Origin of the sequence: Levilactobacillus cerevisiae (genome assembly GCF_003946245.1) — a bacterium.
Lineage (GTDB): Bacteria > Bacillota > Bacilli > Lactobacillales > Lactobacillaceae > Levilactobacillus > Levilactobacillus cerevisiae.
This window is the reverse complement of record NZ_RHNN01000001.1, coordinates 57672-166527: the sequence shown is the minus strand read 5'-3', so window position 1 is coordinate 166527 and position 108856 is coordinate 57672. Positions and strand designations below refer to the sequence as shown.

General features: G+C 49.6%; 111 protein-coding genes and 1 tRNA gene (1 of these 112 running past the window's edge). 28 read left to right on the top strand and 84 right to left on the bottom strand.

Features of this window, described 5'->3' with window-relative positions; genetic code table 11:
* Window positions 1-154: 154 nt before the first annotated feature.
* Entirely contained in the window at window positions 155-379 is a 225-nt protein-coding gene (locus EKM99_RS00815) for a hypothetical protein (RefSeq protein ID WP_164511468.1), read from the top strand.
* Window positions 380-429: 50 nt separating this feature from the next.
* On the opposite strand, the gene recO is transcribed toward EKM99_RS00815, so the two are convergent.
* From recO to EKM99_RS00775, 8 genes are all read right to left on the bottom strand, one after another.
* A complete protein-coding gene (recO, locus tag EKM99_RS00810; RefSeq protein ID WP_164511467.1) occupies window positions 430-1236 on the bottom strand; it encodes a DNA repair protein RecO in 807 nt (268 codons plus the stop codon).
* A 14-nt stretch (window positions 1237-1250) separates the two neighbouring features.
* Window positions 1251-2156 (bottom strand): GTPase Era, encoded by a 906-nt coding sequence (gene era, locus EKM99_RS00805; RefSeq protein WP_125579942.1) that lies wholly within the window; start codon window positions 2154-2156, stop codon window positions 1251-1253.
* A 9-nt stretch (window positions 2157-2165) separates the two neighbouring features.
* Window positions 2166-2570: a diacylglycerol kinase family protein gene (locus EKM99_RS00800; protein WP_125579940.1), complete on the bottom strand. Its 405-nt coding sequence runs from the start codon at window positions 2568-2570 to the stop codon at window positions 2166-2168.
* Window positions 2548-3036: an rRNA maturation RNase YbeY gene (gene ybeY / locus EKM99_RS00795; RefSeq protein ID WP_125579938.1), complete on the bottom strand. Its 489-nt coding sequence runs from the start codon at window positions 3034-3036 to the stop codon at window positions 2548-2550. The genes EKM99_RS00800 and ybeY overlap by 23 nt, the downstream gene beginning before the upstream one ends.
* Window positions 3036-4022 (bottom strand): PhoH family protein, encoded by a 987-nt coding sequence (locus tag EKM99_RS00790; protein ID WP_125579936.1) that lies wholly within the window; start codon window positions 4020-4022, stop codon window positions 3036-3038. Before EKM99_RS00790 ends, ybeY begins: the two co-directional genes overlap by 1 nt.
* A 449-nt stretch (window positions 4023-4471) precedes the next feature.
* Window positions 4472-4951, bottom strand: coding sequence for a GNAT family N-acetyltransferase (locus EKM99_RS00785; RefSeq protein WP_125579934.1), 480 nt, complete (start codon window positions 4949-4951; stop codon window positions 4472-4474).
* Window positions 4952-5013: 62 nt separating this feature from the next.
* Complete coding sequence (locus EKM99_RS00780) at window positions 5014-5460, bottom strand: GatB/YqeY domain-containing protein (RefSeq protein WP_125579932.1); 447 nt, start codon at window positions 5458-5460, stop codon at window positions 5014-5016.
* Between the two features lie 69 nt (window positions 5461-5529).
* Window positions 5530-5871 carry a winged helix-turn-helix transcriptional regulator gene (locus EKM99_RS00775; protein ID WP_125579930.1) on the bottom strand — a complete coding sequence of 114 codons (342 nt, stop codon included), beginning with the start codon at window positions 5869-5871 and terminating at the stop codon, window positions 5530-5532.
* 151 nt (window positions 5872-6022) lie between these two features.
* Here EKM99_RS00775 and EKM99_RS00770 point away from each other — a divergent pair, with 151 nt between their 5' ends.
* The gene (locus tag EKM99_RS00770; RefSeq protein WP_125579928.1) at window positions 6023-7054 is read left to right on the top strand and encodes a zinc-binding alcohol dehydrogenase family protein; all 1032 of its coding nucleotides are present in this window, start codon (window positions 6023-6025) and stop codon (window positions 7052-7054) included.
* Between the two features lie 227 nt (window positions 7055-7281).
* Here the strand turns inward: EKM99_RS00770 and rpsU are convergent, their stop codons facing one another.
* Window positions 7282-7470 (bottom strand): 30S ribosomal protein S21, encoded by a 189-nt coding sequence (rpsU, locus tag EKM99_RS00765; RefSeq protein WP_125579926.1) that lies wholly within the window; start codon window positions 7468-7470, stop codon window positions 7282-7284.
* Window positions 7471-7650: 180 nt separating this feature from the next.
* Between rpsU and EKM99_RS00760 the strand changes: the two genes are divergently transcribed.
* Window positions 7651-8478: a pyruvate, water dikinase regulatory protein gene (locus EKM99_RS00760; protein ID WP_125579924.1), complete on the top strand. Its 828-nt coding sequence runs from the start codon at window positions 7651-7653 to the stop codon at window positions 8476-8478.
* Window positions 8479-9064: 586 nt separating this feature from the next.
* Here EKM99_RS00760 and EKM99_RS00755 read toward each other — a convergent pair.
* The 8 genes from EKM99_RS00755 to hisS form a co-directional block, all read right to left on the bottom strand.
* Window positions 9065-9994: a deoxyribonuclease IV gene (locus EKM99_RS00755; protein WP_125579922.1), complete on the bottom strand. Its 930-nt coding sequence runs from the start codon at window positions 9992-9994 to the stop codon at window positions 9065-9067.
* A complete protein-coding gene (locus EKM99_RS00750) occupies window positions 9994-11214 on the bottom strand; it encodes a CDP-glycerol glycerophosphotransferase family protein (protein ID WP_125579920.1) in 1221 nt (406 codons plus the stop codon). Before EKM99_RS00750 ends, EKM99_RS00755 begins: the two co-directional genes overlap by 1 nt.
* A gap of 20 nt (window positions 11215-11234) precedes the next feature.
* A complete protein-coding gene (locus EKM99_RS00745) occupies window positions 11235-12044 on the bottom strand; it encodes an ABC transporter permease (protein WP_125579918.1) in 810 nt (269 codons plus the stop codon).
* A gap of 20 nt (window positions 12045-12064) precedes the next feature.
* A complete protein-coding gene (locus EKM99_RS00740; protein ID WP_125579916.1) occupies window positions 12065-13180 on the bottom strand; it encodes a CDP-glycerol glycerophosphotransferase family protein in 1116 nt (371 codons plus the stop codon).
* Window positions 13181-13492: 312 nt separating this feature from the next.
* Window positions 13493-14368, bottom strand: coding sequence for a YitT family protein (locus EKM99_RS00735; RefSeq protein ID WP_125579914.1), 876 nt, complete (start codon window positions 14366-14368; stop codon window positions 13493-13495).
* A gap of 112 nt (window positions 14369-14480) precedes the next feature.
* Window positions 14481-15008 carry a peptide-methionine (S)-S-oxide reductase MsrA gene (gene msrA / locus EKM99_RS00730; RefSeq protein ID WP_125579912.1) on the bottom strand — a complete coding sequence of 176 codons (528 nt, stop codon included), beginning with the start codon at window positions 15006-15008 and terminating at the stop codon, window positions 14481-14483.
* Between the two features lie 362 nt (window positions 15009-15370).
* The gene (gene aspS / locus EKM99_RS00725; protein WP_125579956.1) at window positions 15371-17158 is read right to left on the bottom strand and encodes an aspartate--tRNA ligase; all 1788 of its coding nucleotides are present in this window, start codon (window positions 17156-17158) and stop codon (window positions 15371-15373) included.
* Window positions 17159-17182: 24 nt separating this feature from the next.
* Window positions 17183-18478, bottom strand: a complete 1296-nt coding sequence (gene hisS / locus EKM99_RS00720) for a histidine--tRNA ligase (protein ID WP_125579910.1) — start codon at window positions 18476-18478, stop codon at window positions 17183-17185.
* 401 nt (window positions 18479-18879) lie between these two features.
* Between hisS and EKM99_RS00715 the strand changes: the two genes are divergently transcribed.
* Both EKM99_RS00715 and EKM99_RS00710 read left to right on the top strand, forming a co-directional pair.
* Window positions 18880-19731, top strand: a complete 852-nt coding sequence (locus EKM99_RS00715) for an N-acetylmuramoyl-L-alanine amidase (protein WP_125579908.1) — start codon at window positions 18880-18882, stop codon at window positions 19729-19731.
* 21 nt (window positions 19732-19752) lie between these two features.
* Window positions 19753-20595 (top strand): fructosamine kinase family protein, encoded by an 843-nt coding sequence (locus tag EKM99_RS00710; protein WP_125579906.1) that lies wholly within the window; start codon window positions 19753-19755, stop codon window positions 20593-20595.
* Window positions 20596-20691: 96 nt separating this feature from the next.
* Here the strand turns inward: EKM99_RS00710 and EKM99_RS00705 are convergent, their stop codons facing one another.
* From EKM99_RS00705 to EKM99_RS00670, 8 genes are all read right to left on the bottom strand, one after another.
* A complete protein-coding gene (locus EKM99_RS00705; protein ID WP_125579904.1) occupies window positions 20692-21336 on the bottom strand; it encodes an HAD-IA family hydrolase in 645 nt (214 codons plus the stop codon).
* A 453-nt stretch (window positions 21337-21789) separates the two neighbouring features.
* Complete coding sequence (gene dtd / locus EKM99_RS00700) at window positions 21790-22236, bottom strand: D-aminoacyl-tRNA deacylase (protein WP_125579902.1); 447 nt, start codon at window positions 22234-22236, stop codon at window positions 21790-21792.
* Between the two features lie 14 nt (window positions 22237-22250).
* Complete coding sequence (locus tag EKM99_RS00695; protein WP_125579900.1) at window positions 22251-24485, bottom strand: RelA/SpoT family protein; 2235 nt, start codon at window positions 24483-24485, stop codon at window positions 22251-22253.
* A 45-nt stretch (window positions 24486-24530) separates the two neighbouring features.
* The gene (locus tag EKM99_RS00690; protein ID WP_125579898.1) at window positions 24531-24866 is read right to left on the bottom strand and encodes a hypothetical protein; all 336 of its coding nucleotides are present in this window, start codon (window positions 24864-24866) and stop codon (window positions 24531-24533) included.
* Window positions 24867-25357: 491 nt separating this feature from the next.
* Window positions 25358-26110: a 16S rRNA (uracil(1498)-N(3))-methyltransferase gene (locus EKM99_RS00685; protein WP_125579896.1), complete on the bottom strand. Its 753-nt coding sequence runs from the start codon at window positions 26108-26110 to the stop codon at window positions 25358-25360.
* 2 nt (window positions 26111-26112) lie between these two features.
* Window positions 26113-27063 (bottom strand): 50S ribosomal protein L11 methyltransferase, encoded by a 951-nt coding sequence (gene prmA / locus EKM99_RS00680; protein ID WP_125579894.1) that lies wholly within the window; start codon window positions 27061-27063, stop codon window positions 26113-26115.
* Window positions 27064-27305: 242 nt separating this feature from the next.
* Entirely contained in the window at window positions 27306-27623 is a 318-nt protein-coding gene (locus EKM99_RS00675) for a hypothetical protein (protein WP_125579892.1), read from the bottom strand.
* Window positions 27624-27916: 293 nt separating this feature from the next.
* Complete coding sequence (locus tag EKM99_RS00670; RefSeq protein WP_125579890.1) at window positions 27917-28312, bottom strand: iron-sulfur cluster biosynthesis family protein; 396 nt, start codon at window positions 28310-28312, stop codon at window positions 27917-27919.
* 181 nt (window positions 28313-28493) lie between these two features.
* Here EKM99_RS00670 and mscL point away from each other — a divergent pair, with 181 nt between their 5' ends.
* The 5 genes from mscL to EKM99_RS00645 all read left to right on the top strand — a co-directional run bounded on the left by mscL (window position 28494) and on the right by EKM99_RS00645 (window position 31520).
* The gene (gene mscL / locus EKM99_RS00665) at window positions 28494-28868 is read left to right on the top strand and encodes a large-conductance mechanosensitive channel protein MscL (protein ID WP_125579888.1); all 375 of its coding nucleotides are present in this window, start codon (window positions 28494-28496) and stop codon (window positions 28866-28868) included.
* A gap of 289 nt (window positions 28869-29157) precedes the next feature.
* Entirely contained in the window at window positions 29158-29796 is a 639-nt protein-coding gene (locus tag EKM99_RS00660; RefSeq protein ID WP_125579886.1) for a sunset domain-containing protein, read from the top strand.
* Window positions 29797-29799: 3 nt separating this feature from the next.
* Window positions 29800-30669, top strand: a complete 870-nt coding sequence (locus EKM99_RS00655) for a DNA/RNA non-specific endonuclease (RefSeq protein ID WP_125579884.1) — start codon at window positions 29800-29802, stop codon at window positions 30667-30669.
* Between the two features lie 64 nt (window positions 30670-30733).
* Complete coding sequence (locus EKM99_RS00650; RefSeq protein ID WP_125579882.1) at window positions 30734-30985, top strand: hypothetical protein; 252 nt, start codon at window positions 30734-30736, stop codon at window positions 30983-30985.
* 172 nt (window positions 30986-31157) lie between these two features.
* On the top strand, window positions 31158-31520 hold the full coding sequence (locus tag EKM99_RS00645) for a hypothetical protein (RefSeq protein ID WP_125579880.1): 363 nt from the start codon (window positions 31158-31160) through the stop codon (window positions 31518-31520).
* 104 nt (window positions 31521-31624) lie between these two features.
* Here the strand turns inward: EKM99_RS00645 and EKM99_RS00640 are convergent, their stop codons facing one another.
* The 33 genes from EKM99_RS00640 to rpsB form a co-directional block, all read right to left on the bottom strand.
* The gene (locus tag EKM99_RS00640) at window positions 31625-31867 is read right to left on the bottom strand and encodes a hypothetical protein (protein WP_125579878.1); all 243 of its coding nucleotides are present in this window, start codon (window positions 31865-31867) and stop codon (window positions 31625-31627) included.
* A gap of 192 nt (window positions 31868-32059) precedes the next feature.
* Window positions 32060-32251, bottom strand: coding sequence for a Panacea domain-containing protein (locus EKM99_RS00635; protein WP_125579876.1), 192 nt, complete (start codon window positions 32249-32251; stop codon window positions 32060-32062).
* Window positions 32252-32272: 21 nt separating this feature from the next.
* Complete coding sequence (locus EKM99_RS00630; protein WP_125579874.1) at window positions 32273-32452, bottom strand: hypothetical protein; 180 nt, start codon at window positions 32450-32452, stop codon at window positions 32273-32275.
* Window positions 32453-32849: 397 nt separating this feature from the next.
* Window positions 32850-33113 (bottom strand): AbrB/MazE/SpoVT family DNA-binding domain-containing protein, encoded by a 264-nt coding sequence (locus EKM99_RS00625; RefSeq protein ID WP_225419737.1) that lies wholly within the window; start codon window positions 33111-33113, stop codon window positions 32850-32852.
* A 396-nt stretch (window positions 33114-33509) separates the two neighbouring features.
* Window positions 33510-35342 (bottom strand): translation elongation factor 4, encoded by a 1833-nt coding sequence (gene lepA, locus EKM99_RS00620; protein ID WP_125579870.1) that lies wholly within the window; start codon window positions 35340-35342, stop codon window positions 33510-33512.
* 159 nt (window positions 35343-35501) lie between these two features.
* Window positions 35502-36791 (bottom strand): D-alanyl-lipoteichoic acid biosynthesis protein DltD, encoded by a 1290-nt coding sequence (dltD, locus tag EKM99_RS00615; RefSeq protein WP_125579868.1) that lies wholly within the window; start codon window positions 36789-36791, stop codon window positions 35502-35504.
* Window positions 36792-36794: 3 nt separating this feature from the next.
* On the bottom strand, window positions 36795-37028 hold the full coding sequence (gene dltC / locus EKM99_RS00610; protein WP_125579866.1) for a D-alanine--poly(phosphoribitol) ligase subunit DltC: 234 nt from the start codon (window positions 37026-37028) through the stop codon (window positions 36795-36797).
* A gap of 43 nt (window positions 37029-37071) precedes the next feature.
* Complete coding sequence (gene dltB / locus EKM99_RS00605; RefSeq protein WP_125579864.1) at window positions 37072-38280, bottom strand: D-alanyl-lipoteichoic acid biosynthesis protein DltB; 1209 nt, start codon at window positions 38278-38280, stop codon at window positions 37072-37074.
* Window positions 38280-39806, bottom strand: coding sequence for a D-alanine--poly(phosphoribitol) ligase subunit DltA (gene dltA, locus EKM99_RS00600; protein WP_125579862.1), 1527 nt, complete (start codon window positions 39804-39806; stop codon window positions 38280-38282). Before dltA ends, dltB begins: the two co-directional genes overlap by 1 nt.
* 40 nt (window positions 39807-39846) lie before the next feature.
* Window positions 39847-39996 (bottom strand): teichoic acid D-Ala incorporation-associated protein DltX, encoded by a 150-nt coding sequence (locus EKM99_RS00595; protein ID WP_125579860.1) that lies wholly within the window; start codon window positions 39994-39996, stop codon window positions 39847-39849.
* A gap of 304 nt (window positions 39997-40300) precedes the next feature.
* Window positions 40301-41455: a molecular chaperone DnaJ gene (gene dnaJ, locus EKM99_RS00590; protein ID WP_125579858.1), complete on the bottom strand. Its 1155-nt coding sequence runs from the start codon at window positions 41453-41455 to the stop codon at window positions 40301-40303.
* Window positions 41456-41582: 127 nt separating this feature from the next.
* Window positions 41583-43457 (bottom strand): molecular chaperone DnaK, encoded by a 1875-nt coding sequence (dnaK, locus tag EKM99_RS00585; RefSeq protein ID WP_125579856.1) that lies wholly within the window; start codon window positions 43455-43457, stop codon window positions 41583-41585.
* A gap of 37 nt (window positions 43458-43494) precedes the next feature.
* Complete coding sequence (gene grpE, locus EKM99_RS00580; protein WP_125579854.1) at window positions 43495-44085, bottom strand: nucleotide exchange factor GrpE; 591 nt, start codon at window positions 44083-44085, stop codon at window positions 43495-43497.
* A gap of 20 nt (window positions 44086-44105) precedes the next feature.
* Complete coding sequence (hrcA, locus tag EKM99_RS00575; protein ID WP_125579852.1) at window positions 44106-45143, bottom strand: heat-inducible transcriptional repressor HrcA; 1038 nt, start codon at window positions 45141-45143, stop codon at window positions 44106-44108.
* Window positions 45144-46049: 906 nt separating this feature from the next.
* Window positions 46050-47006 (bottom strand): riboflavin biosynthesis protein RibF, encoded by a 957-nt coding sequence (gene ribF, locus EKM99_RS00570; protein WP_125579850.1) that lies wholly within the window; start codon window positions 47004-47006, stop codon window positions 46050-46052.
* Between the two features lie 23 nt (window positions 47007-47029).
* A complete protein-coding gene (gene truB / locus EKM99_RS00565) occupies window positions 47030-47941 on the bottom strand; it encodes a tRNA pseudouridine(55) synthase TruB (RefSeq protein ID WP_125579848.1) in 912 nt (303 codons plus the stop codon).
* A gap of 374 nt (window positions 47942-48315) precedes the next feature.
* Entirely contained in the window at window positions 48316-48666 is a 351-nt protein-coding gene (gene rbfA, locus EKM99_RS00560) for a 30S ribosome-binding factor RbfA (protein WP_125579846.1), read from the bottom strand.
* A gap of 19 nt (window positions 48667-48685) precedes the next feature.
* Entirely contained in the window at window positions 48686-51187 is a 2502-nt protein-coding gene (gene infB / locus EKM99_RS00555; protein WP_125579844.1) for a translation initiation factor IF-2, read from the bottom strand.
* Between the two features lie 47 nt (window positions 51188-51234).
* Window positions 51235-51537: a L7Ae/L30e/S12e/Gadd45 family ribosomal protein gene (locus EKM99_RS00550; RefSeq protein WP_125579842.1), complete on the bottom strand. Its 303-nt coding sequence runs from the start codon at window positions 51535-51537 to the stop codon at window positions 51235-51237.
* Complete coding sequence (rnpM, locus tag EKM99_RS00545; protein WP_125579840.1) at window positions 51530-51826, bottom strand: RNase P modulator RnpM; 297 nt, start codon at window positions 51824-51826, stop codon at window positions 51530-51532. The genes EKM99_RS00550 and rnpM overlap by 8 nt, the downstream gene beginning before the upstream one ends.
* A 26-nt stretch (window positions 51827-51852) precedes the next feature.
* Window positions 51853-53127, bottom strand: a complete 1275-nt coding sequence (gene nusA, locus EKM99_RS00540; protein WP_125579838.1) for a transcription termination factor NusA — start codon at window positions 53125-53127, stop codon at window positions 51853-51855.
* A 21-nt stretch (window positions 53128-53148) separates the two neighbouring features.
* The gene (gene rimP / locus EKM99_RS00535; protein WP_125579836.1) at window positions 53149-53622 is read right to left on the bottom strand and encodes a ribosome maturation factor RimP; all 474 of its coding nucleotides are present in this window, start codon (window positions 53620-53622) and stop codon (window positions 53149-53151) included.
* 127 nt (window positions 53623-53749) lie between these two features.
* The gene (locus tag EKM99_RS00530) at window positions 53750-54025 is read right to left on the bottom strand and encodes a hypothetical protein (RefSeq protein ID WP_125579833.1); all 276 of its coding nucleotides are present in this window, start codon (window positions 54023-54025) and stop codon (window positions 53750-53752) included.
* Between the two features lie 453 nt (window positions 54026-54478).
* A complete protein-coding gene (locus tag EKM99_RS00525; RefSeq protein ID WP_125579831.1) occupies window positions 54479-58816 on the bottom strand; it encodes a PolC-type DNA polymerase III in 4338 nt (1445 codons plus the stop codon).
* Between the two features lie 177 nt (window positions 58817-58993).
* Complete coding sequence (locus EKM99_RS00520; protein ID WP_125579829.1) at window positions 58994-60706, bottom strand: proline--tRNA ligase; 1713 nt, start codon at window positions 60704-60706, stop codon at window positions 58994-58996.
* A 35-nt stretch (window positions 60707-60741) separates the two neighbouring features.
* Window positions 60742-62019 carry an RIP metalloprotease RseP gene (gene rseP, locus EKM99_RS00515; RefSeq protein WP_125579827.1) on the bottom strand — a complete coding sequence of 426 codons (1278 nt, stop codon included), beginning with the start codon at window positions 62017-62019 and terminating at the stop codon, window positions 60742-60744.
* Window positions 62020-62115: 96 nt separating this feature from the next.
* Window positions 62116-62904, bottom strand: a complete 789-nt coding sequence (locus tag EKM99_RS00510; protein ID WP_125579825.1) for a phosphatidate cytidylyltransferase — start codon at window positions 62902-62904, stop codon at window positions 62116-62118.
* An 18-nt stretch (window positions 62905-62922) separates the two neighbouring features.
* A complete protein-coding gene (locus EKM99_RS00505) occupies window positions 62923-63714 on the bottom strand; it encodes an isoprenyl transferase (RefSeq protein WP_125579823.1) in 792 nt (263 codons plus the stop codon).
* A 100-nt stretch (window positions 63715-63814) separates the two neighbouring features.
* Window positions 63815-64246: a hypothetical protein gene (locus tag EKM99_RS00500; RefSeq protein ID WP_125579821.1), complete on the bottom strand. Its 432-nt coding sequence runs from the start codon at window positions 64244-64246 to the stop codon at window positions 63815-63817.
* A gap of 26 nt (window positions 64247-64272) precedes the next feature.
* Window positions 64273-64830 carry a ribosome recycling factor gene (frr, locus tag EKM99_RS00495; RefSeq protein WP_125579819.1) on the bottom strand — a complete coding sequence of 186 codons (558 nt, stop codon included), beginning with the start codon at window positions 64828-64830 and terminating at the stop codon, window positions 64273-64275.
* 2 nt (window positions 64831-64832) lie between these two features.
* Window positions 64833-65555: a UMP kinase gene (gene pyrH, locus EKM99_RS00490; protein WP_125579817.1), complete on the bottom strand. Its 723-nt coding sequence runs from the start codon at window positions 65553-65555 to the stop codon at window positions 64833-64835.
* A gap of 215 nt (window positions 65556-65770) precedes the next feature.
* Complete coding sequence (gene tsf / locus EKM99_RS00485) at window positions 65771-66655, bottom strand: translation elongation factor Ts (RefSeq protein ID WP_125579815.1); 885 nt, start codon at window positions 66653-66655, stop codon at window positions 65771-65773.
* Window positions 66656-66803: 148 nt separating this feature from the next.
* The gene (gene rpsB, locus EKM99_RS00480; protein WP_125579813.1) at window positions 66804-67604 is read right to left on the bottom strand and encodes a 30S ribosomal protein S2; all 801 of its coding nucleotides are present in this window, start codon (window positions 67602-67604) and stop codon (window positions 66804-66806) included.
* Between the two features lie 846 nt (window positions 67605-68450).
* On the opposite strand from rpsB, the gene EKM99_RS00475 reads away from it, so the two are divergent.
* Window positions 68451-69173 (top strand): HAD family hydrolase, encoded by a 723-nt coding sequence (locus EKM99_RS00475; RefSeq protein ID WP_125579811.1) that lies wholly within the window; start codon window positions 68451-68453, stop codon window positions 69171-69173.
* Between the two features lie 54 nt (window positions 69174-69227).
* Here the strand turns inward: EKM99_RS00475 and EKM99_RS00470 are convergent, their stop codons facing one another.
* The 3 genes from EKM99_RS00470 to EKM99_RS00460 all read right to left on the bottom strand — a co-directional run bounded on the left by EKM99_RS00470 (window position 69228) and on the right by EKM99_RS00460 (window position 71306).
* Window positions 69228-70223 (bottom strand): D-2-hydroxyacid dehydrogenase, encoded by a 996-nt coding sequence (locus tag EKM99_RS00470; RefSeq protein WP_125579809.1) that lies wholly within the window; start codon window positions 70221-70223, stop codon window positions 69228-69230.
* Window positions 70224-70300: 77 nt separating this feature from the next.
* Window positions 70301-70573, bottom strand: coding sequence for a GIY-YIG nuclease family protein (locus EKM99_RS00465; RefSeq protein ID WP_125579807.1), 273 nt, complete (start codon window positions 70571-70573; stop codon window positions 70301-70303).
* Entirely contained in the window at window positions 70560-71306 is a 747-nt protein-coding gene (locus EKM99_RS00460; RefSeq protein WP_125579805.1) for a tRNA1(Val) (adenine(37)-N6)-methyltransferase, read from the bottom strand. Before EKM99_RS00460 ends, EKM99_RS00465 begins: the two co-directional genes overlap by 14 nt.
* 158 nt (window positions 71307-71464) lie before the next feature.
* Between EKM99_RS00460 and EKM99_RS00455 the strand changes: the two genes are divergently transcribed.
* Window positions 71465-72100 (top strand): lysophospholipid acyltransferase family protein, encoded by a 636-nt coding sequence (locus EKM99_RS00455; protein WP_125579803.1) that lies wholly within the window; start codon window positions 71465-71467, stop codon window positions 72098-72100.
* Between the two features lie 66 nt (window positions 72101-72166).
* Here the strand turns inward: EKM99_RS00455 and EKM99_RS00450 are convergent, their stop codons facing one another.
* From EKM99_RS00450 to EKM99_RS00435, 4 genes are all read right to left on the bottom strand, one after another.
* Window positions 72167-73960 (bottom strand): ABC transporter ATP-binding protein, encoded by a 1794-nt coding sequence (locus tag EKM99_RS00450; RefSeq protein ID WP_125579801.1) that lies wholly within the window; start codon window positions 73958-73960, stop codon window positions 72167-72169.
* Complete coding sequence (locus EKM99_RS00445) at window positions 73950-75710, bottom strand: ABC transporter ATP-binding protein (RefSeq protein WP_125579799.1); 1761 nt, start codon at window positions 75708-75710, stop codon at window positions 73950-73952. Before EKM99_RS00445 ends, EKM99_RS00450 begins: the two co-directional genes overlap by 11 nt.
* A gap of 137 nt (window positions 75711-75847) precedes the next feature.
* Entirely contained in the window at window positions 75848-76072 is a 225-nt protein-coding gene (locus EKM99_RS00440; protein WP_125579797.1) for a YneF family protein, read from the bottom strand.
* Between the two features lie 99 nt (window positions 76073-76171).
* Window positions 76172-76420: a DUF896 domain-containing protein gene (locus tag EKM99_RS00435; RefSeq protein WP_164511465.1), complete on the bottom strand. Its 249-nt coding sequence runs from the start codon at window positions 76418-76420 to the stop codon at window positions 76172-76174.
* 186 nt (window positions 76421-76606) lie between these two features.
* Here EKM99_RS00435 and lexA point away from each other — a divergent pair, with 186 nt between their 5' ends.
* Window positions 76607-77236, top strand: coding sequence for a transcriptional repressor LexA (gene lexA / locus EKM99_RS00430; RefSeq protein ID WP_125579795.1), 630 nt, complete (start codon window positions 76607-76609; stop codon window positions 77234-77236).
* A gap of 73 nt (window positions 77237-77309) precedes the next feature.
* On the opposite strand, the gene EKM99_RS00425 is transcribed toward lexA, so the two are convergent.
* A complete protein-coding gene (locus EKM99_RS00425; RefSeq protein WP_125579793.1) occupies window positions 77310-77750 on the bottom strand; it encodes a nucleoside 2-deoxyribosyltransferase in 441 nt (146 codons plus the stop codon).
* Between the two features lie 279 nt (window positions 77751-78029).
* On the opposite strand from EKM99_RS00425, the gene EKM99_RS00420 reads away from it, so the two are divergent.
* Window positions 78030-78617, top strand: coding sequence for a toprim domain-containing protein (locus tag EKM99_RS00420; protein WP_125579791.1), 588 nt, complete (start codon window positions 78030-78032; stop codon window positions 78615-78617).
* A 57-nt stretch (window positions 78618-78674) separates the two neighbouring features.
* On the opposite strand, the gene EKM99_RS00415 is transcribed toward EKM99_RS00420, so the two are convergent.
* Window positions 78675-79844 carry a hydroxymethylglutaryl-CoA synthase gene (locus tag EKM99_RS00415; protein ID WP_125579952.1) on the bottom strand — a complete coding sequence of 390 codons (1170 nt, stop codon included), beginning with the start codon at window positions 79842-79844 and terminating at the stop codon, window positions 78675-78677.
* Between the two features lie 145 nt (window positions 79845-79989).
* Window positions 79990-80871, bottom strand: coding sequence for a PPK2 family polyphosphate kinase (locus tag EKM99_RS00410; RefSeq protein ID WP_125579789.1), 882 nt, complete (start codon window positions 80869-80871; stop codon window positions 79990-79992).
* Between the two features lie 175 nt (window positions 80872-81046).
* Between EKM99_RS00410 and EKM99_RS00405 the strand changes: the two genes are divergently transcribed.
* The 10 genes from EKM99_RS00405 to EKM99_RS00365 all read left to right on the top strand — a co-directional run bounded on the left by EKM99_RS00405 (window position 81047) and on the right by EKM99_RS00365 (window position 87965).
* Entirely contained in the window at window positions 81047-81709 is a 663-nt protein-coding gene (locus tag EKM99_RS00405) for a histidine phosphatase family protein (protein WP_125579787.1), read from the top strand.
* Between the two features lie 23 nt (window positions 81710-81732).
* Window positions 81733-81918: a PspC domain-containing protein gene (locus EKM99_RS00400; protein WP_125579785.1), complete on the top strand. Its 186-nt coding sequence runs from the start codon at window positions 81733-81735 to the stop codon at window positions 81916-81918.
* Between the two features lie 142 nt (window positions 81919-82060).
* Complete coding sequence (ndk, locus tag EKM99_RS00395; protein ID WP_125579783.1) at window positions 82061-82534, top strand: nucleoside-diphosphate kinase; 474 nt, start codon at window positions 82061-82063, stop codon at window positions 82532-82534.
* A 96-nt stretch (window positions 82535-82630) separates the two neighbouring features.
* Complete coding sequence (locus tag EKM99_RS15685; RefSeq protein WP_164511464.1) at window positions 82631-82798, top strand: hypothetical protein; 168 nt, start codon at window positions 82631-82633, stop codon at window positions 82796-82798.
* 19 nt (window positions 82799-82817) lie between these two features.
* Window positions 82818-83306 (top strand): cupin domain-containing protein, encoded by a 489-nt coding sequence (locus EKM99_RS00390; RefSeq protein ID WP_125579782.1) that lies wholly within the window; start codon window positions 82818-82820, stop codon window positions 83304-83306.
* Between the two features lie 310 nt (window positions 83307-83616).
* Window positions 83617-83994 carry a hypothetical protein gene (locus tag EKM99_RS00385; RefSeq protein ID WP_125579780.1) on the top strand — a complete coding sequence of 126 codons (378 nt, stop codon included), beginning with the start codon at window positions 83617-83619 and terminating at the stop codon, window positions 83992-83994.
* A gap of 159 nt (window positions 83995-84153) precedes the next feature.
* Window positions 84154-84552 carry a TIR domain-containing protein gene (locus EKM99_RS00380; protein ID WP_125579778.1) on the top strand — a complete coding sequence of 133 codons (399 nt, stop codon included), beginning with the start codon at window positions 84154-84156 and terminating at the stop codon, window positions 84550-84552.
* Window positions 84553-84604: 52 nt separating this feature from the next.
* A tRNA-Ser gene (locus EKM99_RS00375) sits at window positions 84605-84692 on the top strand.
* A gap of 1479 nt (window positions 84693-86171) precedes the next feature.
* Window positions 86172-86609 (top strand): hypothetical protein, encoded by a 438-nt coding sequence (locus EKM99_RS00370; protein ID WP_125579776.1) that lies wholly within the window; start codon window positions 86172-86174, stop codon window positions 86607-86609.
* 174 nt (window positions 86610-86783) lie between these two features.
* Window positions 86784-87965 carry a CynX/NimT family MFS transporter gene (locus EKM99_RS00365; RefSeq protein WP_225419736.1) on the top strand — a complete coding sequence of 394 codons (1182 nt, stop codon included), beginning with the start codon at window positions 86784-86786 and terminating at the stop codon, window positions 87963-87965.
* A gap of 68 nt (window positions 87966-88033) precedes the next feature.
* On the opposite strand, the gene EKM99_RS00360 is transcribed toward EKM99_RS00365, so the two are convergent.
* The 4 genes from EKM99_RS00360 to rnz all read right to left on the bottom strand — a co-directional run bounded on the left by EKM99_RS00360 (window position 88034) and on the right by rnz (window position 92425).
* Window positions 88034-88552, bottom strand: a complete 519-nt coding sequence (locus EKM99_RS00360) for an adenine phosphoribosyltransferase (protein WP_125579774.1) — start codon at window positions 88550-88552, stop codon at window positions 88034-88036.
* A 22-nt stretch (window positions 88553-88574) separates the two neighbouring features.
* Entirely contained in the window at window positions 88575-90947 is a 2373-nt protein-coding gene (recJ, locus tag EKM99_RS00355) for a single-stranded-DNA-specific exonuclease RecJ (protein WP_125579772.1), read from the bottom strand.
* A gap of 138 nt (window positions 90948-91085) precedes the next feature.
* Window positions 91086-91475 carry a lipopolysaccharide assembly protein LapA domain-containing protein gene (locus EKM99_RS00350; RefSeq protein ID WP_125579770.1) on the bottom strand — a complete coding sequence of 130 codons (390 nt, stop codon included), beginning with the start codon at window positions 91473-91475 and terminating at the stop codon, window positions 91086-91088.
* Complete coding sequence (gene rnz / locus EKM99_RS00345) at window positions 91472-92425, bottom strand: ribonuclease Z (RefSeq protein WP_125579768.1); 954 nt, start codon at window positions 92423-92425, stop codon at window positions 91472-91474. The genes EKM99_RS00350 and rnz overlap by 4 nt, the downstream gene beginning before the upstream one ends.
* A gap of 410 nt (window positions 92426-92835) precedes the next feature.
* Between rnz and EKM99_RS00340 the strand changes: the two genes are divergently transcribed.
* Both EKM99_RS00340 and EKM99_RS00335 read left to right on the top strand, forming a co-directional pair.
* The gene (locus EKM99_RS00340) at window positions 92836-93117 is read left to right on the top strand and encodes a hypothetical protein (protein ID WP_125579766.1); all 282 of its coding nucleotides are present in this window, start codon (window positions 92836-92838) and stop codon (window positions 93115-93117) included.
* A gap of 13 nt (window positions 93118-93130) precedes the next feature.
* Window positions 93131-93880: a hypothetical protein gene (locus EKM99_RS00335; protein WP_125579764.1), complete on the top strand. Its 750-nt coding sequence runs from the start codon at window positions 93131-93133 to the stop codon at window positions 93878-93880.
* A gap of 300 nt (window positions 93881-94180) precedes the next feature.
* Here the strand turns inward: EKM99_RS00335 and obgE are convergent, their stop codons facing one another.
* Complete coding sequence (obgE, locus tag EKM99_RS00330) at window positions 94181-95476, bottom strand: GTPase ObgE (RefSeq protein WP_125579762.1); 1296 nt, start codon at window positions 95474-95476, stop codon at window positions 94181-94183.
* Between the two features lie 88 nt (window positions 95477-95564).
* Complete coding sequence (uvrC, locus tag EKM99_RS00325) at window positions 95565-97382, bottom strand: excinuclease ABC subunit UvrC (RefSeq protein WP_125579760.1); 1818 nt, start codon at window positions 97380-97382, stop codon at window positions 95565-95567.
* A gap of 163 nt (window positions 97383-97545) precedes the next feature.
* On the opposite strand from uvrC, the gene EKM99_RS00320 reads away from it, so the two are divergent.
* Entirely contained in the window at window positions 97546-97734 is a 189-nt protein-coding gene (locus EKM99_RS00320) for an SPJ_0845 family protein (protein WP_125579758.1), read from the top strand.
* 61 nt (window positions 97735-97795) lie between these two features.
* Here the strand turns inward: EKM99_RS00320 and EKM99_RS00315 are convergent, their stop codons facing one another.
* From EKM99_RS00315 to rpsO, 8 genes are all read right to left on the bottom strand, one after another.
* Complete coding sequence (locus tag EKM99_RS00315; protein WP_125579756.1) at window positions 97796-98095, bottom strand: nucleoside triphosphate pyrophosphohydrolase family protein; 300 nt, start codon at window positions 98093-98095, stop codon at window positions 97796-97798.
* Window positions 98096-98097: 2 nt separating this feature from the next.
* Complete coding sequence (gene yihA, locus EKM99_RS00310) at window positions 98098-98691, bottom strand: ribosome biogenesis GTP-binding protein YihA/YsxC (RefSeq protein ID WP_125579754.1); 594 nt, start codon at window positions 98689-98691, stop codon at window positions 98098-98100.
* 189 nt (window positions 98692-98880) lie between these two features.
* On the bottom strand, window positions 98881-100137 hold the full coding sequence (clpX, locus tag EKM99_RS00305) for an ATP-dependent Clp protease ATP-binding subunit ClpX (protein ID WP_125579752.1): 1257 nt from the start codon (window positions 100135-100137) through the stop codon (window positions 98881-98883).
* Between the two features lie 210 nt (window positions 100138-100347).
* Window positions 100348-101658, bottom strand: coding sequence for a trigger factor (tig, locus tag EKM99_RS00300; protein WP_125579750.1), 1311 nt, complete (start codon window positions 101656-101658; stop codon window positions 100348-100350).
* A 242-nt stretch (window positions 101659-101900) separates the two neighbouring features.
* Window positions 101901-103091: an elongation factor Tu gene (gene tuf, locus EKM99_RS00295; protein WP_125579748.1), complete on the bottom strand. Its 1191-nt coding sequence runs from the start codon at window positions 103089-103091 to the stop codon at window positions 101901-101903.
* A 172-nt stretch (window positions 103092-103263) separates the two neighbouring features.
* Window positions 103264-104226, bottom strand: a complete 963-nt coding sequence (locus EKM99_RS00290; protein WP_125579746.1) for a hypothetical protein — start codon at window positions 104224-104226, stop codon at window positions 103264-103266.
* 99 nt (window positions 104227-104325) lie between these two features.
* Window positions 104326-106206, bottom strand: coding sequence for a ribonuclease J (locus tag EKM99_RS00285; RefSeq protein ID WP_125579744.1), 1881 nt, complete (start codon window positions 106204-106206; stop codon window positions 104326-104328).
* 212 nt (window positions 106207-106418) lie between these two features.
* A complete protein-coding gene (rpsO, locus tag EKM99_RS00280; protein ID WP_125579742.1) occupies window positions 106419-106688 on the bottom strand; it encodes a 30S ribosomal protein S15 in 270 nt (89 codons plus the stop codon).
* Between the two features lie 277 nt (window positions 106689-106965).
* Between rpsO and rpsT the strand changes: the two genes are divergently transcribed.
* Window positions 106966-107220, top strand: a complete 255-nt coding sequence (gene rpsT / locus EKM99_RS00275) for a 30S ribosomal protein S20 (protein ID WP_125579740.1) — start codon at window positions 106966-106968, stop codon at window positions 107218-107220.
* A gap of 118 nt (window positions 107221-107338) precedes the next feature.
* Here rpsT and holA read toward each other — a convergent pair whose 3' ends face one another.
* Together holA and EKM99_RS00265 are read right to left on the bottom strand one after the other, a co-directional pair.
* Window positions 107339-108367, bottom strand: coding sequence for a DNA polymerase III subunit delta (holA, locus tag EKM99_RS00270; RefSeq protein ID WP_125579738.1), 1029 nt, complete (start codon window positions 108365-108367; stop codon window positions 107339-107341).
* Window positions 108364-108856: the final stretch of a DNA internalization-related competence protein ComEC/Rec2 gene (locus tag EKM99_RS00265; protein WP_225419735.1), read on the bottom strand. The gene runs 1739 nt beyond the window's last position; the window shows 493 of its 2232 coding nt (coding positions 1740-2232); its start codon lies beyond the right edge, outside the window; the stop codon is at window positions 108364-108366. Before EKM99_RS00265 ends, holA begins: the two co-directional genes overlap by 4 nt.

Below are 108856 nucleotides of genomic sequence, written 5' to 3'. Positions count from 1 at the left end.
CATTCTTTGATTATACAAAAATATCCGTTGCCAGTAATCAAATTCATTTGATTACCAACAACAGATATTTTAGAACCAAATTTTCACGGGCTTCTGCATCGAAGGCCTGTCCGGCACCCTCAACCTCTGTGCCGAGCGGGTAGCCTTGCTCAACATGTACACCACCAGTGGCGAAACTGAAGTTCAACGTTTGATTGCCTTTCGCGATACGCCACCAGCCGGTATCAGTGGGATGCCCTGTGGTGTTTGCCGTGAAACGCTGTTACAGTTTTCCCCTCAGAACCGTGACACCCAGATTATGGCAGACTACGCCACTCGGCGGGTAGTCACGCTTAACGACCTCCTTCCTGATTGGTGGGGCGATATCAAGACAACGTAGCGCACATAAAAATGCAGCCCGAACTCCGCAAGGGAATCCAGGCTGCATTTTTAATTTTCTTTATCTGAAGGCGGCTCGGGCGGCGTCATCATCCGTGCCGACCAGGACTGCATTTGATCCAAGAACCGTTTGCTCTTGGGATGCACACCAATCTGACTATCATAAATTTCATCCATCAGTTGGCGCAACGCGTGCTCCGTCTGTGGTTTCACACTAATTGAATGAACGCGGTCCAAATCAATCACTGAGAACTGACGCAAATAATAAATCGTGCGCTGGGCCAGGTGCAAGCGCCGTGGGTCCATTTGCCAGTGCTGTTGACACAACAGTCCCCCATAGCTTTCCGAATAGTCAAACGGCAAATCGTTACGCCCACAGATGGCACAGCCCTGCAGTTGCGGCGCCACACCGAATGCCCCCATCAGCTGAATCTCCATGATATTGGTCACAATCGACGCATTGACCCCGTCATCAATCAAGGTCAACGCCCGCTGAACCCGGTGGTACCAGTCCGGCAACGGCTGACTGTCGGGAAACGCTTGGTCCACCAAGCTCATGATGTAGGTCGCGTAGGCATTTTTAAAAATGTCCTCACTAATATTTTGGAACTGGCTAGTCTCACGCGCCGTCCGAATGTACGACAGTCCGTCGTCGGCGATGTCGCCCACGTAACTGCCAACCGTAAACGGTAAGATATCGGCAACCATTTTAAATCCGCGCTTCTTGGCTCCACGGACCAGAAACATCTTCTTGCCAAACTCTTCCGTCAAAAATTTAATCAAAAAATCCCGTTCGGCATAGTCCCGTCGAAAAAGGAGGATGCCGTGAAAATCAGTCACGTTACGTGCCACAGCCATCCCCACTTTCTAGTTTATAAATCGTCCTTACGGTACCCGTAACTCTTCAACAAGGTTGCCTTGTCGCGCCAGTTTGGTTGGACCTTGACCCAAAGTTCCAGGTAGACCTTACTGCCCAACAAGTGTTCGATGTCTTGGCGCGCCATGGTCCCAATCTTCTTGAGCATGCTGCCGCCCTTACCGATCATGATGCCCTTTTGCGTTGGGCGTTCCACCACGATGGTCGCTTGAATGTGCACGTGGTCCTCGTCCTTTTGCTTCATGCTTTCAATCTCGACGGCCACTGAATGCGGCACTTCTTCACGCGTCAACATGAAGATCTTTTCCCGGATCAGTTCGCTAACGACAAACCGCTCTGGGTGATCCGTCACTTGATCGGCTGGGTAGTATTGCGGACCGTTTGGCATTTGATCGGTCAACCCCGTTAAGAGTTCGTCGACGTTATTGCCTTCCAAGGCTGAAATTGGGTAAACGGCTTTCCAAGGAAGCGCCGTTTGGTACTGCTCCATCACTGGCAACAGGTCGTCTGGCTTCACTTGGTCAATCTTGTTGATCAGTAGATAGACCGGCGCCTTCACGTTCTTCAAGCGGTCGATGATAAAGTTATCCCCGGCACCCCGCTTTTCGGCAGCGTTCACCATGAACAACACGGCATCGACTTCGTTTAACGCGGACATCGCCGACTGGACCATGTAATCGCCCAGCTTACTCTTGGGCTTATGCACCCCTGGCGTATCGATGAAGACAATCTGTGCTTCGTCGGTCGTGTAGATACCTTGAATCTTGTTCCGGGTCGTTTGGGCCGTATTCGACATGATGGCAATCTTTTGGCCAATCACCCGGTTTAAAAATGTTGATTTACCCACGTTAGGCCGCCCAACAATGGCGACGAAACCTGATTTGTAATCTGGATTATCCATATTTTCCTCCTAGAACCAACGCAATAGCGCTGGCAACATCACTAACGCCCCGACAATCACGGCGAAAATGGCGGCCATTAAGACGCCACCCGCCGCTACATCCTTGGCACGCTTGGCCAAATCATGGTAAGTTTCACCCACAACTAGGTCGACCACGGCTTCCACAATGGTATTCAGCGTCTCCGCAATCAACACCAAGAAGATTGCCAGCACCAGCCACAACCATTCATTTAACGATAACCGAAGAATCAGTCCGGCAATCACAGCCAGGCTCCCCACCGTTAAATGCTTACGAAAGTTCCGCTCGTATTTAAAAAGCGCTCGCAGACCATCCCACGCGTGGCCCAACGACTGGCTAAAGGCGCGATTCTTTCCCGTTTGCCGGGTTGGCTTACCGCTTGAGGCCATAGGCATCTAAAATGTCGGCTTGGAGCTTAAACATGACCTTCTCGTCTTCGGGCTCCATGTGATCATAGCCGTTCAAATGCAAGAATCCGTGGACCACGAGAAATCCAAGTTCCCGTTCGTAGGAGTGGCCCAGGTATTCTGCTTGTTCTTCCACCTTATCCATGGACACAAAAATGTCGCCGATGTTTTCCGGAATTTCCGCGGCCATTTCATCATCCATAACCAGGGGGAAATCATCGTCTGCGTCTTCGCCATCCTCAATCGCAAAACTAATCACGTCGGTCGCGCGGTCCACGCCGCGGTACTGTTTATTGATTTGGTGAATGTCTTCGTTGTTCATCAGCGTCACGGACATCTCGGTGTTTTCAGCCAGCTTGAGGTACTTGCCAGCGTACTCCAGCACGTCCTTGATCATGTCGACGTGCTTCGTGGGCACGCCATCTGCGGTCTTATCGTAAATCTCTAAATCCATTATTTTTTAGCTCCATTTGGTTTAGTATCGTTGGCTTCATAGGCGTTAATAATCCGAGCAACCACGGGGTGACGCACGACATCATCCGAGTTAAAGGTGACAAAATTAATGTGCGGCACGTTTTGCAGAATGTGTTGGGCCTGAACTAAGCCAGACTTTGCGTTGTTCGGCAGATCAATTTGGGAAATATCCCCGTTGACAATCATCTTGGACCCAAAGCCCAACCGCGTCAGGAACATCTTCATCTGCATGTTCGTGGTGTTCTGGGCTTCATCCAAAATGACAAAGGCTGATTCCAACGTCCGCCCCCGCATGTAGGCCAGCGGCGCGATTTCAATCACACCTCTGTCCATCAAGCGCGTCGTGTGTTCTGCGCCTAAAATGGCGTACAGCGCGTCATAGATTGGACGCAGGTAGGGATCAACTTTTTCCTTCAAGTCACCCGGTAAGAACCCAAGACTTTCACCCGCTTCAACGGCCGGCCGGGTAATAATTAGTTTTTCGACGTCGCCGTGCTTCAAAGCCGCAACGGCCATGACCACTGCCAGGTAGGTTTTCCCAGTCCCGGCTGGGCCAATACCAAAGGTAATATCGTTGTGCTTGATGGCATCGATATACTGCCGTTGGCCAAAGTTCTTGACCCGAACGGCCCGGCCCTTGGCATCGGTAATTAATTTTTCAGTATAGAAATCCTTGAAATAAGTTAAAGTCCCTTTATTCGCCATCTTCATGGCACTAATAACGTCAGCGCTGTTGAGCTTGATGCCCTTGGCCAACAGATCGCTCATGTTACGTAAAATAGCCAGCGTTTGGTTCACGGCCTCAGCCGCACCAGAGACCTTGATTGAATTGCCAAAGGGCTTGATAACAACGTTTTGTCCCTCTTCTAAGATCGTGACAAACTGATCTTGGGTCCCCAATAAGCCCACTTCGTCCTCGGGGCGTTCCAAGATGTATTCTTTTTCAATCGTTGCGTTCTCAGTCAATACGGTGGCTCCTTCGTCTTTAGATTTTAAGTCTTTCGCGTTGCGCTTGGGCCTGCACCTGCGGCAGACAGGTGGGTCAAGCCTATGGGGCAACCTTCTGGAGCCAAAGTACGGTCTCCAGAAGCACTTTGAAGCCTTGAAAAACCCAAGTCTACAAAGCTGGCCCGTGTTGTAAGCTGGCTAGCCCACCAGCTAACAACACCGCCACAGGCGTTTGACCCACCTGTCTACCTCCGGTTCCGGCCACCCCAACGTCGCTCGCCAATCCTGGCATCATCAGGTTCGGTTCATACGCCACAGATACATTCATCTGCTGGTGACAGTCACTTTGCTTGTGTATTCTTGCTAACGTGGTTCCCCAAACGCAACGCAGACTTCTGATACCCAAATTTTAGCATACCACCGGGGATTGTAAAAGGATTCAGCGTGAAAAGTCGCCTAGTGGTCGTTTATTCTGCTGATTTTGGCTGTACTGGCCGTTCCAGCACTAGTCGATCACGTAAAATCAGTCCATTTTCAGTGATCTTCTGCGGATAGTTTTGGGTAAAGTAGTCTGGCTCGACTCGTACCACACGGAAACCACATTTTTGGTACAGGTACAGCTGGGTTAGGCTGGTGGTGCCCGTGGCGATGCGCAGTGTTTGGTAGCCGTGGTCGTCGGCCCACTGATTGGCAAACGTGACCATTGCCGTGCCGTAACCTTGGTGCTGTTTAGTCGGCGCCACCGCGAGGTTCATGACCTCCAGCATTTTGGCTTCCTGTGGTTTTAACACGAGTACGCCTGCCAAGCCCGCCACGTCACTGGCCACGTACACCGTACTTTGCGGCAAATATGCGTCAATCAGCGATTGGTTTGGATCCGCCAGTCGTAACAGTGCGTTTTGTTCAGTCGTGGGTCTGCCGCTGATTTGCTGATAGGTTAATGCCATAGCGGGCCCTCCCTCAGGTGGCAAAAAATCGCCACGACATAAACCGTAGCGATTTCTAAACCTTATTTGTTTAACTGTGTCTTGACAACCTTGTTGACCATGGCGCCATCGGCTTTGCCCTTAACTTGCGGCATCACAACGCCCATGACCTTACCGAAGTCACCCATACCACTTGCGGAGACCTTGGCAATGCTGTCGGCAACGATCGTCGTCACTTCATCTTCGCTTAATTGCTTAGGCGCATACTTTTCAACGATGGCAATTTCCGCTTTGACACCTTCGACCAAATCATCGCGGTTTCCCTTGGCAAATTCTTCCATGGATTCCTTACGCTGTTTCAGTTCCCGGGATACGATCGTTAACTCTTCATCGCTTGTTAAATCGTGGCCCTGCTTAACCTTTTCGTTGGTCAAAGCCGCTTTCATCATCCGAATAACGTTCAAGGAAAGCTTGTCGTGGGCCTTCATGGCCGTTTTCAAATCAGTGTTGAGTTGGGTTTCTAAGCTCATTAGTATTTCCTCCTAAAAGTTGTCATTACGTTTAAGTTTACACCTAAATTGGGCGACCGTCAGGGAAAGTTATTCGGCTGCGCGTTTTTGATTGTATTGGCGGCCCCACTGTTCCATCGCCGAAATTACCGGCCACAGGGTCTCACCAAACGCGGTCAACCGATACTCGGTCTTGGGCGGGACCTGCGCGTAGATTTGCTTCTCCAGGACCCCGTCCGCCACCAGTTCCCCCAATTGGCGGGCTAGCATGCGGGCCGAAATTGTCGGTAACCAGCGTTCAAAATCGCTGTACCGACCGACTTTTTCCTGAAACAACCGGTACAAAATGACACTCTTCCATTTGCCGGCAATAATCTGCAACGTACTCTCAACCGGACACCCCAAAACACAGTCATACACCCGTCGTTCCATGCCATCTCTTCCTCTCTCAAAGGTGAATAATCCCATCATACACCGCGACCGCCCTAACTAACAGATTAGACACTTACTGCCGCAAACTGCAGGATTGTTTTTCTCGCCACTATCGGTTATTCTGGCGTTAAGAACGGAAAGGACGATTACCATGACAGATATGCGGGCAATTGGTTTCACGCAAAATTTACCGATTACAGATGAAAATAGTTTTCTTGAATTTTTTGAACCTCAACCAACACCGGCTGGCCACGACCTCCTGGTGAAAATTATCGCAACTTCAGTCAATCCAGTCGATACGGCTGTCCGGCGTGGCACCCATACGACGTTACCGCAGCCCAAAGTCCTCGGCTTTGATGCGTATGGCACGGTAGAGGCCGTGGGCGACGCTGTCAGTCTCTTTCAACCGGGTGACCGCGTTTGGTATGCCGGCTCTTTTAAACGTCCAGGAACGGACAGTGAGTACCACCTGGTCGATGAACGCATCGTCGGCAACGCGCCTAAATCTTTGAGCGCTGCGGAAATGGCTGCCATGCCTTTGACCTCACTGACGGCGTGGGAAGCGCTGTTTGAACAGATGCCTTTAGCGCCTGATCAGCCGAAGGAAAACGCTGGCAAAACAATTCTCATTATCAATGGTGCCGGTGGTGTCGGCTCCATGGCGACCCAGCTGGCCCACCTGGCTGGCCTGACCGTGATTGCCACGGCTTCACGACCAGAGACCATCGCGTGGACGCGCGAACATGGTGCAGATGCCGTGGTCAATCACCGTGAGGACCTTGTGCCCCAGGTTCACGCGTTGGGCTACCCCACGGTCGACTACATTTTAGAACTCAGCAACTTAAACCAGCATTGGTCAGAAATTGTTTCGTTGATTGCCCCCAGTGGTCACATCGTTTCCATTACGGGCAGTGACTCGCCGATTGACTTACGCGCACTCAAGCAAAAACGTGCGACCTTCGCTTGGGAGTGGATGTACACCAAGTCCTTCTTCGGCACGCCAGACATGATTAGCCAACACATTATTTTAAATCGGGTGGCGGATCTGGTTGACGCCGGCGACCTTCGAACCACGTTGACCAAGACATTAACGCCCATCAACGCAGCTAACCTGCGTGCCGCTCATGAGTTAGTTGAATCCAACCGGATGATTGGCAAGGTGGTTCTCACTAATGCGGATTAAGCCCATCCTCTCTGGTCTGACGAGCCTAGGACAATAACCTCCAGGCTCGTTTGCCATCTTCCAATAGACATGGCTGAAACGCGGGACAAAAGACAGCTGGTTCCACTCACAACCAATTTCACTGTGTTTTCATTCGCCAACTGAATAACTATTCAAAAATTTAGACACTAAAAAACCCCAGAACAGTTAAGTCCTGAGGTTTTTTAGTTAACTTGCAAAAAGAGCTATTAGAAACGCTTCTTCTTGGCCTTACGCTTACGCGCAGCTTCTGATTTTAACTTTTTCTTCACACTTGTTTTTTCGTAAAATTCACGTTTACGGTATTCTTGTAAAGTACCGCTACGGGAAACCGTACGTTTGAAGCGCCGAAGAGCGTCGTCAAAAGACTCGTTTTTGCGAACGACTGTCTTTGCCATATAAAATTCCCTCCCTCCGAGCACAAGTAATAACGTCGGTTGGAATCTCTCCACCGGCGTAACGGTTCTTAACTATTATACATAAACACCCAAACCGCGTCAATAACACAAGCAAATAAATTTGAACCGTTTTATCTCCCGGGGTACACTAGAAGAAAACGTCAGAGGAGTTGCTCGCCCATGCAACAGATTACAATTTTCGTTATCTCAGACTCATCCGGTGAAACCGCCCTCACCGTTGCGCAAACGGCTGTTTCCCAGTATCCTGCGGTTCAGGCCAGCTATCAACGCTTCCCATTTATCCAAACCGATTCCATTTTAGACGGGATTTTAAACCTCGCTAAGAAGCAACGAGCGATGATTTTTCACACATTAGTGAGCCCCAAATTAAGTCAACGCGTCCGTGAATTTGCCGCAAAAAATTTATTACACCAGTTCGATTGTATCCAACCAGCGATGGCCGTGATGCATCAAGCCACTGGTTTGGAGCCTGAAGGCGTCCCTGGTCTGGTCCACAACCTCAATGACACCTATTTCGACCGTATTGCGGCCATGGAGTTCGCCGTGACTTATGATGACGGTAAGGACCCCGCTGGCCTCTTGAAGGCGGACATCGTCATTCTGGGGGTCTCACGGACCTCTAAGACACCCCTGTCACTCTTCTTGGCCAATCGGAATCTCCGGGTTGCCAACCTACCACTGTCACCCAAGACCCAATTGCCAGAGGAGCTTTGGCAAGTTGACCCCAAACGCATTTTCGGCTTGACCAACCGCCCGGAAATTCTCCGCAAGATTCGGCAAGAACGCATGATTTCTTACGGCTTACCCGCCGACAGCGCCTATTCCAACACGGATAAGATCACGGAAGAATTGGACTACGCTCAAAAACTGTACAAGAAAATCGGTTGCCTGGTGATCGACGTCTCCGACAAGTCAATTGAAGAAACGGCCACCTTAATTATGGAAAGTGTGGATTATGATTTGATTCCGCATCCATTGGCCGATTAATTTAAGTCCAAAATTACCTAGAAAGTTCCAGCTAACAAGGGCTTCATTCATAGAGATTAGTTGGAAATTGCCACCTGCGGCTGCCAGAGATTCCGACTGCTATGGGGAGCGCCTGCGGCCTGAGGGGCGGTCCTCCGGCTCGGTTTGAAGCCTGACAAAGTTCGTCAGTCTCCAAGTAAGCTGATTCTCAGCTAACAGCGTCGCCACAGCTGCCTCCATCTCTGGCCTCCTCCGGTTAGGATTGCTCTTCAACCTGATATTGAGGTGACCATCGCTGGACCGGCAACGTTTGTCCATGATAATTGGCCACAATCCATATCAGCGTGAGTGAGCCAAATTTAGATTCAGCCGTGGATTTGATTCTCCGATTTCACCTTGTCGAAACGCGTAGCAGGTTTAGACAAGGTGGCACTTTTCTAGCATTCTGCCATACTCTGAATATTTTAATTAAAAAAAGATGATTTTTCTCAAATGACCGGCTATGGTCAACGAGAAAATCATCTTTTGTGTTTTTTACGTGAACACCGTGAGCAGGCTATCGGAATCTCTGGCAGCCGCAGGTGGCATGTTTCAGTGCATTTTGCTGTTAACGCGTTAAAAATTCATCGACCGGTTTTTCCGCCAAGACATCCGCTTCTAAATCCGGATTGAACCGTTGTGCCTTCAGCATGGCCACCTCGTAGCCGTGCGGGTTGACGCCATGCTTGCGGTCGGACCCAATCAGTGGCGTTTCCATAATCTTGGGAACCGCCGCTAATTGCGGGTGATGGGCAATACCATTCAAGACGTCGAAACCTAGCGTACCGCACCCAATATTGGTGTGCCGGTCTTTGTGACTACCCTGGGGATTCTTCGAGTCGTTCAAGTGAATCACTTTCAACTTATCCAAGCCGATTACCTGGTCAAATTCGTGAAGGACACCATCAAAATCGCTAGCTATATCATAACCCGCATCACTGGTGTGACAGGTATCAAAGCAGACCGACAGGCGCTCATTGTGGGCCGTCGCCGCCATAATGGCCGCCAGTTCCTCAAAGTTACGACCGACTTCCGTTCCCTTACCTGCCATTGTCTCCAACGCAATCTGAACGGGTTCAGTGGCCGCCGTTAGGATTTCATCCAAGCCTTGCGCAATCTGGGCAATCGCGGCGTCTGGGCCAGCACCCACGTGCGCGCCCGGATGCAAGACAATCTGGGTAGCCCCTAAGGCCGCAGCCCGATGAACCTCGTCCGTCAAGAATTCTACGGCGAATGCATAGTTCTGGGGCTTGGTCGTATTTCCCAAATTGACGACGTACGGTGCGTGAACCACCACGGCGCGCTGTTGATGCTCGGCCATGTAAGCCTTGCCCGCCGCGATGTTCAATTCATCAATTGGCTTACGCCGGGTGTTCTGGGGTGCCCCGGTGTAGACCATGAAGACGTTCTCGCCAAAACTAGCGGCCTCCTGTGCCGACCCCAGCAACATGTCCTTGCCCTTCATACTCACGTGCGAGCCGATTAAAAATTCTGCCATTAGTCTGCATCCTTTCCGTTAACGATAACCTGCGCAACCCGCCGACTAGCGGTACCGTCTTCCCATTCACAAAATTTGTGATAAAACGCCGCCTGCCGGTCCTCGTACCCCACGAAATGGCCGGCCGCTTGCCAACCATCCAACTGGTGATAAAATGCCGTAGCCGTCGTCACCAAGGGTCCCGGAATCTCCTGTTCGTAGTCAAAATAAAAGCCCCGTAACTGATCACGATAATGTTCCAAGTCATAGGCAAAGAACAATTCCGGCCGCTTGAGATTGGCGTAATCAAACATGACCGAGGAATAGTCCGTGATCAACAGGTCGGAAATCAAATACAGCTGAGCAATGTCAGTCTCAGCCAGCACCGTCACCCGGTCCTCAAAGCCGTGAATATCAATGGCATCCTTGACCAGGTAGTGCGGTCGAATAATTAAATGGGTTCCCGCCGGCACGTGCTGAAAGAATTCTGCGAGGTCGAACGGCAAGTCAAAGCGATAAACGCCCGGCCGCACCGCCATGTCATCCCGCCAAGTTGGCGCGTAAGTCACGACGGGGCCAGTGACGCCTCCGAGCAACTGCCGCTTTAACGTCTGTGTCTCCGCCGTCGACGTGGTGTACAGCACATCGTTACGGGGATAACCAATGGACAAGAACTGATTTCGAAATCCAAAGGCCGATTGAAAAATGGTTTGCGAATACTGATTCGGCGCAATCAAATAATCCCAACGGTGGGCCGCCGTGATAAATTCACGATGGTACTCGGCCGTGCTGGTTCCCGGAATCGCCACGTGGGCGATGTCGGCTCCCAATTTTTTCAAAGGCGTTCCGTGCCAGGTCTGAATCGTCGTCGTCCGCCGGTTAGCGTGCCACCAGTTGGGCAGGCGTGAATTTAAGACCCAGAACTCCGCCCGGGCCATTAACGCGACCCACCGCGGCGTGAAGCGCTTGACGAGTTGAATATCCGGATACTTAGCATGGAGGTCCGCGTATTCGCTGGGCTTCACACTAAAGTAAGCCGTGGCCGCGTATGCTGGGGCTTCTTTGATCAGTTCTCGGTAAATCGCCGCTGGGTTGTCATTGATATCTTTGCCATTGAAGCTCTCGAACACCACTTGTCGCCGCTTGATAGGTAAACAAATAAGCCCACCGTTCAAGACGATGAGCCCATAGCGAGCAACGAGCTTCAATGACTGGATGATTCGCTGTGAACCTTTAGTCATGTGAGGTTGCTCCTTTCAAATTAAATTAAGTCGACGAACCGTGATCGGAACTTGTAGTGCAGATGAGACCCAATCAAGAGAACGAAGATGACGAATAACCAAAATTCTAGCGTTAACATGGGGTGCTGCCAGAACCAGCCAGTCCCAATAAAGGATTCCCGGAAACCATTAACAATGTAATAGTAAGGATTTAATTCCAATAAGTGGACAAATGGTGCTGGGAATGACGTAGTCACAAAGTTAAACAGCACGCCAGACACGTAGAACAGCATCCGCATCACGGACTGTAACAGGATGTGGTAGTCTCGCACCAGTAAACTAATGCAAGAGTTTAAGACCCCAAGGGCCACCAACAAGCAGATCATGGCAAAGAAGTAATAAATCCACTGGAACCAAGAAACACTGGGATAAACGCCATTTAACAAACCAATGAAAATGGAGAAAACCATCATGGTCCAGAAGGAACTCAGATTACTGACAACTTTAATTGTTGGTAAGGCTGAAACGGGAAACTTCATCTTCGCGACCATGTTGACCCGTTGATAAATACTCTTGGACGCATCCAACGTTGCCCGGTTCATGAAGAACCATGGCGTAATCCCAATCACCATCCATGGCAGATAACCCACACCATTCAACGGTTGACCGTGTTTTAACCCAACACCGAAGACTAACCAGTAAATCCCAATTTGAATCAAGGGGTATAAGTACTCCCACGCTAAACCCAAGTAGTGGCTTTGGTAACTTGCTTGGTCCTCATAACGGGAAATCCGGAAGATAATCCCAATGCTTGAGAACTGTTCTTTAAATAAGGTCATGACCTCTTTCAAGGCGCTGCACTCCTTTAACTTTAATCGGATAATAGTGCGACGTAACGGGCAACCACGCGTTCAGTTGCGTGGCCGTCGTTCGCACTATTCCAATGTTGATTGAATTGTGTCACGTTGGTGGCGGTATCCGCTTGGATGGCCGTCGCCAGTTGGGCGTTGGTCGTTAAGGCCTGACCCGGTAACCAGTCCAGCAAGTCTGGTTGCACACCCGGATCCTGCTGGTAGGCTGGTAAATCAAACAGATAAAACAACAAACTATGGGCGTTGGCCAACAGACTGTAGTCAAACGCCACGGATGAATAATCAGTCACCAAAGTTTCGGCAACCGTTAGTAGATCCGTGGTCGCTAACGTGTCCGCAACCACTCCCTGCGCCCCGAGTTGCCGCTGCAGGTCTTCGGCCTTCGTCGCCAACGCGGGATGCATTTTGATCACGACCCGGGCGTCCGGGTCAGATCGTAGCGCTTGGGCCAAACCAGCTGGTGGCGTAAATGTGACGCCATCACGGTAAGTTGGTGCATACAAGATCACGCGGTGCCCCTTTAAGGCTGGCACTTGTTGCCAAACCCGCTGCTGGGTGTGTGCGACCCAGTGACGATCTTGTAAACGGTCCGAACGGGGATACCCCAACACCTGCATCTGGTCTAAGGATGCGCGGTAGCTGGTTACAAAGACTTGCCCCATGGCCGGTGCCCCGACCACGTACTCATCAAAATGATCATAAACGGCCTGAAACCGTCGCTGATCACTCGCTGAACGGTGCGCCGTCGTTGGGTCGTCCCAACCAAAGCGCTTAATGGCCCCCGCCGCATGCCACACCTGCACGATGCGCATACGTTTGGGATGCCGCAGACCACCCAGAAAGGCGTAGTAATTGTCGCAAAACAACACCCGTGCCCGCATCATCTGGCTGATGCCGGTAAAAACAAAACCGAAGCCGTCCGTAAACGGTCGTACCGCAATTCCTGCCTTTACCAGCTCGTCTGCTGCCGACTGACAGCTTGGTCGATAAAAGACCAACAACTGGCGGTCGGCTGGCATGGCGGCTGCTAACGCCATGATAAACGGCACATTGTCACCGAAGCTCATCAGGTAAACGACGTCTCGCTGGCGTCGGCCTGACCACAGTAGCGACATTAGTCGTACTAACCATAAATAAATCTCTTTCACGTTAATCACCAATATCACTAGATTTCGCTGTCCATAACACCGAGAATTATACCACATCTGTTGCCGGAACCTAGAATTTTTTAAAAAGCTTTAACATTCGGTTGGAAAATAAGTAGGGCTTCCTTAACTAGCGTCTGAAACAAACCTCCAGACGCCCGTTGTATCGCCAAATCGATATTGCTGAAACGTGCGACCAAAGGCAACTGACTCCGCCTTTTATTCCACTCTCACTCCCAAAAGAAAAGAAGCTCAGGCCATCGCCCAAACTCCCGCGTTACCTTACCATTTCGGTTCATAGAAGTGCCCGAGCACCTTGACCGTATCCGAGATGCTGACAAAGGCCTTCGGATCCGACTCTTCCATGGCCGTTTCCAGCGCATCCATTTCATAACGGGTAATGACCGTGAACAGGATGGTCTTCTCGTCGTGACGGTACGCCCCTTCGGCACCGTGGACAATGGTAATGCCCCGGCGCATATGATTTTGAATACTGTCGATAACCGTCTTGGGCCGGTCGGTAATCACCATGACCTGCATCCGCTGTTGACGGGTAAATGTCATGTCAATCACCTTGGCGTTCACGAATAGACCCAACGCAGAATACAGCGCGTATGGCCAACCGTAAACGAACCCGGCACTGATCACAATCAAGCTGTTGAAGGCAATGTTAATCGTTCCCATGCTGCGACCCGTTTTCCGCCGCAACACGATGCCAATAATATCCAGCCCACCAGTTGAGATCCCATTTTTCAGGGCGAAACCAGTCCCAAATCCATTGACCGCCCCACCAAAGATTGCGCAGATAATCGGGTCACTGGTCAAATGGACCGGTTGGATTACCCGAATCATCACCGACGCAAACAAGACACAAATAAACGTAAAGACCGTGAAGGATTTACCAATCTGCTTCCAAGCTAGGAAAAACATGGGAATGTTGATCAGAAACAGCCCCAGGGCCGTCGAAACATGAAACGTCCCCAACCCAGCCGTCAAACTGTTGACTAACTGCGCTAACCCGGTAACACCGGAAGAATAAATATGACCCGGCGTCCAGAAAAAGTTCACCGCAATCGACACCAGGACCCCGTAGAAAAACGCTACGGAGAACTTCGCCGTATAGGTATGCCGTTTTAACAACTGCTGCACATCATCCATGATTTAACTCTCGACCTCGCTTATTTCTTTTGTCATGCTTCACACTATGCTCGGCTTAGTATAGCATTTAATTGGCGCTACGGCCACGGCAAAAGCCAGCTTTTAGCGACTTCTAATCTTCCGACCAATTTTGCTTGATAAAAGCTTCACGACCGCCAGCCTCTTCTTGGGCAAAGCGTTTTGGATTCTTCTGATAAAATTGTTGATGGCGTTCCTCAGCCGGGTAAAAAGGTTGAACTACATGAATCTGCGTCACAATAGGCTTGTCGAACTGTTCACGAGCTTGTAAAGCCGCTCGTGAGTCGCGGGCAATCTGGGCCTGCTCAGCGTTATTCACAAAGATAATCGGTCGATAATTGCTGCCCCGATCTTGAAATTGGCCAGCGGCATCGGTCGGATCAGTTTGTTGCCAGTACAAATCAACTAACTGCCGATAGCTGACGACACTGGGGTCGAACCAAACTTTTACGGCCTCCGTATGCCCTGTGTTTTGTTGCTTAACCTGCTCATATGTGGGATTGGCAACGGTTCCGCCGGTATACCCGGACAACACCTTTTGAATCCCTGGGAACGTGTCAAACGGCCGGACCATACACCAAAAACACCCACCAGCAAACGTTGCTGTTTCAATTTCACTCATTGTAATCACTCCATTTTCTAATGTTACCAATTACACGCCTTTTTCGCCCTTGGGTCAACCCTTTTCGTCTGAATTCTGCTGATTCAGGCTACCTTGGAAAAGTGGCAACATTGTCTAAATCTGCCGGCTTACCGTTCACCAAATTTAGGCTGGAACGCTGTGGGTAGGACGGCCCAAGCCAAAGAACGGTCTTGGGCCTCGCTTTGAACCGCCCAACCCGCGTTTCAAAGTCGCCATTTTCCAAGAAGACCCCCTGGAAAATCCAACGGCTGAGCCTAAATTTGGTTCACTCACGACGACACAAAAACGGGACCCCCGCCTGCCCCAAGGCAAGCAAGAATCCCGTTTCCAGTTCAACGTATTTATTTTTCAGTTTCGTCTTTCTTAGCAATCAGTAAGTCCAGGTCCAACAATTGCTTATCAGCAACTGTGGATGGGGCTTCCGTCATTGGTTCCGTGGCCTTCGAGTTCTTAGGGAAGGCAATCACGTCGCGGATGTTGTCGCGCTTAGCTAACAAGCGGGCAAACCGGTCCAAACCAATGGCCAGACCACCATGAGGCGGGAACCCGTAATCCAGGGCCTTTAGTAAGAAACCAAATTGCTTTTCGGCCCGTTCAGGCGTAAAGCCTAAAGCCTTCAGCATCTTCATTTGAAGTTCACGGGTGTGGATCCGGATGGAGCCCCCACCTAATTCCAAACCGTTTAAGATGATGTCGTAACTCTGTGCGTAGGCCTTGTGTGGGTCTTCGCCATCGTTCAAGTAATGCGCATCCCCTTCGGCAGGCATCGTGAATGGGTGATGGGCAGGTACCCAGCGTTCCAGGTCGACGTCGTAGTCGAACAGTGGCCAGTTGATGATCCAGAGGAACGCCCACTTGTTTTGGTCGATCATGTCGAGTTCCTTGGCAATGGCCACCCGCAGGTAACCCAAGGTCTGGGCAACAACGCGCTTGGAATCAGCGGCAAACAGTAACAGGTCACCACTCTTAGCGCCAGTTGCTGCCATGATTTCCTTAACGGCATCGTCTTCCTTGAAGAACTTCGCGATTGGGCCGCTGAAGCCCTCGTCGGTAACCTTCATCCAAGCCAAGCCCTTAGCACCAAAGCGTTCGATGTATTGACCGTACTTGTCGATATCCTTGCGACTGTACTTGTCAGCACCACCAGGAACGGCGATTGCCTTAACTTGACCACCGTTTGCAACGGCGCCAGAGAAGACCTTGAAGTCGGTGTCAGCCATGATAGCGGACAAGTCCTTCAATTCCATGCCGAATCGGACATCTGGTTGGTCGGTCCCAAAACGGGCCATCGAGTCATCCCAGTCCATCCGATCAAATGGCAGCTTCACGTCAACGTTTAACGTGTCCTTCATGACCTTGGCAATCAACCCTTCAGTCAGGTCTTGAATTTCCTCAGCCGTCAGGAAAGAGGTTTCCAAATCGATCTGGGTAAATTCAGGTTGCCGGTCGCCCCGCAAGTCTTCGTCACGGAAGCAACGGGCAATTTGGTAGTACCGGTCGAAGCCAGAACCCATCAACAATTGCTTAAACAATTGAGGTGATTGTGGCAAGGCGTAGAAGTGGCCAGGGTAGATTCGTGAAGGTACCAGGTAATCCCGGGCACCTTCAGGCGTGGACTTGGTCAGATCTGGCGTTTCGATATCGATAAAGCCATTCTTGTCGAAGTAGCTGTGGACGGATTGCACGATTCGGTTCCGCAATAACAGGCTCTTTTGCATTTCTGGCCGGCGTAGATCCAGGTAACGGTATTGTAACCGCAGGTCGTCGGAGGCATTGACGCCATCCTTGATTTCAAACGGTAATTCCTTGGCCTTGTTCAACAGGTTGATGCCGGTAACCCGGACTTCAACTTTACCGGTACGCATGTCCGGGTTGATTTCCTTAGGTGCCCGGGCAACAACGGTCCCTTGCACTTCGATGACGTATTCGCTCCGCAGTTGGTCAGCGACAGCCAAGGCAGCCTTGTCGACCTCTTCACTAAAGACCAACTGAACGATGCCTTCGCGATCCCGTAGGTCAACGAAAATCAAGCTCCCGAGGTCCCGGCGTTTTTGCACCCAGCCCTTTAACACAACGGTTTGGTCGAGGTATTGTTCGTCAACTAAACCGGCATACGTGGTTCGTTTCAAATTCTTCTCCATGTCTTGCCCCTCTTATTTTGCCGTGAACTTGGTTGCCACGACGTTTTGAAAATCTGCATAAATGTCAGCTAATGGCACGCTGATTTCTTCACCACTGGCCATCGACTTCAGGTTGGCCGTTTGATCAGCCAACTCTTGGGCCCCAATGGTTAAGGTGTAGGCGGCATCCAAGCGGTTTGCCGTCTTGAACTGTGCCTTGGGTTTGCGACTCAGGTAATCCCGGTCGGCAGTCAACCCGTCGGCCCGAATGGCCTGAACCAGCTTCAAGGTTTCGACGGAAGTCTCATCACCGATACCCACGACGTAAACGTCCAACGGATTGTCATTTGGAATGGCAACCTTTTCAGCTTGCATCAGTAAGACCAGACGTTCAACCCCTAGGCCAAACCCAACACCAGACATGTCGGGACCGCCCAGCTCTGCGACCAAGCCGTTGTAGCGGCCACCGGCCAAGACGGTCGTGTAACCTTCGCCCAATGCGGGTGAATCGGCCATGATTTCAAAGATGGTATGGTTGTAGTAGTCCAACCCCCGAACCATGGTGGCGTCGACGTCGTAGGCAATGTCCAACGCATCCAGACTGGCCTTAACCTGGTCAAAGTGCGCCGTTGCTTCTGGCGTCAGAAAGTCCAAAATAGACGGTGCATCGGCCACGATTTCTTGGTCGTGCTTGTCCTTACTGTCCAAGACCCGCAATGGATTCTTGTGCAAACGTACCTTTGAGTCATCACTCAACTCATCAAAGTGCGGTTCCAGGAAGTCAATCAGGGCTTGACGGTAGGCATCGCGGCTTTCCTTGTCACCTAACGTGTTCAACGCTAAGCGCAAGTGAGTCAAGCCTAATTTACTTAGCAGGGACATCCCCAGCGCAATGACTTCGACGTCCAATTCAGGCGCATCACTGCCAAAGGCTTCCACACCGATTTGGTGGAACTGCCGTTGCCGCCCTGATTGGGGCCGTTCGTAGCGGAACATGGGGCCCATGTAGTAGACCTTGTAAGGCTTTTGCGTTTCGGGACCATAGAGTTTGTTTTCAACAAAGGCCCGAACAACACCGGCCGTACCTTCTGGCCGTAAGGATAAGTGCCGATCCCCCTTATCCTTAAAATCGTACATTTCTTTGGTCACGATGTCCGAGGTATCCCCGGAAGTTCGTGAAAAGACTTCAAAGTTTTCGAACATCGGTGTCCGAATTTCATTGAAGCGGTAATTAGCAAACAATTGGCGTGCAGTGGCCTCGACGAACTGCCACGTTTCTGAAACGCCTGGTAAGATGTCCGCCGTTCCCTTTGGTCGTTGATAACGCATGAGCATTCTCCCTTTCTGCACCTCCAGAAAATAAAAAACGCCCCTGTCAATTGACAAGGGCGCAGGTATGCACGGTACCACCTTTTTAAATTCTCTGCAGGATAACGTTGCAAACGAATGACGACGAGCGTCATTAGCCTCAAAAGTGTCTTCGAAGTTACACCATTAGTCGCTCCCAGCAACGCGACTTCTCTGTAAACGGGCATTCTTCTACTGTTCTTTCTCATGGGCAATCTATTTTATTCTTCTTAAGAATACTGAAAGTTGGCGTGAAAGTCAAGGTGCTTCGCTGATTTCGCCAGATTTACCGGCTACCGAATCCACCGAATTTTGCGTGATTCGTTCAGGTGCTGCCAGCCGCCGTGGTATAATAAAAACTAATTTATTGAAGGAGACACAGTATGCACTTTAAATCACACAACTGGCCCGGCTTGGTCACCGGACTGGTCATTCTCTTAGTTGCTGGGGGCTTGCTCTTTGCCTTTATCCAGCACAACTCCGTGACCGCTACCGTTAGTAATCTAAACCTGCGTAATGGTCCCGGGCTGACCTATTCCGTCACCCACAAGGTTAAAAAGAACAGCCGTTTGACCATTTTAGGTGAAAAAAATAATTGGTACCACGTTCGTGATAGCCAAAATCATTTTGGCTGGGTCGCAAGTTGGTTAGTGAAGCACCCAGGTAACCTGAAACGCGCGACGGCCCTGTCTGAAGCCACGATTGTGCTTGATCCCGGGCACGGTGGCAGTGACTCCGGTGCCCTCTCCATCGACCAGAAGCACGATGAAAAGACCTACACCTTAGCCATGGCGCAACAAGTGGCCAAACAGCTCCGTGCTCGTGGTGCGCACGTCATCATGACGCGAGACAGCGATAAGACGGTCAGTCTGGCAGATCGGCCGGCTTTAGCCAACACAAATCAGGCCAGCGCTTTTATCAGTTTTCATTTTGACTCGTCGCCTTCAGACAACTTGGGCTCCGGGACCACCACCTATTATTACCACCGCAACACGTCTTACGAGCTGGCCACGGACGTCAATAGCCAGATGAACGACTTAGGCTTAACCAACCGGGGCGTCCAGTATGGCAACTTTGAGGTCATCCGTGACAACAACCGGCCCGCCTTATTGTTGGAAATGGGCTACATCAACACCAAGAAGGATTTCAGCTACATTCGGAGCTCTGCCTACCAGCAAAAGGTAGCGACCCGCGTCGTGGCTGGCCTCAGCAAGTATTTTCAATCAGCATCCTAATTTCTGAAAGAAGATCTTAACATGACAGTAGATTCAGCGTGGCTCGCGCAGTTACCCCTACCAGCAGTGACCGCAGCGACGCCCGTATCCGGTGGCGACATCAATCTGGCGTATCGCCTAACCACGGCGGAGGGCCCGGCGTTCTTGCTCGTGCAACCTCACACGTCGGCTAATTTTTACGCCCATGAGGTTGCTGGGCTTCAGGCCCTTGGGCAAGCCGTCAACGTCCCCGACGTCCTCGCAACGGGCGAAATCGCCGGGGATGCCTACTTGGTTTTAGAATTTCTTGAGACCGGGCACGGCAGCCAGTATGAACTGGGCCAAGCGGTTGCTCGCGTGCACCACGTCACGGCCCCGCAATTTGGCTTTGATCAGGATAACTTGGTCGGTAAACTGCCAAAACACAACAAGTGGCAGGCTGATTGGACCACCTTCTACCTGAACCAGCGCCTCGACCCCTTGGTGGAACGCGCGCAAACACACAACCTCTGGAATCCCAAACGCCAGACTGCGTATGACCGTGTTCGGCAAAATATTATTGCCGAGAACCAGGGACGTGAGATTACCCCATCTTTGTTGCACGGCGACTTGTGGTCGGGAAACTACCTGTTCACCAGTGATGGCACGCCCACGTTGATTGATCCCGATGTCTTGTACGGCGACCGTGAATTCGACATCGCCATGACCACGATCTTCGGTGGCTTCTCCGCAGACTTTTATCGCGGATACACGGACGCCTATCCGTTTACTGCGGGGTACACTGAGCGGTTGCCTCACTATCAACTGTATTACCTGCTGGCCCATTTGAATTTGTTTGGGGAAAATTATGGCGGTGCGGTGAATGAGATTTTGTCGCGCGGTTAAAGCACTAAGAAAGAGGTTGTGGCCAACGTTTTGTTTGTTGGTCGCAGCCTCTTTTTACTTTGGAACTTACATTACTGAAACGTGTACCAGAAGACGCTATTCTTCAGTCAACCAATCTTGCAACTCAGCGAACCGAATCACCCGAATCTCCGGCTGACTTTCATCGACAATCAAATGTTCCGGGTCAAACAAAGCGCCCGCCATCCCCGCGCGGTGTCCCGCCTGAACGTCCAGGTTACGGTCACCAATCATTAACGCCTCTTGTCGGTCGACGTTGTATTGTTTCGCCAGCGCCAACAGACTTGTTGGATCCGGTTTGCGGGGATAGTCGTCATCGGCGGTCACCGCACCACTGAAGTATTGCGCCATGTTCAGCTGTGATAAGCGATCCATAGCGTGATGATCCCGGTGCGTCAATAAGAAGTTACGCCCACCGGCAGCGACCGTTGCTGCCAACAGCTCCGCGGCGCCATCAAAGGCTGGTGCATCCTTCACACGGGGCGCTGCCTGTTTCTGGTAGACTTTCGTTAATCGCTCACGATTCAAACGAAATTCGGCTGTGAACCGCTGGAGGGCGTTGCCCAGACTGTGTTGCCGCATTGCCCGGTAAATTTCTTCTTGGTCTAATTCAAAATTACTGACGCCACAAGCCTCAAGGGCTTCACCAAAGGCGGCGACCATTCCTGGATAAGTATCCACCAAGGTACCGTCAAAGTCCCAAAATAATTGTTGGTAACGCATACGTTTTTCCTCCTTTAAAAAACGGCTAGTTTCCTGGTTAGAAGCTGGCCGTTTTTTGGTGTTGTGGTTTGTTGGAGCGGGTTGAATTGGTTGGTGCGAGCAATCGTTCCGCTGGGCCTGGGTTTAGTGCTAGGTCTTTTCGGTTTTGTTTCTTTAGTACGTTTGACTAGCTCTACACGGAACAATCCCGAGTCTGGCAGCCTCTGAAACGTGCTACGCGGGGCAGGTCCCTGCGCTTAACCCGACACCTAGCTTGGGTACTCGATCTTTCTGTTTCCATTCCTTTAGTACGTTTGACTAGCTCTACACGGAACAATCCCGAGTCTGGCAGCCTCTGAAACGTGCTACGCGAGCCAGTCTCCTGCGCTTAACCCGGCTAAGAAAATATCCCAAACCCAGGGATATTCCCTTAGCCACGTTAATGCTCAGAGTCTAACCGGCTCGCTCCGCACTCTACTTCTCATCCGTATCAAACCAAATCGTAACAGGTCCTTCATTAATCAAGGCCACGCGCATGTCTGCGCCGAAGACACCTGTTTCTACGTGACGGCCCGTTGCCGCTAACTTTTCGTTGAATTCATCGTAGATTTTCTCTGCGTGGGCTGGGTCGCCGGCATCTACAAAGCTTGGCCGGTTGCCCTTCTTGGTGTTGGCGTAGAGGGTGAACTGGGAAACGGACAGGATGCTGCCATCCACGTCCTCGATGCTCTTGTTCATCTTGCCGTCCTCATCTTCAAAGACGCGCAACTTGGTAATCTTGTGAACCAGGTAGTCGACCTGTTCGCTGGTGTCGCTGTCTTCCGCGCCGACCAGTAACAAGTACCCCTCTGCGATTGATCCCTTCACGGCCCCGTCAACTAACACACTGGACTGTCTGACTCGTTGTAGTAAAACTCGCATCGCTTGACCCTTCCTTAATGGAACGCCCGCTTAACCACGTAAACGTCCGGAATATTTTTAATATTATCCAAAATCCGTTGTAAATCGATTTGATTCCGCGTACCCAAACTGATGGAAATCGTGGCCATCTTGTTGTGGTCAACCTTACCGTTGATTGAGGTCAGGTACTTGGTATTGTTGTTGATCATCCGCAAAACGTCGTTCAACAAACCATTACGGTTGTAACCTTGAACCTCGATATCGGCGTTGTAGTTGGTCTTATCGCCAGCCTTGTTGCCCCAGCGAACATCCACTAAGCGCTCACCGTTTTGCTCCGCGTTTTTCACGTTCGGACAATCTTGCCGGTGAACCGACACGCCGCGGCCTTTGGTGATATATCCAACGATATCGTCACCCGGGACTGGTGAACAGCAGTGGCTCAACCGAATCAAGAGGTTATCGACACCTTCAATGACCACACCGTCAGAGTCCTTAGACTTTTTCCGATCCTTTTTGTCATTGTCGGTATCATTCTTGATTGTCTGATGCTCTTCCAATAGTTCCCGTTCTTCTTGGCGCCGGCGTTCGTCTTCTTCTGCCTGCCGCACACCCTCGGTCAAACGGTTCGCGACACCACGCGGTTGTAAGTCGCCAAAGCCAATGGCGGCCAACAAATCATCCGCGTGCTGGTAATGCATCTTCGCCGTGACCTGTTCCATATTTTCCTTGGTCATCAGGCCCTTCGGATCGTAGCCCAAGTCGCGAATCGTCCGTTCCACGGCGTCCTGACCGGAAACGATGTTTTGTTCACGGTCGGCAGCGCGGAAGAACTGTTTGATTTTGTTCCGTGCCCGGCGCGTTGATACCAGTTTCAACCAATCCCGACTGGGACCAGCCGAACTGCTGGACGTTCGGATATCCACAATGTCCCCATTTTTAATTTCATAGTTCAACGGGACAATCTTGCCGTTGATCGTGGCACCAGTCGTGTGGTGACCGACCTCGGTATGGATTGCGTAGGCCATGTCTAGTGGCCCCGCGCCCTTGGGCAACTCCAGAACATCCCCCTTAGGCGTAAATGCATATACGTAATCGCCAAAGAGTTCGCCTTTGACGCTGTCCATAAAGTCGGAGGCATCATCGGTATCTTCCTGCAATTCAATGATGTGCTTAAACAAGTTCAGTTTGTCACCAGAATTGGTCTCAGCGACCTTATCCGTGACCCCTTCCTTGTAAGCCCAGTGCGCCGCAACCCCAAATTCAGCGACGGCATGCATTTCCTTCGTTCGAATCTGAACTTCCAACGGCTTGCCCTCGGGACCGATAACCGTGGTATGCAGAGATTGATACATATTGGCCTTGGGCATCGCAATGTAGTCCTTAAACCGGCCAGGCATGGGCTTCCACTGTGAATGAATCGCGCCCAGTACCGCGTAACAATCCTTAATGGTATCGACAATGACCCGAATCGCCAGCAGATCGTAAATCTGGCTGAATTGCTTGTGTTGATCCTTCATTTTCCGGTAAACGGAGTAAATGTGCTTGGGACGCCCGTAGATTTCGGGCTTCAATTTCAAATCCTTGATGGACGCCTGAATATCATTAATCGCGCCCGCAATGTACTTCTCCCGCTGATCTCGCCGGGAATTCATCAGGTGAACGATCCGGTAATATTGCTGCGGGTTCAAATAACGCAGGGAAATATCCTCCAGTTCCCACTTGATGGTACTAATCCCCAAACGGTCAGCCAATGGCGCATAAATTTCCAACGTTTCGTTGGCGATTCGTCGCTGCTTGTCAGGACGCAGGTGCTCCAGCGTCCGCATGTTGTGGAGACGATCGGCCAACTTCACAATCATGACCCGAATGTCCTTGGACATGGCGAGCAACAGTTTTCGGTGATTTTCTGCCAGCTGTTCCCGGTTAGATTTATACTTAATCTTTCCCAACTTGGTGACGCCATCAACGATCAATGCTACGTCATCACCAAACAGCTCACGCACATCACTCAGTGTGACGCCGGTATCTTCCACAATATCGTGCAGAAAACCAGCTGAAACCGTTTCGGGATCCATGTTCAGGTCCGCCAAGATTCCGGCCACCTGAATGGGATGCATGATATAGGGTTCGCCAGATTGACGGATTTGATCCTTGTGGGCAACCGTTGCAAAATGGCAGGCCTTGACCACCATTTCAACGTGTTCCGCATTCATATATTTACTGACCCTGGCAATTACTTCCTTAGCCGTCCAGACGCGTTCTTTGGTCATACGGACGCCACCACCCTTAGTTTTTTTAAAATTAATCGTTGTGCTTTATGACTTTGTGCCGTTTTTAGCTTGTGCTAACCCGTAAGCTAAATAGGAAACGCATAAATAAACAATAGCAAAATAATAGGTATATTGTGGTAAGAACCACAGGGAACCTGCTAGGTAGATCAGTGGCCAAATCAACAGCCACCAGCCTGGTTGGGCCTTCCGGTAAATCAACCGTCCTAACACAATCGCTAAGCAACCGTTGATGATAATCAATAATAGGCCAAAGCGCATAACGGCGCTAATCCCAACTACCGTCGCCAGTGCTGGCAGTGCCAGTCCCATCACAATGGCGACCACCCAGTAGCGCCACCCAATTCTCTCCAAAAAAGCCATCCCACTCACCCATCTCTCTTAATAATTGCAACTATTTTAGCATGTTTCGAGTGAGATTACACCCTGTGACCGGCCATCCGGCCTAATTTTAAGACTAATCCTAAGTGTTGAACCTTTAAGGACAATTAGAACGGGCCAGCTAACAAAGATTCAATCCGCAAAATTGGTTAAAACTTACCACCTGCGGCTGCCAGAGATTCCGGCGTCTATGGGGACCGCCTGCGGCCTGAGGAACGGTCCTCCAGCTCGGTTTGAAGCCTGCCAAAACCCAGCAGTCTCCAAACGCGTCCCACGCTGTAAGCTGGTTCCCAGCTAACACCGTTATCACAGCTGCCTGCACCTCTGGCCTCCTCCGGTTACAACCGTTTGTCAACCCAACACTGATGTGACCATCGTTGGACTGGTAACGATTATCTGCAATCATTGGCCACCTTCTACACAGGTGGAAGTGAGCCAACTGTAGGCTCATGAGTTTTGACTCTCTATCCAGTCTACCGTGGCTGTTGTAGCTCCAACACCATGGAGACTGCCGACAAGAAATACAAAGGCGCCGTTTCGGTCCGCAAAATGCGTGGGCCTAAGCCGACCAACGTGGCGTTCAACGCCTGGGCCTTCGCAACTTCTGCCGGGCTAATGCCACCTTCAGGTCCAAACACTGCCAACAACCGTTGTCCTGGCTTAATAGCCTGTAACTGTTGATTCAAAGCGCTCTGTTCGCCCTGTTTGGCTGATTCTTCATAAGCAACGACTGCCACGTCATGCGGTGCCTCTAGGGCCGTTGCCAGATTCTTGGCGTAACGCACCGTGGGCCGCCGCAACCGGTGGGCCTGTTCCGCAGCGCCATGCGCAATCTTCGTCAACCGGGCCAATTTTTTGTCGACCTTATTGGCTTGCCACTTGGCAACGGACCAATCGGATGCATAAAAAATCACTTGGTTAACACCTAACTCGGTCGCCTTTTGCGTGATCCACTCGGCCTTTTCTTGCTTTGGTAACCCACAAACGATGGTCACGTCAACCGGCAGTTCGACAGCTGGCGTGGGCACCGCCGTTAGAGTTACCGTCGCCGTGTCAGCTGCCAAGGTGGTTAATTCACCTTGAAACAGGTGCGCGGTCGCGTCGACAAATTCTGCTTCATCGCCGACGGTTGCCCGGAGTACTGTGACCCAGTGATGATAGATAGCAGCTGGTAAAGTGAGCTGTTCGCCATCTCGACTGGTTTCTTCCAAGAAGTACCGTTGCATGTTTATTCATCCTCCGTTGGCTTGTGGGCAATCACGCCACGCCAATCTTTCATCTGTAAAATGTTATCAATGATAAATCCCTGCTTTTCTTGGGCAGCCACGACTTCGGCTAACTTGTCCGCAATGATGCCAGAGGTCAGGAAATAGCCACCCTCATGCAAGTTTTCCCACGCTTGGGGAATCAGGGGCAAGATAATTTCGGCCAAAATATTGGCAACGACTAAATCAACCGGTTGGTGAATGCCCTTCAAGAGATCATTAGGCTTCGCCACCACATCAGCCGCAATGGGATTTAAATCCAAATTGGCCTTTGCCGAACGGACCGCAACCTCATCCAAATCGAAAGCCGTGATATCCTTAACGCCCATATACTTGGCCGCAATGCTCAGCACGCCTGACCCGGTCCCAACGTCATACATGGTTTCGCCGCCGCGCACAACCATTTCTAAGGCGGTCATGGACAGCCGCGTCGTGGGATGAGTCCCCGTACCAAAGGCCATCCCCGGATCCAAACGAATCACGTGCTCGTCACTTTGAACCGGTTGATAGTTTTCCCAACTAGGACTGACCGTTAAGTAACGGGTGACCCGGACTGGATGGTAGTATTTCTGCCAAGCAGTGGCCCAACTCTCATCATCAACGGCCTTGGTCGTCACGGTTCCGGGTGTCGGATCAAGCCCAAATTTAGCCAGTTCACTGACCCGTTGTTTAATGGTGGGTAAAATTTCTGGAACAAACACCGTTTCGGGATAGTAAGCACTGATTTCGGCCCCGGTCGTCCGGTGGGGAATCGTGTCCAAATCAACGATCTCGCCATATTTGCCCGGCTTCAGGTTCGCGTAGTCGGCCGCATCCTCAATCTTGACACCACTGGCCCCGGCCTCCTGTAAAATATTGCTGACGGCCTCCACGGCTTCGTTCGTGGTAATGACACTGACTTCGGTCCATTCCATAATGTTTCGTCCTCCTCGGCGTTTAAGTTAAATCATTTATTTTTGTCTTATTTTGAATCGTTTAAATCGATAGGGCTAATCTGTCACCCCGCCAACGACTTACGCTGGCTCAACAAACTGTCCTTTTTATTATAAAGGAGTCACGCTAGAATTGCCAAAATTCGGGCTAAAGAAAAGAGCCAGGAACAAGTTATCTTGTCCCCAGCTCACCGCTAAACGTAAAATAATTAACAAAAACGGTCCTAGACCTTCTCGGCATCGCTCGTGTGGTCAGCGTGGCGTTGTTCCCGCTGGGCAAGATGCGTTTCCAAGTAATCTAACATATCCGCCTCATTTTGAAACACGCGTGGGTGCTTTTGCTTGTGCAGTCGCAAATCAATCTCGTTGATTCGCTGACGGCCGGTCCACGTGTGACCATAACGAATGATTACCCGATTATTGAGTGAATCTTGCCCGAACTTGAAGACGTAGACGCTCTCTGGCGCCATTAATGGCCGGATGTACGACTTTTCGTAGCGATAATTATTTTGTCGTAAAAACTCTTTGGTTCGACTCAGCATTGGTAATCACCTCCTAATTCATGACAATCTACTGGGTTCTCAGCCTACTATAGGCCGACTCGGTTGCCCAACACTTTAAAATGTATCAATAATTGATAATAGTTGATTTTCAAATAGATTGCAAGCAAAATGTCTGGCTACCCGAACTTTTTCAATCATATTTGCAAAAATTTCAAACGGCGGGCACCGACTTGAAACCACTTACATTGTTATTGTACTATACTTTGACGGGGTTTTAAACCAGTTGCGCCAGAAAAAATCAAGCAACTTTAGTATCGTCAAAACTAGGCGGACTAACAGGACGATCCGTTCACCTTAATCCCCTGGGCAAACGCCGCTAACACGTCCGCACCATTGGCAATCTGCACGGCATTATCCAGCGCATGCGCGTCGTCCTTGATTGAGATTTGACCATTGCGGTAGTCCATTTTGACGCCAGTTTCCAAGAATATCAAATCGTACGTCGACGTCCACAGGTGGATGCCTTGAGCATTTTCCAACGGAATCGGATAGTCCTGATCTGGTGCATCAATGACAATCAACGTGAAGTTCGTGCCGATAGTACAGGCACCTCCCTGTAAGGAATACTTGCCACCACCATCATCTGTTAACAAAATCAGGTCTTTGGTGGCTAACTGCTTCCGGCGCAACAGATCTACTAATGAATCGCTCAACTGTATCTTGGCCATTACGGGGTCCCTCCTCAGGGTGCTTGCAACTATTCCCCTTCATTTTAAGTCATCGCGCTAGCTTTTGCATCCCCAGTCTCCTGTACATCGGTGGCAAAACGTTCTAGCCCCAGCGTTTTGGTTGCATTTTCTTAGCAAATCGTTAAGAATAGGAGGCAAATCATCAGAGGAGGCGTCATTCGTGCTAAAAGAATTCAAAGACTTCATTGCCCGTGGTAACGTGATGGACCTGGCCGTTGGGGTCATCGTGGGGGCAGCGTTCACCGCAATTGTGAACTCACTGGTCACCAACCTGATCAACCCCCTGCTAGGAATTTTCGTTGGGAGCATCGACTTCTCTAACTTGGTCCTAACCGTGGGTAGCGCCCATTTTCGCTACGGTGCGTTCATTAATTCCGTCATCAACTTTTTGATTATCGCGTTTGTGGTTTTCCTGCTGATCAAGCTGCTCAATAAGGTGCTTGCTAAACCAGCCGAGCAACCCAGTGAACCGGTGCCAACGCAGGAAGAGACTTATTTGAAAGAAATTGTGGAACTGCTCAAACAACCAAAATAATTCGAGAGTGGAACAAAAACCTTAGCTGGCTTCTGCCCCACGTTTTCACAATATAGGATTAGAGCCGTCTGAGTCTGGGGATTGTCCCAGGCTCTTTCTTTTGCCCAATCGTTTTATTAGCGACGTAAATAAATCGCAAAATTTCGTCAATAACCACAATCTTTAGAAATAATTTAAAAAAGTCTTGCGACCAAGGCATTCGCCCCGTAGAATTGGTGATGGGTCACAACCATTTTGAACACGATGCTTACACGTAGATTGGCAAATCAAGAGAAAGCGAGTCGTACATATGACATTTGCACTTATCTGGGTCATCCTCTGGGGTGGCGCCGCCTACTGGGCCTTCAAGCGGCCCAATCGGCGAAAAATTATGGGCAGCACCTTCATTTTCTTCGCGCTCTTTGGCGGAATCGTCGGGTTAGCTGCCAGCAATCCCCAACCGACCGTCAAAACAAAGACCGTCCAAGTGGGTACTCAGCGGTTAGCGCGGGCCAAGTCGGAATCCCGACGACTGGCAATTATTGCGAGTCAACAAGCGTCTACCAGCCAAAAGTTAGACGACCAGTCCAGCTCACAAGCAGCGTCTGTCGCTGCCGCTTCCAGCAAGGCGCTGAGTAGCAGTCAGGCGGCCAGCCGCGCCACCGCTAAGCAGGAATCGAAAGCGGCCGCCCAACAAGCCGCTGCAGCAAAATCTGCTAGTCGTGAGGCCGCCGCCAGTTCGCGCCAGGCGACGACGCAAACCAGTCACGCCAAACACACCCAGGGCAATTTAACGACTGGCAAGGATGGCAAGATTATCGGCAACAAGAATTCCAAAATTTATCATGTGCCTGGTCAAGCCGGCTACCACATGAATAGTAGCAACGCCGTTTACTTCCAAACGGAAGCGCAAGCCAAAGCGGCCGGCTACAGAAAGGCGTTGCGCTAACTTATGAAAAAAATCACATCAATGACCTTCACCCTGCTGAGTCTCTTCCTGGTAGGCCTCAGTGGCTGCACCAGCAACAAAGAAACCGCAGCCGCCAACGAGACCAGTACCAAAGTCGTTTACAATCATCACCCCCAACAAGCGGCTAAAAAGTTAGAGAAAGCTAACGCCGCCGAAAGTACCCGGCTGTCCAGTGAAAAGACCGCGTTGGCCCACCGTAAAGCGCAGCTGAAAACCAAAAAGGCCGCCAAGAAGACGACCTCTAAAGCCAGCACAACCACGAAGCCTAAAGCAAAGACGAATTTGGCAGCGCTAACCTATAGCGGTACTCAGGAAATCACTGTCAATCACAACAACCCCGGCTTCAGTCGTAAGCAATTGTCCAAGGCACATGGTGCCTGGCAAACCTATCACAATTTAGACAGCAACAACCGTGTCACCGGGGCCGCTGCACTCCTCAACCAGTCGTTGATGCCACACGCAGCCCGCGAATCCTTAACGGTCGATCCCACGGGGTGGCACAACAAACGGACCCAACATGGTTGGTTGTATAATCGAAGCCATTTGATTGGCTACCAATTCACCGGCCAAAATAATAATCCCAAGAATCTGATGACCGGGACGCGGACCCTGAACAGTCCCTTGATGCTCCACAACGAAATGGATGTCGCCACCTACCTGCACGCCAGCAAGGCCAATTACGTTCGGTACACGGTGACGCCTATCTTCCGCGGCAACGAGTTGGTCGCCCGCGGGGTTCAGATGCGGGCCCAGTCACTTGGCTCCAATGAAATTCATTTCAACGTTTACATTTTCAATGTCGAACCGGGTTACACCATCGACTACAACACCGGCTACAGTCACGCCAGTTAAGCCACAGTCCAAATTCTGAAGACCTTAAAAGCTGCCAATTGATTCCCCAGGGAGGAAAATTCACATGAAGACACTACGCAAAGCACTGACCATCATCGCCATCACCTTTACCTTAGGTGGCGTCGTTGAACCCCTCACCGCTCCAATTCCTGATGCGCAAGCCAAGTCAGTTAAGGTTTGGATCGCACCCCATCATGGTTTCCGCTACCACTACGACAAGACTTGCCGGGGCTTAAGCAATGCTGGAAAACTGAAACATGTCACTAAGAAATGGGCTAAGAGTCATCACTACACCCTGTGCCACTGGGAAAAATAAGCAGTAAAGGGTCGCGACAACGTCGCGGCCCTTTTGCCAGTCCAAGATGACGGCTTACTATTTGCTTGTAAAATGCTATACTATTGGGAGAGTCATGAACCTAGCACGACTGATCCATGCCACAAGATTTCGTTATTTTTACATAATATAGTGAATCAAGAGGTCGACGAAGATGAAAGAACAACAAACTGATTTTACAGAAACTGATTGGCAACGGGCCCAAACGGCGGTCTTTGACGAATACGACCTGTTCACCAAACAACTTCACGTGGAAGGTGTGGACTACACCATTTTGCAGGCCCGCCGCATCGTGATTTACCAGGATTTAATTGAAGAATGGCGTCACAGTGCGCCAACTTTGAAAGTTGATCTAGAAGACAACACGCAGGCCTTAACGGTGTTCGAGGATCTCGCAACCGATGGCAAATGCCACTTGCTGGACCGCTGCGCTAAGAAAATGGAAAAATGGCCGGATTACATCCCCTCACCACTGACGATTTGGTTGGAGCTGGCGGAAGATGCGGAGCGTGAGTAAGGCCCTTGACCTTTAAACGGTTAATGAAGGAATTGTCGAAACGATTAGCTGTTAGCCTAAAAATAACCAGGAACTTGTCAACGTGACGAGTCCCTGGTTATTTTTTAAACCCGTTGGCCATAGTCCAACAACCTTAATCTTTCTAATTTATTCAGTCGCGATTCCACTTCGTCGGCAGAAACCGGTAGGCCGCCAACTGGAATCACACAGTCGTTGGTCCACGACCAGTTACAGATCTGTTCGAGCACTTTCAGATCCACCTCATCTAAATCGTCAATCACAAGTGGTAATCGGTCCAAAAACGCTGCCGATCCGCCGTGAAACGTAAACGCTAATCCCTTGGTCATGAGTCCTTCACTCCCCCTAAGTATTGCACGTCTAATCCCATTAATGATACTTGTAGCCTACCATTGTTGGGGTTAGGGGTGGGACTGGGGCGACTTGTCTGGATAGCTCAGTTTATGAACGAACTGGATTTTCGCTTAGAATTTTTGTCACAATAAAAATAGCCGCTAACTGGCTCGGTTCGATTCGCTTGGTCATAATTTAACGACCTCAGCTTTAAAATAACTTGCCATTAATTGCGCATCAATTGGTCGACTTTGAGGCGTCTCTTTCCAAGGACGCTCCTGATGTGTTTGATTCATCAATTGAATAGCCGACATCTCACCAAAGGTCTGCCAGACAGCTTGAACCACAATTTTCATCCGCTCATCATTGTTAATTTCCACATAATCCGCCTGGGCTTTAAGCTAATCCCTATTGTCGTCTTCAGGAAAGATTCGACTGTTCTCAAACACGTTAGGAAGTCTAGCTTTGATCAGTGCACGTTCGGCCCAGAATTCAGCCTTGTCACGCTTAAATGAGGCCACGTCTTTCGCTTGGCGTTCATCCTCAGTCTTACGATCAGCGCCCTTTTCTTCAGCTGACATTTGGGCACATTCTTCTCCCTTAGCCCGCTTGAAGTGCTACATCATTAATTAAATTTGACTAAACAGATTGTCATAGATAGTTTCCATTCGTTTTCCAATACTATTAATTTCATAATCGGGTCCACTCATATCGTGCTCAACCAATCCAAAATTGTAGTTAGTTGAGAAATGGTCGAATGCTTCCTCATCACCGTAGAACAAGTTGTAGCCCAGTCGTGATAACCTTATAACCCTTGAAAGGGGAATCAACGTACTTCTGAATAAAATCATAGTCATCTTTATTAATGGCGAGAACAGCCACGTTAATCACCCCTTTCCTTTACTGAACGGATTAGTCTGAATTATATTACCAGTATGCTTGTTAACCATAACCCGCAAAGAGAGATCTTCTTTGGTTCTACAGTAATTCTTTCCCGACGTTAATTCCCCAATCGAATGCTTTAGCGTCCCTATTGGATTTGCGATAACAATCACTATCAAAATTCTTGAATCGCTCAGCTAATTTAGACATTGACGGTACCTTCTCGATGACAATTTTATCTTTTTCAACGCTAATTTCTAGTCTCTGGCCAACCGGGTTTATCATGCCAATACTAGCTAACATGCTTTTCGAAAGTCGAATACCTTGCGAATTGCCCCACTTAGTAATCTTCACCTGCATCAAAATAACCACCTCTCATCGCCAGGTACGGTGATTGCTCTATACTTCCCAGTCATACTATATTTCCTTGCGCAACTACTACAAACAGTGTAACGCAATGTCTATACCTAGCCAAACAAAGGCTCCTCGACTCCAGACAGATTTTTTTGCAATGCGCCCCTCCTGTGCACCCCCCCGGAATTTTCTAACGCCCCGTTCGTATAGCCTGCTATGACTGACAAAAAAGCTGTGATGACTCGATTCAAAAACTAAAGGCAATCCATGAAAGACATTTTCCGATTAAATGTTCATTAATTCCCACAATCTACTCTTTACTTAGGAAGAATCCAAAAAAGCCCCATACCAAGTAATGTGTGACCACTTGGTGTGGGGCAAATACTGCTAAATCAACGTTTCTTACTTCGTTTCATCCTCATCAGTCTTCAAAACGGCCATGAACGCCTCTTGCGGGATATCCACTTTCCCCACAGCCTTCATCCGTTTCTTCCCGACCTTTTGTTTCTCTAACAATTTCATCCGCCGGGTCCGGTCACCACCGTACAGCTTGGCGGTCACGTCTTTTCGGTACGCCTTGATGGTGGTCCGGGCAATAATCTTGGCTCCGATTGCCGCCTGTACCGGAATTTCAAAGTTTTGACGAGGAATGATGCCCTTCAGCCGTGAAGCAATCTCCCGGCCGCGTTGGGCGGCGAAGGTCCGGTGCGCAATGAAGCTCAGCGCATCCACCTTGTCGCCGTTCAACAGGATATCAATCTTCACCAAATCAGCCGTCTGGTAGCCGCTACGTTCGTAATCCAACGAAGCATAGCCCCGCGTGCTCGATTTCAATTTATCAAAGAAGTCAAAAATGATTTCCGACAACGGCATGTTGTAGATAATGTTGACCCGGTAATCATCCAGGTATTCCATCGTCAGGAACTGGCCCCGTCGGTGTTGGCACAGGTCCATGACCGCCCCGACGTACTCATTAGGGGCCATGATAGTCGCCTTCACAATTGGTTCCTCAATGTGCTTGATAGCGGAAGCTTCCGGCATTTCTGCTGGGTTTTCAACTTCCTTCATGCCACCGTCCGTCAAGTACGCGTGGTAGGTAACGGATGGCGCCGTGGTGATCAAGTCTAAATTGAATTCACGTTCCAAACGTTCTTGAACCACATCCATGTGGAGCATCCCCAGGAAGCCACAACGGAACCCGAATCCCAGCGCTTGTGACGCTTCGGGTTCAAATTCCAGTGCCGCATCGTTCAGCTTCAATTTTTCCAAAGCCTCACGCAAATCATTCAGCTTGGCGTTGTCCGTTGGATACAGCCCAGCGTAAACCATTGGGCTCATTTCCCGGTAGCCTGGCAGTGCCTTCTCCGCCGGCTTGGCAGCGTTGGTCACGGTGTCCCCAACTCGGGTGTCCGTGATATCCTTGATGCTGGCCGTGATGTAGCCCACGTCACCCGCAATCAGGCAATCCCGTGAAATTGGCTTGGGTGAGTTGACCCCGACTTCGGTGACTTCATATTCACTACCGCTGTTCATCAACCGAATCTTGTCGCCCGGTTGAACGGTACCCTCAAAGACGCGGACACTCAAAACCACGCCCCGATAATCATCGTAAACGGAATCGAAGACCAAGGCCTTCAGCGGTGCATCCAAATCACCACTTGGTGCGGGTACCTTGTGCACAATTTGTTCCAACAATTCAGGAATCCCGATTCCCTGCTTGGCGCTGGCCAAAACGGCATCGGACGCATCCAAGCCAATCACATCTTCAATTTCCTTTTTGACCTTTTCCGGATCAGCGGCCGGTAAATCAATCTTGTTCACGACTGGCACAATTTCCAGGTTGTCATCCAATGCCAGGTAGACATTGGCGAGTGTCTGGGCTTCGACCCCCTGAGCGGCGTCAACGACCAAGACAGCCCCTTCACAGGCTGCGAGGCTCCGTGAGACCTCATAGGAGAAGTCGACGTGCCCTGGTGTGTCAATCAGGTGAAACTCATAGTCGTGGCCGTCATTGGCGTGATACGTCAACTCAACCGCGTTTAATTTAATCGTAATGCCCCGTTCACGCTCAAGGTCCATGTTATCCAACACCTGATCTTGCATATCGCGTTTGGAGATGGTATCCGTTAACTCCAAAATTCGGTCCGCAATCGTGGACTTCCCGTGGTCAATATGGGCCACGATGGAAAAATTGCGAATGTATTTTTGATGTTGCTTTAATTTCTCAAGATCCATGTTGATTTCCTACTTTCTTAAACGCCATGTCTTAGCAATTATACCAACCATTAGGGCCAAGTACAAACGTAACGGTTATTCTCTTCCTGGCAAATAGCCTTCACTGCCACCATCACAAAAAGCAGATACCCCGAATACCGAGATATCTGCCTCATAACACTATTTTGTCGTTGCTTCGTACTGCTTTAAAGCCGTCGGTGATAAATTCTGCCACTTGGTGGAATAGAACTTATCGTTGATGGCATAATGCGGTTGCGTTTGTTTCTTCGTTAGGAACGGATTGACCCGTTGATCAACCGCCAACCAACCACGCCAGCCCAAGTGAATCGTGTCGGTCATAAAGTACGGCACGTTCCCCTTTTGACTGAGGTCAACGATGTTGTTGAAACCTTGTGACTGCAGTTGGTAGTGAATCTTTTGGTCGAATTGCTTGAGCATCGTCGCGGATAAGCCCGTGTACTTCTGCCACTTCGCGTTGATTGGTGGAATGATGAAAAGCACGTTGGTGTTTAACCGTGCAAACTGATCCAGACAGAGCTGGAAGTCAGAAAATTCCGGTGACTTGGTGTAAGACAAGTTCTTCTGGAAATTCTTTAACTTGCCGCCCTTTAATTCTTTCTGGAGTCCCTGGTGATAGAACTTATCGCTAATTTGGAAGCGATTATCACTGGTTGCTGCCTTGCCCAATTTGCCACCAAGCTGATCCAGCGCCGAGTAGGAATAATGAGTGGGTAACTGCTTGGCTTGCTTGTTCACTTGGTTCAGATTTTGCGATGGTAAGTCAATGCCAGAGAAGAACTGATCTTCGTGCGTCAACATGTTCTTCCGTGTCTGCAGGTAGAAGCGTTGATAGTCCGTCAACTTTTCACCCTTCGCAACGCGTTGCAAGGCCGCATGAATGAACTCATCGGACTGTGCCGCCGGCATCTGGAGTAACCGTTTGGCAGCGTACTGGTCAATTGCATCGCGCCGGAAGTGGGTTAACCACTCCGCCGTTTGTAATTGTGAGTAGTAGTAACCAAACGCGTCCTTACGTGTTCCACCCTTCACGAACCATTGGGGTGAAATCACGAAGACCGCCTTCTTATTGCGCAATTCGCCTTGAATATTTTGCATGACGAAGTACTGTGTCAAAGATTGCGAACCCCGGGCACCGAGTAGAAACGGCCGGTATGACCGCTTGTACTTTTGTGCCAACACAGAAGGGTGCATGGGATCAAACCGCGACCATTCAGAAGAACCAAAGAATGGGACGTACCCATTCTTCAAGGCCTGTACCTTCATGTTCTTCCCCCGTAAAACATTGGGCGATAGTGAAACCGCCGCTTGTCGTTCACGGGCCGCACTCACGTGACTAAACCCAAGAGTAACTGGCATGGCCAGCACCGCAAAAACCAGAATTGCTGCGAGAATTAACGGACCAAAAATCCGTAGTAATCGCTTTGCCATTGGCTAGGCCAAACTTTCCACTTTCGCAATGATCTTGTTGGGCGTGTCCCACTCTGACCGCTCAAACTCGGAAACTGGCACGTTGATGCCTAAGTCCCCTTGAAGTTGTAATAATAATTGGACAGAGCCCATAGAATCCATTAAGCCGCTGTCGAACAGATTGTCATCCATTGCACCGCTAACATCGTTCCCCGTTAAGTCGTTTAAAATGCCTAATACTGTTGCTTTGATATCCATAATAATTTCCCCCTAAATGAAATTTGGTGAACCCTACTTTTAGTTAATGAAACCATATTTGATCCAGCAAGCCTGAGAAAATCAGGAAGCTGAAGCAGACCATGTTGGCCGTCAAGAAGATGGCAAAGATCTGTGTGAACCCGTTGTGCGGTACACTGGCCCGGTGCTTCTTCTTGTACCGTAACCAGGTATCATTGATTACCAGCGCACACCCATGGAACAGGCCGTACGTGATGTAGTACCAAGTAACCCCATGCCAGAAACCCATGATCAACATGTTAATAATGTAGGTCACGTTGGCCGTAGTCGTTGGCTTCTTGAAGACTTTATGCTTCATGAACCAGAAGACCAGTCGCATGTAGATAAAGTCTCGGAACCAGAAGGACAACGTAATGTGCCAACGATTCCAGAAGTCCTTAATGTTCAGTGACCGCCAGGGTTGATTGAAGTTCATCGGCGTTGCAATCCCCATAATGTAGGAGGTCCCGACCGCAAACAACGAGTAACCCGCGAAGTCAAAGAACAAGTCGGCACTGTAGGCGTACATGTAGCCCAACACAGGCCAGGATAGATCCAGGAACCCACCCCGCGAATTCATCGCCATCATCTTTAATTGGGGCATGAGTAACGTCCCAAAGTAGTACGCGAGGATGAATTTATACATGAACCCAACAAAGATGTAACGAATACCCTTCTGAATCATCCCTAAGTACTTCTCACGGGACGGCACCGAACGATAGTCAGCTTCAAAACGCCGGTAACGGTCAATGGGTCCGGAAGAAATCGTTGGGAAGAAGAGCATGAATTGCAGGAACGTCATGACTTGATAATCTTTTAGCGTGCCATCCCGCGTTTCCATAATAGTTTGTACGGCTCTGAAGGTCAGATAACTAATCCCCAGAAACCCAATGAGAGACGACTGACCATTTTCAACGGCCGGTGTCACCTTCACGATGGTTAACGGTATAATGGCTAAAATTACCGTCAAGTAGAAGAGCGGCCCCGAATTTTTATGCTTACGGTAAACGGCATACCCCCAGGTCAACGCCACTTCGTACAAAATGTAGATAATCAAGGCCACCCCTTGCGTCCATTTTGGACCACCAAAGGTTAAGACCAGAAAAAAGATTGAAATCAACGTTTCATACAGACGTGACCGTTTACCATACAACAGGCCAATCATCAGTGGCAACAACGCAACGCCTAGTAAGGCAAAATACGTCGGGTTGCCATACGGTTCAAATGACAACATCAGTGATTGACCTCGGCAATGATGGATTTAATATCAACCTTGCCGTTGGGGGTCATCGGTAGGCTTTCTTTGTAGACGAAGCGTTGTGGAATCATGTATTCCATCATGTCGCCGCCTTGTAGATTTTCTTTGATTGCTTTCGTCAATTCCAGGTCGGTGTCAAATTCATGGGTACTTGGCACGATCCAGGCAATCAACTGGCTAACTTTATGATTCCGGTCGTAACGTGGGACTGCCACGCCGACCTGAATGTGGGCTTCTTGTGACAGATAATGGTTAACCTCTTCTAATTCAATTCGGTAACCGTGGAGTTTAATTTGGAAATCTGTCCGGCCCCGATACATAATTAAGCCATTTCCCAGTTGGACACCCAAGTCACCTGCGCGGTAGACCGTTTGGCCATTAACCGTCACAAAGGCCTTCGCCGTCTTCTCTGGATTGTGCAGGTACCCTTTAGACATCGACGGACCACTAATCAGGATCTCGCCCTCAGTCCCAGCCGGTAGCGGACGTAGCTGTTCGTCTACCACTTGGATGTCGGTATCGGCCTTGGTAAAACCAATTGGCAACCGGGGATAATCGGCTAAAATCTGTTCGGTGATTTCAACTTGCGTGACCGCTACCGTCGTTTCAGTCGGGCCATAAGTGTTGAAAATCCGTGCTTCTGGGAACCGTTGATGCAGGTTGACCGCCGTCGCATGGGTCAATTCTTCTCCACAGAAGAGGAAGCGACTGAGGTTCGGGTAGTGCGCCGCATCAAACGTCGGTTCCATCAGGCAAATATCAACGAATGAAGGTGTTGATACCCATACGTTGAGGTCCATCGTTGGCAAAGTTTCAAATAACATTTTGAAGTTATCCGTCACTTGCTTCGACAAGGCAACCAACGTGCCACCACCGGCCAACGTTGGGCCCCAGTCCATCACGGACAGGTCAAACGAATACGGTGCTTGTGACAGGGTCCGTGGTCGCTCTGGCAGGTCAAAGTCTTCACTCAACATCCAGTTGACGTAGCTCAACAGGTTGGTGTGTGAAATTTGAACCCCCTTCGGTTTACCAGTGGTTCCGGATGTAAAGATGATGTAATAGGTCTCATCCCCACTAACGCCGTGATCTACTTGGTAATCAACCGACTGACTAAAAATTTGTTCGAGTTGCGTTGGCGTAATCACTGGCGTCTCGCCCAGCGTCGTCGGTAACTCGCTGACCGCGATGGCAGCCGCTGGTTCGGCAATCTCGTTAATTGTCGTAATCCGTTCCAGTGGTGAATGCGTATCAATTGGCACGTAAGCATGGCCACTCTTGACGATTCCCAAGAAAGTTGCCATCATGTCAAACGTTTGGCCACCATACACCATAATGGGTGCGTGAGCCGGTAAATGCATTTGATCCAAATGTGCTGCTAAAGCGTCGGATCGTTGTTTTAATTCCCCGTACGTGTTCGTGTGCCCTAGATCATCGTAGGCTAACCGCTCCGGGTCATTGAGCGCCCACTGATCCATGGCCGTAATCATGTTTCTAACCATACTCTATCCCCCCAAAGATTATCACTCTTAAACCCCATACTTAGAACTCGTTGTAAATAAATGTTGAGTTATTCAACCCACTATAACCGTATAAATAAACCAACACCATCAAAATCACAAAGTAGAATACTGTCCAGCCGATAAAAGCGATTACCGGCTGATGCCACAATGCCAGCCACTTTGCTCTCATGAAATTCACCCCCAAAGTTTGTCGACCGATTCGCCCCCAAAGTCGACGTCCGTACAATCCATAACCAAGCCGGCGACTTCCCCGACGAATCGACCTGGTTAGGAGAGGAGTTAATGTGGCCCCAGCCACGCTCCTTATGTTCTGAGAATATCATTGCTAAAACCGGATTGCAAACAACCTCACTCAACCTTAAACCTTTCTTTTCATTTTCAAGAGTTTTTATTAATTTTGCCCATCAAAAAAGGCCGCTGAGAATCTTCAGCGACCTTGATATATCAATCATTCACTCGATTTTCACAAGCAATTAATTTTCGTTAAACTTATCGCGCATTTTGTTAAATAAGTTTCCTTTGCCCGTGCCAGTAACGGTTTCACCACTGGCTTTCGCAAAGTCACGCAACGCATCTCGTTGGCCCTTGTTCAAGTTCTTCGGGGTTAACACCTTAACAGTCACATGTTCGTCACCATTACCGTTACCACGCAGACGAGGTGCACCCTTGCCCTTTAAACGGAACGTCGTGCCCCCTTGAGTCCCAGCAGGCACCTTGAGCTTCACATCGCCGTGAACGGTCTTCACCGTCACGTCATCGCCCATCGTGGCCTGCACAAAGGACACGTCTTGATCAAAGTAGATTTCTGTCCCATCCCGGCGGAAGTCCTTGCTAGGTTCCACTTGGAAGATAATAAACAGATCACCATAGCTGCCGCCATTTTGGCCGGCTTCACCTTGGCCCTGTAACCGCATTTGTTGCCCGTCATCGACCCCGGCTGGGATGGTAACTTCAACTTCATGCTGTTCTTCGGTGTGGCCAGAACCGCCACAAGTCGGGCACTTTTCTTTGATTTCTTGACCAGTTCCATGACAGACTGGGCAAGGCTGTTGGCTCCGCATCCGACCCAGTGGGGTGTTGGTTTCGGTCGTGACAAAGCCGGAGCCCCCACATTGATGACACGTGACGGGTGAAGTCCCGGGCTTGGCCCCGTTCCCGCCACAGGTGTGGCATTGGGCTTCGCGGTTGTACTTGACCTTGGTCTTTTTACCGAAGATGGCCTCTTCAAACTTCAGGTCCATTTGGTACTGGAGATCACGACCCGGCCGTGGGGCGTTCGGGTTACGTTGACCGCCGCCACCGCCGCCGAAGAATTGGTTGAAGATGTCATCAAAACCACCACCGCCACCAAAGCCGCCGCTAAAGCCACCCTGTTGACCGCCACCAAAACCACCGAAGCCGCCTTGCGCACCGTCAGCGGAACCATATTGATCATAGTTTGCCCGCTTTTGTTCGTCACCTAAGACATCGTAGGCATCCTGTACGGCTTTAAACTTTTCCGCCGCATCTGGGGCCTTGTTTAAATCTGGGTGATACTTCTTCGATAATTGCCGATAGGCCTTTTTAATATCTGCTTGGCTGGCATCCTTTGCGACGCCCAGTACGCCATATAAGTCCGTTTCCGCCATCTTTTTCCTCCCAATCAATTCCGAAATTTTTCGCTACTAGTAAGAATAGCATACTCGAAACAAAAAGCCAAAGCCCCAGGGACTCTGACTTCTTGTCTACGCACACTTGACTGACTAGTGAGCAGAATTACTTCTTATCGTCGTCGTTAACTTCATGGAAGTCACCGTCAACGGTCTCGCCGTCTTTGCCATGGCTCTTAGCGTCACCACTGGCTTGTTGGCCGGCAGCATCGCCCTTAGCACCTTGCGCTTGTTGTTCCTGTTGTGCTTGTTGGTACAACTTGACAGAGAGGTCCTGGATAATCTTGTTTAAGTCATCCTTCTTGGTCTTCATGTCGTCCAAGTTGTTGGCTTCTTGTGCCTTCTTTAATTCATCGCGGGCATCTTCAGCCTTCTTGATTTCGTCATCGGAAACCTTACCCTTAACGTCTTTCAACGTCTTGTCAGTTTGGAAGAGTAATTGGTCAACTTCGTTCTTCGTGTCGACTTCTTCCTTACGTTGCTTGTCAGCGGCTTCGTTTTCCTTGGCTTCATTCATCATCTTTTCAACTTCGTCATCGGACAAGCCATCGGAACTCTTGATGGTGATCTTTTGTTCCTTGTTGGTGCCCATGTCCTTAGCAGAAACGTTGACGATCCCGTTCTTATCGATATCAAATGTGACTTGGATTTGAGGAACGCCACGAGGTGCGGCTGGAATGTCGGCGAGTTGGAAGTTACCCAACGTCTTGTTGTCAGCAGCCATTGGCCGTTCACCTTGTAAGACGTGAATATCAACGGCTGGTTGGTTGTCAGCAGCGGTTGAGAAGACTTGGGACTTGCTGGTAGGAATCGTTGTGTTCCGGTCGATCAACTTGGTGAAGACCCCACCCATGGTTTCGATACCCAAGGATAATGGCGTAACATCAAGTAAGACAACGTCCTTCACATCACCGGTGATAACCCCACCTTGTACGGCGGCACCTAAAGCAACGGCTTCATCAGGGTTGATGGAGTGGTTAGGTTCCTTGCCCGTCCACTTTTGAACGGCTTCTTGCACGGCTGGAATCCGGGTGGACCCACCGTTTAAGATGACAACGTCGACGTCACTGGCTTGTAAGTCCGCATCCTTCAAGGCGTTTTCAACGGGAACCCGGGTCTTTTCAACTAAGTCAGCGGTTAATTCGTTGAACTTCGCACGGCTCAAACTCTTTTCCAAATGCAAAGGACCGTTATCGCCAGCGGAGATAAATGGCAGGCTGATAGAAGCTTCAGTCACGCCAGAAAGGTCCTTCTTGGCTTTTTCAGCAGCATCCTTTAACCGTTGAACGGCCATCTTATCCTTGGATAAGTCAACACCGTTTTCGTCCTTGAAGCCGGCAATTAACCAGTCCATGATCTTTTGGTCAAAGTCGTCCCCACCTAAGTGCGTGTCACCATTGGTTGAAAGAACGTCAAAGACACCGTCACCTAAGTCCAAGATGGAAACATCAAAGGTCCCACCACCAAGGTCATAAACCATGACTTTTTCGTCTTTGTCTTGCTTGTCCAAACCATAAGCCAAAGCTGCGGCCGTTGGTTCGTTGATGATCCGTTCAACGTTCAAGCCGGCAATCTTACCAGCATCCTTCGTCGCTTGACGTTGGGCGTCGTTGAAGTAAGCAGGCACCGTGATAACGGCCTTATCAACCGTATCACCAATGTAGTCTTCCGCGAAGGCCTTCAGGTGTTGTAAGATCATAGCGGAAACTTGTTCTGGCGTGTAATCCTTGCCGTCAATCGTTTCCTTGAACCCAGCTTCACCCATGTGACTCTTGATGGATGAAATCGTGTTTGGGTTGGTGATTGCTTGCCGCTTGGCAACTTCCCCAACTTGGGTTTCGCCATCTTTAAAGGCCACAACGGATGGTGTCGTCCGGGCGCCTTCCTTGTTTGCAATAATCTTAGGTGTACTACCTTCAAGAACGGCTACAGCTGAGTTCGTCGTCCCTAAGTCAATACCAATAATTTTGTTACTTGCCATCAAAAATTCCCTCTTTTTTTAGTTTTTATTTATAAATTTATTGTGCAACGACGACCATGGCGGCCCGGAGAACCCGGTCCTTCAATTGGTAGCCCTTTTGCAGCACGTTAACCACCGTGTCCGCGGTTTGACCCGCTTCTACGGGAACAGATTGCACAGCCTGATGCAATGTTGGATCAAACGGCTTGCCCAGTGCTTCGATCTCAGTCACTTGGTTGCGTTTTAACGCGTCCTCCATGTGATCATAGGTCATCTGAACACCCTTCTTGATCTGTTTGCTAGCATCATCGGTTGCTTCCACCGCTAAGGCGCGTTCCAAGTTGTCAATCACTGGGAGCACGTCCTTCGCAAGTTGCTGGCCATCATACTTGATGAGCGACGCCTGTTCCTTTTGGTAACGCGCCTGCATGTTTTGCACTTCTGCTTCGGCCCGCAGATATTTATCCTCGAAGTCGTCCGCCTTCTTTTGCGCGGCGGCCAACTGTTCGGCCGTAACGGTTGCTTTCGGCTTAGCGGTGACTTTTTCAGTCGCTGCCTCGTCTTGCTCAGTCTTACCTGGGTCTTGCTTGGTTGTGGCGGCCTTTGCCGCAGTTTCATCATCAGTGGATGGTTGTTGCTTGTCTGCCACGATAAAAAACCTCCCTTTCTTTACTCGTCATAAAACCGATAGTAATCTAGTAGTTTTTTCGCGAGCTCTTCACGAAACGCACCGACAATTCCCAGCATCCGCGAATAAGGCATCCGGGTCGGCCCGAGAATGGCAATCATACCCTTGCCGTGCTGATTCACGTCGTAAGTGGCGGTGATCAAGCTGAAATTCCGGAGCGCATCGTTGGTCATTTCATTTCCGATTTGAACGGAAATCTTATCACTCGGTTGCCCCAAAACGTTGGCAATGTCGTCGGTCTTATCAATCAACGAATACAACGATTTCAGTGAATCAACGTCACTGTCCTCCGAAAAGTTCAACAGGTTCAGCCGGCCGCCAACGTAAAACTGCTCTTTGGCAGCTCGCGTCAGAACGTCGCCGAAAATATCTAAGAACCCTTCAGGACTCTGCAGATAATTGGCAATCTTCATCGGGATGTCGGCCTGTAACTTCTGTAAAACTTCCGGTAAGGTTAATCCGACCAACTGATCATTGATTAACCGAACCACAGCCTCCAGTTGGTCACCCGTCACGGTTTCGTTCACGTCAAAGGTCTGGTTCTCCACGTCCCCACTATCGGTGACTAGAATTGCCATGACCTGACGCTTACCGAGTGGTACCAGCCGAAACCCGCTGAGACGACTATCTTTCAGTTCCGGCTTCAACGTGAACGCGGTATAACTCGTCAGGTTGGACAAAATCGTTGCCGATTGCGAAATAATTTCGTCAATCTTGTGGAAATCGCCACCTAATGAGGATTGAATCACGTCCATATCGTTGGGCCGCAGCGGATCCGGTTTCACGAGATTGTCAACGTAGTACCGATACCCTTCAACCGAAGGAATTCGGCCAGAGGAAGAGTGGGTCTTTTTAATCAGGCCCTGATCCTCTAACGCCGCCATCTCATTACGAATTGTCGCTGAGCTTACGTGGATGGGTAACTGCTTGGCTAATGCCTTGGACCCCACTGGCACACCTGTGTTAGTGAAATCGCGGACAACGGCTCGCAGAATCATCATTTGTCTTTCTGAAAGCATCACAATCACCCCTTTTTTAGCACTCAAACGATACAAGTGCTAAGACACATATATAATGTAGCAAAACCGCGATTTGAAGTCAAGAAATCTGGTAGATTTTTTAGCAATCGTTGCTATTAAGTGCTAATTTTTGGAAAAACCAGCCCAATCGTGCTTTCTTGCGTTAATTATCAACTTTTTACGACTATGGGAGATGGTAACATGGCGACTTGTGTTTCCCAATTAATTTAACACTTGCTAAGCTAACAAGGATTCAATCCATAAAATTAGTGGGAAATTACCACCTGCGGCTGCCAGAGATTCCGGCTGCTGTGGGGACCGCCTGCGGCCTGAGAGGCGGTCCTCCGGCTCGGTTTGAAGCCTGGTAAAGACCACCAGTCTCCAAACGCGTCCCACGCTGTAAGCTGGTTCCCAGCTAACAGCGTCGACACAGCTACCTCCTTCTCTGTCCTCCTCCGGTTATGATTGATTCTTCAACATGACATTGGCATGACTATCACTGGACTGGCAACGGTTGTCTACCGTAATTGGATATAGTCTAAATAGGCACGAGTGAGTCAAATTTAGGCTTAACCGTGCGATTTTCCACATGTTTTGTTTGGAAAGCGAACCGGCAGAGATAGACAACGTTGCCAAATTTCTAGCGTTATGTCCCAAAATACGCAACAGGTTATGCTGACATTTTTAGGTTCACCTTTTGAACACATGCTAAAAGACGCCACCGTATCCCTCAGGATGCCGTGACGTCTCGTTCACTTATCTATTTAGAATCTAAAATACAAGCCGTGGGATTTTATTCTCCGACTGTATATTGTCGAAATATATGGCAGCGTTCCAGCCTAAATTTGGCGAACAGTAAGCCGGCCGGTTTAGACAACGTTACCAATAGCCCTTAATTTTAATGATTTAAGATTCGTGCGCAGCCAATTGCTGAAAGTATGCCCGCGTGTGGTCCTCGTCTTGTTTGAGCTGCGCAATCAGGCCGTCAGCGTCGTTGAACTTCACCTCACCGCGTAACCGGTGATGCCACTCAACCTCAACTGGCTCGCCGTATAAATCGCCCTGAAAGTCCAGGAGATTCATTTCGACGGTAATCGGCCGGTTATCCCCAAAGGTCACGTTCCGGCCCACAGAGACCATCCCAGGGTACCAGATTGCGCCGACCTTGAGTCTGGCAGTGTAAATACCGATACCCGGGATCCATTCGTTCTGTGGTGCCAATACGTTAGCTGTCGGGTAGCCAATCGTTCGGCCCCGCGCTTCGCCATGGACCACCAAGCCCGTTGTCCGGTAAGTGTAACCCAACAACTGGTTAACTAAGTCAATGTCTCCCGCCTTCATGGCCTCGCGAATGTGGCTAGAACTAACTTTTTCCGCCCCATTGGTTTCCTCTGGCACCGTCACGACCTCGAACCGGCCCTGGGCATAGGTTGGCAGCAATGCCATGTTAGCGACTGCCTTCTTACCATAGGTGTGGTCAAAGCCTGCCACGGCAGCCACCGTGTGAAACGCTACCAAATAATTGTCCACAAATTCCTGTGGTGTTTGGGACGCAAACTCACCCGTGTAGTTGACCAGAAATACCCGGTCAACGCCCAGTCGATCCAACTGCTGGAGCTTGCGTTTCGTGGGACTCAGATACTTCTGATCATCCGCCTGTAATGGCCGGTACACCAACGCAGGATGGTGGTCGTAGGTTAAGACCGCTAACTTCACCCCTTTGCGTTGGGCAATGGCCTTCGCCTGATTAATGACTGCCTGATGGCCCCGGTGAACGCCATCGAAAAAGCCCATGGCCAAGACAACTGGCTCATCGGGAATTTGACGGGCATCCAGGGGATGGTGTATGCGAATAACTTCCATTGGAAATTCCTCTTCTCAAAAACTTAGTTCACCGCAAACATTTTTAGCGGTTTATATTGGTGTTTTTCTGCTGACCATTGGTACAGACACTTGGTCGTCCCCTGATACGTCAGCGCGATTTCTGGTGCACTGGCACCGTCTAGTTCGTCCGGCGTTAGGAAGACGCCATGCTGGACCAGCGCCCAGACGCGGTCACTCAGAGCGACGTGTGGGTATTCTGTCAGCGCGTAGTCGATCGACCGTAAAACGGGACTCAGATCCTCGTTGGCCATGGCCGCTGCCACCTGCTCTAACGTCACCGTCTGGTCCAGGGTGAAGCCACCACTCTTGTGCCGGGTCAAAGAAGCCATCACGGCGGGAACACCTAGCTGGCGACCTAAATCAACCGCTAATGTCCGCACGTAGGTTCCCTTAGAGCAGGCAACCTCAAACGCCACGGTCTGGGTGCCCTGCGCAGCATCGAAGTCACCGACGCCGGTCAAAGTGAAATGGTCGACGGTAATGGTTCGTGTCGGCCGTTCCACGGTTTCGCCAGCCCGGGCATATTCGTAGAGTTTACGCCCATTCACCTTGACCGCCGAATACATGGGCGGCGTTTGGCGAATCGTGCCGGTCAGTGCCGTTGTGGCTGCCGTCAACTCCGCCAGGGTAAACGGCTTTGTGAGGGGTTGGCGCTCAACCACCTCCCCATCTAGGTCTTCCGTCGTGGTCGCGAAGCCCAGGGTGACGGTGCCCCGGTACATTTTACCAGAGGCCATCAAATACGGGACCACCTTCGTGGCTGAGCCAATACAAATCGGCAACACGCCATCCACGCTGGGATCCAATGTGCCACTGTGGCCAACTTTTTTGGTATGGAGAATGCGGCGTAGTTTGGCAACACAGTCAAAACTGGTCATGCCACGTTCCTTATACAGGGGGATAATTCCGTCCATCGTGGTTCCTCCGTCTCTTGATCAATTTAAGGTTAAAACTACAAGTTGAAAATCTAATAACACTGCGAACCGGAAGCATTGCATCCAATTTAGTTAAAGCACCACCAGCGGTTCCAGTGTCCGTAGTCTGTGAGGTGCCCTCGCGTTCCGTCCTAAATTCGGCAAACGGTAAGCCGACAGCGTCACCCATTACAGCACCATTAATAATAGCACATCCGTTAACCCGCGGCGAGTCCGCCGTAGGAATAGACGCAAAAAGGCGCCGTGACCTTGAGATCACGACCCCTTTATTGGTATCACCCAGCCTGCCAAGCAGAAATGATCGACTGGTTTCACTTAACGCTTGCCAGTCAGCAGACTCCCGCTACACAATGCTATTCGCGGTGATGTAAATCATTTAACAGTTCATCGATATGACTCCCATAACGGACGGAAGAATCCTGTTCAAAGACCAGTTCGGGCGTCTTGTAGATGCTCAAACGTGATCCCAGTTCGGACCGGATCAGACCAGTGGCCTTGTTCAGACCCTGCTGTGTCTTTTCCGCTGAAGAAGCCTTGTCAGATAAAATACTGTAGTAAATCGTTGCCTGCTGCAAGTCACCTGTGACTTCCACGCCGGTAACGGTGACGCCCTCGACCCGCGGATCGCGGACACGTTTTAGGAGAATATCCGTAACTTCCCGTTGGATCTCTTGTTCCAACCGGCCAACTCGATATTGTGCCATGACGTTTGCCTCCGATTATTTATTTAATGGGAACTTCCTTCATCACGTAGGCTTCAATTACATCGTCTGCCTTGATGTCGTTGTAGTTCTCAATAGTCAAACCTAACTCGTAACCCATCTTAACCTGCTTGACGTCGTCCTTGAAGCGCTTCAGGCTACCCAGCTTACCTTCGTAGATAACCACGCCGTCCCGAATCAAACGAACGTCGCTGTCAGCATTCACGTAACCTTCAGTAACCATCCCACCAACGATCGTACCGACCTTAGAAGCGTGGAAAATATCCTTAACTTCAACTTGACCAGTAATTTGTTCTTCGTAGGTAGGTTCCAGCATCCCCTTCATCGCCGTTTCGATTTCATCGATGGCGTTGTAGATGACGTTGTGTAGGCGAATGTCGACCTTGTCGCTGTCGGCTTGGGCCCGTGCTTGTGGTGTAGGACGAACGTTAAACCCGATGATGATGGCATCTGAAGCTTCAGCCAAGGTCACATCACTTTCGTTAATCGCACCCACAGCGGAGTGAATGATGTTGACCCGGACGCCTGAAACGTCGATCTTCTTCAAACTACCAGCTAAGGCTTCAACGGAACCTTGAACATCAGCCTTGATGATGACGTCAACTTCCTTCATTTCGCCTTCCTTAAGGGAATCGAAGAGGTTGTCCAACGTCACGTGACTCGTGTTCCGGCGTTCCTTGACCAAAGCTTCCTTGGCCCGTTCTTCACCGGCGGCCCGAGCCGTCTTTTCATCGTTGAAGACCACGAACCGGTCCCCGGCTTCAGGGACGTCGTTCAACCCAGTAATTTCAACTGGCGTTGAGGGAACGGCATCCTTAATCCGCCGACCACGTTCGTTGACCATCGTCCGGACACGACCAAACGTGTTCCCAACAACGATCGGATCTCCAACGTGTAAAGTCCCTTGTTGCACCAGTAAAGTGGCAACGGGACCCTGCCCTTGATCCAAACGGGCTTCGATAACGTTACCAGCACCGTTCTGTTCAGGGTTAGCCTTTAATTCAAGCACTTCGGATTGTAACAAGATCATGTCGAGCAATTCATCGATGTTCTTGCCAAACTTCGCAGAAATTTCAACGAAGATGGTGTCGCCACCCCAGTCTTCAGGAATCAATTCGTATTCCGTTAATTGTTCCATGACGTGGTTCGGGTTAGCGCCCGGCTTGTCAATCTTGTTGACGGCAACGATGATTGGTGTACCGGCAGCCTTCGCATGGTGAATAGCTTCGATGGTTTGTGGCATCACACCGTCATCAGCGGCAACCACCAGCACGGTAATGTCGGTAATTTCAGCACCACGGGCCCGCATTTCAGTAAAGGCCGCATGCCCTGGCGTATCCAAGAAGGTGATCAGCTTGTCATTGTAGTGGACTTGGTAAGCCCCAATGGCCTGCGTGATCCCACCAGCTTCACCCTCAGTAATGTGGGAGTGCCGTAAGTGGTCCAACAGGGTCGTCTTCCCATGGTCAACGTGTCCCATGATAGTCACAACGGGTGCCCGGGTGACTTGGTGTTCCGTGTTCGCCATCTCTTCGTCAAAGGCCTTATCGATATCAGAAACGTCGACTTCAACCTTTTCCTGTGCTTGGATGCCGTAATCGTCGGCCAAAATTTCAATCGTATCCTTGTCCAGGGATTGGTTTTGGTTAACCATCACACCCAACATGAAGAGTTTCTTCACAATTTCAGCTGAAGAACGGTGTAAGATTTTCGCCAAGTCTTGGGCGTTCATGCCATCAGAAAAGACTAAGACTTCTGGTAAGGCCTTGTTCTTCCGTTCTGGCGCACCCTTATGTTGATTCGTGTCTTTGATCCGTTGATTCTTCTTGTAGCGATTATTGTTGTTATTATTACGACGGCGGTTATTGCGGTTGTTCCGGTTATTCCGGCCCCCACGGCTATTGCCGTTGCCGCTTCCGTTACTGCTACCACGCCGACCGTTACTATTATTCGTATTATTATTCAAGCTTCCACCAAATCTGCCGGTACCGGAATTGTGTTGTTCAGTTGATTGACTCCCGGTCTGGCCATTATTTTTATTATTGTTACGGTGATTCTGATTGTTGCCCCCATTACCATTATTATGGTTCCGGTTGCCATTGTTCCCGCTCTGTTGGCTACGGTTGCCGCCATTAGAATTTTGCGCTTGCGAACTGTGATTGCTACTGTTCGTGCGTGGCTTCTGCTGGCTGCCGCTAGCTTGTGACCCAGCCGATTTCTGGTGGGTCGTCGCGTTACCACGGGTCTGGTTGCCGGATTGGGCCGGCCGCGCCGCCTGCGTTGCTTGCGCTGGCTGACGGGCTGGCTTGGACTTGCCAGCAGCTGGTTTCGCCGCCGGTTGACCTTGAGGCTTAAAAGCAGCCCGTAACTGACGTTCTTCGTTCTCGCCGAGCGTTGACATGTGGTTTTTCACCGGAAAGCCCTTTGATTCGGCCTTTGCGATGATCTGTTTACTGGAGACGTTAATTTCTTTTGCGAGTTCATAAATTCGCTTTTTCCCCATATCTTCACACTCCTTAATATTCTACCGATCACGAGAACGTCAGGTGGCTACTCAAGTAATTGTTGTAACTTCCGGACGAATCCCGGATCAGTAATTGCTATGACCGTGCGCGCCGACCCAATGGCCGTGCTCAGTTGGTCTTTCGTAAACGATTCATTCAATGGGACGTCGTAGCTCGCTGTTTTATCGCGGAACTGCTTTTGACTACTCTTGCCAGTATCACTGGCCATCAGAACCAATCTAGCAGACTTATCCCGCACAGCGGCTAAGACAAAGGACTCGCCGGTAACCAGTTTACCCGCTCGCCGGGCCAGTCCTAATAATTGTAAGGCGCGCTCGGGATTAGTCATTGTCGAATAATTCCCGTCGTGCTTGTTGATGGTCAACGTAGGCGATGAGGTCATCGTAAAATTGATCGTCAATTTTCACACCAAATGCGTGGTCAAAAGTCCGTTCCTTCTTGGCGCGCTGGGCAATAGCAACATCCAAACTAATGTATGCGCCGCGGCCCGATTGCTTACCCGTTGGATCGATACTAACCGCTTGTTCTTGGTTACGGACAACCCGAACCAATTGCTTCTTTGGTGCCATTTCCCCAGTCACAATATCCTTGCGCATGGGGATTTTCCGTTGTTTCATGGACCTAACCCTCCTTGTAAATGGCGCTATTCGGCATCGTCACCGTTGTCGGTAGCGTCACCTGTGGCGTCAGTATCCGTTGCGGCTGAGTCGTCAACGTCGGTCGTTGCCGGTGCTTCAGTCGTTTCGGTCTCAGCAGCTGGCGTTTCAGTCGGCGTTTCATCGACTGGAGCGGTTGCTGGTTCCTCAGGCGTCTCAACGGCTGGCGCATCACTTGATTCAGTGGTGGCCGCGTCACTCGTTGCCTGGTCAGCTTCCATTATAGCAGATGCTTCGGATTCTGATTTGATATCAATCTTGTAACCGGTCAATTTAGCGGCTAGCCGGGCGTTTTGGCCCCGCTTACCAATGGCCAATGACAATTGGTAATCCGGCACGATGACTTGGCAAGCCCGTTCGTTGTTCGGGTCAAAGATGACATCTAAGACTTCAGCTGGATTTAAGGCGTTGGCGATAAATTTCGCTTCGTCATCCGTCCATTCAACGATATCCATGTTTTCGCCACCGAGTTCGTTAACGATAGTTTGGACCCGTTGTCCACGAGGGCCAACACTGGTCCCCACGGGGTCGATGTCTGGGTTGTTCGAACGCACAGCAACCTTGGCACGGTCACCGGCTTCACGAGCAATGGCCATGATTTCCACAGTCCCATCGTAAACTTCTGGGACTTCTTGTTCAAATAACCGCTTCAATAAATCAGCATGCGTCCGGCTAACAAAGACTTGGGGGCCCTTGGTGGCGTTTTCCACGCGGGTCACGTAAACCTTGATGCGGTCATGAATCCGGTACGTTTCGTTAGGCATTTGATCCTGACGACCCATGACGGCTTCGACCTTACCCAGGCTGACGTATACGAACCGCGAGTCTTGGCGTTCAACTTCACCCGTCACGATTTCATTTTCGTATTGGCTGTATTGGTTGTAAATGATGTTTCGTTCAGCTTCACGAACCCGTTGTAAAATGACTTGTTTGGCCGTTTGGGCAGCAATCCGACCAAAGTTCTTGGGGGTCACCTCAAACTTGATATCGTCGCCGATTTCGTAGCCCTTGTTGATGGTTAAGGCTTCGTCCAGGCTGACTTCCAACCGTGAATCGTAGACTTGGTCAACGACCTTCTTCACGGCGAAAACGTGAATGTCACCCTTCCGTTGGTCAAAGTTGACCTCAACGTTTTGGGCTTGGTCGTAATTACGCTTGTACGCTGAAACCAAGGCGGCTTCGAGGGCGTCAATCACGATTTGTTTGTCGATACCTTTTTCTGTTTCCAGAACGTCTAAGGCACCCAATAATTCTTTACTCATGTGTTGTATCGCTCCTTATTGTTAGAACTTGATGGCTAACCGGGCTTGCGCAATGGCATCTCGCGGAATCGTCAGGGTCTTGATGCGGCCCTTTAAATTAACCGTCAGTTCCATGCTATCTTCACTCAGTGATTCCAACGTTCCTTCGTAAACCTTACTGGTACCGATCTTTTGGTACAGGGAAACGTGGATGTAATCGCCGACAGCCTTTTCAAAGTCAGCCGGCTTCTTTAATGGTCGTTCGGCACCCGGTGAGGATACCTCCAAGAAATAGGCTTGAGGAATGGGGTCTGGATCCAAGCTATCCATTTTTTCGGATATTTCATCACTGACCATCGCACATTCTTCAATGTTGATGCCCCCGGGCTTATCAATGTAGAGCCGCAGGTACCAACTCTTGCCTTCCTTGACAAATTCAACGTCAACTAATTCAAACTGATGATGCGCCACGATTGGCTGGGCTAGGGCCGTCACGGTCTCGACGACAGTACTCACAGAATTCCGCCTCCTACTTTTTTCCATTAAAAAGAGTGAGCAATGACTGCTCACTCATTTAAAAAACGAGTTTAACTACAAGAGCTAGTTTACTACAGCTACCGCGTGATTGCAACCGTTGTGCCACTTACGCTTCACAAGTTAAGAGGAGTAAAACGAAGCCGACAATGGTTATAAACTCAAATACTAAGAAATTTAATCGCGTGGAGGCCATTGACCGTAAACTAATCGCCTTAATCAAGGTTAAGATGAAAGCCACCAAGAAGTAAGCAATCACCATGGCCAAGAACGTTGCCTCACCAACGCTCGCCATGATACCGAACAGAATATAACCCAAGCCAATCAAACAATAACCTGCCAGAAAAATCCACCCATCTGGTAACCGCACAAATCGCCGTAACATGGTGAACACCCGCTTTCGCTAAAGTTTATTTATGGTTTACGTTTCCTTAAACAAATTATAACATATTTAGCAGGTCTTGTAAGCGGTTACAAACTATTTTCCTATCGAAATCCATTAGCGTTCGTTCTTGGCCGTGGGCACTTAAATCTCAGGCAAGTACGCAGGGAACACGTACAGTCTGCGCGAATACCCACATCGTGTATGAGCACTGACCACAGACGCTACGACCAAATCAGTGATCGGTATGACGAGCCAAAATCCACCGGTCACCTGATGATAGTCAATCAGCCGGTCAAACAGGACCGCGGACCAATGATGGCCTGATTGATTCAAGTCAGAAATCGTTTTTCCAAGTTGTTGGCTAATTTTCAGAAAAAATCGGGCGAAAAAAAAGACATAGACCCTATCTTTACGATAATCGTCTATGCCTTCATTTATTTTCAATCAGTCACTTTACATCATATCGTCAAACAGACTGAGTTGGTTCTCGTCTGGCAAGCCCTTCAACACACCGTTCTCCGTCATGAAGTCGATGATGGTCTTGGAGACTTTTCCCCGTTTGGCCAGGTCTTCCTTGGAGATAAAGGCTCGGTCATTCCGCGCCGCCACAATCTGCTTGGCCACGTTTAACCCCAAGCCCGGAGCAGCTTGGAATGGTGCAATCAACGTATTGCCGTCAATAATCCAGTCGGCTGCATCGGAACGTTCCAGGTCAATCATCTTAAAGTTAAAGCCCCGTTCCAACATTTCGTTGGCCAGTTCCAGCACCGTCAAGAGGTTTTTGTCCTTCGTCGAGGCGTCCATCCCCTGATCATTGATGGCTTTCATTGCCGCTTTCACGGCTGTCTTACCCTGTGACATGGCCACGACGTCGAAATCATCGGCCCGCACAGAGAAGTACGCGGCGTAATAAATGATTGGGAAGTAGACCTTGAAGTAGGCCACCCGTAGCGCCATCAGCACGTACGCCGCGGCATGGGCCCGCGGGAACATGTACTTGATCTTCAAGCAAGAATCAATGTACCAATCTGGACAATCGGTGTCCTTCATTTTTTCCTGCCATTCGTCCGGGATCCCTCGGCCCTTCCGCACGTGTTCCATGACTTGGAAGGACGTTTCGGAATCGAGACCGAAGTTGATCAAGTCGGTCATGATGTTATCCCGACACCCAATCACGTTGGCGATGGTGGCGGTACCGTTCTTGATCAGCTCTTCGGCGTTCCCCAGCCACACGTCGGTCCCGTGAGACAAGCCAGAAATTTGAAGCAGTTGCGAGTAGTTCTGCGGATGCGTTTCTTCCAGCATCCCCCGGACAAACCGCGTCCCAAATTCAGGCACACCCAGCGTCCCGGTCTTCGATTGGATTTCCTCGGGGGTCACCCCTAAGGAGTCCGTTCCGGAGAACAACGCCATGACGCCCGGATCGTCCATGGGAATCGTCTGCGGATCAACCCCGGACAAATCTTGGAGCGTCCGAATCATGGTGGGATCATCATGCCCCAGGATATCAATTTTCAAAATATTATCGTGAATCGAATGGAAATCAAAGTGGGTCGTTTGCCAAGCGGCATTCTGATCGTCAGCCGGGTACTGGATCGGCGTAAAATCATAAATGTCCATGTAATCCGGCACAACAATGATTCCCGCGGGATGTTGCCCGGTATTCCGCTTCACCCCGGTAACGCCCTTCGCCAGGCGATCAATTTCCGCCCCGCGGAGGTTCTGCTCGGTGTCCCGTTCATAGGCCTTCACGTAACCATAACCGGTCTTGTCCGCAACCGTTCCAATCGTGCCGGCTCGGTACACATTTTTCTCACCGAACAACACTTTGGTATAGTTATGGGCAATTGGTTGGTAGTCTCCAGAGAAGTTCAAATCAATATCGGGGACCTTGTTTCCTTTGAACCCTAAGAAGGTTTCAAAGGGGATGTTATGGCCGTCACCAATCATCAGCGTGCCACAGTTTGGGCAATCCTTTTCTGGTAAATCATAGCCAGAACTGTACTCACCCTTCGTATAGAAGTGCGAGTACTGACATTTCGGACAGCGGTAATGCGGTGGCAACGGATTCACTTCGGTAATGCCGGTGAACGTTGCCACAACACTGGAGCCGACGGACCCCCGGGACCCAACCAAATACCCATCCTTATTGGATTTGGCAACCAGCCGTTGGGCAATCAGGTAGATCACGGAGAACCCGTTGCCAATGATCGATTTCAATTCCCGGTCAACCCGGTGTTGGACCAGTTCTGGTAGTGGATTGCCGTACCACGCGTGAGCGGTATCTAACGTTCGTTGCCGAATTTCGTCTTCGGCCCCTTCCATTCGTGGCGTATACAGCTTGTCCTTTAAGGGATGAACCTCGTCCACATCATTGGCAATCTGCTGGGTGTTGGTGACCACAATTTCTTTGGCGGTTTCCGGACCCAGGTAGGCAAAGTCGTCCAGCATCTCGTTGGTCGTCATGAAGTGTGCGTCTGGCAACTCATTTCGATTCAGCGGATTGGCGCCCCCTTGCGAATGAATCAGGATTTTGCGGTAAATGAAGTCCTCGGGATCCAGGTAGTGCACGTCCCCGGTTGCGACCACTGGCTTGTTTAAGTCGTGGCCCAGCTTAACCATGTTGCCAACGATTTCTTCCAAGTTGGCTTCATCCGCAATCAGCCCGGAATCAATCAACGGCTGGTAGGCCGCCTTGGGCTGAACTTCCAGATAATCGTAGTACTTGGCCTTGGCAGCGGCCTCAACCTGCCCCTTTTGCATCATCGCGGTAAAGACCTCACCGGAGGCGCAGGCAGAGCCAACGATGATGCCGTCCCGGTATTTATCGAGGAGGCTTCGTGGCACCCGCGGTACCCGGTAAAAGTAATTGACGTTCGACGCCGAAACCAGTTTAAACATATTCTTCAAACCGGCTTGCGTCTTGGCAATCAGGATGGCGTGACTCGGACGGGCGTGTTTGTACGCATCATTGTCCGTCATGTGATCGTTCAACTGATCATGATACTGAATGTCGTAGCGTTCTTCGGCATCCTTTAAAAACAAATAATTCAAGTGACCCGTGGATTCCGCATCGTAAATGGCCCGGTGATGGTGCTCCAGGCTAACGTGGAACCGCTTGGCCAACGTGTTTAACCGATAACTCTTTAGCGTGGGATACAGGAACCGGGCCAACGTCAACGTATCAATGATTGGGTTGGCAATTTCAGCCATTCCGTGCCGTTGGTAACCGGTATTCATGAAGCCGACATCGAAAGTTACGTTATGCCCAACGATGATGGCATCTCCGCAGAACTCCCGGAATAACTTGAAGACTTCTTCCTCAGACTTGGACCCGGCCACCATGTCATCGGTGATGCTGGTCAAGTTCGTGGTTAGCTCTGACAAAGGAAATCCGGGATCGATGAACTCTTCAAACTGGGCAATGACGTTCTTATGTTCCATCTTGACGGCAGAGAGTTCGATCACCTTATCGTAGATGGCAGATAAACCGGTCGTTTCCACATCAAAGACAACGTACGTGGCACCGTCTAAGGGCTCATGAGCGCTGTTATACCCGATTGGTACCCCATCGTCCACCAAATTCGCTTCGACACCGTACAGCATCTTAATGCCGGCCTTAGCGCTCGAATTGAAGGCGGCTGGGAACCCCTGCACGTCAGCGTGATCGGTAATCGCTAGGGCTGGCATGCCCCACTTCTTTGCCCGACTCACGTAATCGGTGATGGGATTGGTGGCATCCATTTGGCTCATTGAGGTGTGCAAATGTAACTCGACCCGCTTTTCATCCGCGGGAGCCGTATCCTGGCGCATAGCGTGCTTCACCTGGTTGATGTCATACGCATTTAATGCCAAATCATGCATGTAGGTATCTTCCTGAACACTCCCACGAACCTTGACCCAACTGCCTTCCTCAACACCAGCAAACTGAGCCTCGTCTTCCGCACCACGGGAGAATTTCTTCACGGCAAAGGAAGACGTGTAGTCAGTGATTTTAAGTGTTAACAACTGACGGCCCGAACGCAGCTTACGGACTTCCTTATCGAAGACGTACCCTTCAACCACCACGGAGCGTTCTTCTTGGGTAATATCGACCATTTTTGTGATTTGTTGATCACTCTTAATCGTCTTCCCAATTTGCGTTGGTCCTTCAGCGGCCGGGGTATCCCCCTGGGCAGCCCGTTTCTGATTGGCTTTTTCAATGGCCGCAGCGGCTTGTTGGGCCAACTGGGCATCGTTCTTTTCTTGGCGCGCCTTAAACTCGTCAATCTTAGCCTGAGACTTCGACTCATCCACCATCACCTTGATGTTGAACTTGGGGAAACCGGCATCCCGGTAGGTTGCTTCCAAGGGGCCCAAGGCCTGATTGGTCAAGAAGTCTTTGACGACTTCATTCTGGGCGTACAACAATACGCGGTTGTCCGCGTCCAGTTGTGGCACTTGCGATTGACAAAGCTCTTGCACGAGATTACTGGTCAGGCCGCTATTTTCGACGACCCATTTCCAATAATCACCCAACGCCCGATTGGTTAGTTCCGCCTGGTCAACCGCCAGCGTTGCTTCGACCTGGGCAATGTCTTTGAAGGCCATTTGCAAGTGGTTGTGAAAATCTACGAAAGCCGTAAACGGCATCAGGCTAGGTAATTTCAAAAAGAAATGCCAGCGACGCGACTGTTCATGGACCGTGAGCCGGTCGATTGTCGCCGTCTGAAAGTACGGTTGATCCGCAGCAGCAGTCAGATCTAGTTGTTGCAATAATTTCTCAAATAAAGTATGGCGATCTTCGTCCACGAGGAAACTCCTTTCGTTCCTTGAAACAGTGAGAATTGAAAATAAACTATTTTTACGTGATCTCTGATGTCTCAGTTTGGCTCACTGACCCACAATAGTCAAGACCCGGCTGAGAACCCAAAGAGGCTGTGACAATTGTCGCAACCTCTTTCTATTTCTAAATTAACAATGCTAAGGCTAGTCGATATCCTTAAACAGGATTTCAACGGTGCTAGCAACCTCGTCTTTAATGACTTCGACCGTTTCGCCGGTCTTCCGAATCTTAATTTCAACGATGCCTTCGCCGGCCTTTTTCCCGATTGTGATGCGGACCGGAATCCCCATCAAATCAGAATCAGCGAATTTGACACCCGGCCGTTCCTTCCGGTCATCGGTGAGCACCCGGTAGCCCTTGGCACTCAACTCATTTTCAAGTTCAGTGGTCAAGTTGGCCTGGTCTTCCTTCTTCAGGTTGACGGGAACCAAGTGAATATCAAATGGGGCGATGTTCCGGGGCCAAACTAACCCGTTCTCATCGGCTTGTTGTTCCGCAATAGCTGACAACAGGCGACTCACACCAATCCCATAACAGCCCATGATGACGGGCTTCTGACGGCCACCCTCATCAAGAACTGTGGCATTCATGGCATCTGAATAGCGGGTCCCCAACTTGAAGATATGCCCAATTTCAATCCCCTTAGTAAACTTTAAGACACCAGAACCGTCTGGTGATAGGTCACCCGGTTGGACGTCCCGCAGATCCGTATAGGCATCTACGCGGAAATCGCGCCCGGCGTTGGCGTTGAGGTAGTGATAACCATCTTCATCGGCGCCCACAGCAACGTTGACCATGTCACCCACGTAGTTGTCCGCTAAGATTTTGACGTCTTCACCGACACCCACGGGACCCAGTGAGCCAAAGCTGGCATTCAGATACTTCTGTGCATCTTCTGGTGTTGCTGGGTCAAGGAAGTCTGCGCCCAAGTAATTCTTCAGCTTGGTTTCATTGACTTCGTGATCTCCCCGTACCAGAACCATGACCGGCTGTTCTTTATCCGCCACGTACAGCATGCTCTTGACCAACGCAGATGGTTTGACATCTAAAAATTCAGCAAGCTCATCGATGGTTTTCGCACCCGGCGTCGCAATCTTTTGCAACTCTTCTGGTTGGGCGTGGGACTTCTTACTAATAAAGAGGCTCTTGGCCATTTCCAAGTTAGCCGCGTAGTCGGAAGAATCGGAGTAGACGATTGTGTCTTCCCCAACCGGTGCGATAGCGGAGAATTCCTTGGAATCCTTACCGCCCATAGCGCCCCCATCCCCAACGATGGCGCGGTAGTTTAAGCCGACCCGGTCGAAGATGTTTTCGTAGGCCTGTTCCATTTGTCCGTAGATTCGGTCAAGGTCTTCGTCATTAATAGAAAAGGAGTAAGCATCCTTCATGATAAATTCACGACCCCGGAGTAAGCCATAACGGGGACGATCTTCATCCCGGTACTTGGGTTGGATTTGGTACATCACCAGTGGCAGCCGCTTGTAGGACTTGATGGCATCCCGAATCAACATGGTATACGTTTCTTCGTGGGTTGGTCCCAAAATAAAGTCACTGTCATGCCGGTTTTTAAACTTAAACAAGTTTGGCCCGTACGTCTCATACCGACCGGATTCTTGCCACAGCGTTGCTGGCAAAATAGCCGGCATCAACGTTTCGACGGCGTCAATCTTATCCATTTCTTCGCGAATGATTTTTTCAATATTTTCGACCACACGGTAAGCCAATGGCAAATAGGCGTAAACCCCAGCCGTAACTTGACGAATATAGCCCGCCCGTAACATCATTTGGTGGCTCAATGCCTCGGCCCCATTCGGCACCTCTTTTAAAGTTGGAATGAGTAATTTTGATTGTTTCATAGTTAAATATTCCCTTCTCGTAACGCCCGAATTTGTTAATGAATAAAGTAACGTTCAATATCGTTCCACGTGACCAGTAACATCAGGAGAACCAAGAACCCTACCCCCACCAACGTAATCGCCGCTTCCACGTTTTCGGAAAGTGGTTTGCGCCGAATGGCTTCAATAAAGTTTAATAATATTTTACCACCATCGAGGGCTGGAATTGGCAATAAATTGACAATTGCTAGGTTAATCGATAAGAATGCCAAGAAGTTCAGCACCCCAACCGCCCCGTACTGGGTAGCCTGCGAAGTCGTCGCAAAAATGGCGACGGGTCCACCTAAATCGTTCAAACTAAAGTGACCGGAAACCATGTGCCACAGCGCACCAAACAGGGCTTTCGTCATGGTCCATGTTTGGGTGAACCCAGAGGCCAAGATGGCACCGATGTGCTTATCTTGTGCCTGAGTAATCCCAATCATCCCCACGGTTTTCCCGTTGGACTTTTGGCCAGCTGGTGTGACCGTAATGTGCTTGGTCGCGGAGCCACGTTTGATCGTTAAGGTCGTCTTCTTATTGGCAAGCGGTTGGATGGCGTTACTCAAGTCCGTCCAACTCGTCGTCTTCTTGCCGTTGACCGCCGTAATCTTATCGTTTGCTTGAACGCCGGCCTTCTTGGCCACGGAGATGGGGGCACTGGCCACTTGAACCTGATTGGTCCCCATAGCGACACCGCCCTGCACAAACGACATCAGCATAAAGGTCACAATGGCCAAGAGGATGTTGTTCATCGGTCCGGCAAAGTTGGTCATCAACCGTCGACCCAGGGTTGCGGACTGGAATTGTACATCTTTCGGCGCAATCTGCAGTTCGGTCCCGTCGCCTTCAATAATCGTGGCGTTGTGCGCGACCGAATAACGCTTAACCTCTGCCTCGTCTCCGTTCTCGTAGCCCTCGATCCAGAGTTCATCCTCTAGATCAGTGCCAGTCACTTCAAGTGGGATACCATTAAACAGCGTTGATTTTTTACTCGTGTTGATCCGTTGCACCTTTTCGTCAGCGCCAATGTACAGGCTGACGGGCGTTCCGGGTTTAATTTCTTCCTCATCGTCCTCGGCACCGGCCATACGCACGTAGCCTCCAACGGGCAGTAACCGCAACGTGTACGTTGTGCCGTCCTTGCCCCGATGGTAAACCAGTTTGGGACCCATCCCGATAGAAAATTCGCGAACTAAGATCCCGCCGCGTTTGGCAAAGTAAAAGTGGCCAAATTCATGCACGATGACCAAAATCCCAAAAACGATGATAAAGGTAATAATCGTTGTAATCACAGGTGTCGTCCCTTCTTCAGTCAAGAGTAGCTTCGTTTTTTATCTGCTCCTTAGCATACCCTAAGGACCCTAGGGGGCGCAAGCGAACAGCTAAGTCTAAATCAATCCGAACAAGTGGATGACTGGCAGAACTAACAGTAAACTATCAAACCGGTCCAAGATACCACCGTGACCGGGTAAAATTTTACCGGAATCCTTCACGCCGTAGTAACGTTTCAAAGCGGATTCAACAAGATCACCAAATTGGCCAACGACGGAGAAAATCAGCGTCAACAGAATCATAATGCCTAGGCTGAAATGACCGATTGGGTAGAAGTACCAGAAAACACTCCCCACGATAGTGGCCACTAGTGAGCCCCCGATGGACCCTTCCCAGGTCTTATTGGGACTAATGTGAGGGGCCAATTTATTTCTGCCCAGCTTACGGCCAATCATGTAGGCACCGGAGTCAGTTGTCCAGACAATGAACAGCGCGTATAGCAACGCGACAAGCCCAACGCCCCGTGCTTCGATGAAGAAGTGAAAGCCAATACCAATGTAGAGCATGCTCAGCGTAATCACACTGGCGTCATCAAAGGAAAAGCGGTTCTTGGAAACCACCGTCCGAATCAATAATAACAGGACGAATAAATAGACGATGTACCAAGGATTGAGATAGCTCGGTAACCAATCCCACCAGCTGCTGGGCGCAATCACCGCAATGATTCCAATACCTGAAATCCAGGCTTCAGGACTCACCAGCAGTTTTTTGCGCATAATCAATACTTCTGACAACGCGACCACCCCTAAGGCAATCGCCGCGATGTCGACCCAGATTCCCCCCGCAATAATGATGGGGATAAATATAATTAAGGCGATAACCGCCGTAATAACCCGTTGTCTCATTCTAAAAGCTCCTCAATTTTATTTAGTTGTCGGCTCTGGTGCAAGTCCACCATATCGCCGGTGTCGCTGCTGATACTCATAAATAGCCTCTTCAAGCGCCGTTTGATCGAAGTCCGGCCAATGTTGTTGGGTGAAGACAAACTCGCTGTAGGCCACCTGCCAGAGCATGAAATTGGATAGTCGTTCCTCACCACTGGTCCGAATCAACAGGTCTGGATCACGTAACTCACCCAGATCCTGTGTCATCAACTGCTGATCAATCGCAGCGTCATCAATTTCATCGGGGGTGAGCGTACCAGCCTGAACCTGTTGGGCTAATTTCTGAACGGCCGTCACGATTTCCGCACGACCGCCATAGTTTAAGGCAAAGTTCAACACCATCCCGGTACAATCAGCCGTATCCGCAATGGCATCTCTAACGGCCTTTTGGGTTGCGGCGGGTAATTGATCCGTATACCCCATCACTTTGACACGAATATTATTCTTAATCAAATCGGGGACAAAGGTTCCGAAAAAATCGACTGGTAGCTTCATCAGATAGTTCACTTCCGCGGTCGGCCGTTTCCAGTTTTCCGTAGAAAATGCGTAAAGGGTCAACACTTTAACGCCGAGATGACTCGCGGCCTTCGCCACGGTCTTCACGGTATTCATGCCTTGCTTATGGCCGGCAATCCGTGGCAAATGACGTTGTTGTGCCCAGCGGCCATTGCCATCCATGATGATGGCAATGTGGGCCGGAATATTTTGTTCGTCTAATTGCCGTTCTGCCACTTCACCGGTGACTTGATCTTTTTTTGAAAATGAAAACACGGCGCACCTCCATTGGTCTTACAACCTCTCATCATAACAAAAAAGAGACCGGGAAACTATCCCGGCCCCCAAATTGAGCGAAAACTTTAGTTTTGACCGGCTACTCAATTAACCGCCATTCGCCACGCTTAGCATCGGCTAAGGTCCCGAAATAGCTCAATAACTTGTTGGCGTCATCGGCGCTAACTTGTCCGAGAAGGTTCAAGCCTTCCCCAGTTGGTAGTGGGTCAGACAGGTCCGTAATTTCGTTGCCATTTTCGATGGTTGCCTTTGAAAAGGCCACAATCCAGTCATCCCCAATTAATTGGGTAACCACAAAGAACAGGTTGAAGTCATCACTAACAAAAGCGGGTTGGGCGTATACACCATCCTGGATTTGTTCCAGTTCTGCACCGTTGTAGTTTAAGATTGACAAGTTTTCCGCGTTAACATCATTGTTTAACCGGAAGACCATCTTGCCAAATTGTTCTGAACCTGGGGTAATTTCAATGTTTTCTGAGTCTTCTTGGTTATTTTGCTTATCTTCTGCCATTATTAAAGCGCTCCTTCATATCGATATTAGTCGGTAAGTACTTCTTTTTCTTTGTCAGCCGCAATTGCGTCGACACCCTTGATTGCCTTGTCCGTGACCTTTTGAACTTGGTCTTCCAGATTGTGCAAATCGTCGTCGGTGTAGTCGCCATTCTTGTGGCCCTTCTTGATGCCGTCCATGGCGTCGCGCCGGACGTTCCGGACAGCCACTTTGCCTTCTTCGGCTTTGGCTTTAACTTGCTTGGCGATTTCTTTCCGCCGTTCCTCAGTCAATTGTGGAATCACTAAACGAATAGCGGTCCCGTCGTTGGCTGGTGTGATTCCGACGTCGGATTCCATGATACCCTTTTCGATGTCTTCCAAGGCAGACTTGTCGTAAGGCGTCACCATTAAGATCCGTGGTTCTGGAATGGTGATGGCGGCCACTTGGTTCAGTGGTGTTGACGCGCCGTAATAGTCAACCATGACCCGGTTCAAGATGCTGGCGTTCGCCCGGCCGGCACGAATTGAACCCAATTCACGCTTCAGGGCGTCTTCTGCCTTGTTCATTTTTGATTCTGCTGTTTTGATAATCTGATCAGCCATAATTATTTTCCCCTAACTGTCGTTCCGATATTCTCGCCCTCAACGACCTTGCGGATGTTCCCCGCCTGGTTCAAATTAAAGACGACAAACGGAATGTCATTGTCCATTGAAAGTGAGCTAGCCGTCGTATCCATGACGTTCAAGCCCTTGTTGATAATATCCAGTTGCGTTAATTGGTCAAACTTGACGGCATTAGGATCCTTGTTGGGATCCGCAGAGTAGATGCCATCAACACCATTCTTCGCCATCAAGATAGCGTCAGCGTTGATTTCAGCTGCTCGTAAGGCTGCCGTGGTGTCCGTGGAGAAGTAAGGCGAACCCGTGCCACCAGCGAAGATGACGACCCGTTCCTTTTCCAAGTGACGAATCGCCTTCCGCCGGATGTAAGGTTCAGCAATCTGGCGCATCTCGATCGACGTTTGAACCCGGGTTGGAACCCCAATGGATTCCAAGTTGTCCTGAAGGGCCAACGCGTTCATGATGGTGGCCAACATGCCGATGTAATCGGCTTGCGCACGTTCCATGCCCATTTGCTCGCCAGAAACACCGCGCCACATGTTACCGCCACCAACCACAATAGCGATTTGAATACCCAAGTTATAAACACTCTTGACCTCTTCCGCTACGGTTTTAATTACTGGCGGATTGATACCAAATCCCTTGTCGCCGGCCAAAGCCTCGCCACTGAGCTTCAGCATAATCCGTTTATACTTTACGTCCGCCATTGTGTTTCCTCCTATTGTATTCTGACAATAATTCTATCATAAACGCGCGGTGAGTGATAGTCAGGGGGTACGAAATCCCACTTTTCCTGCAAATTCCTTACAAATTTTGCGTTATTTCCCGGAAAGACCGTGCTAAACTCACAATTACCTTCTGCCACCCGCGCGCAACAAAAAAGCGTAGGCTCCAATCGGAACCGACGCTTTCTTTGGCTAGATTAGCCGTTGATTTGGTCTTGCACTTCTTTGGCCAGGTCAACAGTTGGCTTTTCGATACCTTCACCAACTTCGTAACGGACAAAGGTAACCAACTTGCCACCCTTGCTGGCAACGAATTGGCTGACGGTTTGGTCGCCATCTTTAACGAATGGTTGGTCAGCTAAACTGATTTCTGACAAGAACTTGTGGAGACGGCCTTCAACCATCTTTTCAACAATCTTTTCAGGTTTGCCTTCGTTTAAGGCTTCTTGCTTCAAGACTTCGCGTTCGTGAGCCAAACGGTCAGCAGGAATGTCATCGCGAGAAACGAATTCTGGGTTGATGGCAGCAACGTGCATCGCAACGTCCTTAGCCGTAGCTTCGTCAGCGCCTTCTAAGACAACCAATGCGGCGATTTGGCCACCTTGGTGCAAGTAGGAACCGAAGACTTGGCTATCCGTCTTCTTTTCGATAGCAAAACGACGTAATTGGACGTTTTCACTGGTAACTTGCGTGGTCTTAACGATTTCTTCGTTGATCGTTGAACCCGTTTCAGTTGGTAATGCCAAAGCAGCATCCAAGTCGGCTGGTTGCTTAGCAGCAATCGTGTCGGCAACTAAGTCAACTAAACCGTTGAACGTGTCGTTGGTCGCTACGAAGTCAGTTTCTGAGTTCACTTCGATGATGGCAGCGGTGTTCCCACTAACCTTCACCCGTGCTAAACCGTTAGCAGCAATGTTGCCGCTCTTCTTCTTAGCCTTTGCGATCCCTTTTTCACGTAAGAAGTCGATGGCTTTGTCCATGTCGCCTTCAGAAGCAACAAGGGCCTTCTTAGCATCCATCATCCCAACTTGGGTTTTGTCTCGTAATTCTTTAACTTGTGCTGCAGTGATTTTACTTGCCATGTGTAATGGCCTCCTTTTATCAATTCATCTAAGACACCAAAAAAGACTGACTCAATCTCAGGCCATTATCGGTCCTAAACATTAAGCCAGCCTAAGGTGCTTTAAATCATATTTGGAAAGTTGCAGTTGCCCGCAACCTTGCATTTAATTACTTGTTGTCGCCTTCGACAGCGTTAACGATGCTTTCCATTGAGTTGTCGGTCTTCTTGTCGCCCTTAGCGGCTTCGGACTTCTTACCTTCAAAGGTCTTTTCGTCAACTTGGTCTTCACCCTGACGGCCTTCAACAATGGCATCAGCCATCTTAGAAGTGATCAGACGAACGGCACGGATAGCGTCATCGTTAGATGGGATAACCACGTCAATTTCGTCTGGGTCAGTGTTCGTATCAACCATGGCAACGATCGGAATGTTCAACTTTTGTGCTTCGTGAACAGCGATTTGTTCCTTGCGAGGGTCAACGATGAACATAACGTCAGGCAATTTAGGCATGTCTTCGATACCGCCTAAGAAACGTTCCAGCTTGTCTTGAGACTTCTTAAGTAAGGAAACTTCCTTCTTAGGAAGAACATCAAAAGTACCGTCAGTAGCCATCTTCTTCAAAGACTTCAGACGCTTGATCCGAGTTTGGATCGTTTCCCAGTTGGTCAAAGTCCCACCTAACCAACGGTGGTTAACGTAGTATTGACCGGCACGGGTAGCTTCTTCTTCGATAGAATCTTGCGCTTGCTTCTTAGTCCCAACAAACAGAACAACGGCGCCCTTAGCAGCTTCGTCCTTCATGTAGTTGTAAGCAGCGTCGATCAACTTCACCGTCTTTTGTAAGTCGATGATGTAGATACCGTTACGTTCCGTGAAGATGTATTGCTTCATCTTAGGGTTCCAACGACGGGTTTGGTGACCAAAGTGGACACCGGCTTCGAGCAGTTGTTTCATTGAAATAACAGCCATGATAAAATGCCTCCAAATAGTTTTTGATTTCCTCCCCCAACGCTCATTTGACCGAAGAACTCGCAAGCGAGCACCCCTCCGGTCATCACGCGGGGTGTGAATTGGCGCATACGCACCGAAAGTAATTATACAAAATTCACCGGCCAAACACAAGCAGAAATTTGCTTGCTGCCAATTTAATTGGTTCTAAGTGCGAAAGGTTGTAAGTCCAAAAGAACCTGGAACGGCTAGCTAACAAGGATTCAATCCACAAAATCAGTCGGAAATTGCCACCTGCGGCTGCCAGAGATTCCGTCTGCTGTGGGGACCGCCTGCGGCCTGTGGTACGGTCCTCCGGCTCGGTTTGAAGCCTGTCCAGAACCGACAGTCTCCAAACGCGTCCCACGACGTAACCTGAGAAAATCGCTCAGCTAACGTCGTGGACACAGTTGCCTCCACCTCTGGCCTCCTCCGGTTAAGATTGATTTTTAACCATGATATTGCTATACGAATCGCTGGATTGACGGCGTACGTCCGCGATAATTGGCTACAGTCTATGTAGGCGTGAGTGAGCCAAATTTAGGCTCAGCCGTGGGATTTTCCATGTGGGCTTCTTGGAAAATGGCGACTTTGAAACGCGGATTCGGCGGTTCAAAACGAGCAGGTAGACCACTTCTCAGGCTACCCGGTCCTCCCCACAGCGTTCCGGCCTAAATTTGGCGAACGGTAAGCCGGCAGGTATAGACAATGTTGCCGATCAATATCCGACGCTACTACCCCACCCAATTGCCACGAAGCTTTCGCTAAAATTGGCATTTTTTAGCAAGTATGATAAACTACCAAGGAACTAAATGAGGAGGAAACGAAATGATAAAAGCGGTCGTCTTCGATGTCGATGACACGCTCTATGACCAAAAGGCTCCCTTCGTGGCCGCCTTAGCACCACTAGTAGCCACTTCAGTCTCCTTCGATTCCACCCAGGCATTTCAAGACTACCGTTGTCAAAGTGCCCATGCTTACGACCAAGTTGCCAGTGGCCGCTGGTCGCATGAAGAAATGGCTGTGAATCGTTTGAACGCCACGCTGCAAAAGCAGGGCCTGACCCCCGTGTCTGGCAACGCCGCTCTAAATTTTGAGCAGACCTACGCGGCGGGACTTCAAAAAATCAAGTTGTTTCCTGGACTGGAAACAGCTTTAGACCAACTCAAGCAACAATTTAAATTGGGGATTATTACCAATGGTAAAACGCAACACCAACTGGCAAAAGTCATGCAGTTACAGATGCATCGCTGGGTTGATCGGGATAACATCATCACCTCTGAAGAAGCGGGCTTGGCCAAGCCGGATCCGCAAATTTTTACGTTGATGAATCATCGCCTCAACCTGCGTGCCACCGAAGTCGCCTACGTGGGTGATCGTTACGATATGGACGTCAAGGGCGCCAAGCAAGCCGGTTGGCACGCCTTCTGGTTCAACCATCGAAACGCCACCATGACCGAGGGTGGCAACTGGATCCCCGATCAAACGGTCGGCGATTCGATGGAGCTACAAGATCTCCTGTTAGCTTTATCCGCAGTCCCAGAAATGTAAATAGGGTCAAAACAAAAGCCACTCACAGCGAGTGGCTTTTGTTTTAGGGTGGTTTTAGAAGGCAACTTCGTTTTCTGCCTTGCCCGTTTCAATTAATTGTTTGTTGTTGTTCAAAGCAAATTGGACCATGTTCTTGACGGCCGTCTTGGTGTAGAACGCGATGTGTGGTGTGACCAAAACATTTTCACGCTTCATCAAGTTCTTCAAGCGTTCGTCGGGAATGGCATCAAAGCTACCAAAGTCCGTATTGAAAATACCAACTTCGTCTTCGTAGACGTCCAGCGCAGCACCCGCAACTTTGCCACTGTCGAGTGCCCGAATCAACGCATCCGTATCAATCAGAGCTCCCCGGGCTGGGTTCAAGATCCAAACGCCATCCTTCATCTTGCCAAAGGCCTCGTCGTTCAACATCTTATCATTGTCCTTCGTGGCCGGCGCATGGAGAGAAATCACGTCTGCTTGGGCGTATAACTCATCCATGGTATCCACGTAGATGCCTTGCTTTTCCAACTCTGGATTGTGAAAGACATCGTAGGCGATTACCTTGGCACCAAAGCCTTGGTAAATCTTCATCGCAGCGCGGCCAATCCGACCGGTTGCCACGATGCCGACAGTCATGCTGTTGAGTTCATCCGCAATATCTGGCGCCCAGGTCAGGTCACCCTTGGCTTGCTTACGGTCGAAGGTTGGTGTCCGTCGTAACAGCCGCATCAATTGGGTCACCGTCAATTCAGCGATTGCTTCTGGAGAATAAGCCGGCACGTTGGTGACTTTGAAACCGTTGCGTTTAACGGCATCGGCATCAACGTTGTCGACCCCCACGTTTCGTAATGACAGATTGGTAATCCCATTAGCAGCTAATTTATCTAAAACAGCCGCCGTATATGGCTTTTGTTGGTAGACCACTGCCCCGTCATAGCCCTTAGCGAGATCAACCGTCTTTTCATCCAGTAGGTCTCCGACTGCCTTGACTTCAATCCCTTGGTCCTTGGACCATTGTTCTAAGTAAGGTTGTTCATCGTCGCGAATGCCATAAGCAATAATTTTCACAGTAAGTTTCCTCCTCAAATTAATCTGATGCATTTTGAATCACAGGAATAGTGTAACACAGTCAACCAGTATTTGACTTATGAAACGCTTACACCGTGAGCAGCTAGGTAGTCGAGTTTCTTTTGACGGCTCTGGTGCTTAAAGGCCCATTCGGCGTGCAGGGCATCGTGTTTGCTGTTAAATTCTTCACTATAGAGCACCTTCAGCGGTCGGTGTACCTTGGTGTACTTGGCCCCCTTGCCCGCCAAATGCGTGGCAAATCGCTGGGCAACGTCGGTCGTAAAGCCGCCATAGAGGGAATTATCCGCACACAAGAGCACGTAAAAATAGTACAGTTTAGTGCTGGCCATAGAGTAACGCCTCCACTTCCGGCGTATACTTGCCCTGCGCATCGTAGACGGTCAGCGGCGCGGGGAAACGCAGGCCCCCGGGCTTGCCGTCTTTAATGGCCTCGACCAAAACCATGTTTGCTTCCTTGCCCGGCTTGGGATAAACTAGGCGGACGCGTTTGGGCGCTAACCGGTTGGAACGCATTAACCCCAACAGCTGCAGCAGGCGGTCCGGCCGGTGAACGAAATAGGCTTTCCCGTTCATCTTGAGCAGACCGCTAGTGGTTTCCACAATGGTCGCCAGGTTGGTCAGAATTTCGTGCCGGGCAATTGCCAGGTATTGGTTGGGATTCTTCTGACTAGCGGGCAAGTCTTCAAAGTACGGTGGGTTGCAGGTCACCACGTCCGCCGAGTCCTTAGAAATCCACTGATTGACGCTCACTAAGTCCCCTTCATAAACGGTCATCCGCTCTTCCAGATGATTTAAGACGATACTGCGACGGGCCATATCAGCTAACCGCGGCTGGATCTCAACTTCAGCTAATTTTCCGCGCGTCTTGCCACTCATAAATAAACCCACGGCACCATTGCCCGCACACAGATCGACCGTTTGGCTGGTCGCCCGCACCGGTAGATTGGCAAAGTCTGCCAGCAAGACCGCGTCCAACGAGAAGGCAAAGACCTCGGGGCTCTGAATAATTTGAATATCTTGACTATAGAGTTGATCGATTCGTTCATCGGGGTTAAGGGTCACCGTGAACGCCTCCTTTAAGTTTTTATCTACCTGAACAAAGGTCAAAAATTGAAGCGCACCCCATCATTTTCACGCGAATTTCACAAGATAACTTGCAACCCCCCGTGTTTTTTTGCATACTAGAAACAATTAGTTTCATCCTGAGAGGAGTGTCTCACATGTTTTATAAGTTCTTGCGTGGCGTCCTGTGTACGGTGTTGTACATCATTAACGGCCGCGCCCGTTACGTTCACCAGGCTGATTTGCCTGATGGACCTTACGTTTTGGTGGGGCCACACCGGACTTGGTTCGATCCCGTTTACTTCGCCATGGCCGCCTATCCGCGCAAATTTGCGTTTATGGCCAAAGAAGAATTGTTCCAAAACTCTATTTTCCGATGGTTGTTGAAACATGTCAACGGTTTTCCTGTAAATCGTGATCATCCAGGGCCTTCCGCCATTAAAACACCCGTTCGCATGCTGCGTCAAGGTGATTTATCTCTAATCATGTTCCCGTCAGGCTCCCGCCATTCGTCCGAACTCAAGGGCGGTGCGGCGGTGATTGCTAAAATGGCCGGTGTCCCCTTGGTTCCGGCGATTTACCAAGGTCCGTTAACCTTCAAACAATTATTTTCCCGTAAGCGCGTGACCGTGGCGTTTGGCGCACCAATCGTGATTGACCGGAAAATGAAACTGGACGAAGATGGCCAAGCTGTGATCGAGAAACAAATGCAAGCTGCTTTTGATAAGTTGGACAAAGAAATCGATCCTAACTTTCACTACGTTGACGTTTCTGCCGAAAAGAAAGCCAAATAAAAAATCTTGTGACGCTTCAAGGCCAATGGCCATGAGGTGTCGCAAGATTTTTTTATCTCGTCAGCATTATTCAACGTGAGCTGAATTTTGCAGTTGAATCATGTCGTAGTAATACCCTTCTTGTGCCATCAGCTCGTCGTTGGTGCCGCGTTCCACGACTTTTCCCTGGTTCAGAACCAAAATCAGGTCAGCGTTTTGAATCGTCGATAACCGGTGGGCAATCGCAATGGTGGTTCGATTCTCTTGAATCTTATCCAACCCATTTTGAATCATGGTTTCCGTTTCGGTATCCACGTTGGCCGTTGCTTCATCCAGGATTAAAATCTTGGGATCTGTGACCACGGTCCGGGCAAAGGTAATCAACTGGCGTTGGCCCGCTGAATACTCCGTTCCCCGTTCCAACACGGGCGTTGCGTAGCCCTCTGGCAGCTTGTCAATAAAGGCATCCGCCTGGACAAAGTGGGCTGCCCGTTCGACCTGTTCATCGGAAATATCTGGATTAAACATCCGGATGTTCGTTTGAATATCGCCGTAGAACAGCTGGGGTTCCTGTAGAACCAGCCCCATCTTGGCGCGTAACTCGGCCGCCGGATATTCCCGGATATCTCGACCGTCGATCAAGACCTGCCCGGACTGATACTCGTAGAACCGCATCAAGACGTTAATGGTCGAGGTCTTCCCAGAACCCGTTTGGCCCACCAAGGCCACGGTTTGCCCGGGTTCTACCACAAACGAGACGTCCCGTAAGACCGGATGCTCTTCGTCATAGGCGAAGGTCACGTGGCGAAATTCCACTTTTCCTTCGGTAATCTTGGCATCCGCTACCGGTTGTTGTTCCGGCGCTAACGTTTGATCATCCAGGATTCGGAGGACCCGTGACCCCGCAACCATCCCATTTTGAAAGTCACTCAGGTTATCCATCATGTTACTCATGGGACTGTAGAAGTTATTCAAGTAGGTAATGAACGCGTAAATAACCCCGGCGGCAACCACTTCATGTAGCCCGCGCATCCCGAAGATGCCCAAAACAATCACGGTTCCTAACGCGTAAAAAAGATTGATGATGGGGCTCAACAGTAAGGAGTTGGTCCGAATCATATCGCGCCGGGTGCCGTAGTAAGCCTTGTTCGTCTTCTCAAAGTTATCCGCCGTCCGCTTCTCTTGCCGGAACTCTTGAATCACGCTGATCCCGGTAATGGCTTCAGCTAATTTCGTGTTTAGTTCACTCAGGCGCTCCCGCATCCGACGGTAGACCCTTGAACTGAACCGTTGGTAATACCAAATCGTCAATCCCAGAAACGGGACCAGTAGCAGCGTCCACAACGCCACCTTGACGTCGGTCACGTACATGGCAATGAACGATGAGATGACCGCAAACAAGGCAAGCACTAACGTATTAAACAGTGCCCAGAAATTGGAAAACGTCATGGTGTCGTTCATCAGCCGAGAAAGGATGGAGCCACCCGGTGTCTGGTCGAAATAGCGCATCCCCTTGCCATGTAAATCATGGAAAAGTTTGCGACGCACATTTTCTAGCATGTACTCGGCACCCATGGTACTGGTGTAGTTTTGCCAAAATTGAAAGATGGCTTTGACGATCATGCCAAAGAGGTACAGCCCGGCAAACATCCACATGATGGCAATCGTTGCATTACTGGTTCGTAAATATTTATCCATATAAGTTTGTAACAACCAAGGCAGGAAGACGTTCACGGCACTGATTAACGCCGATAAGATCACGGAGCCAATGAAGAACCATTTGTATGGCGCAGCGAAGTGAAAGAGTCGCTTGATTACCGTCAGTTGTTCCTTGGACGACATACTGTGGGCCCAGGCTGATTCGTGTGTATTATCTGCCATCACTGACGCCTCCCTTCACTTGTGTTTCTAACTGTTGCTGGTCAAACATCCGTTGATACCACCCGTGAGCAGCCATGAGTTGGTCATGCGTGCCCCGTTCGGCAACCGCCCCATCCGCTAACACCAGAATCTCGTCAGCATTCATCACGGAACTCAGACGGTGGGCGGAGATAATCGTGGTCTTGTTGGCCCGTTCAGCCTTCAGTTTGGCCAAGATTTCGGCTTCCGTCTCGGCATCAACAGCTGATAACGCGTCATCCAAGATCAACAGTTCGGGGTTGATCAGCAACGCCCGCGCAATCGCTAACCGTTGCCGTTGCCCACCGGACAAGGAAATCCCTTCCTCGCCCACCTGGGTATCATACCCCGCCGGCAACTTAGCAATCTGACCGGCCAAGTCGCTCTTTAAAGCCGCGGCCTCAACTTGTTCTTGTGTTGCATCGGGCTGCGCAAACCGAATATTTTCAAAAATATTGGCTGAGAACAAGAAACTTTCTTGCGGCACGTAACCAATTGCTGGCAAATAACTGTCCAGCGCGTAGTCCTTGATTGGGTGACCGCCGAAATCAATTTCACCGGTATAGTTGTCAAACTCCCGCAAAATTAATTTCATAATCGTCGACTTCCCGGCACCCACACGACCCACGATACCCAACGTATGCCCTGCTGGCAGCTCAAAGGCAATCTGCTTCAGACTGGCACCCGCGTTATCCGGATAATCGAATTGGTCAACGTGATAGCTGATTGTTCCTTGTGGCCGTTCTTGCAGGCCATCCTTGCGATCGATGATGTGGGTCTTTTGATCCAACAGTTCCATGACCCGGTCGTAACTGGCATTGCCCCGTTCCATGGTGTTGAACAGCATCCCGACAGCGAACATCGGCCACACCATCATGGCCAGGTAACTGATAAACGAAACCAGATTCCCAATCGTGATGACGTTGTGCGTCACGAAGAGTCCGCCTAACACAATCGTCGCCACGTAGGAAATGGAAATGATCAACGTAATTGCCGGGTCAAACATGGAATCCAGCCGGTTCACCCGCCGATTAATCTCAATGGTTTGATCGACCTGCGAATCAAAGTCCGCCACGTCAGCATCGTCTTGACCCAGCGCCTTGATGACTTTGATACCACTGATACTTTCCTGAGCCTTGTTGTTCAGCCGGGAAAAGGCCGCCTGGGACTCACCAAATGCCCGGTGAATTTTCTGGCCCAAGTACCAAGACACGACCGCCAACAAAGGAAACGGAATGATGGCCAACAACGTCAACCGCCAGTCAATCAACAACATCATGGCAATCAAGGTCGTCCCACCGGTAATAATGGCATCGGCAAATTGCAAGATCCCACCACCGGCCACCCGTTGAATGGCTTCCAGGTCATTGGTCGCGTGGGCCATCAAATCCCCGGTCCGGTATTTCTGATAGAAAACCCGGTCCATCTTCATGAAGTGACCAAACAGTTGGTTCCGCAACAGTTGTTCCAACCGTGCAGCACCACCCCAAATGGCATTTCGCCAAACATAACGGGTTCCGTACTGCGCCAAAGCAGCGAACGTCACGAACAGTAAGTCAACGACCAACAAGTGGCCCGTCATGGTCTGTCCGTGAATGCCATCCACCATGTTCCCGATGATCCGTGGGGGAATAATGGCAATAATGGCCGTCAACAGGAGTCCAATGACCCCCGTCAGATACCGTCGCCATTCCAGACGAAAGTACCAGGATAATTTGCGAAAGATACTCACGAACATCCCTCCTTAAAAATTAGAATATGATTAAAATATAGCACAGACTTTATCATTTTACTGGAAATTTGACAAAATACAAAAAAAAAGACTCGCTCCCAGGAAAAAACTGGAAGCGAGTCTCAATAAAAGCCAAATTATTTTTTGCCGGCATTTTGTTGCATGGCGTTCATCATTTGATGAAGTTTCCGCTGTGAAGGCTTTTGCCCCATTTGTAACATCATTGCCCGTAATTGGTCTTCGTTAATTGGTGGATTGTCTTTCAGATAGTTTTCCATGTACTTTCGTGCGCCGAAAAAGCCACCCGCTGCGCAGGCCAGACCAACGACGATAACGATTAAGATCCAGATCCAAGTTGCCAAGTTAATTCCCCTCCTTTGTTGAAGTCATTCATTTAACAATTCTACACAAACTTAAGGGAAATTAAAAGAGCGAATCCCAAAAAGGACTCGCTTCTTCCCTTAATTGTCACGCAAGCCCTTGTCACGTTGAATCTGACGGACCTTTTCGGGTGTGACTTCTTTACCGTCCTTGTCGTAAACCTGTAGCATTTCGACTTGGCTCCGGAAGCTGGCCTTGAACAGTTTCAAGTACTTCTGCCGCAGGTCCGCCCGTTCCGTCTTCTCAGCTTCGGTTAGGCCCTCAGCCTTATTTTTATGTGCCAACTCGTTGATGCGAGCCAGCAAGGTGTCCATTGATGGTTCTGCCATGAACAGCCCTCCTTTAGTTAGTTAAATTAATGGGTTGTAACCCTGATTTTCAAGACAGGCTCCATCATATCAGGGTTAATTTCAAAATTCAACTCATTTACCCGAACATCTGTTTGAAATTGTTCGGTTGCTATGCTACACTTACACTAAACTATACTACGAATGACGAACGAGGTGGCAGAAAAAATGAGTAAAGCTTCTGAAAGCAAACAAATCGCCGTTCTCCGCTTCATTTGGGAACGGGTCAACGCAAAAGGGTATCCCCCAACTGTCCGTGAGATCGGAGAAGCGGTTGCCCTGTCTTCAACGTCCACGGTTCACGGTCACATCGCCCGCCTGGTCAAGAAGGGCATGTTGGTCAAAGACCCCACGAAGCCCCGGGCACTGGAAGTAACGCCCATTGGCTTGGAAGAATTAGGCGTGCACGAAGAACAAACCCGGATTCCCGTTCTGGGAACTGTAACTGCCGGTGAACCAATTCTGGCTGTACAAGAAGCAACAGACTACTTCCCCGTTCCCCCTGAATTTGAAAACGACGATGACGAACTCTTCATGTTGACGATTCGCGGCGAAAGTATGATTAACATTGGCATTCTCAATGGGGATCAAGTCATTGTGCGGCGGCAACAGTCCGCTGACAACGGCGATATCGTGATTGCCATGACAGAGGAAAACGAAGCCACTTGCAAACGGTTCTTTAAGGAGGCCGATCATTTCCGGTTGCAACCCGAAAATGACACCATGGCGCCCATCATCTTAAACCACGTCAGCATTTTAGGCAGAGTCGTTGGCCTCTTCCGGGACGACGTTCACTAAGACTGATAAACGTAAAATCACCCGTCACACAACAGTTCGTGTGCCGGGTGATTTTTTAGTTTCCAGACAAGTGTTAGATAACTTTACCTTGGTAATGGCTTTCCGGCAACGTTGAAAAATCATAAGCTGCCAGCGCTTCGGCTTCGCGTAAGTATGCGTGTAACCCTTCCGCAAGCATCAAATTTAAAATCGTTTCTTTTTCATGCAAAACCACCACTGGCTTCTTGCTGTGAAAGGCGTAACCAATTTCAAAGGCCGTGCCAGAGTCCACTTGGTCGTCAACAAAATCGACCAGTGCTACCACGACATCCGCCTGATCAATTTGGTGGACGTCCATTTGAAACGTTTGTGTCGCCCACTCAGCCGTTCCCATAACTAAGCCAGGAATCTCACTCAATCGGGGACTAAAGACGTTGGCTACCCGGGGATTGGCTGCTAATGCCTTCTCAGCGCGTTCAATCCGGGAAATTTGTTCGTCATCGAAGAAGGGGCCTGCTAAATAAACGTTTGTCACTTTAATCTCCTCATTTCTCTCTTGATTAATTCAATTATACCGGAAATGTTAACTTTTGGCGACTATTTTTAAATTAATATTCGGTTATAAACCATTTTTTAACTTATTTACACTAGTTCAGCTTCTTTTTCAACACGTTCACTTAATTTCTCACAATCTTTTCTAGGGTGTAAATACCAGCGTCAATCGCCGTTCGTTACAACATTTTAATGTGTGTTATTTTATTCTCTAATTAATTCATGCTATACTTACGTCAACTTAACATGCGGAGGGATCATCATGTTCTTAGGTATCGCTATTTTGGGGGTCATCTTCATTATCATCACCTCATTTTCTATCGTCAATGCACATCGGCGGCAAGAGCCCAAACGTGGGCCGATCATCGTCTTAGTCATCACGACGCTCGTCACAGTCGGCGCACTTACGCAACTGCCCTACTGGTCACAATCTAATAGTCAGGCAACCAGCGAGTCAGCCAAAAAGGCGTCCATCAGTTCGCAATCGGGCCAGGCCTTTTCAACCAGCTCGACCACTGCCAACACGCGGGCGGACAACGAAAAACAAGTGGAAAAGCAGTTAACCAAGTCGCTCAAAAAATTGGGAACCGTGAGCTTCGATCACGACACTAAGACCTACACGTTAACTATTACCAACGCGAGTCTGAAGAAAACAATCAAGGCTCTCAAGGCTGATCCCAGTCAGGCAAAAACGGCCAAGTGGCCCAGGTTTGCCAACAACTTTACCAAGACCAGTCAATCCTTAAAGAAGGCACTGGGCAAAGGTTACACGTTAGTCCTGCGGGTGGGAACGCAATCACCCGTACTGGTCTACAAGGATGGTTACCTCACCAAAAATCAATTTGAATAATTTGGCTAGCAAGAATGGCATCTCAATCGGTCTAATCACCCATTGAGATGCCATTTTTTAATGTTGGCGATATTGGCGCTGCTCGTGTTGCCGGCCAGCCAAATAATACGGTGCCGTGACGTTGCCCGTTGCCAAGTGAGCATCGCGGCCGTCGTTTGGTAGTTGTTCCTGATAAATCTGTTCATAATCGGTCACACTAACGGCGTGCCGCCCCGCTAGTTGTTGCGTCAGGAACGCGTCATCAAATCCACGGTCAAAGCCAGGTTGAACGACGCCACTGAAGAACTCGCCTTCCGCCCCTGACCCGTAACTGAAGAGGCCCAAACGTTCGCCCCCCCGCAGGTTTCCATGCCGTAGCAAGGACAACAAGCTGAGGTAGAGCGAACCCGTATACAGGTTACCAACTTCGCGGTTATCCGCCTGACTGGCTTCAAAGGCAGCTGTCAAGGACGCCTGTTGTTCCGGTGTGGCAGACGGTAAAATCTGGCGCAATCCCTTCCGCCCCATCTTAGTGAACGGCAAGTGGAAGACAAAGCCAGAGAAATCGGCAATTGTGCGGTTGGTCTGCGCCTGGTAATCGGTCCAAACACGGTTAAAGAAGTCGAGGTACACGTTGGTCGAATACTTCCCATCAACCAGGGCCTCTGTCCGGTAGGTTGGCCGCCAGAAATCCATGACATCAGCGGTATGGTAGCTGCTAACATCGTCCAGAGCTAAAATCTGAGGGTCGGCCGTCACTAGCATCGCCACGGCACCGCCACCCTGCGTGACCTCTCCGGCGGTTCGCAACCCATAACGCGCAATGTCAGCCCCAATGACCAACACTTTCGCATTGGGCCGTGCACGGACGAAATCAGCAGCCAACTGTAGACCCGCCGTCGCCCCGTAACAGGCTTGCTTCAATTCCACCGCTCGGGTGTCGCTGGGCAACTCTAGCAGATGAGCCAAGTACACGGCCGCTGCCTTGGAATTATCGATTCCCGACTCCGTTCCAAACAAGACCATCTTGATGTCAGCCTTGCTTTCCGGCGTTAAAATTTGTGCCGCCGCGTTGGCCGCCATGGTGACGACATCCTGCGTTGGCGGAATCACGGCCTGCTTAGACTGGCCAATGCCAATCACATACTTGTTGGGGTCTTCGCCTCTGGCATGCGCAAGGTCAACCATGTCCACGTAGAGCTCCGGGGTGTAAAAACCAATCTTATCGATACCTACCGCAACGGTCATCATCTGAGTCCTCCTAAAAAGCTGAAATTAAGTACCGTTACTTTAGCATTTTTCATACTTGAGAAGCAAATTTTTCAGTAATTGCTAAATACAAATACCCAATTAATATATCCTTAATAATCCCACAGGTGTAGCTTATTGTTAGCTACAATTCGCCCTCTTTTAGCTGGTGTAAAGTGGACTTTAATTTTTCTTTCGTTTCCGCGGAGACTTTGGGGTAAGTCGGATGAATATTTTGCATCCGTTTGACCAGGATGTTCGATACAATTAGTCGGGCAACGCCCTTATCATCCGCTGGAATCAGGTACCAAGGTTCCTTGCTCGTTGCCGTATTTTCCAACATCTTGGTATAGGCAACTTCATAATCTTCCCAGAAGGCCCGTTCTTGCATGTCGCTGGGTGAAAATTTCCAGTTTTTGCTAGGAATTTCAATCCGTCGTTCAAACCGATTGGTCTGTTCTTCTCGCGATAGGTGCAAGAAAAACTTGATGGTCACGAAGCCTTGGTGACGTAGGTACGTTTCAAAATGACGGAGATCATGGTAACGCCGATCGAAAAACTTGTCGCCCACGTCGTCAAGACTCTTAACCCCTGGCAGATTCTGCTTCAAGAGCATCTCCGGGTGAACCCGACTGATCAACACGTCCTCGTACTGGGAACGGTTGAAGATCCGAATCTCCCCGCGTTCTGGCAAGGCCTGGTTGATGCGCCACAAGAAGTCGTGGTTGAGTTGGAGGTGGGTTGGCTGTTTGAAGCTAATCACACTGGTCCCCGATGGATTCAAGCCACTCAACACGTGGCGAATCAGACCGTCCTTCCCCGCCGTATCCATCCCCTGGAGAATGATAATTACACCGGTCTGCTTTTCAGAATACAGCCTGCTCTGCAGGTCACTTAAGGTGGCCACGTTGGCTTCTAGAGCATTGGTGATCACAGCTTGTTCGGGAACCCGGTCGACTCGGGTCGCCAACTGACTGAGATCGATGGGGTGATCCCCCGTGTAACGATAACTACTTTCAGTACTCAATGCGCATCGCCTCCTGTTACAAAAATCATAGCATTTTTTACCCCGGTTGCGCGCGGAAAAGGCCTATTTTTTTGAGAAAAGCCATTTCACTTAGCTAAATGAGTGCGTTCCCGTGCTGGCATTGCTATACTAAGCATGTAACCACTTACGAAGTTGACGAAGGAGTTTACTAACTATGAAAAAAATTACCGCCTACTTTGTCCGCCACGGACAGACGATGCTGAACCATTACAATAAGGTGCAAGGTTGGATTGATTCACCGCTCACCGAAAAAGGCCGGGCGGATGCCAAACGTGCCGGTGAACAACTCAAGGGCATCCCCCTAACCGCTGCCTACAGTAGTGATTCTGGCCGGGCAATTGAAACGGCACGGATTGCTTTGAAACAGAATCCAGCCAACATGAACATCGTTTCTTACCAGTACCCCGAATTCCGGGAACAGTGCCATGGCTACTTTGAGGGCAATGACCTGAACCAAATGTGGCAATTTGTGGGGGCCCAAGTCAAATTGACCTCCGAGTCCGCTGTTCTGGGCACGTACGGCCTAGAAAAGGCCCGCGACCTGATTCACCAGGCCGACCTCTATGGCGAAGCCGAGAGCAACGATATGTTCTGGACCCGTTTGGACCGCGGCTTCGATAAGTTACGCGCCAACTCCAAGAACGGCGATGAAGTGCTGGTCGTCTCGCATGGCATGACGATTCGTTCCATCGTCGACCGGTACGCGCCAGAACTCGATGAAGGCATTGCCACCATCAATGGCAGTATCACCAAGCTGACCATTACCGACGATGATATCCACGTCGACTTCTTTAACAAGGTTGATTTTCAGTCTTAATTAAACCAAGGGAGGACTTCACCATGAAAAATATTCACCGTTCAAATCACAATCGGGTTTTCGCTGGCGTGCTTGGTGGACTAGCTGAGCATTTTGATTGGAACGTCAATGTGGCCCGGGTACTCTTCGTCCTGTTGGCCATTACGCCTGCCTTTCCGGGGCTCATTGCCTACCTCATCTTGTGGATGATTATGGGTAATCCTGAATAAGAGGTCACCTAGCAGTTCTCGTTTTCACGGGGACTGCTTTATTAGTTGACGTCGACGCCAGAATCCTCTACAATTTGGGGTGTTACTTGTTAGGTCATGAGCAATAAGAAATTGTTGCTCAAAATCCAAGGAGGTCTCTATCATGGCAAACTCAGAAAAGACTTTGGTACTGGTAAAACCCGATGGTGTCGCTGAAGGCCACATCGGTGAGATTATTTCTAGACTAGAAAGTAAGCGCTACCAAATTACGGCATTGCAGGTTGTTCGCGCCACCCCAGAACAACTTGAAAGGCACTACCGTGATCAGGTCAACAAACCCTATTTCCACGAGATTGAAACCTACATGACGGAAGGTCCCCTGGTCGCTATCATTGTGACCGGGACCGATGTGGTGAAGGCCGTTCATAATTTGGCAGGTAAGACACGGCCCAATGACGCCCAACCAGGCACCATTCGGGGTGATTTTGCCCACGAATATCCGGATGGCATCTTAAGAAATATTGTCCACACCTCTGACAGCCGGGAAAATGCGCATCACGAAATTGCCATTTGGTTCCCTGAATTAGCGGTCGAAGCGCACCAACAAGTTGCCAAGAAAGAAAAAGTTACTGAATAAATTTTACCGACGGATCTTGCAACTCGAGACCCGTCTTTCTTTGTCCAAAACTTGCGTCACTTCTGCTATAATCAAGGACAAGGTGGTGAATCAATCATGACTTTTCCAGAAGATATTTTCGAAGCTGCGGCCTATGAATGGCTCAAGCAGCAGGATTTGACCAAACGAACCCCTAAAGAAGTCAGCAACGCCTTGAATGAAGCCATTAAACAGGCCAAAGGCATCTCCCCCGCAACGCAATCACCTTGGGGGGAAAAACAGTAAGTCTACTTGGAGGTAGAACATGACTGGCAAACTAGAATACATTGATGCGCTGGCACTTAAACCGCATCCAGAGGGCGGCTGGTACCGGGAAACTTCCCGCAGCGCTGACCAATTCTTTGATAATGGAAGTCAGGACGCGCGCTATCACTACACAGCAATCTATTTTCTGCTGGACAGTACGCACCCTTCCCGCTTTCATAAATTAAATCACGACGAATTGTGGTTCTACCACGACGGTGCAGCCATCGCGATTCACTGCATCGCACCAGATGGTAACTACTATCAGGTCACGTTGGGCGCCGACGTCGCAGCCGGTGAGCATTTACAAGTCACCATCCCCAAAGAGACCATTTTTGCGGCCGAGGTCCCGGAACCGAACGCGTTCTGCCTAGTCAGCTGCGTTGTCGCCCCTGGCTTTGATTTTCACGATTTCACCCTGCTCAGCCAACAGACACTGTCTGCCGAGTATCCGGGACTGGTTGACGTGGTTGACCGACTGACGACTTAGGGTTGTCTTGCGTCCCACTGATTACTGAATCATCCAGCATCTTCATCCCTGTTCACTATAAAAGCAGTATGTCGAAGGGCAGAACTTTTGAGATTGACTCTGTTTATCACTGAATGGGAAATCTTATATCTACTGTTTGGCGTGGATCCTGTGTTAGACCAGTAGTCGTAGTCCTACCAAACCTCTTGGTGGGATTTTTTGCTAGCAACCAAAGCCGGAATAAGTAAATCAAGATTTGGTTCACCAGTTGGGCTCGACCTGCCGAATTTAAATTGAACGGGTAAACTAGACCTAAAGGAAGATGACTATAATGGATTTTATTGACTTAGCCCCAATTCAGTTGCGCCACACGCCCCTAGGAACGCGCCAGCAGGCTCCTAAGCTACATGACTGGCAACTAGACTGGCATAAACTGGCGGCACTCATACGCGATAATGGCGACGTTATGGCGGTTGTTCAGGCCGGCTTGGCCGAAGATTGGCTAAACACGCAGGGAACTATTTGGGATGAGAAATGGGGGTACTATCGTTACCCGAACGATAATCGGGAACCGGATGATACTGTTTTCTGGGCAGCGTCGACTTGGGCCACACCCGCAATCTTAGTGACCTTTCACAACGAATTGGCCAAGGCCTTTGCCTGCTACACCGTGGGGAATGATCCGGACTTTCACTATTTAGGCCGCTAAGTCCTTGTTAAGGAAGTCATTTAACAGATGAATCGTTATTGCGTGAAAATAAATTAGAACTGTTATATAGTTTTCATAAGATAAACACCTTGCTGTAACCATTTTGACTTTTAATTTGTCTACAATGAAGCCAAGTTCACCAGAAGGGACGTTTGGATTATGAGTGATTTATTTATCAGCTACCATTCGGCTGATCCGTTGGCGCATTCGTTTCAAATCCAACTCCACGAATGGGCGAAAAAATATTGGGAATTTCCGACTGTCAGCTTTCATGAACAAGAACCACCAGTTAGTTTCCAGTCACACAATGCTAGCGGAATTCGACGACGGTTACGTAAAGAAATCAAGCAGGCGCACCAGCTGCTCATTGTTATCAGTCGCGGCACTTGGCAGTCTGAATGGGCGGATTGGGAGATTGCGATTGCCAAACAAGAAGATAAACAACTGCTGGCTGCCAAGCTAGATAGCGCGAACATCTCCCCACTGGGACTGGTAGATGCCGAGCCAATTTGGATTGATCCGTTCGATCCGGTGGTCCTCAGTCAACGAAAATTTTAATTGAAGCTTGCATTTATAGTCATTATTGGTAGAATATATTAAGTAGTGACTTGGAGAGTTGGCAGAGTGGTAATGCAACGGACTCGAAATCCGTCGAACCGGCTAATACCGGCGCGCAGGTTCAAATCCTGTACTCTCCTTAAAGAGTTTGAAGAACCATAAAAACAGGAATCCGGCTAAATTAATATTTAGCCAGATTCCTGTTTTATTCATTAGAGTAGACGGGAAGTACAAAGGATTTTACCACTAATAATGTCAGGTCGCCTTTAAAACGGTTAATCACTAATCTACCCACTCTATTGACTTAATTGTCGTTCTCCTTCGTAAATTATATGAATTATTTAACCTTTCTGTATGTAAGGTTGTGGGCACAAATATATCGCTTCCTTTGGCCTTCCTCAACCGTAAGACTACCGATTCGTGAGCCTTATTCGCAACGAACACAATATCCAATTTCAAGCGATTCGGTTTCATATCACTGGTTAGAACCATGGATATCAAATCTTGATCCAAAAATATACGATGCATAATATTATAATTCAGCATTCGCTTCTTTGCTTCATGCCAGCGCGGATTCTTCTTTGCATCCTTCACCGTCCATTTTTTTGAATCAACATCGGCGATTATTGTCGATGCAGACTTACTCCCCTTATTTTGACTTTTTCCCACCCCATCAAATGAGGTAATTGATTTTCCGAGAAAACAACGTCGAATTGACTTATCCGATTGTAATTAGTCGTAACACGAACTTTGTGACCGGAAAAACATGCCCGGTAGTCCTCTAAAATCATTTTGAAATCAATATCGATCTCTGAACTTATCAGTAAATGATTTAAAGAAATATTGGTCACGTCTCGTGTCATCAAAGATTCACTCCCTCTACAAAAAAATACCGTCAGCCTATTAAAATAAACTGACGGCTCAAAGTTTAAACTACAGGTACGAATTGCGAAGCGTCCGCAATTAGGACTAGTGATCAGATATGAAGCCTCTGTCAGGCAACGTAGCGTACCTCAGCCACGCCAAACCAAGATTATTAAGAAAGGGACAGCTAAGCAGTCATGCCTTTTCTTCACTTGCTATCTTATTATGTTATTCTCTCACAGTCAACTTTTCTGCACAAGTTGAACTTTTATTTATGTAGCCCCTTCTTCAGCTTGCTAATTCTCATCGTCCCCTAGGCTAGGGCAAACGATACATCCCCTCCACTGAGCATTCAACCCAATAATCCCCATCACCCACCTGAGCATATTGATTGCACAAATGAACAAATTGCCCGATAATATAACTACAAGCTAATCAAATCGATTAGCTGTTAAGCACCACACTCCCCTTTTGCACCACCGCATGGATTCCGCACGAATCTTGATTTACCCCTAGTCCTCCTCAACGGACTGTTTTCTTTAACAATCAGGACCGCCTCCCACGGTCCTGATTTTTTTGCACATTTTCTTAGAAGCGGCCGTTTTGTTCTCGTTTTTCACGAGCTTAGGTGTGCGACATCGCCAATAAATTTCAAAAAGGATCCCCGGATAGGTCGTCCATCGGGTATACTATAAGTGACGTGAGGAATTAATCAGGCGCTACAGATCCTCACGACCATAAGAGGAGGCTCACTCATGCAAAAGAAAACGCTGTTACTCGCACTAATGGCCGGTATTGCGTTAACCACTACCGGTCTCAGCACAACGAACGCTGCCGCCGCAACCAAGATTCCCAGTAAATTTCGCCACAGCTGGTACCAACCCCTGAAGAACACCAGTAATCCCAGTTTCATCAAATTAAAGGCCACTTCCATCGACGCTGGCTCCAAGACCTTTCACCAGAAGCTCTCTGGCAAGCAACTGCAAGTCCTCAAGAAAAAGAGCGGCTGGTACCAAATTGGCACCAAAGGCATCACGAACCCCACCTACAAAGTGACCAAGCTGAAGGTTGACGGCAAGAAGCGCACTGTTCTATTGAAAAAATACACGACAAAATCCCATTACGCCGACGTTTACGTGATCGGCACCAAGACTAAGATTTCCTTGAATGCAGCCACCTTAGACCTTGGTTAGTCTTTTTTTAAGGACTGTGACGTTCGCCACGGTCCTTTTTTCATACCCATACCTAGCTCACCCCGTCAGTAAGATGTGGTCATCACCAACTCCTCATCATTTAACCACCTATTTTCTACCGGCACCGACAGGACTATACTAGACATTAACTTATTTTTTGAGGAGGACCTTTTCTTGGCGCAACCCAAACGCTCCTGGTTTTTACTGAGCATGATGCTCATCGCGGCTAACTTACGCTTACCAATCACACTGATGCCGCCGCTATTACCCAGTCTGGAAAAGACTTTGCATCTCCCCAGCTCCTTAGCTGGTCTATTGACGTCAATTCCCTTAATCACGTTCGCCATTTTCTCACCCCTAATTGTGAAATTAGCCCGGCGTTGGGGGAACGAGCGGACCGTCTTCACCTTGTTCTTACTACTTATCGCGGGGAGTTACCTCCGAATCATTCCCACTATCACGACCCTCTTTCTTGGCACCTTCCTGGTCGGGATTGGTGCCGACAGTGGCAACGTTCTCATTCCGGCACTCATTAAAGCACACGTCCCCGACCAAATCCAGCTGGGAACCAGCCTCTACACACTTTCCATGTTACTGGTTGGTGCTTTGGGCACCGCGGCGGCTGGTATCCTGATTTCCCACGTTAGCTTTGGCGGTACGCAGGTCATCCTCGGTCTCCTCAGTATTGTGGCCGCAATTTTCTGGCTACCGAACCTCCGTGCCAAACGCGTACCCCCACTGACCGCCACACAACAGGCCGCAAAGCCCCACTACCAGAGCGTCTGGCGGCAACGTGCCGGCTGGCTGCTCACGTTGTTCTTTGGCCTACAATCACTGGTCTACTATGTTCTCCTCACCTGGCTGCCTGAAATCTTCCTTGCCCACGGCGTCTCCACCATCGCTGCCAGTAACCTCTTGACCCTCTTTCAACTCAGCGGCCTCCCACTGGCCTTTCTCGTGCCCTACCTGTACACCAAACGCCATGGCATTCTCAGTCTGCTAATTATCATGACATTGGGTTACGTGGTGGCACCGCTGACCTTTCTGCTTCCCAGCCATTCAGTGGCTTTTCTCGCCGCGATGGCCCTCATCAGCGGACTGGGGTCCGGAGTGGCCTTCAACCTGTCCATCATGTTCTTCACGACCAAAACTACCAATCCATACCAAACGGCCGCCATCTCGGGAATGGCCCAGTCCGCGGGTTACCTGCTAGCTGCGGTCGGTCCGATCCTATTTGGCTACTTAGAAGAAAACACCCACTCCTGGACACCCGTTTTGACTGTACTCGCCGGTTTAGCAGTTGCATTAACGCTTACCGCGATCGTCGTTCAGCAACGTGGTGACATTATGGATTGATTTTCAGACACAAAATGGCAGCAGCCTCGTCCACACCGGACTGGGCTGCTGCCATTTAAATTAAGATCTTAGTATTCCATCAAACTAAAGATATCATAACCCTTTAACTTGTCGCGACCATGCAGGTCCTGCAATTCAATTAAGAAGGCCGTTCCCACGACGATACCGCCGAGATCCTCAACCAATTGAATCGTTGCGCCAATGGTGCCACCGGTGGCTAAGAGGTCATCGGTCACCAAGACCTTTTGCCCTGGCTTGATGGCGTCTTCGTGCATGTACAGTGCAGATTGGCCGTATTCCAAGTCATAGCTAGCCTTAACCGTCTTGCGGGGTAATTTACCCTCTTTTCGCGCTGGCGCAAAGCCAATGCCCATTTCGTAGGCCACGGGGCAGCCAACGATGAAACCACGAGCTTCGGGGCCGACAACCATTTCAACACCTTTATCCTTGGCGTACTTGACGATTTCGTCAGTCGCCGCGTGGAAAGCTTGGCCGTCTGCCATGAGTGGCGAGATGTCCCGGAACATGATCCCTTTTTCGGGGTAGTCTGGGACGCTTGCAATGTATTTCGTAAAATCAGTTGCCATAAGATTAAGTAGCTCCTTTATTTTAGTTCAATGGGGCATGAAGCCGTTGCAGGAGTGCCGCGGTCGGACAGCTTAAGAGCTCGTCTTCCGTCTGCATCTGCTGCTGTCTGAGTTGGTAACTTGGCGCCGACGTCAAATCCTTGTGCGCCGGCTGTGCCACACCATTCATCATCCCGCGTTCAATTGAGATAAACCCACACTCAAAGAACACCTGAATCATGAAGACTAACTGGGTCCGAGGTATCTGTAGAAAATCACTTAATTGACCCAGCTGATGCCCCACATCAACTTGTTGATGGGTTGCAACGAACTTAAACAGTTTAGCATATTGCGCGCGAGTTGGCATCCCCAATTGCGAAAGACTTTCTTTTTTGTAGAGATAAAGCGTGGTTTTCACGGGTTTTAATTGCGCCAAAACACTCGTTAAGTCAGTCGTCGCATCCGGGCAATCGACGATAAACGCCGGTGTATCAGCTGCCAGTGGCACTTGTGCCGACCCATCAAACAGTAAGGCCGTCGCACCAGTCGGTAGCTGACCCGCCAATTGTTGATACACATTGCGATGGAAGAAGACGTACACGCCAAAGGCCATAAACATGGCCTTATGCAACTTAGAGGTGCGTTGGTCAACGAACTGGTCGTTTGTACCAATAGTGGCTTCAACGGTGTCTGCAGGCGTCACAGGCGCCTCCGCTGAGCCCTCTAAACGCAGATCCTTCACCATCAGTTGGAGAGAATGCCGACCCTGCCAAACGTTGTCTTCAATGGCCCCCAGGACTGCCGCGGAATCCGGTGCGGCAGTCAACGCGGGCACGTTCTTCCCGGCGCCAAACTGGATGGCATTGAGTTGCTGCCCATTTTCCTGCAATTGAAATTTCAAATGTGAATGGTCTTTACCAATGGCCTTGATCTGCGTCAACGTCGCGGATTCAAAGGCAAACAGCGGTTGGACGTTGTCGGTCCCAAACGGTGCCATCTTGGCCAATTCCTGATACAGGGGCATGCTCACGTCCCCCACCGGTAACGACGCGGCAACGAGCAGTTCACTCGGCCCACTCTCGGTCAATTTTTGCTTGGCCGCTTCGACATCTAAGGCATCCGCTAATGGCCCTAGCTGGTCTTCTGGGAAGGTCAAGCCCACGGCCATGTGATGTCCCCCAAATGCGGTCATCAGGTCTCTGTGGCCGTCTAAGGCCGTGAAGAGGTTAAACGCATCGACGCTTCGTCCTGAGCCCTTCGCCCGGCCGTCCTGAACGTTGACCACCAAGGTCGGCTTTCCGGTAGTCTCGACCACTTTGCTAGCGACAATCCCCAGCACGCCCTCATGCCAATCGTGGCCACTGATGATCAATGTGGGTCGATCCCGGTGGTCCGCATCCCCCGCCTGTGCGAGTGCTGCTTCACTGATTTGTTTAACCAAATCCTGCCGGTGCCGGTTCTTTTGTTCTGTGTCCGCCGCCAACGACTTTGCGCGTTCATCATCCAACGTGGTTAATAATTCCACAGCGGGGCTGGCATCATCTAAACGACCCAACGCATTTAACCGGGGCGCAATCCCAAAACCAATCGACTGTTCATCCAGTTCGTCCGGTTTCAGACTCGCACCACTCATCAGCGCTTGTAAGCCCGGTCGTTCATCCTGTTTTAACAACTGGAGGCCAAAGTAAACCAAGACACGGTTCTCGTCGGTCAGTGGGACCAGGTCGGCAACGGTGCCAATTGCAGCCAAGTCTAACAAATCTTGAGGAATTTCTTCCCGCAGCGCTTGTGCCACTTTAAAGGCCACCCCAGCGCCCGACAGGCCACCGAAGGGATATTCGGCACCCGGGTAACGGGGATGAATGATTGCGTACGCTGCCGGCAATTCTTGGGGTAGTTCATGGTGATCAGTCACCACAACGTCCACGCCAGCTTCATTAGCCGCCGCAATCGCCTCATTACCGGCGACCCCGTTATCCACGGTCACGAACAGTTGCGTCCCGGCCGCAATCAGCTTTTGAAACGCCGCGACGTTAGGACCATACCCGTCCGTAAACCGGTTCGGGATATAGTAATTAACCTTAGCGCCCATTTCATTCAACGTTTCATAGAGGATGGACGTACTGGTGACCCCGTCAGCATCGTAATCGCCATAAATGGTAATCTGTTGGTCGGCACCAATCGCGTCCTCAATCCGGGCCACCCCCTTGGCCATGTCGTGTAACAGGCTGGGGTCATGAAGCTGTTCCGGGCCAGGATTCAGGAACGCGTGAACTTGTTCCGCTGACTGGTACCCACGATTCCAAAGAATCTGCGCAACAATCGGTGAAATACTTTCCGTCTGGGCCAAAGCCTGAGCCTCGGCAGACGGTTGATTAACGTTTTTGACATTCCAGTGGTACTGTGCGGCAATCACCAGCAAACCATCCTCTCTAATATAACGCTCGCCAACGTGTCAAAAATAGAAACGGACGCCGCAGAAATTAGTGCCTACTTCACGCTAATTTCTGCAACGTCCAGCTACTCAGAACGTTGGTCTCTGACTAAAAAATGCTTACTTTTTCGCTAATTGGTCCTGTAAGTCAGCCACTTGGGCCTTTAAACTCGTAATTTGTTTTTCTTGAAGGCCAGCGGCTTGCTTGCTGTTCGAATTTTGCAGACGTTTATTTAACCGATCATTTTCGGCTTGTAACGTCGCAAGATGCTCACCACTCGTCTTCTCGAGCTCTTTATAAGCCCGGTTATGCTGGAAAGTGTTGATTGTCGAAAAGAGGATCATCAAGACGGCCCCAATTAAAATGGAGACCAGTAAAATCAAAATCAGCGGCCAATGAACCGTGGTAAACCCGAAAGATACCGGGACGCTTGCCACGTTGAGGATTGCAAACACCGCCACAACGATCACCAATAAAATTGTTACCACGATTCGCCATTGATTTTTCATGACTTTGCACCAGCCTTGATTAATTTTTGAAACGGCACATCAACCGTATCAAAGTCTTTCACGACCTTGGTATTCGAGAACACATCGCGTGCCTGATGTTGAAGATCTAACGCCATCTTCCCGGTGTACCGCGCCGAAATATGATTCAGCAGGAGTATCTTGACGTTCATGCGCTTAGCCAATTCCGCCGCCTGAATATTGGTAGAATGGTAATAGGCACGCGCCAACTTACTTTCACCCTTGGCAAAGGTACTCTCGTGCACCAAGACGTCCGCGTTACGTGCTAGTTTCTCTTCGCCAGGCGTCTGCCGCGTATCGCCCAAGATAGCAACGATGCGTCCGGGCTGAGCCGGTCCCAAGAAATCTTCACCGTTCACAGTACGCCCATCAGGTAAGGTAACCGTTTCTCCAGACTTAAGTTTACCATAGACGGGGCCGGACGGGATTTGGGCCGCCTTTAATTTTTCGACCTGCAGTTCACCGGGATGATCCTTTTCCTCGACCCGGTACCCAAAACATTCGATGCGGTGGTCCAGGTGTTGGGCGTAAACCCGGAACTTATTGTCTTCAAAAACCAGACCATCCTCGGCCAATTCTTGATAATGAATCTTATAGGAAAGTTTGGTCTCCGAAACCCGCAAACTGATTTCGACGAAGGAACGAATCCCCTTGGGTCCATAGATAGTCAGTGGTTCATTGCCGCCTTGAAATGAGCGACTACTCAAAAGACCTGGCAACCCAAAAATGTGATCGCCGTGCAGGTGGGTAATAAATATTTTATCAATTTTACGTGGCTTTAAAGTTGTCCGCAAAATTTGGTGTTGCGTCGCTTCACCGACATCAAAGAGCCAAACGGAATTCCGTTCGTCTAAGAGACGCAAGGCGGTACTCGTTACGTTACGGAACTTTCCTGGCGAGCCAGCGCCGGTCCCTAAGAATTCAATTTCCATATTTTTTTCGTTCCTATCCTATTTAGAAGTCCGAACACCATTTTAGGGGATTTTCACCGAAACCGCAACTCTTCCACCCTGCTTTTCGAAATGGTCGGGCTCAGAATCGCCAGGGTAAAGGGAATATCGTGCCTAACTATCGCTTACATTGTCTTTTTCTGCCCTGGGTTAACCTGTGGTGGAGCGGTCTCCCGCTATGATTTGCCCCGCCGCATTCCCATTTCAACTCGCTATTTCCTATAGTTAACGCGCCCATAGATCCCCCGGCTACAGGTTCTTCCAACCATACTAGTAACAGTCTTCCCCAGCTGTGCGTCCCAGATTTTCTCTGAAATTTAAAGTCAGGGCTGGGGTTCACCGGGAAAATTCGGTATACTAAGGACAAAGTCACCAACTGGGGAGGGAGTGCCTTGCGTCTCATTGATTTTAATCGTTCAACGCTGGATCTACATCCGGCCCTCAAACTCTACTGGGAGGTTGATCACCACCTGCAGGCAATCGTTGACCTCCAGCCGGCCAAACACCAACAACTGGTGCTGGTCAGTGGTCCTGGACAACCGTTAACCCTGGACCAATTTCGTGCCCGCAGTCAACAAAGTGATCCGCACGCCAGTCTCTTCATGGCCAACGAAAACGCACCGATTCGGCTTTACGGTTACCGACTGGTGCCCCATCAAATTTTACTCGGTTGAAAGGAGTTTCATTATGCGTTTACGTCAAATTACCCTCATCGCAGGTCTGAGTGTAGTCGTCCTCGGCCTCGCAGGTTGCCAATCTTCCGGTCAAAAGAGCACTGCCAGCTTTAAGAACGGTAGTAGCCAGTCTAGCAGTTACAGCGCCCCTAAACCAGATGCCGCTGTGACCAGTTCGTCCTCATCTAAGAAAGAGGCGCAGACCTACCAACCTACGGCCAAGCAAACGCGGGGTGCCAGCTACGTGAAGTCGGGCAACTTAAAGTCCTCCGGTCAGTTCACCTACGACCGGGTGGGCACCAAGCTCCAGTTGGCCAAGGTCAAGCACCCCAAGACCAGCATTAAGAGTGGCAAATTAACCTATAAGGTCACCACCGTCCGCGTTATTGAAAACACGGCCGAGACTGCTGCCGCCAAGCGAATGGCTGCTCAGGCGTTGAATTTGATCACGTTGGAGAGCCCTTACTACACGATTCAAGTCAAATTTACCATTACCAACCGCGGGTCGCAGGACATGAAAACAGACGGCATCAAAGCACTTCGTTTGAAAAAGGGCTTAGAACTCAACGCCGCCAATCAGCTGAGTGATGCCAGTGCCGGCAAGACCATTGCGGCTCACGGCAAGCTGGCCACCTTTGCGACGGGACTGGCGAGCGAAAAAACCGCTCCCACCTTCAAGTCGGTGAAGATTGCCTTTGCGGGGGCCTACTCGGGACAGAAACAGGTCGTCGCACCAACTGGTTGGTTGAAGTTGAAACTTTAGACTTCCTAACTTGTGTCTTCCCACTACACAAGTTAGGGAAGCAAATGGCTTTAACACGCCACATAATTTAAAATTTTTAACGTAGACGTTATCTTTCACGTCTGCGTTTTTTTTGCCAAAAAAAGAGGCTCCGACAATTTTTTGTCGTAACCCCTTCCTGATTTTACATTGTTGAAATGTGCGCCAGTAGGCAACCGATTCCGCTTAACAGCGATAGCCAAACAATCCAAACCCAGGATTATTCGGCTATCCCCGTTAATGCTCGTCAGTTATGCGCCTACTGGCACACTCTTTTTCTGACTAAGCCATATATTCAAACGTAAAGTCGCCAATCTTGACGGAATCGCCATTCTTGGCGCCGTGGTCCCGCAGACTGTCATCAACGCCCATCCCCCGCATTTGCCGGGCAAAGCGTAAGAGACTTTCGTCATGATTAATATCGGTCATCTGGAACAACTTCTCGAGCTTTTCACCACCCAAGACCCAAGTACCATCTGGATCCTGTGTCAAGGTGAACTCAGCAGCTGGCTTAAACGTGTATTCCGCCGTCGTAGCCACTTCTGGCTGCTTAACTGGGAACTGTGGCGTTTCTGCCAACATGTCCGCTGTGCGCCCTAATAATGGCGTTAACCCGTCATGCGTCAATGCAGAAACGGCAAAAATCTCCGGTGTTTTCGCGAGCAACTTGTCCTGCTTCAAGTCTTCCTTGAATTGGGCCAAGTTATCCGCAGAATCCGGCATGTCCATCTTATTAGCAACTACAATCTGCGGCCGCTTTAAGATGTCTGGATCGTACGTTTTCAGTTCTTCGTTGATCTTTTCGAAATCCTCGTAAGGGTTCCGGCCTTCCAGGCCACTCATATCAATCAAGTGGAGGATGACCCGCGTCCGTTCAACGTGGCGCAAGAATTGGAAGCCTAACCCAACGCCGGTAGCGGCCCCTTCGATCAGACCAGGCAAATCGGCCATCACAAAGTCGCGACCATCGGGCAACCGCACCATCCCCAAGTTAGGAACCAGCGTGGTAAAGTGGTATTCGGCGATCTTCGGCTTGGCACTCGTCACCGTCGACAACAACGTGGACTTCCCAACTGAGGGGAACCCAACGAGACCGACATCGGCCAAAACCTTTAATTCCAATTGGACTTCAAACTCTTGCCCGGGTTCACCGTTTTCGGCGATTTCAGGGGCAGGGTTCTTAGGCGAAGCGAAATGAATGTTGCCCCGGCCACCACGACCACCTTTGGCAATGACGGCTGAATCATCACTGGCAACGAGATCAGCCATGATTTCCCCCGTTTCCAAGTTGAGGACGGTTGTGCCTTGGGGAACTTTGATAATGGTATCATCGGCACCACGGCCGGTCATTGATTTAATCGCCCCATTGCCACCGTTCTTGGCCTTGAACTTCCGGGAGTACCGGAAATCCATCAGGGTCCGTAAGCCTTCGTCGACTTGGAAGATGATGTTGCCACCACGACCACCATCGCCACCAGCTGGGCCACCGTTAGGCACAAACTTTTCGCGACGGAAGGCCACCATACCATTCCCGCCGTTCCCGGCCTTCAGGTTAATTTTAACTTGATCTACAAACATAATTATTATTCCTCGTTTTCTAAACCAGCGCATGCTGCTTTGTCTGTCAAACTCCTGCTAGCTAGTATACCGGCAAACGGTCGCCACGTCAAAGTTTGGTTGGGGTTCGGGGATTTTTAATTTCCGCCGTCTCCGTTGCCAGCGTGACGTGAATCGTTTGTGCCACAGCTTCGCTAATGCCCAGGCCGCGTAAATCATCCACACTGGCCTCGCCAATCTTCTTGGTAGAGCCAAACTTCCGCAACAATTTATTACGCGTCTTTGGCCCGACACCGGGGATCCGATCCAGCCGGGAACTCAGTGAGTGCTTGGTATGAACCTGTCGGTGGAAGGTAATAGCAAAGCGATGAACCTCATCTTGAATCCGTTGGACCAGGTAAAAGCCCTGACTCTTGGGATCCAAATGAATATGATGGTCGTCGCCACCGAATAACAGATCGGCCGTTTTATGGTGATCATTTTTGACCATCCCGGCGACCGGTATGTGGAGGTCCAGTTCATCCGCCAGAACTTCTTTGACCGCGTTCATTTGGATGTCACCCCCGTCCATCAGAATCAAGTCGGGCATGGCCGCATGCTCCTTTAGGAGCCGACTGTAGCGGCGCCGAATAACCTCCAGTGTACTGGCCGTTTCGTCCGCGTGATCCACGGTCCGGAGCTTGTATTTCCGATACAACTTCTTATTGGGTTGACCGTCAACGAAGACGACCATTGCAGAAACTAGATCCGCCCCTTGAATGTGAGAGTGGTCAAAGGCCTCAATCTTATGGCCCGGCGCAATCCCCAGCGCGTCGGTAATTTCCTGCATGGCTCCCGTAGTCTTGCTTTCATCCAGCTCCAGTAGCCGAAACTTCTCTTCTAAGACCAGTTTGGCGTTCTTCCCGGCCATCTCCAGCAAGTCCCGTTTTGTCCCACGCTGCGGCGTTCTAACGGGTACCTTGAGCAGTTCCTCGATGACGTCGTGGTCAATCTCACTGGGGACCAAAATTTCACGGGGCAACACCGTATTTTTACGTTGATAGAACTGAACGATAAAGCTCGCCAATTCCTCTTCAGCGGAGTTCACCACCGGGAACAACCGCTTTTCCCGTTTCATCAACCGGGCCTGCCGAATGAAGAAGACCTGAATCGACAGCCACCCTTTATCCAAATGATAGTTAAAAATATCACGGGGCGTGTTGTCGTTAGAGATAATCTTTTGCTTCTCCACGGTCGCTTCGATGTAGCGAATCTGATCGCGCAGGTCGGCCGCACGTTCATATTCCATATCACTGGCGGCCTTGTCCATCCGCCCAGCGAGTTCCTTCTTGGCATGAGCGACATTCCCATTTAAAAAGGATTTGATTTTCCGAATCTGCTTGGCGTAGTCCTCTTCTGGCACTTCTTTGAAGCACGCCCCCAGGCACTGGCCCATGTGATAGTAAAGGCATGGCCGCCCTTGAAAGCCGGTACAGCGTCGCAATGGGTAGACCTTCTGGAGAAAGTGCATCGTCTCCTCGGCCGCGTAGACGTTGGGGTACGGACCAAAGTAATAGGCCCCATCCTTACGAATATCACTGACCAACAAGAGTTGCGGGTCCCGTTCGTTGGTAATCTTGATGTAGGGATACCCCGTCCCCCGTTTGAGCTTAATGTTGAAGTAGGGTTGGTGCTTTTGAATCAACGTGATTTCAAGTAAGAAGGCTTCCTTGTCAGTCGAGGTGATAATCGTTTCAAAATCAACGATCTCACTGACCAGCTGAGCGGTCTTACCGGTATGGCTACTCTTGAAGTACGAGCGCACCCGGTTCTTCAGGTTCTTCGCCTTACCCACATAAATAATCTGACTGTTGATGTTTTTCATCAGGTAACAGCCGGGAAGGCCCGGCAGTAACGCTAGCTTGTGTTCTAAATATTCCGATGCCAAGGAAGATCCCTCCCGTTTTTTATCGTTAAGATTAGCCTTTAAAGTATAAGACGAATGTCTGTTTGGTGCAAGCGAAAGCCCCCGTTTCGCGCCTATGGCTTGAAAAATGACAAATCCCAGGATTTCTGCTATGATTACTGAAAAAGCAAGGAGGTGGTTCGATTTGGCATTGAAAGTCAAGCGTCAAGATGACCTGGATTCCATGTTCGGTAAATTTGCCCAAATGGACCCGACCGACGTTAAACGCGACAAGTTTCTCAAACGTAGCGACGAACACAAGGGTGATAAAAAAGGCAAGGGTTTGATCAAGGATGACAAGATCAAGCACGAGAAAAAACATGAACACAACTAACCTGGTCGTTAAAAAGGACTCGCGGAAATTCTTCCGGGAGTCCTTTTTTGTGTACAGCTGATTAATGGTTCGGTTGGTAGCCATGGGGGTAGCGGGCATTGAGCCGTTTGATGTTGTCTTGGGCAACTTCGTCAAAGTCAATGTCTGCCCACTGCGAAATTTGGCTGAGGTACCAGAGCACGTCGCCCATTTCCTTCACAATCGCATCATGATCCATGCTCTTGCCGTGGAACGTGTAGTTCTTGACCAAATCAACGACCTGGCCCGTTTCACCAGCCAAGCCCAAGGCACAGTTGGTTAAGACCTGTTCGTTGCCGTACAGCGTCCGGTTCGCAGCTTTTTGATATTCGTTAAATTCCAAAGTTATTCCTCCCCAAAGGCTTGTTGCTCAATCCAGTTCCAAACGGCATCCTTCCCAATCTTCTTGGGTGCCGAGAACATAATGATGTTATCCGTATTCGGTAGATCCATGGTCTTTTTGATTAAGCTGACGGCCTGGTTCCATTTGCCGCGCGCAATCTTGTCACTCTTAGTGGCAACGATCAGCGTTGGCAAGCCATAGTAAGCCAGCCATTGGTACATTTGCACGTCGTCTTCAGTAGGCGCATGCCGGGCATCGACTAAGGAAACGACCCCTTTTAACTGGTCACGCTGCGTCAAGTAGGTCTCAATCATATTACCCCACTTTTCACGCTCTGCCTTGGAAACTTTCGCGTACCCATAACCAGGGACGTCAACGAAGTAGAGTTGGTCCTCCACGTTGTAAAAGTTTAGGGTTTGCGTCTTCCCAGGTTGTCCCGACGTCCGGGCATAAGAGTTTCGGTTAATCAAAACGTTCGTCAGTGAGGATTTCCCCACGTTAGAACGACCGACCAACGCAATCTCTGGATACCCCGTCGTTGGGTACTGCACGGGATCCACCGCGCTCATGACTAGTTCCACATGATTGACTTCCATTAGTTCGTCCATCCTCTCCAAAATATCTTTCACTATTCTAACACAGAAAACATGGCGACAGGCCAACTTTTCTGGTCACGGACTGGTTAAGCTAGCTGTGACGGGCAAAGGAAATTTTTCGCCGTATCGGTCCTCCTAACAAAAAAAGTGCCAAGGCAAGCGCCCTGACACTTCTCTGTTGACTTAAATTTATGACGCCTTTTGGTCCTTCAAAACCAGTTCAGGCTCTGAATGCTGCGTGACCGTATCAGCGGTAATCACAACCTTGGCCACGTCACTCCGACTTGGCAGGTCAAACATGATATCCCGCATAACGTCTTCAATGATGGACCGCAAGCCCCGGGCACCCGTGTTACGACCAATGGCTAACTTGGCCATTTCACGTAAGGCTGCTGGTTGGAACTGCAATTCAACGTTGTCTAACGCCAAGAGCTTCTCATATTGCTTAACCAAGGCATTCTTCGGTTCTGTCAAAATCCGGACTAAGTCATTTTCGTCCAGCTTCTCCAGCGCCGTTAAGATTGGCAAACGACCAATGAATTCGGGAATCAACCCAAATTGTAAAAGGTCCTCGGGAATGATGTGTTGCATCAGGCTATCACCCGAAGCCAAGACATCCTGTTCCTTGGTGTCCGCACCGAAACCAATCGTTTGGTCACCCAACCGCCGTTTAACGATGCCGTCAATGCCATCAAAGGCCCCACCAACGATGAATAGAATGTTGGTCGTATCAATTTGAATGAACTCTTGTTGGGGATGCTTACGACCACCCTGAGGCGGCACGTTGGCAATCGTACCTTCCAAGATCTTCAATAAGGCTTGTTGGACACCTTCGCCAGAAACATCCCGCGTAATGGAGACGTTTTCGGATTTCTTAGCAATCTTGTCAATTTCATCAATGTAAATGATACCCTTTTCGGCCCGGTCAACGTCGTAATCGGCGCTTTGTAAGAGCTTCAAGAGGATATTTTCCACATCTTCACCCACGTAGCCGGCTTCCGTCAGCGTGGTGGCATCGGCAATGGCAAATGGCACGTTCAAAATCTTTGCCAGGCTTTGCGCCAGGTAAGTCTTCCCAGAACCAGTGGGTCCGATCACAGCAATGTTACTCTTCTGTAATTCGGGACCATCATTGTCCGTTTGTGCCATTTCATTGACCCGTTTGTAGTGATTGTAAACGGCCACAGAGAGCGTCCGCTTAGCTTCACTTTGGCCGATGACGTATTGGTCAAGTGTCTTGACGATATCAGCAGGCGTCGGCACTTCTAAGGTTTCTTGTGCAGCGTCTTGATTGAATTCTTCGTCGATGATCTCCTTACAGAGGTCGATGCATTCGTTACAGATGTAAACACCTGGACCAGCAACAATCTTCTGAACTTGATCTTGTGTCTTGCCACAGAATGAGCAGGTCACTGGGCCATTCGTTTCGTCGGTGTTTTCAAACAATAAACTCACCCTTTCTCTCCAGGCTTAAGCCTTAACTAAATGACGCATTTTGGTCAGTTAACCCGTCGAACTAACCAGGTCTCCCATCAATCGTGTACTATACCACAGTTAACGGCGCCTGAAAATCAATTTGCCTCGCCGGGTCCTGGATAAAAAAAAAACCGGGACAACAACACGTGTCGTCCCGGTCATGTCTACAAACAACGAAGATTATTCGTCGTCTTCGGCATCCTTCTTCTTGTCTTGCTTAGCGGAGTCGGCAATTAAGTCAACGGCACTCTTGATGGCGATATCATGCTTCAGCATGTCATCTGAAAGGGCACTGCGAACAGCACTTTCTTCCATACCGTATTGAGCGGCTAAGTCCTTGACTTCAGCAGCAACTTCGTCTTCGGAAGGGACGATCTTTTCGGCTTCAACAATGGCCTCTAAAACCAAGTTGGTCTTAACGCGCTTGTCAGCACCGTCAGTGAATTGCTTACGCAAGTCATCTTCAGTCGTTCCAGTCAATTGGAAGTACATCTTAGGTTCGATACCTTGTTGTTGCATGTTAGCCAGGTATTGATCCATCTGACGGTCAATGTCATCTTTCAACATAGCAGCTGGTACGTCAGCAATTTCAGCGTTGTCAACAGCTTCACTGATGGCTTCGTCTTCGATGGCTTCGTGAGCAGCGTTCGTCTTTTGGTCCTTTAAGTTATCCTTCGTCTTAGCTTGTAATTCTTCTAAGCTGTCAACGTCTTCGTCAACATCCTTAGCGAATTCATCATCTAAGTCAGGCAATTGCTTTTCCTTAACTTCGTGCAAGGTTACCTTGAAAGTGGCTTCCTTGTCACGTAAGTCTTCGGCTTGGTAATCCTTAGGGAAGGTTACTTTAACGTCCACGTTTTCGCCAGCCTTGTGACCAACTAATTGGTCTTCAAAGCCAGGAATGAAGGAGTTAGAACCTAATTCCAAGGAATAGTTGTCAGCCTTACCACCATCGAATTGCTTGCCATCAACGTAACCGTCGAAGTCAATCACAACAGTGTCGCCTTCAGCAGCTGCTTCGTCTTCTTTCAAGACTAATTCAGCTTGTTGTTGACGTTGCTTTTCGATTTCAGCATCGATGTCTTTTTGGTAAACCCGCGTGTTTTGCTTGGTTACGCTGAGGCCCTTGTATTCGCCCAACTTAACGTCTGGCTTAACAGTGACAACGGCCTTCAAAACCCAAGCCTTACCCTTGTCCATGGATTCAACGTCCACTTGAGGTTGGTCGACTGGGTCAATGCCAGCTTCTTTGATAGCAGCTTCGTAAGCATCTGGTAAGACGATGTTTAATGCATCTTGGTAGAGTGCTTCTTCACCGTACATTTGGTTAAAGATTTGACGTGGAACCCGGCCCTTACGGAAACCTGGAACCGCTAAGTTTTTCTTGGTACGTTGGAATGCTTTGTCTAAGCCTTCCTTGATCATGTCAGGAGCAATTTCAAAGGTTAATTCGCCTTGAGTTGCTTCCTTTTTTTCCCATTTTGCAGCCATTATTTTCCCTCCGAAATGAAAGATATTACTATTTACAATTCTAGCAATTGCATACTGTATTAGTGTACCTTATGGGGCCCAAATTGTAAAATGATTTTTGCTGAAACACCGTGAATGGCGCGGATTCTTTAGGATTTCGCCCCATAAAAATCATAATTCAAGCCCATTCACCATGCCAAAACAAAAGGGACCGAAAAGATAGACTTTTCGACCCCTCTTGCAGATACGCTAATTAATTAAAATTAGTCGTCAATTTCCGTAACGGTACCGGCACCAACAGTGTGGCCACCTTCACGAACAGTAAACTTCGTACCCTTTTCAATGGCAGCTGGTTGGATCAGTTCAACAGTGAACGTCACGTTGTCACCAGGCATAACCATTTCAACGCCATCAGGCAATTCAATAACACCAGTGATATCAGTGGTGTGGAAGTAGAATTGTGGACGGTAGTTTGAGAAGAATGGCGTATGACGGCCACCTTCTTCTTTGCTCAAGATGTAGACTTCACCCTTGAACATTTTGTGCGTTTGGATCGAGCCTGGCTTAGCCAAAACTTGTCCACGAACAACTTGTTCACGGTTAATCCCACGAAGCAAAGCACCGATGTTGTCCCCGGCTTCACCAAGGTCCAACGTCTTACGGAACATTTCAAGACCAGTAACAGTCGTCTTCAATACGTCGTCATGTAAACCAACGATTTCAACTTCGTCACCAACCTTGACCATCCCACGGTCGATACGACCAGAAGCAACAGTCCCACGACCAGTGATCGTGAAGACGTCTTCAACTGGCATCAAGAATGGCTTGTCGTTTTCACGTTCTGGCGTTGGGATGTAATCATCCACAACATCCATCAAGTGAAGGATAACCTTTTCTTGTTCTTCGTCGCCTTCAAGAGCCTTCAAAGCAGAACCGCGGATAACTGGAATATCGTCACCAGGGTAATCGTATTCTGAAAGCAATTCACGAACTTCCATTTCAACTAAGTCGACAAGTTCGTCGTCGTCAACAAGATCAGTCTTGTTTAAGAAGACGATGATGTATTCAACACCCACTTGGCGAGCAAGCAAAATGTGTTCACGAGTTTGTGGCATAGGGCCATCAGTAGCGGCAACAACCAAGATAGCACCGTCCATTTGGGCAGCACCAGTAATCATGTTCTTGATGTAGTCAGCATGTCCTGGGGCATCGATATGCGCATAGTGACGCTTTTCCGTTTCGTATTCAACGTGAGCGGTGTTGATCGTGATACCACGTTCACGTTCTTCTGGAGCAGCATCGATATCAGCGTAATCTTCGGCCTTTGCTAAACCTTTGCTAGCAAGTACCTTAGTGATTGCAGCAGTTAACGTCGTTTTCCCATGGTCAATATGGCCAATAGTACCAATATTTACATGGGGTTTAGTTCTTTCATAATGTTCTTTTTCAGCCATTAATGAAACCCTCCTGTATTTTATCGCAAGGTGTAATTCATCTTCCGAAGAAAACAAATCACCCTTTGCGTAAAATTATACTACTTCTTTTCAGAAAGGGAAAGCTGGAACCCTCCCAAAAAAGAATCCTTGACCAGTATATATGCTGAAGAATTATTTGTAAACTAAAATTTCACTCATTTTCGGGTTTTTCGGAATTTTGTCCGCCAATTGCGCCAAAAAGAGCCGCCATGAAGCGATTTAAGGTTGTTTGCCACCGTTGCATTGTCTTAACCTTTTCTTCAGATAGTTGCTGTTCTACCGGCAACCCGGCGATCGTTTGTACCCAACTGACCGGATCCGTAATCACGCGGTCAATAAAGGGATACAGCATCATCAGCTGCAGGGTAATCGTTTGCTGCAGGTTGGCGGCTAACATTGGATCCTGCTGGCCGAGTTCATTTTGCAAATAATTCTGAATCTCAGCGGCGGCCTGACTCGCATTGACTGGCCGTAAATCGGCGATGGCAACCGAATAAGTCTGATTGTCGAGCCAATGCAGTTTGACCGTTTGATCCACTCGTAACCGCATGAGTCCTTCCAACAAGTCAGCGCGCAGGAGCGGATGTAAAAACGGATCAACCAATAAAAACTGGACGCCTTGTAAATACATCTCCAGCGGCAACTGACGGGCATGCTCTAGCCGCTGACGCTGTTCGTTAAACGACACATCCCCCAGGTGATAAAATTGTTTAGCAATCACCTGCTGGGTCGCGGCTAGCGTCTCAGTCGCCTCAGCCTCGGCAGCGGCCACCTGCGCGAGTCCGCCTGCCCGCCACCGTTCAGCGGCCACTTGGCAAAATTCGCGCGCAAAAATGAACTGCTGATTTTTCAACGCAACGTCTAACCGGAGTTGAAAATGTTGGGCCGAATCCAAATAGATATTATTCTGTTCCGCCGCATACTGCTCCGCCACCAGATACTTTTGATCGTGGTAGAGACTAGCGACCACGTAGCGGTTCAATTCCGGCGTTTGCTGGTCTTGGTAGAGCGTTTCGAACAAGTCACTCGCCAATGACCATTGACGGCTCTCAAAGGCGTTTACGGCCTTCTGGTACGCTTGCTCCCGCGCTGCTGGACTAGAAAATTCTGACAATTTGGTCCCTCCTTTGGCTAAATCGGCCACTTTTCCAAATATTTTTAAAGATATCAAAACGGACCGCTACCATTTCTGGCAGTAGGCCCGTCTTAAACATTAAGCTTGTTTATCGGTAGTGGTCGCAGGTTTACTGCTGTGATGCCGCTTCCGGTTGCGGTGTGGCTTGTTCGCTTTTTCCGCTTTAGCTGGTTGCTCGTTACCCTTAGCCTTGTCTTTGGCCTTAGGTTTAGCCTTGGCTTTGGCCTTAGGCTTATCGGCAACGGGTTCCTGAGTAGTCTCGCCATCCTTGCCCTTACCTGTACTCCGGCGATGATGCTGGTTCACTTCCATAATGACCGGTAAGATCACTGGGCGCCGGTGCGTCTGTTCAAACAAGTAATGACTCAAGTGTTCCCGAACGTCTTGCTTCAAGTGGCCCCAATCGAATTCTTTGTTATCCAGGTTGTTTTGCACAGCCTTGCGAATAATTTGGGCACTCTCCTGCATCAAGTCCTTATTAGCCTTCACGTAAACAAATCCGCGAGACGTAATCTTCGGGTCTGCGACAATTTGCTTCTTTTTGCGATCAATTGTGACCACGGCAATGAAAATACCATCGTCAGCTAACACTTTACGATCACGCAGGACAATGTTCCCAATGTCCCCAACGCCGATCCCATCAATCATGGTATCGCTAACGGTAATCCCTTCACCTAAGCCCATCTTACCCTGGTCGTAGGTCAAAACATCCCCCTTGGCCAGAATGAAGATATGATCAGCAGGCATGCCCAGTTCTTGGGCAGCGTCCGCATGGGCATTTAACAAGCGGTATTCCCCTTGAATTGGCACCAAGTATTTCGGCTTTAACAGGTTTAACATCAGTTGTAAATCGCGCTTGTAGGCGTGACCGGAAGAATTCAAATCATCCGAAATAGCTTTGACTTCGCCACCGGCCCGGTAAATCATGTCCCGAGTTTGTGCGACTTGCGTGTCCATTGCGTGCGATGGCGTGGTTGTAATGTAGACCAAATCGCCCTCTTGGATGTTTAAATCCTTCTCTTGCTTGTTCGCCATGCGTTGAATGGCCTTGATGGGTTCGCCCATCTTACCAGTCTGCAGAATGACCGTTTCGGCTGGCGACAACTGATCCAACTGGTCCATGGTAACCAACAAATCGTCGTTAAAGACCAACTTGCCTAGCTTCATGGCCGTATTCACAATTTTTTCCAAATCTTGGCCCGTCAGACAAACCTTCCGCCCCGTCTTAGTGGCGGCGTCAAAGACCTGTTGAATTCGCAAGATGTTGGAAGCCACACAGGCAACAACCACGCGTCCTTCACGGTAGTGGAAAGTTTCCTCGATGTCTTCCGCAATCGTTTGTTCTGACGCGTTCATGGCCGGATTTTCGGCGTTAGCGGAATCGCTTAACACGGCTAAAACGCCAGCTTGACCGATTGCACCCAGACGCGCGTAGTCCGTTTGGTACCCAGGCTTAGCGGTCTGATCGAACTTAAAATCACCGGTATAGATGATTTGGCCTTCGTCCGTCTTCAGGTCAATTCCCAAAGATTCGGGAATGGAATGGGTCGTGGAGAAGAAGGAAACGGTCACATCGCCAAAGTCGATTTCAGTCTTTTCGTCGATGATGTGGAAATCATCGTAATTCTTGTCCTTAGGTTCAGCAGCAACGCCAATCTTAGCTAAGGCAATCGTCATCTCGGACCCAAACACGGGCACGTTGAATTCAGTTAAGAAGTAAGGCAACGCCCCGATAGCATCGGCATGGCCGTGGGTCAAGAAGACGGCGACAATCCGGTCTTTATTTTCACGCAGGTAATCCCAATCTGGAATCACCACGTCAATCCCTAATAACTCGTTTTCTGGGTACTTAAGCCCACAATCTAAAATGTAAATTCCGCCGTTAACATCCACGGCGTACATGTTTTTTCCGTTTTCACGGACCCCACCAAAGGGGATAATCTTAATCTTTGCACTCATAACTTCACCTCAAGAATCTTCGTATAGTTTTCAATTCAATCCTGACAAAGCTTTGTCAGTACTTTCTGCTGGGGGGTAGAAAACCCCAGATTCGTCCATAATTAAATCTTTTTCCATTCTACCATACTTTGACCACCAGCAGTACTAAGATCCCATTTGGGCAAAAGAAAAAGCCCCTTGCCATCTCTGGCGAGGGACTCCGGTGCGACGGATTAACGACGCAGGCCTAAGCTCTTGATTAATTCACGGTAACGTTGAACATCAGTCTTCCGTAGGTAAGCCAAAAGGTTACGACGGTGACCAATCTTCTTCATCAAACCACGTTGTGAGTGGAAGTCTTTCCGGTGTTGTTGCATATGAACGTTGATTTCGTTGATATCAGCGGTCAAAACAGCAACTTGGACTTCGGTAGAACCCGTGTCACCTTCGTGACGAGCGTATTGCTTGATGATTTCGTTTTTCTTTTCTTGTGTAATAGCCATGGTAAATATACCACCCTTCTAATAATTGCCCCAAACTGAGTAAGTCGGCGGTGGCCGCCTGGCGAACTAAGTTAAGGGTTTGTGCCTGAGCACAGTTATCTACTATACGAGACTTCCCCCAAAAGTGCAAGTCTTTTCCCCGTCAGCCTATCAAGTAAAATTACTTTACATTTATCGACGCTAGGTATTGCATTCGGTCCTAGCCTTCTGTATAATAACATACGTTGAAATTAAGATTTCCGGTACAAAGGATTTCTCATTCGGAGGTGAAATTTTCATGCCAATTATCAAATCAGCAATCGAACGTGCCAAGACGAACGTTAAGGCTAACGAACGCAACTCTGCTCAATTGAGCACTATGCGGACTGCCGTTAAGCGTTTTGAACAAGCCAAGACGGCTGGCGCCGACAACGCGGAAGAATTATACCGCGAAGCCAGTGCTGCAGTTGACAAGGCCGCTTCAAAGGGCTTAATCAAGCGTAACAAGGCTTCCCGTGACAAGTCACGGATGGCTGCACGTTTAGCTAAGTAATCAATTAATCAAAACGATTAGATGATGCAATCAGGAGGTCGCCCATTCAGTTGGGCGCCTCCTTTTTTGCGTCAAAAAAAGTGTTTGGCCGTTTCACCAAACACCTCACAACCGTCAACTAAGCCACTTGGCTCGCGAATTGCGTCATAAACAATGAGAAGAGCATCTCGGGCGCCATGGTCGTTGATTTCATTTGTTGCTCGACCCGGAACAGGCCCAAATAAGCACGATTCAAGTCGGTTAGTTTAAACCGGCGATGGCTTTGAAGAGCCAGCTTGATCCGGTACGGGTGAATTTTTAAGATACTGGCTAACTTACCTTGACTGTATCCCTGCTTTGCTAGCACCTTCGTCTGGATCAATAACCGGAATTGCCCCTGCAAAATAGCATTGATCCGTAACGGTTCTTCCTTGGCCTGTAATAGCTCGCGATACAGCGTCACCGCCCCTGCCGTATCCTTTGCCAGGACGCGGTTCACCAGATCAAAGACATTTTGCGTGAGCGTCTGGGTCACTAGTCCCGTCACCGCAGCCATTTCAATAGTCTTACTAGGCAGTGAAAAAAGTTCCAGTTTAGGCAGCTCACTCATCATGAGCGTCAGGTCCGCATCGGTCCGCTGAATGAGTTCATTCAGGGCGGCGGGAGCCATCTCATACCCATCCTGTTTCAACTGACCCGCAATGAATTGGCGGACATCGCGTTCCGCAAAGTTGCCAATTTCAACGGTGGTGGCCACCTTATTCAATTGCTTCGACACTTTTTTTCGGCCATCCAGCTTCTCGTACGGCGCAAAGAAAACCAGCACCGTGCTTGGCATGGGGGCCCCTAAATAGGTCTGCAGGCTATCAATATCATGATCAACCTTCTGTTTCTTTGTTTCCCCGGTCAAAAATTGGGGATTATCAATACACACAATCCGGCGCTCACCAAAGAACGGTGCGGCCATGGCATCATCCAGTGCAACGGCCAGTGGGACCGTGTCCATGTCATAACTCGCGAAATTCATGGTCTGTTCCTCAACTGGCACGCTATTTTTAAAGCCGGTCTTCAAGCGCCGTTGCAAGTAGTCTGCTTGACCTAAGATTAGGTACACGTTGGCCAGCTGACCACCTTGTTCGAGTGTTCTCAACAATTCATTAATTTTCACGACACTTGTGCCCCTTTAAGTTTAGTTTGCCAATACCCCTGTTTCCCCCGATAAACGTAGCGGATCATCCCACTCGTTTGGGTACTTACCGCCGGCACACGTTGCGTTCGCAGCGTTGCCAAGGTCTCTTCATTCGGGTGACCGTAGCGGTTTTGTCGTCCCGCAGAAATAATTGCCCATTTCGGTTGCAGTTGCGCAATAAATGCTGGAGCCGACGCCGTCTTGCTACCATGATGTCCTAATTTTAACACGTCCGTTCGCAGTTGCGGGTCAGCCGTCAACATTTTCTGCTCGCCGGCGCGATCCAAGTCTCCCATAAACAAGAAATTCAATCCACCAAAGGTGCCCTGGAGCGCCAAGGAATTCGCGTTCTCTGCCGGAGCCGACTGGTACGGGTGCCGCACCAACAACGGCACCGCACTCCCCACCTGAATGGGCACGACTTGAACCGGGGTCGCACTATTTTTTAACAAATGCTGCCACTCCGGT

Excerpts from the sequence above, each read along its gene's own strand:
- EKM99_RS00405 (WP_125579787.1), top strand. The coding sequence starts at position 81,047 with ATGAAAAAAATTACCGCCTACTTTGTCCGCCACGGACAGACGATGCTG.
- EKM99_RS00695 (WP_125579900.1), bottom strand. The coding sequence starts at position 24,485 with ATGACCAAAGAACGCGTCTGGACGGCTAAGGAAGTAATTGCCAGGGTC.
- tig (WP_125579750.1), bottom strand. The coding sequence starts at position 101,658 with ATGGCTGCAAAATGGGAAAAAAAGGAAGCAACTCAAGGCGAATTAACC.
- EKM99_RS00655 (WP_125579884.1), top strand. The coding sequence starts at position 29,800 with ATGAAAAAAATCACATCAATGACCTTCACCCTGCTGAGTCTCTTCCTG.
- tuf (WP_125579748.1), bottom strand. The coding sequence starts at position 103,091 with ATGGCTGAAAAAGAACATTATGAAAGAACTAAACCCCATGTAAATATT.
- rnz (WP_125579768.1), bottom strand. The coding sequence starts at position 92,425 with ATGGAAATTGAATTCTTAGGGACCGGCGCTGGCTCGCCAGGAAAGTTC.
- EKM99_RS00760 (WP_125579924.1), top strand. The coding sequence starts at position 7,651 with ATGCAACAGATTACAATTTTCGTTATCTCAGACTCATCCGGTGAAACC.
- EKM99_RS00630 (WP_125579874.1), bottom strand. The coding sequence starts at position 32,452 with ATGTCAGCTGAAGAAAAGGGCGCTGATCGTAAGACTGAGGATGAACGC.
- ribF (WP_125579850.1), bottom strand. The coding sequence starts at position 47,006 with ATGGAAGTTATTCGCATACACCATCCCCTGGATGCCCGTCAAATTCCC.
- EKM99_RS00715 (WP_125579908.1), top strand. The coding sequence starts at position 18,880 with ATGCACTTTAAATCACACAACTGGCCCGGCTTGGTCACCGGACTGGTC.
- dltB (WP_125579864.1), bottom strand. The coding sequence starts at position 38,280 with ATGTTGTCATTTGAACCGTATGGCAACCCGACGTATTTTGCCTTACTA.
- EKM99_RS00285 (WP_125579744.1), bottom strand. The coding sequence starts at position 106,206 with ATGAGTGCAAAGATTAAGATTATCCCCTTTGGTGGGGTCCGTGAAAAC.
- prmA (WP_125579894.1), bottom strand. The coding sequence starts at position 27,063 with ATGGAATGGACCGAAGTCAGTGTCATTACCACGAACGAAGCCGTGGAG.
- EKM99_RS00650 (WP_125579882.1), top strand. The coding sequence starts at position 30,734 with ATGAAGACACTACGCAAAGCACTGACCATCATCGCCATCACCTTTACC.
- EKM99_RS00350 (WP_125579770.1), bottom strand. The coding sequence starts at position 91,475 with ATGAAAAATCAATGGCGAATCGTGGTAACAATTTTATTGGTGATCGTT.
- dltA (WP_125579862.1), bottom strand. The coding sequence starts at position 39,806 with ATGGTTAGAAACATGATTACGGCCATGGATCAGTGGGCGCTCAATGAC.
- EKM99_RS00640 (WP_125579878.1), bottom strand. The coding sequence starts at position 31,867 with ATGACCAAGGGATTAGCGTTTACGTTTCACGGCGGATCGGCAGCGTTT.
- dltC (WP_125579866.1), bottom strand. The coding sequence starts at position 37,028 with ATGGATATCAAAGCAACAGTATTAGGCATTTTAAACGACTTAACGGGG.
- EKM99_RS00335 (WP_125579764.1), top strand. The coding sequence starts at position 93,131 with ATGCGTTTACGTCAAATTACCCTCATCGCAGGTCTGAGTGTAGTCGTC.
- tsf (WP_125579815.1), bottom strand. The coding sequence starts at position 66,655 with ATGGCAAGTAAAATCACTGCAGCACAAGTTAAAGAATTACGAGACAAA.
- EKM99_RS00800 (WP_125579940.1), bottom strand. The coding sequence starts at position 2,570 with ATGCCTATGGCCTCAAGCGGTAAGCCAACCCGGCAAACGGGAAAGAAT.
- EKM99_RS00735 (WP_125579914.1), bottom strand. The coding sequence starts at position 14,368 with ATGGATGATGTGCAGCAGTTGTTAAAACGGCATACCTATACGGCGAAG.
- EKM99_RS00670 (WP_125579890.1), bottom strand. The coding sequence starts at position 28,312 with ATGGCCAAGATACAGTTGAGCGATTCATTAGTAGATCTGTTGCGCCGG.
- EKM99_RS15685 (WP_164511464.1), top strand. The coding sequence starts at position 82,631 with ATGACTTTTCCAGAAGATATTTTCGAAGCTGCGGCCTATGAATGGCTC.
- EKM99_RS00520 (WP_125579829.1), bottom strand. The coding sequence starts at position 60,706 with ATGAAACAATCAAAATTACTCATTCCAACTTTAAAAGAGGTGCCGAAT.
- EKM99_RS00705 (WP_125579904.1), bottom strand. The coding sequence starts at position 21,336 with ATGCGTTACCAACAATTATTTTGGGACTTTGACGGTACCTTGGTGGAT.
- EKM99_RS00675 (WP_125579892.1), bottom strand. The coding sequence starts at position 27,623 with ATGCTGAGTCGAACCAAAGAGTTTTTACGACAAAATAATTATCGCTAC.
- era (WP_125579942.1), bottom strand. The coding sequence starts at position 2,156 with ATGGATAATCCAGATTACAAATCAGGTTTCGTCGCCATTGTTGGGCGG.
- obgE (WP_125579762.1), bottom strand. The coding sequence starts at position 95,476 with ATGTTTGTAGATCAAGTTAAAATTAACCTGAAGGCCGGGAACGGCGGG.
- EKM99_RS00390 (WP_125579782.1), top strand. The coding sequence starts at position 82,818 with ATGACTGGCAAACTAGAATACATTGATGCGCTGGCACTTAAACCGCAT.
- recO (WP_164511467.1), bottom strand. The coding sequence starts at position 1,236 with ATGGCTGTGGCACGTAACGTGACTGATTTTCACGGCATCCTCCTTTTT.
- EKM99_RS00780 (WP_125579932.1), bottom strand. The coding sequence starts at position 5,460 with ATGAGCTTAGAAACCCAACTCAACACTGATTTGAAAACGGCCATGAAG.
- EKM99_RS00685 (WP_125579896.1), bottom strand. The coding sequence starts at position 26,110 with ATGCAACGGTACTTCTTGGAAGAAACCAGTCGAGATGGCGAACAGCTC.
- EKM99_RS00510 (WP_125579825.1), bottom strand. The coding sequence starts at position 62,904 with ATGAGACAACGGGTTATTACGGCGGTTATCGCCTTAATTATATTTATC.
- truB (WP_125579848.1), bottom strand. The coding sequence starts at position 47,941 with ATGGACGGAATTATCCCCCTGTATAAGGAACGTGGCATGACCAGTTTT.
- EKM99_RS00475 (WP_125579811.1), top strand. The coding sequence starts at position 68,451 with ATGATAAAAGCGGTCGTCTTCGATGTCGATGACACGCTCTATGACCAA.
- rpsO (WP_125579742.1), bottom strand. The coding sequence starts at position 106,688 with ATGGCTATTACACAAGAAAAGAAAAACGAAATCATCAAGCAATACGCT.
- EKM99_RS00815 (WP_164511468.1), top strand. The coding sequence starts at position 155 with ATGTACACCACCAGTGGCGAAACTGAAGTTCAACGTTTGATTGCCTTT.
- EKM99_RS00465 (WP_125579807.1), bottom strand. The coding sequence starts at position 70,573 with ATGGCCAGCACTAAACTGTACTATTTTTACGTGCTCTTGTGTGCGGAT.
- EKM99_RS00755 (WP_125579922.1), bottom strand. The coding sequence starts at position 9,994 with ATGGCAGAATTTTTAATCGGCTCGCACGTGAGTATGAAGGGCAAGGAC.
- EKM99_RS00770 (WP_125579928.1), top strand. The coding sequence starts at position 6,023 with ATGACAGATATGCGGGCAATTGGTTTCACGCAAAATTTACCGATTACA.
- rpsT (WP_125579740.1), top strand. The coding sequence starts at position 106,966 with ATGCCAATTATCAAATCAGCAATCGAACGTGCCAAGACGAACGTTAAG.
- rnpM (WP_125579840.1), bottom strand. The coding sequence starts at position 51,826 with ATGAAACAACGGAAAATCCCCATGCGCAAGGATATTGTGACTGGGGAA.
- frr (WP_125579819.1), bottom strand. The coding sequence starts at position 64,830 with ATGGCTGATCAGATTATCAAAACAGCAGAATCAAAAATGAACAAGGCA.
- hrcA (WP_125579852.1), bottom strand. The coding sequence starts at position 45,143 with ATGCTTTCAGAAAGACAAATGATGATTCTGCGAGCCGTTGTCCGCGAT.
- EKM99_RS00645 (WP_125579880.1), top strand. The coding sequence starts at position 31,158 with ATGAAAGAACAACAAACTGATTTTACAGAAACTGATTGGCAACGGGCC.
- EKM99_RS00785 (WP_125579934.1), bottom strand. The coding sequence starts at position 4,951 with ATGGCATTAACCTATCAGCAAATCAGCGGCAGACCCACGACTGAACAA.
- hisS (WP_125579910.1), bottom strand. The coding sequence starts at position 18,478 with ATGCGTTATCAACGACCAAAGGGAACGGCGGACATCTTACCAGGCGTT.
- EKM99_RS00450 (WP_125579801.1), bottom strand. The coding sequence starts at position 73,960 with ATGGCAGATAATACACACGAATCAGCCTGGGCCCACAGTATGTCGTCC.
- EKM99_RS00530 (WP_125579833.1), bottom strand. The coding sequence starts at position 54,025 with ATGTTACGGCGATTTGTGCGGTTACCAGATGGGTGGATTTTTCTGGCA.
- EKM99_RS00625 (WP_225419737.1), bottom strand. The coding sequence starts at position 33,113 with ATGCAGGTGAAGATTACTAAGTGGGGCAATTCGCAAGGTATTCGACTT.
- EKM99_RS00370 (WP_125579776.1), top strand. The coding sequence starts at position 86,172 with ATGCAAAAGAAAACGCTGTTACTCGCACTAATGGCCGGTATTGCGTTA.
- EKM99_RS00690 (WP_125579898.1), bottom strand. The coding sequence starts at position 24,866 with ATGGCTTTTTTGGAGAGAATTGGGTGGCGCTACTGGGTGGTCGCCATT.
- lepA (WP_125579870.1), bottom strand. The coding sequence starts at position 35,342 with ATGGATCTTGAGAAATTAAAGCAACATCAAAAATACATTCGCAATTTT.
- infB (WP_125579844.1), bottom strand. The coding sequence starts at position 51,187 with ATGGGGAAAAAGCGAATTTATGAACTCGCAAAAGAAATTAACGTCTCC.
- dnaJ (WP_125579858.1), bottom strand. The coding sequence starts at position 41,455 with ATGGCGGAAACGGACTTATATGGCGTACTGGGCGTCGCAAAGGATGCC.
- EKM99_RS00415 (WP_125579952.1), bottom strand. The coding sequence starts at position 79,844 with ATGACCGTTGCGGTAGGTATCGATAAGATTGGTTTTTACACCCCGGAG.
- EKM99_RS00420 (WP_125579791.1), top strand. The coding sequence starts at position 78,030 with ATGTTCTTAGGTATCGCTATTTTGGGGGTCATCTTCATTATCATCACC.
- ndk (WP_125579783.1), top strand. The coding sequence starts at position 82,061 with ATGGCAAACTCAGAAAAGACTTTGGTACTGGTAAAACCCGATGGTGTC.
- EKM99_RS00385 (WP_125579780.1), top strand. The coding sequence starts at position 83,617 with ATGGATTTTATTGACTTAGCCCCAATTCAGTTGCGCCACACGCCCCTA.
- ybeY (WP_125579938.1), bottom strand. The coding sequence starts at position 3,036 with ATGGATTTAGAGATTTACGATAAGACCGCAGATGGCGTGCCCACGAAG.
- EKM99_RS00400 (WP_125579785.1), top strand. The coding sequence starts at position 81,733 with ATGAAAAATATTCACCGTTCAAATCACAATCGGGTTTTCGCTGGCGTG.
- EKM99_RS00500 (WP_125579821.1), bottom strand. The coding sequence starts at position 64,246 with ATGGCAGAAGATAAGCAAAATAACCAAGAAGACTCAGAAAACATTGAA.
- EKM99_RS00455 (WP_125579803.1), top strand. The coding sequence starts at position 71,465 with ATGTTTTATAAGTTCTTGCGTGGCGTCCTGTGTACGGTGTTGTACATC.
- rpsB (WP_125579813.1), bottom strand. The coding sequence starts at position 67,604 with ATGGCTGTTATTTCAATGAAACAACTGCTCGAAGCCGGTGTCCACTTT.
- msrA (WP_125579912.1), bottom strand. The coding sequence starts at position 15,008 with ATGAGTGAAATTGAAACAGCAACGTTTGCTGGTGGGTGTTTTTGGTGT.
- EKM99_RS00360 (WP_125579774.1), bottom strand. The coding sequence starts at position 88,552 with ATGGCAACTGATTTTACGAAATACATTGCAAGCGTCCCAGACTACCCC.
- dtd (WP_125579902.1), bottom strand. The coding sequence starts at position 22,236 with ATGCGAGTTTTACTACAACGAGTCAGACAGTCCAGTGTGTTAGTTGAC.
- lexA (WP_125579795.1), top strand. The coding sequence starts at position 76,607 with ATGAGTAAAGCTTCTGAAAGCAAACAAATCGCCGTTCTCCGCTTCATT.
- EKM99_RS00595 (WP_125579860.1), bottom strand. The coding sequence starts at position 39,996 with ATGAGAGCAAAGTGGCTGGCATTGTGGCATCAGCCGGTAATCGCTTTT.
- dltD (WP_125579868.1), bottom strand. The coding sequence starts at position 36,791 with ATGGCAAAGCGATTACTACGGATTTTTGGTCCGTTAATTCTCGCAGCA.
- EKM99_RS00740 (WP_125579916.1), bottom strand. The coding sequence starts at position 13,180 with ATGTCGCTACTGTGGTCAGGCCGACGCCAGCGAGACGTCGTTTACCTG.
- EKM99_RS00660 (WP_125579886.1), top strand. The coding sequence starts at position 29,158 with ATGACATTTGCACTTATCTGGGTCATCCTCTGGGGTGGCGCCGCCTAC.
- EKM99_RS00380 (WP_125579778.1), top strand. The coding sequence starts at position 84,154 with ATGAGTGATTTATTTATCAGCTACCATTCGGCTGATCCGTTGGCGCAT.
- rbfA (WP_125579846.1), bottom strand. The coding sequence starts at position 48,666 with ATGGCACAATATCGAGTTGGCCGGTTGGAACAAGAGATCCAACGGGAA.
- EKM99_RS00550 (WP_125579842.1), bottom strand. The coding sequence starts at position 51,537 with ATGACTAATCCCGAGCGCGCCTTACAATTATTAGGACTGGCCCGGCGA.
- nusA (WP_125579838.1), bottom strand. The coding sequence starts at position 53,127 with ATGAGTAAAGAATTATTGGGTGCCTTAGACGTTCTGGAAACAGAAAAA.
- dnaK (WP_125579856.1), bottom strand. The coding sequence starts at position 43,457 with ATGGCAAGTAACAAAATTATTGGTATTGACTTAGGGACGACGAACTCA.
- EKM99_RS00775 (WP_125579930.1), bottom strand. The coding sequence starts at position 5,871 with ATGGAACGACGGGTGTATGACTGTGTTTTGGGGTGTCCGGTTGAGAGT.
- yihA (WP_125579754.1), bottom strand. The coding sequence starts at position 98,691 with ATGGAAGTCAATCATGTGGAACTAGTCATGAGCGCGGTGGATCCCGTG.
- pyrH (WP_125579817.1), bottom strand. The coding sequence starts at position 65,555 with ATGGCGGACGTAAAGTATAAACGGATTATGCTGAAGCTCAGTGGCGAG.
- EKM99_RS00710 (WP_125579906.1), top strand. The coding sequence starts at position 19,753 with ATGACAGTAGATTCAGCGTGGCTCGCGCAGTTACCCCTACCAGCAGTG.
- EKM99_RS00435 (WP_164511465.1), bottom strand. The coding sequence starts at position 76,420 with ATGGCAGAACCATCAATGGACACCTTGCTGGCTCGCATCAACGAGTTG.
- EKM99_RS00750 (WP_125579920.1), bottom strand. The coding sequence starts at position 11,214 with ATGACTAAAGGTTCACAGCGAATCATCCAGTCATTGAAGCTCGTTGCT.
- rpsU (WP_125579926.1), bottom strand. The coding sequence starts at position 7,470 with ATGGCAAAGACAGTCGTTCGCAAAAACGAGTCTTTTGACGACGCTCTT.